Raw genomic sequence first — 84,617 nt, forward strand, 5'->3', positions numbered from 1 at the left:
CCTACCACCCCTCCGAACACTCCCTGCTCACCGGCCCTCATGCCGGGACCGCCGGGACCGCCGGGACCGCCGGGACCGCCGGGACCGCCGGGACCGCCGGGACCGCCGAGGCCACCGGAACGGTGTCGTCGCTCAGCCGAACCGCCGCACCCCCGACGGGGTCACCACCGCGTGCACCGGCCGGTCGTGGGGCTCCTCGGGAACCCGCTCGACCACCTCGGTGTCGTACAGCAGCACCACCAGGGCCGGGTGCGCGCCCGCGCGCTCCAGCCGGGCCAGCACCCGGTCGTACGAGCCGCCGCCGCGCCCCAGCCGCATCCCGCGGGCGTCCACGGCCAGGCCCGGCAGCAGCACGGCGTCCGCTCCGGTCACGGCGTCCGGCCCGAGGCGCTCCCCGGCCGGCTCGAGCAGGGCCATCCGCCCGCCGTGGCGCACACGCGCGAGCGAGCCCTCGCCGGTGTACGCGCCCCAGTCCAGATCGTTGTCGGGGAGCAGGGCCGGCAGCAGCACGCCCACGCCCCGCGCGCGCAGCGCGTCGAGCAGCACGATCGTGCCGGGCTCGCTCCCGACGGAGACGTACGCCGCCACCGTGCGCGCGTGCGCCAGTTCGGGCAGTCCGAGCGCGCGGTCGGCCAACGCGGTCGCGGACTCCCGCACGTCATCCACCGTCAACCTGTTCCTCGCCCGGAGGATTTCCCGTCGCAATACCCGCTTGTCAGGATCGTCGGCGCGGTCGTCGTGTCTCAATTCTGTCCTTGCATCGTCTCATTATGCTCATATGAGTATCAGATATCCGGAGTCGCAGATTCCTCGCAAAGGCACCGGATATGGTTGCGGACATGATTCAGTCGCACCCTCGGATCAGCAAGGCTGTCATCCCCGCAGCAGGCCTCGGCACCCGGTTCCTGCCGGCCACCAAGGCCACTCCCAAGGAGATGCTGCCGGTCGTGGACAAGCCGGCGATCCAGTACGTGGTCGAAGAGGCCGCAACCGCCGGTCTCGACGACGTCCTCATGGTGACGGGCCGCAACAAACGCCCCCTGGAGGACCATTTCGACCGCAATTACGAACTGGAGTCGGCCCTCGACCGAAAGGGGGACGCCGCGCGCCTCGCCAAGGTCCAGGAATCCAGCGACCTCGCGACCATGCACTACGTCCGCCAGGGCGACCCCAAAGGGCTCGGCCACGCCGTCCTGTGCGCCGCCCCGCACGTCGGCGACGAAGCCTTCGCCGTCCTTCTCGGCGACGACCTGATCGACCCGCGCGACTGCCTGCTCCAGCGCATGATCGAGGTCCAGGAGCAGCACGGCGGCAGCGTCATCGCGCTCATGGAGGTCGCCCCGGAGCAGATCCACCTCTACGGCTCCGCCGCCGTCGAGGCCACCGCCGACTCCGACGTGGTCCGGGTCAGCGGCCTGGTCGAGAAGCCCGAACCGGCCGAAGCGCCCTCCCACTACGCCATCATCGGCCGCTACGTCCTCGACCCGGCCGTCTTCGACGTCCTGCGCAAGACCGAGCCGGGCCGCGGCGGCGAGATCCAGCTCACCGACGCCCTCCAGCAGCTGGCCGCCGACGAGAAGCTCGGCGGCCCGGTGCACGGCGTGGTCTTCAAGGGCCGCCGCTATGACACCGGCGACCGAGGCGACTACCTGCGTGCCATTGTCCGACTCGCGTGCGAACGTGAAGACCTGGGCCCGGACTTCCGGGCCTGGCTCCGCCGTTACGTCACCGAGGAGATGCAGGAACGTTGAGTACCGCCGCGCCCCGCACCGCAGGCCCGGACCACCTCTGGTCGGTGGACGAGCACCTGGACGACATCCTCGCCACCGTCCGCCCCCTGGAACCCATCGAGCTGAACCTCCTCGACGCCCAGGGCTGCGTCCTGGTCGAGGACGTCACGGTGCCGGTGTCGCTGCCGCCGTTCGACAACAGCTCCATGGACGGGTACGCGGTACGGGTCACGGACGTCGCGGGCGCGAGCGAGCAGTACCCGGCCGCCCTCGAGGTCGTCGGTGACGTCGCGGCCGGCCAGTCCGACCCGCTCCGGGTCGGACCCGGCCAGGCGGTGCGCATCATGACCGGAGCCCCGCTCCCGCCCGGCGCCGAGGCCGTCGTCCCCGTCGAGTGGACCGACGGCGGGCTCGGCGAGGGCCCGGTCACCGAGATGCGGGCCCGCAGCCAGGCCCCCGAGGGCGCCACCGGGCAGGTGCTCGTCCACCGCCCGGTCCGGGCGCGCGCGCACGTGCGCGCCGAGGGCAGCGACGTACGGGCCGGCGACCGCGCCCTCACGGCCGGGACCGTCCTCGGCCCGCCGCAGATCTCCCTGCTGGCCGCGATCGGCCGCGGCACGGTCCGCGTGCACCCGCGCCCGCGCGTGGTGGTGATGTCCACCGGCAGCGAACTCGTCCAGCCCGACGAGGAGCTGAGCGCCGGTCAGATCTACGACTCCAACAGCTTCTCCCTCACCGCCTGCGCCCGGGACGCCGGCGCCATCGCCTACCGCGTGGGCGCCGTCGCGGACGACGCCGACACCCTCCGCGACACCATCGAGGACCAGCTGGTGCGCGCCGACCTGATGGTCACCACCGGCGGGGTGAGCGTCGGGGCGTACGACGTGGTCAGGGAGGCGCTGTCGTCCGTGGGCGACGAGGACGAGCCGGGCAGCGGCATCGACTTCCGCAAGCTCGCGATGCAGCCCGGCAAGCCCCAGGGCTTCGGCTCCATCGGCCCCGACCACACCCCGCTGCTGGCCCTCCCCGGCAACCCGGTCTCCTCGTATGTCTCCTTCGAACTGTTCGTGCGCCCCGCCATTCGCACCCTGATGGGCCTCGCGGACGTCCACCGACCGAGAACCCGCGCGACCCTGACCGCGGACGGGCCGCTGACCTCGCCGAAGGGCCGCCGCCAGTTCCTGCGCGGCCGGTACGCCGACGGCGAGGTGACCCCGGTCGGCGGCGCCGGATCCCACCTGGTGGCCGCCCTCGCACAGGCGAACGCGCTGATCGTCGTCCCCGAGGACGTCGAGTCCGTCGCGCCCGGTACCGAGCTCGAGGTGGTCCTGCTCGGCTGAGCCCAACCGGTTGGCGGTACCGTGTCGCGCACAGCAGGCCCGTGCGCCGCACCGCGGCGGGCCCGGACCGGGAGCGCCACACGATCATGACCGTGCCTTCCCGGGGGGAGACCCCCGGACACCCTGACCAGCGCCGTCTGACGCACATCGACGAGGCGGGCGCCGCCCGGATGGTCGACGTGTCCGGCAAGGACGTGACCGCGCGCACCGCCCGCGCCACCGGCCGCGTCCTGGTCTCGCCCCGCGTGATCGAACTGCTGCGTGGCGAGGGCGTCCCCAAGGGCGACGCCCTGGCCACCGCGCGGATCGCGGGCATCATGGGCGCCAAACGCACCCCCGAGCTGATTCCGCTGTGTCACCCCTTGGCGGTGTCCGGTGTGAAACTGGACCTGTCGGTCGCGGACGAGGCCGTGGAGATCACGGCCACGGTGAAGACGACGGACCGCACGGGCGTGGAGATGGAGGCGCTCACCGCGGTCTCCGTCGCCGCGCTCACCGTGATCGACATGGTCAAGGCGGTCGACAAGAAGGCGGTCATCACGGACGTGCGGGTGGAGGAGAAGACGGGCGGCAAGTCGGGCGACTGGAGCAGGGCATGAGCTACCGCGCACTGGTGGTCACCGCCTCCAACCGGGCCGCCGCCGGCGTCTACCAGGACACGGGCGGACCCCTGATCGCCGAGGGCCTGCGGCGCTTCGGCTTCGCCGTCGACGGCCCGCAGGTGGTCCCGGACGGCGACCCCGTGGAGGCCGCGCTGCGCGCGGGCGCCGAGGCCGGGTACGACGTCATCGTGACCACCGGCGGCACCGGCGTCTCGCCCACCGACCGCACCCCCGAGGCGACCCGCGCGGTGATCGGCCACGAGGTGCCCGGCATCGCGGAGGCCATCCGGGCGTACGGCCGGGACAAGGTGCCCACGGCGGCCCTCTCCCGGGGCCTCGCGGGCGTCGCGGGCCGGACGCTGATCGTCAACCTCCCCGGGTCCAGCGGCGGGGTGAAGGACGGTCTGGCCGTCCTGGAGCCGCTGCTGAAGCACGCGGTCGACCAACTGCGCGGCGGTGACCACTCCAGAACCGGTACCAGTGGCGGGGGTGCGAGCTGAACGGTTCATCCTGGCCCGTGGAGCTGGTGGCCGGCGACGTCGTCCTCCGGCCGATAAAGCTGCGCGACCAGCGGGCCTGGCGCGAGGTCAACCGGCGCAACCGCGACTGGCTGCGCCCCTGGGAGGCGACGATCCCGCCGCCCACCCCGGCCGGTCCGATCGTGCACCGGCCGACCTACCGTCAGATGGTCCGTCACCTGAGGGCGGAGGCGCACGCGGGGCGGATGCTGCCCTTCGTCATCGAGTACCAGGGGCGTCTGGTCGGCCAGTTGACGGTCGCCGGGATCACCTGGGGCTCGATGTGCTCGGGGCACGTCGGCTACTGGGTCGACGAGGCGGTGGCCGGCCGCGGGGTCATGCCGACGGCCGTGGCGATGGCCGTGGACCACTGTTTCCGTACCGTCGGACTGCACCGCGTCGAGGTGTGCATTCGCCCCGAGAACGGGCCCAGCCGCCGGGTGGTGGAGAAACTCGGATTCCGCGAGGAGGGGCTGCGCCCGCGGTATCTGCACATCGACGGCGCCTGGCGCGACCATCTCGTCTTCGCGCTCACGGCGGAGGAACTGCCCGAGGGTTTGCTCAGGCGCTGGCAGCGGGCGCGCTCCCGGAACGAGCAGCCGGGCGGGGACGGACAGTCCGGTGAGGAACGGGCAGGTGGCGGGCGTGCCGGTGACGGACAGCGTCATTCCGGAATCCCGCACCACCCGGGTAATTGAATAAATGTTCGAATTTGATCGCGTGGTGACCATCTGAAAGCGGGAAAATTCCCGGCTTACATGGTCATCTGATCGCATCGTTCGCAAAAAAAGTTCGAAATATCAGCCGGATCGTGCGACACACCGGCTCAATTGGCGGATGGCCTCACCTAAACCCCTCTACCGTGTGAGGCGTGAGCAGCAGCGGCCTCATCTACGCAGTCATCGTCGGGGCCTGGGCCGCCTACTTGGTGCCGATGTGGCTCCGTAGGCAGGACGAGCTGAACGAGGCCCGTCCGACGGAACGCTTCAGCACCGCCATCCGATTGTTGTCCGGACGGGCGGGAATGGAGCGCCGGTACGCCAAGGACCTGCGGGCGCGCTCCGCCGAGGATGTGGAGCAGAGCGTCCACGACCCGGACGCGGTCACCGATTCGGTGGACGTCCGGGCCTTCGCCGTGTCCCAGACCCGTCCGCAGCAGGTGCAGGTGCCCGTACGGCCGCACCCCGCGCAGCAGCCGGAACGGGCGGCGCCCGAACCGGCCCCCGGCGAGCCGACCGGACGCCCCCCGCGCGAGCGCGTCCCGTCCGCCCGGCGCGGAGCACCCCCGCGAAGGGCGCAGCCGGTGCTCCCGGCCCAGCAGGCCCCGCCGCCGCAGTCCGTCGAGTCCTCCCAGCCGTCCCAGCCGCCTCAGCCGTCTCCGTCGGAGCAGGCCGCCGCGGCGCGGGCCCGGCGCTCGAAGGTGCTCGCCCGGCGCCGGCGCACCACCACGATGCTCTTCCTCGCCTTCACGCTCGGCGCGGTCGTCGCCGCGGTCGGCGGGCTCGCCTTCCTGTGGGCGCCCGGAGTGCCCGCGGTGCTGCTGAGCGTCTACATCGCCTACCTGCGCTCCCAGGAACGCCGCCGTTTCGCGTACCAGATGGACCGCCGTCAGGCCGAGGCCGCGGCACAGCGGTTGCGGGAACGCCAGCCGCGCCGCCGCCCGTCCGTGGACGAGGTGGACCTCGACGAACCGGAGGGACACGAGCCGGGCGTCGACCCCGACCTCGAGCCGGGCCCGGAGACCGACCCCGGCCTCCTGGCGCTCGCCGCCGACCGGCGCGCGCTCGTCGAGCAGACCGACCACGCCGAGTGGATCGACCAGCAGCGGGAGCGCCGGCAACGGCCCGGCCAGGGCGGCGACAGCTGGGACCCGGTCCCGGTACCGCTGCCCACGTACGTGACCGCCCCGGTCGCCCCGCGCGCCACCAGCGACGTGGACCTCGGCGCCGCGGACACCTGGAGCTCGGCGCGTTCGAGCGCCGTGACCCCGGCTCCGGAGGAGACGGCCGACTCCGCCGACGACACGGCTCCGGAAGGGGACCGGGCCGGCGCGGAGGAGCAGGCCGACGCCGACGGGCGCAACGACGCCCTCCGCGCGGCCTCGGCCCGCCGCGCCCGCGAGCGCGGCCGCACCCCGCTGTTCGACCAGTACGAGGACGGCGACCGACCCCGGGCCGTCAACGAATGACCTTGGAAAACCCGCGGCCGGCCCCCATCGGCAACGGATTTCCGAGCACCCCGATCGGGGTGCTAAGGTTTCACTCGTTGCAAGGGCCTGTGGCGCAGTCTGGTAGCGCACCTCGTTCGCATCGAGGGGGTCTGGGGTTCAAATCCCCACAGGTCCACCGCAGCTGAAAGCCCCCGCCGGGAAACCGGCGGGGGCTTCTTCGTGTCGACGCAGGCAACCCTCCTGATTCTGTGGCGGGCGCCATGCCGTCCTCGTCGGCGGTCCGTGGCCCGCGGACGCCCGGTGCTCCGGCAACGTGCCCTAGCGTCGCCAGACCTCTGCGACGGCGAGGTAGGCCGTCGAGACGGGCCGCCCGGCGCTGCCACCGACTCGCGGCTGTCCGGCGATGGTGCGGCCGCCGGTGCGCATCGTGCCGTGCCCGCACGGGTCGAGCACGAGGCTGAGGCTGTGCTCGACCCCACCGCCGAGAGGGAACTCGTCGGTGGCGAACACACGCCGGTCGAGGACGTCGCTCATGGCTATGGACACGTCGGCGGGTCGTGCTCTACCAACGCTGCCCCCTCGGCACCCGGCTTCTGGGTCGGTGACCGAGCGGACAGGCGGAGACCGGCCTTTCCCTGTGGTCGTCCGGCGCCGGAGGTGCGAGTCGGTCGCCGCGGCCCGCTGTCACGCGGTACCCCTCGGGTCGGGTACGGGTCCGCGGTCCTCGCGGTCTCTGCGGTGCAAGAGCGGTTTCGGCGATTCCTGGAGCCGGGCAAGTGTCTGCTTGTTCTTGTTCACCGGCTCGGAGAAGTTCACGGCGGCGCTCTCGGCACCCATGACTTTGGGACTACTTTGACATTCCTGCCCCCGCCATCACCCGAAAGAGGGGCGCACAGCCTGTTTGAGTGGACGGTCCCGCCCTGTCAGAAGCTTGCGGGGCTACTCGGCGGGCAGGGCTTCCCGCATCGCCTTGGTGGCGCCGGTCGGTTCGTAGCCCTCGGGCACGCCTTCGACCAGGATGATGTCGCCCTCGATGTGCCGTGAGCGCAGCGGTGCGATCTCCCGGTATGCGGGTGAGTCCCACCAGGCCCGCGCCTCGGTGATCCCGGGGAAGCCGATCATCACGACGTGTCCGGGCCAGCTGCCCTCCTTCACCTCGTGCTGCGTCGCGTGCACGAGGAAGCGCCCGCCGTACGGCTCGAAGGTGACGGGGATGCGCTCGATGTACTCGACGATCTCCGGGTGCGGAGCGGCCTCTTGCAGGTGGGCTATGACGTAGGCGGGCATGGTGTCCTTCCGGTCGGTCGAACTCCGTACACCGGGATCTTGGCATGCCGAGGCACCGGGGGCGATGACCTGACAGGCAAGCGAACTCTGCGCGCAGCGTGGACTGGTGGCGCACATGCCCCGGCTGCCCGGATCCGGCTACGCGACTCAAGACGGGTGCTGTGCAGCATTCACGAGATCCCGGACGATCCGATGGGTGCGTGGGGTGTTCTGGGCGGTACGGCGGCGAAAACGGGGGCGTATCAAGCAAGTTCAGCAGTCACGCACCTGCTGCCCGTCGGCTTCCTGCTGCCGCAGGTCGCCAGGCTGCACCATGTGCGTCGCCCGCGCTGGTCGAGGAAGAGCCAGCCGCAGTCTTCGCTGGGGCAGGTACGGATCGTGAAGCGCCGCGGGTCCGCGAGCAGTTCGGAGGCGCTGCGGGCAGCCGCACAGACAGGCAGCCGCAGACCTGCGGCGCGGGACGTCAGCCAGCGCCCCAGGCCGTCCTCGCCGCGGGTGAACACCGACACCTTGGCGGCGTCCTCCACGACACCGGCCACCGCCTTGAAGGCGCGAGCGTCGTGGGGATCGGTCAGGCAGGCGTACAGGTTTCCGCGGAATTCCCGGGCCTCGTCCAGGGCGGCGACGGCCTTCTCAGGTTGCTGCCGCGCCTGTTCGAGCAGCCAGGTGACGATCCGGTCCTCCGCCAGGTCCATGTGTCCGGCCCACACGGCGAGCGTGGCGTAGCTGCGCAGCCACTCCGAGCCCGGTGGACGAGCGCCGCCCCAGCCTGCGTAGGTGTTGCAGAACTCCAGTGCCGGATGTCCGCTGGTGTTCCACGGCAGCCATTCTCCGCCGACCTGCACCGCGTAGACGGGCACGGGCGGCCGGTCCAGCCGGGGATCGTTCTGCAGGATGCGGTCGTGCAGCGTCCGTAACGCGGGGCCCGGCTCAATGCCGAATTCGGTCACCAGTACTTGGCGCGTGCTGCGGTACAGCTGGAGGGCATCGGCCTGGCGGCCGCTCCGGTACAGCGCGGTCATCTGGCCGGCGACCAGCCTTTCCCGCTCCGGATGTTCCTGGGCCGGCACCATCAGATTCGCCGCGACCCGCTCATGCCGTCCCATGGTGAGCTGGGACTCGGCCCACTGCTCCAGGGCGGACAGGCGCAGCTCCCCGATGTGGGCGCCGAGCCGGTCACGAAGCCGGTCGTCGGCCACATCGGCGAGCAGCGGGCCCCTCCACAGTCCGAGGGCCTGGTCGTAGAGGCGCACCCGCTCCGCGGGATCGTCCGTGGCTGCCGCCTGCCGGACGAGGAGGACGAACTCCTGCGCATCGATCACATGCCGACCGGGCTCGACTGCATAGCCGTCGTGTGTGGTGCCGATGTGCAGTCCGTACGGCTTGAGGCCGGCGCGCAGCCTGCCGACGTAGGTGTGGACGGTGCTGCGGGCCGAGGACGGCGCGTCGCCGTTCCACAACAGGTCGATGAGGCGTGCGGTCGTCACCGTACGGCCCGCGTGCAGCAGAAGGATCGACAGCAGGCACCGCTCCTGGCGGCGATTGCCCACCAGCACCCGCTGTCCCTCGTGGCAGGCCTGGAACGGACCGAGCAGCTGGAACTCCATGACTCGGGGCAGCCTAGCCGGAACCGGAAGGGCTTCCTACCCGTGGGGAACGCGGGAAACGAGGTGAGGATTTGGTCAGCGGCAGGGGCGAGGCTGGTGCCCGGATCACCTGAACGCCCCACTCGGACCAGCCTCACCGAGGAGAAGCCATGCGCCGAACCGTCTTTGTCCTGCTCGCTCTTGCCGCTGCCGTGCTCCCGGGTGCGGTGCCCGCCGCGGCGGCGCCCGCCGGCACCGGCAGGGGCTGGGAACCGGCGCCCTCCGCGCCGTGGGACGTCGCCGCAGGCGTTCGGTGCGACTTCCCCGTCCATAGCGAGCCCGTCGTCGACGAAGTGGTGCAGCGCGTGCTGGACACCCATCCCGACGGCTCCGCGAAGCGGGTCGTGTACAAGGGTGACCTGGTCGTGCGGGTCACCAACACCGGGACCGGTGCCTTCCACGACGCGGACGCGAGCGGCACAGCCGTCGTCGACTACCGCACCGACGGCTCCCAGCACTGGTCCGTGCTCGGCCCGGTACTGGTCGGCGTCGGGGAGGACCGGGGCAACCTGCCGCGCGGCCTGTACATCGTCGACGGGGTGTACACCTTGGACATCAGCTCCACCGGACACAAGACCGTGAACATGGCGTACGGGACGCAGGACGACCTCTGCGCGCGCATCGACTGACCACTCGGCAGCCTTACGGCGCGGTGTACGCCGGGGACGAGCCTTCACGTACACCCGGTCCGCCGCGCAATGGGTATCCTGCCGCTGCCGCAGCCCTCAGGGCACGGCCGGACACGTGCTCAGGAGATACATTCCCGGTCGGCTCGGCCTTCGTCGGGCCGCCGCCGACGCTCGCACCGTGGAATCCGCGGAAAGGACCGACATGCGGCTTCGCTGTGCCGTGCTCGACGACTTCCAGAACATCGCCACCACCGTGGCCGACTGGAGCCCCGTCCAGGGACGTGTGGAGGTCGTCAGCTTCACCGAGCACATCGCCACCGAGGGTGAACTGGCCCTCGCGCTCGAGGACTTCGACATCGTGGTGACCCTTCGGGAGCGGGTTCCCTTCCCCGCCCCCCTGCTCGACAGGCTTCCCCGGCTCAAGCTGCTCATCGCCTCCGGCATGCGCAACTCGGTGATCGACTACGCGGCCGCCGAACGCAACGGGGTGACCGTGTGCGGTACGGAAAGCACGTCGACCCCGCCGGTCGAGCTGACGTGGGCGCTGTTGCTCGGCCTCGCCCGCGGCATCGTCACGGAGAACAACGCGCTGCGCGCGAACGGCCCCTGGCAGTCCACGGTCGGTGCCGACCTGCACGGCCGCCGGCTCGGCCTGCTCGGCCTGGGGAAGATCGGCAGCCGGGTGGCCCGGGTGGGCCTCGCCTTCGGTATGGAGGTGGTCGCGTGGAGCCAGAACCTCACCGAGGAACGCACGGACGAGGTCGGCGTCCAACTGGCCGGCTCCCAGGAGGAACTCCTCGCCACCAGCGACTTCGTCTCGCTCCACCTCGTCCTGAGCGACCGGACCCGCGGGCTGCTCGGCGCGCCCGAACTGGCCCTGCTCAAGCCGACCGCCTACCTGGTGAACACCTCACGGGCGGCCCTCGTCGACCAGGACGCCCTGCTCGCCGTGCTGCGGGAGGGACGGATCGCCGGAGCCGGAGTCGACGTGTTCGACGTCGAGCCCCTGCCCGCCGACCATCCCCTGCGCACCGCGCCCCGGCTCCTGGCCACCCCCCACCTCGGCTACGTCTCGCAGAACAACTACCGCACCTATTACGGCCAGGCCGTCGAGGACATCGAGGCATTCCTGGCGGGCGAGCCCGTACGACGCCTCGGCTGAGCCATGCGGTCGTAAATCCGTGAGCACATCGGCCATCACTGTCCATATGCCGCTCGTTTGAGCGCGAAAGGGACACTTGCTCGCCGAGTGCTCACGGTTTTCAGCAAGGTACCCGCCCCCGGTCTCTCGGTTCCGGGTCATCGAGTTCCCGGTCGCTGCCCGCATGGCCGGCGTCGTCGCACGGTGCCCGGCAACGAAACACGGAGTCGACTGAGCAGGAGTGGGGGCGGAGCCGTCAGTCGGGGGCCTCCTCCTCGGAGGTCCCCTCCTCGTTCCCGGGTGTGCCGGGTTGGCCGATGACGTATGTCCCCTTCGCGGGCAGCGTCGCGACGAGGCCCCGTTTCCGCAGTTCGACGATCGCGCGCCGCACGGTGCCGATGCTCACGCCGTACAGGTCTGTCATGGCTCGCTCGCCAGGCAGCGCTGCTCCCTGCGGCAGCTTGCCCGAGGCGATTTCGGCAGCGATGGCGTCCGCGAGTTTCACGTACTCGTAGCGCGGGAGGTCAGTCATCTCTCCACGGTGATGCACCCTTGTGCACTATGCAGAGTTGGGACGCTTCCCACCGCGTCAGGGCGCGGTGGAACGAAGTGGGGTGCAGGGGGACGCGGTTGCGGGTATGGTCGGAAATGACGAAACCCCGGCGAGGTGGCCAGACCTCCCGGGGCGCGGCCAACGCTTAACAGGAGCGTCGACATGCAAGACCTTATCCACCGCATCGCCCATTGGCTGCGCCTTCTCTTCGGCCCCGGCACCGGAACCCACCGCGCAGGCGCCTCCCGTGGCCGCGCCCCGCACCTCCCCGTCCCCGAAAATCGCCTCCCCCTCCCCCACTCCCCGTACTGCCGTCACCTCCCGCTCGACGGCGCCGCCTCCCGCCTCGTCCGGCCCTACCTCACCGCTCACGAGCAGGACGAGGCGCGTCGGCGGCACCGTCGCCGGGTTCTCCTGCTCGCCGCCGGCTTCGGTGCCGACCTCGACCAGTACACCAGCGGCGTTCGGAAGGCGGCCGCGTGACGAACTCGCTCACCGCGCTCCGGCTGCTGCCCTGGCTGTCGCCGGAAGGCAAGCCCTGCTTCCTCGTCCCCGGCGAGGAGGGCGGGATCGTGTCCCGGTTCGCCGAAGCGACGGAGGCCCGGCAACTCGCGGACGGGCTGGATGTCCTCCGCGCCGCCCGCCGGGTGTTGGACGACCCCCTGACCCCGAACGTCGAGGTCCGCTACACCGCGCTCCGCCTCACCGAGTGCCTCGCCGACGCGCTGCGCGTCGCGGAGTCCCGAGGCCGACGCCTGCCTTCGCCGGAAAGCCCGGAAGGCAGAGAGCCTTACGGCACGGCGGACGTCTGTGGCAGCGGCGACCGGCCGCGTCCGTGAGATCCACGAGAAGTGGACGGGGTGGTCAAGGGGCGTCGGGCGGCCGCCTCGGTACTCACCGCAGCCCGTGCCGGTTGTGACGGCGGGGCCCGGTCATTGAACGGGGGCGCCGAGTGCTGCTACAGCGGCTTGGCGTAGCAGAGGCTGCTCTCGTGGAAGCGGTAGTAGCCGAACTTCTCGCAGGGCTCGTAGCCGCTGGAGGTGTAGAGGGCGACGGCCTCCGGCTGCTGGGTGCCCGTCTCCAGGACCATGCGGAGGCGGCCGGCCGCGCGGGCGTCGTCCTCCAGGGCGGCCAGTATGCGGCGGGCCAGGCCCCGGCCGCGCATCCCCTCGGTCACGTACATCCGCTTCAGTTCGGCGTCCCCGTCGCGGTTGCCCTCGCCGTTGGTGTTCTGGACGCGCCAGCCGCCGGAGGCGACGGGGGTGTCGTTCTCGTCATAGGCGAGCAGGTAGATGCCGTTCGGCGGGCGGAAGTCCGCGGGATCCATGGGGGTGGCGTCGCCGCCGTCGCCGTAGCGGACGTGGTACTCGGCCTGGACCTCGTCGTTCAGCTTGACGGCGTCGGGGTGGTCGTAGGAGACGCGGCGGATATTCATGCGCAGTAAGGTATATCAATCCGGGTGGAGTGGGGATCCGTTTTCGGGCCGGGAACGGGCCCCGTCCAGTGTGCCGGTATCGTGCCCTGATGTTCACTGTGACCTCCGTCAACGTCAACGGACTGCGTGCTGCCGCGAAGAAGGGCTTCGTGGAGTGGCTGGAGCAGACCTCCGCCGATGTGGTGTGTCTGCAGGAGGTGCGCGCGGAGCCGCAGCAGCTGCCCGAGCACGTCCGGGAGCCCGAGGGGTGGCATGTGGTGCACGCACCTGCCGCGGCGAAGGGGCGCGCGGGGGTCTCGCTGTACACGCGGCGTGCGCCCGATCGGGTTCAGGTCGGGTTCGGGTCGGCCGAGTTCGACGGCAGCGGGCGGTACGTGGAGGTGGATCTGCCCGGGGTCACCGTCGCCTCGCTCTACCTGCCTTCCGGCGAGGTCGGTACCGAGCGGCAGGACGAGAAGATCCGCTTCATGGGGGAGTTCCTCGCCTATCTGAAGGGTCTGCGGGAGCGGGCCGCCGCCGACGGCCGGGAGGTCGTGGTGTGCGGGGACTGGAACATCGCGCACCAGCAGGCCGACCTGAAGAACTGGCGCGGCAACACCAAGAACTCCGGGTTCCTGCCGGAGGAACGGGAATGGCTCTCCCGCGTTCTCGACCCGGCCGAGGGCGGGTACGTGGATGTCGTACGGGCGCTGCATCCGGATGTCGACGGGCCGTACTCGTGGTGGTCGTACCGGGGGCGGGCTTTCGACAATGACGCAGGGTGGAGGATCGACTACCACATCGCGACCCCCGGGCTCGCCGAGCGGGCGGTCAAGGCGTACGTCGAGCGGGCCGCCGCTCACACCGAGCGGTGGTCGGACCATGCTCCGGTGACCGTGGTCTACAACCGCTAGGAGCCGTGCGTCAGTCCTGCTTGCGCAGGCGGCGGTCCATCGCCAGGGAGAGTTCGGCGTCGACCACGCTGCGGGCCAGGGGGCGCAGGCGGTGGACGGCGTCCTCGGGGGCGTGGCGGAGGATCAGCTCGGCGAAGAGGTCGGCCACGGCCTCGGCGTGGGCGCGGACCTCCCTGCCCGTGCGCAGCACCTCGGCGAGCGGGATGCCCTCGCGGACCAGGGCGGAGGAGACGTCCAGCAGGCGGCGGCTGATGTGGACGATCTCCTCGCCGTCGGTGCCGAGGTAGCCGAGGTCCATCGCGGCGGCCAGGTTCTCTGGGGTGACCTCGCCGGCGAAACGGTCGGCGAGCTCCTCGGGGGTGAGGCGGACCGGGGTCTCCTCGGTGGGGGTCTCCATGCCGAGGAGTTCGCCGACGTCGCGGCCGTGGTCGAAGGCCTCGGCGAGTTCCGCTATGCCGTTCAGGGTGTGGCCGCGCTCCAGGAGTGCCGTGATCGTGCGCAGCCGGGCCAGGTGGTGGTCGTCGTACCAGGCGATGCGGCCCTCGCGGCGGGGCGGCGGGATCAGCTTGCGTTCGCGGTAGAACCGCAGCGTGCGCACGGTGATGCCGGCCCGCCGGGCCAGCTCCTCCATGCGGTACTCGCGCCGCTCACCGGATCCCGCGTTCTCCTCTGCCACGGCAGCAGCCTAGGGCGTACCGGCGGTAACTTTCCCTGCGTACCCCCTACCCATCAGTACGGCCCTGCCCTACTCTCCCCATTACGCCAGTGTTCACTGGCGGGGTTTTCGGTGGTGCGCGAGGGCTGGAGGCTTCGGGATGGCCGAGCACGAGCATGTACGGGTCGCGGTGGTGGGGTCCGGGTTCGGCGGGCTGGGGGCCGCCGTGCGGCTGCGGCGCGAGGGGGTCACCGACTTCGTCGTCCTGGAGCGGGCCGGCAGCGTCGGTGGTACCTGGCGGGACAACAGTTATCCCGGGTGTGCGTGCGATGTGCCGTCCCACCTGTACTCGTTCTCCTTCGCGCCCCACCCCGACTGGCCGCGCTCCTTCTCCGGGCAGGAGCACATACGCGCCTACCTGGAGCACGTCGCCGACACCTTCGGCCTGCGCCCGCACCTCCGCTTCGACTCGGAGGTGAAGCGGATGGTGTGGGACACGGAACGGCTGTGGTGGGAGGTCGAGACCGGCAGCGGCACCCTCACCGCCGACGTCGTGGTCTCCGCCACCGGGCCGCTGTCCGACCCCAAGGTCCCCGACATCCCCGGGCTCGACACCTTCCCCGGCAAGGTCTTCCACTCCGCCCGCTGGGACCACGACTACGACCTGCGCGGCAAGCGGGTCGCCATGGTCGGCACGGGGGCCTCGGCGATCCAGATCGTGCCGTCGATCCAGCCGCTCGTCTCCCGGCTCACCCTCTTCCAGCGCACCCCGCCCTGGGTCCTGCCCCGCCTGGACCGGGCCATCAGCGGCGCCGAACGGGCCCTGCACCGGGCGCTGCCCTTCACCGCCCGGCTGCGCCGCGGACTGCTGTGGGGGGTCAGGGAGTTGCAGGTGCAGGCGTTCACCAAGCACCCGGGCGAGCTCGGTCTCGTCGAGCAGTTGGCCAGGCGCAACATGGCCCGTGCCGTCAAGGACCCGGCCCTGCGCGCCAAACTGGTCCCCGACTACCGCATCGGATGCAAGCGGATCCTGCTCTCCAGTACGTACTATCCGGCGATCGCGCGGCCCAACGTCGATGTCGTCGCCAGTGGGTTGAGCGAGGTCCGCGGGTCGACCGTCGTCGCCGCCGACGGGACCGGGGCCGAGGTCGACGCGATCGTGTTCGGGACCGGGTTCCACGTGACCGACATGCCCATCGCCGAGCGGGTCGTCGGCGCGGAGGGCAGGACCCTCGCCGAGACGTGGACGGGCGGGATGGAGGCCCTGCGCGGCGCCTCGGCCGCCGGCTTCCCCAACTGGATGACGCTCATCGGCCCGAACACCGGCCTCGGGAACTCGTCGATGATCCTCATGATCGAGTCCCAGCTGAACTACCTCGCCGACTACCTCCACCAACTCGACGTCCTGGGCGGCCGGGTGGCCCTCGACGCCCGCCGGAGCGCCGTCCGCGTCTGGAACCACCGGGTGCAGCAGCGGATGAAGCGCACGGTGTGGAACACCGGCGGCTGCACCAGCTGGTACCTGGACGCCGGCGGCCGCAACACCACCGTCTGGCCGGGCACGACCGGTGAGTTCCGGCGCGAGACCCGGCGCGTGGACCTGTCCGAGTACGCCGTCCTGCGCGCACCCGCGAAGAAGACCGCCGCGCCCCACGAGAACGCCGAGGTGGCCGCATGAGCAGGGGCGGTCTCGAAGGAAAGGTCGCCGTCGTCACCGGAGCGGCCCGCGGGGTGGGGGAGTTGCTCGCGCGCAAGCTCTCCGCGCGCGGGGCGAAGGTGGCGCTGGTCGGGCTGGAGCCGGACGTGCTCGAGCAGGTCTCGGCGCGGCTGCACGGCGAGAGCGGCCACTGGCACGCGGACGTCACCGACCACGAGGCGATGCTCCGGGTCGCGGGGGAGGTCGGGGAGCGGTTCGGGCGGGTCGACATCGTGGTCGCCAACGCCGGTGTGGCTCACGGCGGTCCGTTCGCCGACTCCGATCCGCAGGTCTGGCGGCGGGTCGTCGAGGTCAACCTGATCGGATCGGCGGTCACCGCCCGCGCGTTCCTGCCGCTGCTGACCGCGAGCCGCGGCTACCTGCTCCAGATCGCCTCGCTCGCCGCGATCACCCCGGCACCGATGATGACCGCGTACTGCGCCTCCAAGTCCGGTGTGGAGGCGTACGCGCACTGTCTGCGGGCCGAGGTCGGCCACCGGGGGGTGCGGGTCGGCGTCGGCTATCTCTCCTGGACCGACACGGACATGGTGCGCGGGGCCGACCAGGACGAGGTGATGCGGGAACTCAGGCAGCGGCTGCCGTGGCCGGCGAACAGGACGTATCCGCCGGGGCCCGCGGTGGACCGGATCGTGGCCGGGATCGAGCGGCGCTCGAGCCACGTGTACGGGCAGTGGTGGCTGCGCGGGATGCAGGGCGTGCGCGGATACCTGCCCGGCGTGATCGGGACCGTCGGACAGCGGGAGATGCGGCGGTTCGCGGACCGCCTCACCGGCATGCGCACGGGCCTGGTCGGGGCCGGCGGCAACGCCGACGAACAGCACCGGACTACGGTGCGTGACTGATCGACATGCGCGGAGTGACCGCCTGTGTGAATCTGATCGGGCAAGATCCCCCACACCCCAACGGGAGTGAACCCACATGGGCATGAAGGATCAGTTCCAGGAGAAGTCCGAGCAGATGCAGCAGCAGGCCAAGCAGAAGGCCGGGCAGGCCAAGGAGCAGATGCAGAATCGCGGTCGCCGTCGCGAAGAGGACCCGAACAACCCGCAGCGCGGGCGGAAGGAGTCCGAGGAGCGTCACGACCGGGACTACGACGCCTGACGTCGTGTGCTGAACGCCGCTGCTCGGCACGGCCGTTGAAGGCCGTTTGCTGAAGCGGGAAGGGGCGCCTCCGCGGGAGGCGCCCCTTCTCCCGTTTCCAAGCCCCTCAGGTCCCTTGCATCCCGCACATCCCTTGCGTCCCCGGCCCCTTCACGTCCTGCGCGTCCTCGGTGGCAGCTTCGGGCGGGAGCGGTCGGGGATGTCGCTGTAGGTCGGGGGAGTGGCGGGGGGCTCCGTCTCCAGGAGTTCCAGGGCCAGTCGGACCGCGTTGTCGAGCACCGGGTACCGGCCCTCCGCCCAGTCCAACGGAGTGCGCAGCGCCTCGAAGTCGGGGGCGACGCCCCTGTTCTCCACCGACCAGCCGTACGCGTCGAACCAGGCCGCGTTCATCGGCACCGTGATCACCGTGCCGTCCCCCAGCCGGTGCCGGCCGGTCATGCCGACCACCCCGCCCCAGGTGCGCTGCCCGACCACCGGCCCCAGCTTCAGCAGCTTGAACGCGGCCGTGATCATGTCGCCGTCGGAGCTCGTCGCCTCGTCCGCGAGGGCGACCACCGGCCCGCGCGGGGCGTTGGCCGCGTACGACACCGGCTGGGCGTCGCGGGTGAGGTCCCAGCCCAGGATGGTGCGGGTCAGCGTCTCGACGACGAGTTCGCTGATGTGGCCACCCGCGTTGCCGCGCACGTCGACGATCAGCGCCGGACGGGACACCTCCATGCGCAGATCGCGGTTGAACTGGGCCCAGCCCGAGCCGCCCATGTCGGGGATGTGCAGATAGCCGCATCGGCCGCCGCTCAACTCCCGTACCACCTCCCGGCGTTTGGCCACCCAATCCTGGTAGCGCAGGGGGCGTTCGTCGATCAGCGGGACGACGGCGACCCTGCGGGGCGGGCCGGTGCCCTCGGCCGGGGCGAACGTCAGCTCCACCGTCGTACCGCCCGCTCCCGCGAGCAGCGGATAGGGACCGGCGACCGGGTCCACCGGGCGGCCGTGGACATGGGTGAGGACCGCGCCCTCGCGGATGCCGGTGCCGGCCAGCGGCGAACGCGCGCGGGAGTCGGAGGAGTCGCCGGGCAGAATGCGTTTGACCGTCCAACCGTCCTCCCTGGGCACCAGGTTGGCGCCGAGGAAGCCCTGGTGGCGCTGGTAGTGCGGGGGGCCCTCGTTGCGGCGGGCGGCGGTGACGTAGGCGTGCGAGGTGCCGAGTTCGCCGAGCAGTTCACGCAACAGGTCCGCGAACTCGTCGGGGGAGGCGACCCGTTCGATCAGCGGGCGGTACTGGTCGAGCGCCGCGTCCCAGTCGATGCCGCACATGCCGGGTTCCCAGAAGTAGGCCCGGATCAGCCGCCCGGCCTCCTCGTACGACTGCCGCCACTCGGCCACCGGGTCGGCCTCGTGCAGGATGCGGCGGACGTCGATCCAGACGGTGGAGTCGCTGTCGCCCGGCTCGGTCGCGGGCACCGCGCGCGGCTCGCCCCCGTCGGCCACGACCAGCCGCGTCCCGTCGCCGCTGACCGCGAAGAGGTCCAGGTGGTCGACGAGTTCGGACCTCTTCGCCTTGCTGATGTCGAAGTGCTCGAGGGTCGGCCGACCGCTGGTGTCGTCCGGGTTCGCGAACGTCTCGCCGAGCGCGCCCGAGATCGGCCAGCGCAGCCAGACCAGCCCGCCGCCCGCGACCGGGTGCAGCGCCGAGTACTTGGAGGCGGTGACCGGGAAGGGGGTGACCCTGCTCTCCAGGCCCTCGATCTCGACGGTCACCGCGCCGCCGCTGTCGCCGAGGTCCTCCTCCTCGGCCTCCACCGGGTCCAGGCCCCCGGCGGCCGGCCGGCCCTCGGGGGTGAGGGCGAACGGGGAGAGGGTCGCCGAGGACAGCGGCACCAGGTACGGGCGGCAGCCCAGCGGGAAGGACAGGTCACCGGTGTGCACGTCGTAGACCGGGTCGAAGCCGCGCCAGGACAGGAAGGCGAGATAGCGGCCGTCCCGGGTGAAGACCGGGTTCTCGTCCTCGAAGCGGCCGTTGGTGACGTCGATGACGAACCGGTCCTTGATCCGGGCCAGTTTGATCTGCCGCAGCGTCCGCCCGATACCGGGATGCGACCAGGTGAGCCACCCGCCGTCGGGCGAGAACGCGAGGTCGCGCACGGGCCCGTTGAGGGAACGGATCAGCTCGGTGACCGGGTTTTCGGGGTCGGAGTCGGGGGCGGGGGCGGTGACGGAGCCCTGGCCGTCGTCGGCCTCGCCGGTGTCGGCCTCGCTGGTGTCGATGAGCAGCAGGCGGCCGTCGTGGGAGGCGACGGCCAGGCGTTCGCCGTCCGGGTCGGCCACCATCTCCAGCACCCGGCCCAGCCTCCCCGGGGCCAGCCGCCGGGTGGGGCGGCGGCCGCTCGCCCGGGGCAGGGAGACGATCTCGATCGCGTCCTCGCCCTCGGCGTCCGTCACGTACGCCACCCGCCCGCTCGCGCCGAGCATCTCCGGCAGCCGCACCCGCACGCCGGGGGTGTCGGCGAGGGTGCGCGCGGGGCCGTCGCGGTGGGTGAGCCAGTACAGGCTGCCGCGTACGACGACGGCGCTGGCCCGGCCGGTCTCGTCCACCGAGACGCCGTCCAGGTGGTGCGCGGCGGGCACCTGGTAACGGCGCCGCCCGGCGCGCGGACCGCTCAGCGTGATGTCCAGCCGGTGCGGCACGGAGTCCGGGGACAGGTCGTCGACGATCCACAGGTCACCGGCGCACTGGTAGACGACCCGGGTGCCGTCGCTGGACGCGTGTCGGGCGTAGAACGCGTCGTGGTCGGTGTGGCGGCGCAGGTCGGAGCCGTCGTACGCGCAGGAGTACAGGTTGCCGACGCCCTCGTGGTCGGAGAGGAAGGCGATCCGGCCGCCGGTGAACATCGGGGACTGCAGATGCCCGTCGACCTTGGCGAGCCCGTCGTGCCCGTCGAGCAGGTGTCGTCCGTGCAGCCACAGCCTGCCCGTCGCCCCGCCGCGGTACCGCTTCCAGCTGGCCGGCTCGTGCGGTGGGGTGCCGGTGAGTAGCAGGGTCTTGCGTTCCCCGTCGATCTCGGCGACCTGGATGTCGCTCACCGGCCCCCAGGGCAGTTGGCGGCCCGGACCGCCGTCAGGGGAGAGCTTGTAGGACCAGCTGAAGTACGAGAACGGCTGGCCGTGCGAGGCGACGGCGAGGATCTCGGGGCTCTCGTCGCCGTTCGGGGGCGTCCAGCCGCAGACCCGGGTGTCGGGGCTGCCCCAGTAGGTCAGCCGGCGGCCCGGCCCGCCGTCCACCGGCACCAGGTGGACCTCGGGGTCGAGGCTGCGCCAGCTCGTGTACGCGATGTGGCGGCCGTCGGGGGAGAAGCGGGGGTGGCCGAGCTTGGTGCGGTCGACGGTGAGTCGCCAGGCCCGGCGCGGGGCGTCGAGCGGGGCGAGCCAGAGGTCGTCCTCGGTCACGAAGCACAGCAGGTCGCCGTTGAGGTGGGGCAGGCGCAGGTAACTCACTCTTCCCATGCTTTTCCCGGTGACGGACCGCAGCAACTCGTGCGGAACGGCGGCGGCCCTCCCGACGTGACCCAGCACACGTACGAAACGGTTTCGTTCCTCTAAGGGCTGCGGTACATTCGTCGTGTACGAAACCGTGTCGTTCGGCGCGGTGGGATCCGGAGCGAGAAGAGGTGAGCGGGATGACCGAGGCCGCGACGGCGCGGCGCAGCCGGATCACCCCGGAGCGCGTGGCCGAGATCTACGCGGCCGTGCTCGACCTGCTCCGCGAGGTCGGGTACGACGCCCTCACCATGGACGCCGTGGCCGCCCGCACCCGGTCCAGCAAGGCCACCCTCTACCGCCAGTGGGGCGGCAAGGCCGAGCTGGTGGTGAGAGCCATGCGGTACCAGCAGCCGGGCAGCATCGGTGACATCGACACCGGTTCCCTGCGGGGCGACCTGCACGGTCTCATCGGCCGCGAGAACGACTGCGTCATGGAGCAGAACGCCGCCCTGATGCGGGCGCTCGCCATGGCGGTCCACACGAACGACGACCTGAGGCGCGCCTTCAGGGACCTGTTCGTGGAACCCGAGGTCGACGAGTTCCGGGGGATCGTCCGGCGCGCGGTCGAGCGCGGCGAGGTCCGCCCGGACAACCCGGCGCTGGACTACATGGTGCACATGCTCGTCGGCGCGTTCGCCACACGGACGCTGATCGACGACCGGCCGCCCACGCGGGACTTCCTCACCTCGTACATCGACGCCGTGGTCCTCCCCGCCCTCGGCGTGTCCACCCGCTGACCGCCCCGGTCGGCTCTCTCCCTCATCACCACCCTCATCACCACCCTCATCATCACCACCTGACGGACGCCACCGCTCACGTCGTCGGGCTGGACTCCCCTGCCCTGAAGAACCCACGACCTGACCGGGAGTACTCCCTCGTGGCCACATTCCTCTATCGACTCGGACGCTTCGCCTTCAGGCGACGACACTTCACCGCCCTGTTCTGGGTGGCGCTGCTGGCACTCGCCGGCGTCGGCGCGGCGGGCGCTCCCGCGGCCGGCAACACCTCGTTCTCCATCCCCGGCACCGAGGCCCAGAAGGCCTTCGACGTGCTGGAAGAACGCTTCCCCGGTGCCAGCGCCGACGGGGCGACCGCACGCGTCGTCTTCAAGGCGCCCGCCGGCGAGAAGATGACCGACGCCGACAACAAGGCGACCGTCCAGAAGACCGTCCAGGAGCTCTCCGGCGACTCCCGGGTCGCCCTCGTCACCGACCCGTACCAGGGCGGAGGCGTCAGCCAGGACGGCACGGTCGCCTACGCGTCGGTGAGCTACAAGGTCTCCGGCATGGAACTGGAGGACTCCTCGCGCGACGCCCTGAAGGCCGCCGCCGAGGACGCCCGTGACACCGGACTGACCGTGGAGATCGGCGGTGACGCGCTGCAGGCCGTCCCGGAGACCGGCGCCGCCGAGATCATCGGTATCGGTGTCGCCGCGGTCGTCCTGGTCATCACCTTCGGCTCGCTGATCGCGGCCGGCCTGCCGCTGCTCACCGCGATCGTCGGCGTCGGCATCGGCGTCGCGAGCATCTCCGCGCTGGCCGCCACCCTGGACCTCGGCTCCACCACCTCCATCCTGGCCACGATGATCGGCCTCGCCGTCGGCATCGACTACGCGCTGTTCATCGTCTCCCGCTACCGCGCCGAACTGGCCGAGGGCAGGGAGCGCGAGGAGGCGGCGGGCCGCGCCGTCGGCACCGCGGGCTCCGCGGTCGTCTTCGCCGGGCTCACGGTCGTCATCGCCCTCGTCGGCCTGTCGGTCGTCAACATCCCGATGCTGACCAAGATGGGCATCGCCGCCGCGGGCACCGTCGCCATCGCCGTCCTCATCGCGCTCACCATGGTCCCGGCGCTGCTCGGCTACGCGGGCCGCAGGGTCCGCCCGGCCGGCGAGAAGAGCAAGCTGCTCGGCGGCGGCCGCGACAAGAAGACCGGTAAGGAGACGGACAAGGCGCAGCGCCCGAACATGGGCACCCGCTGGGCGAGCTTCGTCGTACGCCGTCCCGTGGCCGTCCTCCTGCTCGGCGTCGTCGGCCTCGGTGCGGCCGCCGTCCCGGCGAGCTCCCTGGAACTGGGCCTGCCCGACGACGGTTCGCAGCCGACGTCCACCACCCAGCGCCGCGCCTACGACCTGCTGTCCGAGGGCTTCGGCCCCGGCTTCAACGGTCCGCTGGTCGTCGTGGTCGACGCCAAGGACAGCGACGACCCGCAGGCCGTCTTCCAGCGGACCGGCGACGACATCAAGGGCCTCGACGGCGTCATCACGGTGGCCCCGGCGGCACCCAACGAGGCCGGCGACACGGCCACGATCACCGTCATCCCGGACTCCAAGCCGTCGTCCGTGGCGACCGAGGACCTGGTGCACGACATCCGGGACGCCGGAGCGGACATCAAGGCCGACGCCGGCGCCGACATCCTGGTCACCGGTGCCACGGCGATGAACATCGACGTGTCGCAGAAGCTCAACGACGCGCTGGTGCCGTATCTGACCCTGGTGGTCGGGCTGGCGTTCCTGCTGCTGATCGTGGTCTTCCGGTCGATCCTGGTCCCGCTGAAGGCGGCCCTCGGCTTCCTGCTCTCCGTGCTGGCCGCCCTGGGCGCCGTGGTCGCGGTCTTCCAGTGGGGCTGGCTGTCCGGACTGGTGGGCGTGGAGGAGACCGGCCCGGTCATGTCGATGATGCCGATCTTCATGGTCGGCGTGGTCTTCGGACTGGCCATGGACTACGAGGTGTTCCTCGTGACCCGGATGCGGGAGGCCTTCGTCCACGGGGAGAACCCCAGCCAGGCCGTGGTGACCGGCTTCCGGTACAGCGCCCGGGTCGTGACCGCCGCAGCGGTGATCATGATGGCCGTCTTCTCCGGCTTCATCGGCTCCAGCGAGGCGATGGTCAAGATGATCGGCTTCGGCCTCGCCGTCGCCGTCCTCTTCGACGCGTTCGTCGTCCGCATGGCGATCGTCCCGGCGGTGCTGGCCCTGCTGGGCAAGAAGGCCTGGTGGCTCCCGAAGTGGCTGGACCGCGTCCTGCCCAACGTGGACGTCGAGGGCGAGGGCCTGCGCACGCAGGACGACAGGAACGACAAGGAGGGCGAGGACCGGGAACTGGTCCGTGTCTGACAGCGGCGGATGACCGCACCGGACCGCAGGACGTCAGCTCCTGCGGTCCCCAGTACCAGCCGGTGAGGGCCCCGTGGGGACGGGGAGCCCTCACCGGCTTCCTCGTTCCGAGCCTGCCGCGCCCACCACCGGAACAACCCGGTCGCCCGCCGCCCGCACCGCCCGCTAGGGCCTGTCCGGCGGAGCAGACCGCAGGAAATCGACGGCGCCTTGTCGGCGCGGGTGAACGGGATCTGGTGTGTGCAGCTGCAAGACGGAGGAGGGAGTCGACGCGATGGGGGTCCCTCTGCTCGAGCTCGTCGAGAGCTCGAGGGAGTCGGCGAGTGACGACAACGCGGCAGATGTGCGCACCAGACCCCGCGTCTGTGGCATGTTCCGTCGGACAGGCCCTAGCGTGCCCCGCATGACGACAGCCGCCACTGACCACGAGGGCTCCGCCGCCCACCCCCGATTCGCCGAGGCCCTGCGGGAGATGGGGCTCCCGCAGGTGATCGGGCAGGTCCGGCGCTTCCCCGACGCCGCCCGTACCGCCCCCGAGGCCGCCGCCGCGATCGGCTGCGAGCTCAGCCAGATCTGCAAGTCGCTGATCTTCGCCGCATGGGGGTCCCCCCTGCTCGAGGGGGGTCGAGAGCTTGGGGGAGGCGTGCCGGTACTGGTCCTCATGGACGGCGCCTCCCGGGTGGACCTGGAACGGGTCCGGCGGGAACTCGGCGCACAGCAGGTCACCCGCGCGAAGGCGGACGTCGTACGGGAGACCACCGGGTACGCGATCGGCGGCGTGCCGCCCTTCGGGCACCGCACCACGACCCGCGTCCTCGCCGACCGCTCCCTGCTCGCCCACGATCTCGTGTGGGCGGCGGCCGGCACCCCGTACACCGTCTTCCCGATGGAACCCGAGACGCTGATCGCCCACGCCGGCGGCATCCTGGCGGACGTGCGCGAGCGCTCCGCATGACCCCACTGGTCACCGCGGCGGTCCTGCTGGCCGCGGTCACCCACGCCGCCTGGAACGCCATCGCGCACCGGATCACCGACAAACTGGCCGGCTTCGCCCTGATCTCGGGCGGCGGCCTGCTGATCGGGCTCGCACTGCTGCCGTTCGTGCCGTTACCGGCGGCGGGGGCCTGGCCGTACCTGCTCGGTTCGGCCGTGATCCACATCGCCTACTACGCACTGCTGATGAAGTCCTTCGAACTGGGCGACTTCGGGCAGGCGTACCCGATCGCCAGAGGCAGCGCGCCGCTGCTGGTCACGGTCCTCGCCGCCGTGTTCGCGCACGAGGTGCCCGACGGATGGGCCGCCGCCGGGATCGCCCTGTCCTGCGCGGGACTGACCGGCGTCGCCCTGTGGGGGCTGCGCGGGCACCGGCCCGACTGGGCGGCGATCGGGGCGGCACTGGCCACCGGGCTGACCATCGCCGCGTACACCGTCGTCGACGGCCTCGGCGTACGCGCCGCCGGCTCCTCCCTCGGCTACATCGCCTGCCTCATGGCCCTCCAGGGCACGGTGATCCCGGCGTACGTGCTCTGGCGCCGGCGGGGCGGCACCACCGCCCTGCTGCGCCCGTACGCGGCCCTCGGCCTGCTCGGCGCGGCCCTCTCCGTCACCGCGTACGCCCTCGTCCTGTGGGCCCAGACCCGCGCCCCCCTCGCCCCGGTCGCGGCCCTGCGGGAATCGTCGATCATCGTGGGAGCCGGTATCGGGGCGCTGTTCTTCCGGGAGCGCTTCGGCGCCCCGCGCGTCGCCGCGGCCGGGCTGCTGGTCGTCGGGATCGGGCTGATGCTGCGCGCCGGGTAGTGGCGGCGGCCGGGCGTGATGGGGTGCGGTCGGGCGGGAGGAGGGGCACCCTGGAAGCAGGACTTCCGGAGGTGACCGTCATGACGAGCACGATGCGCACCACGGTCGGGTGGCACGTCGAGATGGAGTTCATGGAGGACGACCAGCACACGCGCGCGGCGGCGCTGCTCCGGCTGCCCGACGGGACCGAGGTACGGTCCCACGGGCACGCGAGCCGGCACCACGTCGACGCGAACCAGCCCAGGGTCGGGGAGGAGGTCGCCGGCGCACGCGCGTTGAACGAACTCGCGATGCAACTGCTGACCAAGGCGCACGACGAGATCGACGAAGTGTCCGGCCGGACCTCGCACCCGATCCACGTATGAGCTAGCTGCCCAGGGCCGAGCGCACCGCCCGTACCAGGGCCTGGGCTCGGGGGTCGGAGGTCACCGTCGTGCGGAAACCGTTGGTGACGTAGCCGAAGGCGATGCCCGACTCCGGGTCGGCGAAGCCCAGGGAGCCGCCGCGGCCGGGGTGGCCGAAGGAGCCCGGGGCCAGGAACGGCGACGCGCTGCCGTGCAGCATGTAACCGAGGCCGAAGCGGGTGCCCACGATCAGGACGCGGTCCGGGCCCGCCGACTCCTCGGCGCGGGCGCGTTCGACGGTGGCCGGCTCGAAGAGGCGTACGCCGTCGACCCGCCCGATCAGTGAGGCGTAGAAGCGGGCGAGTCCGTCCGCCGTCGCGATGCCGTTGGCGGCGGGCTGGGCCAGTGCGCGGAACGCCGGGTCGTTCGGGTCCGGGGACGGGCTGATCGCGGCGAAGGCCCGGCGGGTGACGGAGGCGGGGTCGGCGTAGGCCGCGGTGACCGAGCGCTTGGGGCGGGCGCGCAGCGCGCCGGACGGCTCGGGCCCCTCGACCGGGCCGACCCGCCCCACCCGGCCGGCCTCCGCCTCGGGCAGCCCCAGCCAGAAGTCGAGCCCCAGCGGAGCGGCGATCCGCTCCGCGATCCACTGGCCGGCTCCCCGGTCCGTCACGCGCCGGACCAGTCCGTCGAGCAGCCAGCCGTAGGTGAGGGCGTGGTAGCCGTGGTCGGTGCCCGGCTCCCACACGGGTGCCTGGGTGGCGACCGCCTCGGCGCCCCGCAGCGGGTCGAGCGCCTCCGCCGGGGTGAGCGGGCGGTCGAGGAACGGGAGTCCGGCCCGGTGGTTCAGCAGGTGCCGGACCAGCACCCGCTCCTTGCCGTGGGCCTTGAACTCCGGCCAGTAGTGGCCGACCGGTGCGTCCAGGTCCAGTTCGCCGTACTGGTGCAGCAGCAGGGGGACGGCGGCGGCGACGCCCTTGGTCGCCGAGCGCACGATCTGGGCGGTGCCCCGCCGCCAGGGCTCCGCGCCGTCGGTGTCGTCGGTGCCGTTGACGTCCTTGACACCGGCCCACAGGTCGACGACCCGGCGCCCGTCCCGGTAGACGGCGACGGCGGCGCCCCGGTCCCCGAGGCGCTCGAAGTTCCGTGCGAACGCCTCCCGCACCGGCTCGAAGCCCTCGGTCACTGTGCCGTGCACATCCACGCCCACGTCCGTCGGCCCCTTCCCTTTCACATACCTGCGACAGTGGGTGCAACCGCTGCCGTCCGCCTGTGATTCCTTGGGGGAGCCTGGGTCAGCCCAGCACGATCGTCACATCGATGTTGCCGCGGGTGGCGTTGGAGTACGGGCAGACCGCGTGGGCCGCGTCCACCAGCCCGGCTGCGAGGTCGGCGTCCAGGACCGGGAGGGAGACGCTCAGGGCGACCGCGAGCCCGTAGCCGCGCTGCTTGTTGGGGCCGATGCCGACCTTCGCGGCGACGGTGGAGCCGGTGAGGTCGTAGCCGGCCCGGTTGCCCACCAGGATCAGGGCGTTGTGGAAGCAGGAGCTGAAGCCGGCCGCGAACAGTTGCTCGGGGTTGGTGCCGTCGCCGTCGCCCCCCAGCGCGGGAGGCATCGCGACCTTCAGGTCCAGACGGCCGTCCTGGGTGGTGACGTAGCCGTCCCGGCCGCCGTGCGCGGTGGCCTCGGCGACGTACATGATCTTCGTCGGACGGGTGTCGGCGGCGGCGACAGCAGTGTCCTCGGTCATGGCTGGACCTTCCCGGAATCAGGCGTGCGCAAATACATCGTGCACAAGGTACTGGCGGGTAGTAAGTTGCCGCCACCAGGGGGGAGTAACTACGGGTAATGCGTGGTCGGTGCGCGTGGTCAGTCCGACCGCTCCGCCGCCGCGTCCGCCCTCCGGGCCAACTGCCACAGCTCCTCGCGCAGCCTTGCCACCTCGGCACCCGTGAGCCCGGTCGTCGTGAGCAGCGCGCCGGGCACCCGCGCCGCCCGCTCCCGCAGCTCCTCTCCGCGCCCGGTGCACGCGACCAGCACCGAACGCTCGTCGTGCGCCGCCCGCTCCCGGCGGACCAGGCCCGCGACCTCCAGCCGTTTCAGCAGGGGCGACATCGTGCCGTAGTCGAGACGCAGGGCCGACGCCAGCTCCTTGACCGTCGTCTCCCCCCGCTCCCACAGCACCAGCAGCACCAGATACTGCGGGTAGGTCAGTCCGAGCTCGTCGAGAAGCGGGCGGTACGCGGCCGTCACCGCGCGCTGGGCGGCGTACAGCGCGAAGCACAGCTGCTCGTCCAGCAGCAGTGAGCCCTCGGTCTCCTCGTTCGTCACACGCCCATTGTCACGGACGGCCGGGCGCGCCCGGCGCGGCCGGTACCGACCGGGGGTCGAAGCCGGACGGCGGTTCCAGGCGGTGCGCGCATCAGGGCGTCGGCGGCGGGCGCGACTTCGGCGCATCCGTGACCGGACCCGTACGGAGAGTGGGATTCCGGAATGTGTGCGACATTGTGAGTACGAGTGGGTATGCGGCTTTCGTACAGGTAGAGCACCGTGAGGGGCCACCCATGAACGCAGTCGAGCAGTACGCACGCGCGCAGATCGTCACGGACGCGGACGCCCCGCAGGCCGCGGACCGCGCAGCGGTGCCCGTGACGCTGTGCTACGACGCCGAGGACGACCCCCGCACCGTGACGGTGCGGATGCCCGGCCCCGGGAACCGCGAGTGGCCCGTCCCCCGTGCGCTGCTCGAACAAGGGCTGCGCACCCCCGTGGGAAGCGGCGGCGTGCAGGTGTGGCCGTGCGGCCGGGTACAGACCGTCGTGGAGTTCCACTCCGCGCAGGGGGTGTCGGTGGTGCAGTTCGAGACGAAGGCTCTGACCCGGTTCCTGCGGCGCACGTACGCGGCCGCGGCGGCCGCCGAACCGGTCCCGCGCTGACCGCGCTGACGGGCGGCGGTGGGTGAACCGCCGCCCACGCCCGGGTCAGCCGTCGCCGAGCTTCAGCAGGCTCGCCACGATCGGCCCCGCCGTCTTGCCGCCGTGGCCGGCCGACTGCACGACGCCCGCCGCCGCCAGGTCCCCGCGGTACGCGGTGAACCAGCCGTTGGGCTTCTTCTGACCGTCGACCTCGGCCGACCCGGTCTTCGCGCCCTTGTCACCGCTCACCCCGGCCATCGCGGTCGCCGCAGTGCCGCTGGTCGCCGTGTACGACATCAACTCCCGCAACTGCGACAGCGTTTCCGGCGACATGGCACGCGAGGCGGTGGCCAGTTCGCGGTTGTCCACCTCCGGCGACACCAGGTACGGCTGGTGGAACACGCCCGCCTTGACGGTCGCCGACACCGACGCCATGTTCAGCGGGTTCATCCGCACCCCGCCCTGACCGATCAGGGAAGCCGCCATGGGGGCGTCCTTCTGCACCGGCACCGCGCCGTCGAAGGACGACACCCCGATCTGCCAGTCGTTCTTCGCGAGCCCGAAGACCTGCTGCGCGTGCTTGGTCAGGTCGTCGTCCGCCAACTCGGGCGCCTGGCTGATGAAGGCGGTGTTGCAGGAGGCGCCGAAGCTGTCCCGGAACGTTCCGCCCTTGATGTCGAACTTGTCGAGGTTCTGGAACTTCCAGCCGCCGTAGCTGAAGTACTTCGGGCACGGGTGCTTCTCGTCGATGGACGCGAGGCCCTTCTCGATCAGCATCGAGGCGGTGAGCACCTTCATCGTCGAGCCGGGGGCCAGCGACCCCTGGAACGCGGTGTTGAAGCCGCGCGAGGCGTTCGCGGCGGCGAGGATCTCGCCGGTCGACGCCCGCAGCACCACCACCGACGACTTGGCCTTCTTGGCCACCTGCTCCTCGGCCGCGGCCTGGAGAGTCGGATCCAGCGTGGTCCGCACCGTGCCGGGGGTGCCCTTGCTCAGCTCCAGCACGGTCTTGTCGGAGGCCTCCGCCTTCTTGGACTCCTTGCCGCGGACCACGCGCAGTTCGATGCCGGCCTCGCCGCCCGCCGTCTTGCCGTACTTCTCGCGCAGTCCGTCCAGTATCAGCCCGATGGACGGGTAGGTGGCGGTGGTCAGTTCGCCGCCGTCCCGGTCCAGCGCCTTGACCGGCGGGGTGCCCGCCTCCCCGGTGACCAGCTTGTCGCCGTCCTTGAGGTCGGGGTGCACGACGGAGGGCGACCACGCGACCTGCGGTTCGCCGTCCCCGTCCCGGCGCACGACGGTCAGCGCGCTGTCGTAGGCGAGCGGCTCGGTGAAGTCCCCGTACGCCACCGTGCCCTTGACGGAGAACGGGACCTTGTCACCGGTGCGGGCACCGGCGGTGAGGGTGACGTCCTCGACGCGGGCGTCCTTGGTGTAGCCGGTGAGCAGGGCGGTGGCCGCCTCCGGGTCGTCGGTGGCCTCGGCGGCCTCGCTCACCTTGCCCTGCTGCCAGGCGGTGAGGAAACGGTCGGCCGCGGCGGTGACCTCGGCGGCGGACAGCGGGCCGGTCCTGGCCTCCTTGGCCTGCTGTGTGGAGGAGGTCCGGGTGTCGTCCTCGCCCCCGCCCCCGAACAGCGCGTAGGCGCCGAGCCCGGCACCGCCGACGACGACGGCGATCACCCCGCCGAGCACGGCGGGCGGGGTCTTCCGTCGCTCGGCGACGCGCTTTCTGTTGCCCACTGCTTGTCCGATCCTCCGCAGAAAAAGTCCGCCGGGCTCCCCCGATGCCCGCACGCTGCCCTCGTGGCGCTCATCCGCCATGGCTCTCACCCGCCGTGGCGCTCACATGCCGACGACGGCCACCAGCCTAGAGTCCCCCCTCCCGCGCGTCGCCCTCAGCCACCCGCTCGTAGCACGGCTGCGACAATCGGACCGGCCGCGTCCCCGCCGTGGCCGCCCTGCTGGCTCATGGCCGCCGCCGCGACGTCGCCCCGGAAACCGGTGAACCAGCTGTCGGAGGTGGCGTTGCCGTCGACCTCGGCGGAACCGGTCTTCGCGCCGATGTCGCCGCCGAGCCCGGCCATGGCCTCCTGGGCGGTGCCCTGGGTGGCGGTGAGCCGCATCATCTGCTTCAACTGGGCGGCGGTGCCCGCCGGAAGGCCCTTGGCCTGCGCCAACTGCCGGCCGTCGAGCTCCGGGGAGACCAGGTACGGCTGGCGGAAGGCACCGGTGATCGCGGTCGCCGTCACCGACGCCATGTTCAGCGGGTTCATCTGCACCTGGCCCTGGCCGATGGCGCCGGCGGCACGGTCCGGACCCGCGACGGCGGGAACACTGCCGTCGAAGGAGACGATGCCGGTCTTCCAGTCGTCCCGGCCCAGCCCGAACCGCTCCTGGGCCTCCTGGGTGAGTGAGGCGTCCGTGAGCGGCTTCTCGTCGATGAGCTTGATGAAGGCCGTGTTGCAGGAACGCAGGAAGCTGTTGGCGAGGGTGGCGTTGTCGTTCGGCTCCATGTCGGTGAGGTTCTTGAACGTCTGGCTCTGCCAGGTGGCGGTGGGCGGGCAGGGCGCCGGGCCGTTCATCGAGGCCACGCCGTTGTCGATGAGCATGGCCGCGGTGACGATCTTCATGGTGGAACCGGGGGCGACCCGGCCCTGGAACGCCGCGTTGAACCCGTCCTCGCGGTGGTTGGCGACCGCCAGCACCTCGCCGGTGCTCGGCCGCACCGCCACCACCGACGACTCGGCGAACTCCTTCACCGCTTTCTCGGCCGCGGCCTGCACCCCCGCGCTGAGCGTCGTACGCAGTCGGCCGGGTTTGCCCTTGGCGAGGGTCAGCAGCGTCGTGTCGCCGGCGCCCTCGCCCGCGGCCCCGTCGGCGTGCCGGATCACCAGCTCGACGCCGGGGGTGCCGCCCGCCTCGTCGCCGTACTTCTCGCGCAGGGTGTCCAGGATCGGGCCGAGGGAGGGGTACTTCTCCTCGGTGAGTACCGCGCCGTCCCGGCCCAGGGCCTCGATCGGCGGCTGCGCCGCCTCCCCGGTGACCAGGGTGTCGCCGTCCTCCAGATCCGGGTGGACGACGGACGGCTGCCAGTCGACCAGCGCGCGCCCGGTGGTCTCCCCGCGCACGACGGTCAACTCGCTCTTGTAGCTGAGCGGTTCGGACTTCCCGCCGTAGGAGGCGGTCGCCTTCACCCGGAACGGCACGGTGGTGCCGGTGGCCGTGCCCGGCGTGATCTCGACGTCGGCCAGGTGGGCGTCCTCGCCGTAGGCCGCCAGCAGCGGGGCCGCCTCCCCGGCGTTGTTCGTGTACGACGCCGCCTGCTCCGCCTGCCCCTTCTCCCAGGCCGCGAAGAACGCCCCGCTCGCCTTCGCGACCTCCTCCTCGTCCGGCGGCCCGGACTTCTTGGTCACGGCCGCGTCCGAACCGCCGCCTCCCCCGTCGCCGTTCACCGCCGACACGATGGTGTAGACCCCGTACCCGGCGCCCCCCACCATGACCGCGAACACACCACCGATGACGGTGGCCTTGACCCCCTTGCCCATCGGGCTTTTCCCCTCCCCGCCGGACCCCCCACGCCTTCTGAACGTGTTCAGGACGTTCGGCGAGTGAGCACTCTACGCACAAGGAGTGACGACCGGGACGGCTGTTTCCGATTGTTGTCCGAACGGAGACGGGTGGTCAGGGGGCCCGAAGGCCGTCGCCCACCTTCTCCGGCTCGCCCGGCTCGACACCCTCCGGCGGCCGGGACAGCCTTTTGTGCGGGTTGTTCGGGGTTCTTGCGGTACGTTCCCGATCATGGCGCGGAGACGATGGCTGTGGGTGGGGATCGCCGCGGTGCTGACCGCTTGCTCGGGTCCGGCCCGCGCCCCTGGCGACCGGAACACGGCGATCGAAGGGGCATGGCAGAGCGCCGGATACGGCTACGTCTTCGACATCGCCCGGGACGGTGCGGGGAGGACGCGGCTCACCTCCTACGACCGGACGGCGGCGAGCTGCCTCGGCGGGGACTCGTCGACACCGGTGGGCCGCGACGGCGATGCGACGTCCTTCGGTGAGGACGGTGAGGCCGAGCTGGTCGTCCGCAGACAGGGAGGCCAACTGGTCGTGCGGGAACCGGGGTCGGCCGGACACATCCGCATGAACCGGCTCGAGGAGCCGCCCGGCTGCCCGTCCGCGATCTCGAGGAACGCGGCCGACCGCCGGCTGCAGACCTTCGACGTCTTCTGGCAGAACATCACCGAGCACTACCCGCCCTATGCGCACCGGAAGCTCGACACGACGGGCAGGGAGCGCGACCGGGCGGCCCTGGCCGAGCACAACACCGGCCGGATGCTCGGCAAGCTGCTGGGTGACACGGTCCGCGAACTCGGCGACACGCACACCGGTATCGAGGGGGAGGACCTCAGCCTTTACGGCAAACGGCCGGGCACGCGCGCATCGGACGACATGGACACCGATGCCTGCGCCTGACGGTCGAGGCTTGCGGACGGGCATCCGCAGGCCAGAACGCGAGAAGACCAGTGAGCGACGAGGCGCGGCCGGTCAGCCGCGTGCGAATTCGAGGAGGTCGGCGTTGAACCGTCCCGCGAACTCGGGAACCATCGACAAGCCGTGCGGAGCACCCGGGTAGACCTTGAAGGTCACGTCCTTGACGAGCTGCGACGATTTATTCGCGGATGCCACGATGGGAACGATCTGATCGTCGTCACCGTGAATGATCAGCGTGGGGATGTCGAACTTCTTGAGGTCCTCGGTGAGGTCGGTCTCGGAGAACGCCTTGATGCAGTCGTGGGCGCCCACGATGCCCACCGTCATGCTCCAGAGCCAGAACTCGTCGCGGATCCCCTGCGAGACGTTCGATCCTTCGCGGTTGGCGCCGTAGAAGGGAGCACTGAGGTCCTTGTAGAACTGAGAACGGTCCGTCAGTACGCCTTTTCGGAGTTCGTCGAAGACGTCGGTCGGCAGCCCCTCCGGGTTCGCTTCCGTCTTGAGCATCAACGGGGGGATCGCGCCGAGCAGAACCACCTTGGTGACACGACTCGAACCATGTCGGCCGATGTAGCGTGTGACCTCTCCCCCACCGGTCGAGTGACCGACCAGGATGACGTTGCGAAGGTCGAGGGCCTCGATGACCGAGGCCAGATCTTCAGCGTACGTGTCGAGGTCGTTCCCCTTCCAGGACTGGCCCGAGCGTCCACCCCCGCGCCGGTCGTGGGCCACAGCCCGGAAGCCGTTGTCCGCCATCAGCTTCAGCTGCGGATCCCACGCGTCCGCGATCAGCGGCCAGCCGTGGGAAAAGACCACCGGTGGGCCCGACCCCCAGTCCTTGAAATAGATCTGTGTGTCGTCCTTGGCAGTGGCAAAGGCCATGATTGCCTCTCTAGCACTTGTCCGGAACTCCGCGCTTCATGGGAATTCAGTGCCCGAGCCGCACTTGGAATGTCACGCCACGACCAACAGCGGACGCGCATGGGAGGCGACGGAGAGGCCGGCAGCGGAAGGCGGCCGATGAGCGCGTCGTGCATCCCACCCTACTGGGGAAGCTCCACTTCAGCGCATCGAGAGGTGCACTGCGACACCCTCGCTCGGGCCGTCTCCGGGCCGTGCGGAGGTGCTCGACGATGACAGATGACGACAGTCGACGACGGCTCTTCCCCTGCTCGGAGATGGTGCTTCGGGTACCGGCGCAGGTGCTCATCAGTGAAGCAGAGTCGAGGAACAACTGACCTTCCTGGCCGTCGTCCGGATGTCCTACCGTTCCGATCATGACTGCTATCAGCCCTGAGAACCCGTTGGCCTCGAAAGCTGCCCGCGCACTGCTCTCCATGCTCCACCGACCGGGAGCGACCGTGAGGACGCGGCAGGCTGCCGCGTCCTCACGGATCGGTCGAACTCCGGAAGCCATGCGGCGAGCACCCGACCATCGAGGCCACGGTCAAGAACATGCCTCCGGCGGGGGATCGGCCGGCACCGGGAGGGAGGGGGCGCCGTCGCCGACCGCGGGTCCATCGTGGCGTGTGTGAGGGGTTCCATCCCGTCCGCCATCGGCCCCAGGCAGAGCCGAGCAGACGCGGCCCATGGCGTCCAGGCCGTTCGTACGGTGGCGCGCTCCACCTGGACGCCCTGGACCACGCCCGCTCCACGATGTGCGGGTCGACGGCGGACGGGACGGGAGCTGGGGCGAGGGGTGGGTCGGCGGGGGAGGCGACCGCCTGCGACCAGGCGTTTTCGACAGCATGCACCAGCGGTCAGAGTACGATGAAGAGGTGGTAGACCTCGCGTAGCCACTCCTCCTGTCGGATGCAGTGCCTGCGGGAGGCGCGGGCCGCAAGGAGCAAGGCATGATCCATTCAGCCGATATCCGCGAGTGGCGCAACCGGGACGTGATCGATCCCAAGGGACGCAAGATCGGAGCCCTGGAAGCGGTCTACGTGGACACCACCACCGACGCGCCGGCCATGGCCACCGTCCGTACCGGACTGCCGACCCGGCACCGACTGGTCTTCGTGCCCCTCGACGAGGCGACGCTGGGCCCCGGGTACGTGAAGGTGGCGCACGGGAGGGGGCTGGTGAGGAAGGCGCCGTCCATGGGCATGGATGACGTCCTGCCGGTCGAGCGGGAAGAAGAGGTCTTCAAACACTACGAGAGGCCTTACGAGCGCGGTACTGGGAGCGGGCGCCGCCTCGCACGCCGCTGACCAGCCTCCGTCGCAAGAGCGCCGAAGCCCGACCAAACCGCTGGTCACAGCGGGGCTCATCGCCCGCAGCAGAAGCTCGAGGATGTGCTCACCATGGCGCTTTTCCTGTTCCTGATCCTCGTGGCCATCGTCCTGGGAATCATCGGCGCGGTGGCGGAGGGGCTGTTCTACCTCCTGATCATCGGCATCGTGGTCTTCGTGGCAGACCTGGTCCTGTTCGGCATGCGCTGGTCCCGGCGCTCTCATCGACACTCCCATCGACACCCCGTCCGGTGATGCCACCACTGGTCGGCGACCCAGTACGGACGAGAAACGGCGAAGCGAGCAGCTCAAAGGCGTCGGGGCGGTTGTCGTAGGCAGGGATGGATCCGATGCGGCGCATGGTGCTCCGTGCAGTGACAGGATCGGTGCTATGGGCACCGAGACGGACTGGGTGTACCGGGTGTTCGAGCCGCACGGCTCGGAGGGCTGGCGCCCCTACGGCAGCGACCCGGAACGGTGGCGGGGCACGATCACCGTCGACGATTCGAGCGAGGGTCCCCAGTACGCCCTCTCCCTCGTCGTCGTCGACCTGATGACCGAGTGGAAGGTGCGCGGCCTGCACCGGGCGAAGCACGTGCGGGTCTACCTCTGGCGCGAGGAGGAGGGCGACCAGGAGGACGCCGACGCCATCGTGGAGGTCCGGCCGAGCGCTCACGCTGAGTTACCGGCGGGCGACCGGACCCGCGCACCGGCGGGGCACCGGCCCGGGGCGAGCGATGGATGTCCGGTCAGGCAAGCGAGAGGCCGCCGCGCGAGCACTGGCTGCCGTTTTCCCCCGGGTGTCCCCGTAGCGCCAGGATCAAGGAAACGCGCAGGCCGCAGCAGGTGCGCGGAGCCCGCTGTAAATCTGCCGGCTCAGCCTTTTCAGGTTCGGATCCTGACGCCGCCACTTGTGCGAAGAGGCCCCCTCTGGTCTGCGGAAACGCGGATCAGAGGGAGCGAGGGAGGTCTCTTGGCGGCAGTCATGCCGTCCTGGCGTCGTCCGCCTGCTCGCCCTCCGCCTGGGACGGCTCGGTCCTGGGGACGTCCGGGTGCATGGCCGCGCGTTCGACGGGATCGTCACGCTCGCCTTCGGCCTGCGAGGGCGTGTGAGAGTACAGCCACGGTTCGTAGGCCGATTCTCCGGTGTCTCCGGTTTTCATGGCAGGCCTCCTCGGTCGCTTGCCTTCCATACTGCTCCGCTCCTGCGCGGACCGCAGCAGAGCCGAGGCGGTGGTCGGCTCCGGACGAGGCGTGGACGAGACGTCGGCATCTTGAACGTCGGAGGCACATCCCTGCTGGTCGGACAGGGCACGAGCGAGTGATCTCGAGGGAGCTGTAAATCTGCCGTTGCCATGAGCCGGGCCGTCTCCGGGCCGCCCGAGGGGGGCCTGCGATGACCGTCAACGACCAACGACGACCACGACGACTGAACGTTCGCCGTGGTCGTCGTGGTGCGTCCGCCCGGTCAGACCCAGGTGTCCAGCCACATCCGGGAGCGCCAGTCGTCGATGGGGATGGAGGTGCCGGTGTAGATGGGCCAGAAGTAGATGAAGTTCCAGGCGATCAGGAGGACCAGGACGCCTGCCGCCGTTGCGCCCGCGACCCTGCGGGTGTCGCTGGAGCGGGGCGGGCCGACGAGCGCGCCCAGGAGCATCGCCACCGCCAGGCACAGGAACGGGAGGAAGACGATGGAGTAGAAGAAGAAGATCGTGCGCTCCTGGTACAGGAACCACGGCAGGTAGCCGGCCGCGACGCCGCAGGCGATGGCGCCCGCCCGCCAGTCACGGCGGAAGAACCAGCGCCACAGGACGTAGAGGAGCGCGAAGCAGGCCACCCACCACAGCATGGGCGTGCCCAGGGCCAGCACCTCACGGGCGCACTTCTCGCCCGCGTCGGCCGGGCAGCCGTCCGTGCCGGGCGCCGGGGACTCGTAGAAGTAGGAGACCGGGCGGCCGGTGACGATCCAGCTCCACGGGTTCGACTCGTAGGTGTGCGGCGAGGACAGGCCGACGTGGAAGTCGTACACCTGGTTCTCGTAGTGCCAGAAGCTGCGCCACCAGTCGGGGAACAGCCAGGACCAGCTGCTGCCCTTGCCGTCGGTCACCGCCCAGTCGCGGTAGTAGCCGCCGCTGCCGTCGTCCGCGGAGAGGAACCAGCCGAGCCACGAGGCGACGTACGTCGCGAGCGCGACCGGGACGGTGGAGAGGAACGCCCAGCCCAGGTCGCGCCGCAGCACCGCCCGGTAGGGGCGGTGGGCACCGGCGGTCCGGCGCGCGCCGACGTCCCACAGCACCGCCATCACGCAGAGCGCGGCCATGACGTACAGCCCGTTCCACTTCGTGGCGAACGCCAGGCCCAGCACCAGCCCCGCCGCCAGCCGCCAGGGCCGCAGGCCCAGCCGGGTGTTCTCGGCGATGTCCGGGTCCGGCGGGGTCCGGCCGTCGGGGCCCACGGGCAGCGCGGCGGCGAGCCGCGCCCTGGCCCGGTCCCGGTCGACGAGCAGGCACCCGAAGGCCGCGAGCACGAAGAACATCAGCACCCCGTCGAGCAGCGCGGTGCGGCTCATCACGAAGTGCAGCCCGTCCACCGCCATCAGCGCGCCCGCGAGGCAGCCCAAGAACGTGGAACGGAACAGGCGCCGGCCGATGCGGCACAGCATCAGGACGGAGAGCGTCCCGAGCAGGGCCGTCATGAACCGCCAGCCGAACGGGTCGAACCCGAACATCAGCTCGCCCAGCCCGATGACGTACTTGCCGACCGGCGGATGCACGACGTACGCCGCTTCGATCGGGACGGGGACGTCACCGCCCCTGGAGAGGATCAGGTCGTTGGCGTTCTTGTCCCAGTTGACCTCGAAGCCGCGGTGGACGAGCGCCCACGCGTCCTTGGCGTAGTACGTCTCGTCGAATATCACCGCCCTGGGGCTGCCCAGGTTCCAGAACCGCAGCACTCCCGCGAACAGGGTGACCAGCAGCGGGCCGCCCCACGCCGACCAGCGGGTGATCCGGTCGGCGAGCACCGGCGGCACCCCGAGCGTGTTCCACAGTCTGCCGGACGGCTCGGTGTACGGCGGGACCAGGCGGTCACGGATGTCGGGAACCTCGCAGGCACCGCCTCCGGTCCCCGCCGCCGGGTGGCCGAAGCGGCGCAGCCGCTGCTGCCACGACGGTTGCCGCTCCTGCGGCGACTGGTCCTGCCGGGTGTCCGTGGAGGACGCGGTACTGGTCACCGCGCCATCGTAGGGAACGGCGCTGCGGGAGTCCCGCGCATGGGTGGTATGCCCGGTTCCGGACGAGGCCGGTCCGCCCGGGACCTCCGGCCCGTCCGGCCCTGGGAGGATGGGGGAGTGACCGGAACCCTCGTACTCGCAGGCACCCCCATCGGCGACGTCTCCGACGCCCCGCCCCGGCTCGCCGAGGAGCTGGCCGGCGCCGACGTCGTCGCCGCCGAGGACACCCGGCGGCTGCGGCGGCTGGCCCAGGCGCTCGGCGTCACCCCCAGGGGCCGGGTGGTGTCGTACTTCGAGGGCAACGAGTCCGCCCGTACGCCCGAACTGGTCGAGGAACTGGCCGGTGGCGCGCGCGTGCTGCTGGTGACGGACGCCGGGATGCCCTCCGTGTCCGACCCCGGGTACCGGCTGGTCGCGGCCGCCGTCGAGCGGGACATCAAGGTCACCGCGGTGCCCGGACCGTCCGCCGTGCTCACCGCGCTCGCCCTGTCCGGGCTGCCCGTCGACCGGTTCTGCTTCGAGGGCTTCCCGCCCCGCAAGGCCGGGGAGCGGCTCGGGCGGCTGCGGGAGGTGGCCGGGGAACGGCGCACCCTCGTCTACTTCGAGTCCCCGCACCGGCTCGACGACACGCTCGCCGCGATGGCCGAGGTGTTCGGCGCGGAGCGCCGGGCCGCCGTCTGCCGCGAGCTGACCAAGACGTACGAGGAGGTCAGGCGGGGCTCGCTCGCCGAGCTGGCCGAGTGGGCGGCCGAGGGGGTGCGCGGGGAGATCACCGTCGTGGTCGAGGGCGCGCCGGACCGGGGCGCCGAGCAGGTGGACGCCGCCGAGCTGGCGCGCAGGGTGCGCGTGCGGGAGGAGGCGGGGGAGCGGCGCAAGGAGGCGATCGCGGCGGTCGCGGTGGAGGCGGGGGTGCCCAAGCGGGAGGTCTTCGACGCGGTGGTGGCGGCGAAACACCCCGCGGGGTGAGCGGGGCGGAGACGGCTCGGGACGTCGGTCGAGCGCTTGGGAGCCTTCGGCAACGAAACCCTTAAAACGGCGCCAATACTCCGCCGCCCCTACTGCTTTCGCGTCTCCTGAGGAGTCCACTGGAGGGAGGCACGGGCCGCACCGGCCCGTGCCCGCCGTGGACCGACAGGAGTCAGGATGACCGAGATCGCAGGACGGGCCGGACACCGCGCCGACGGCGTCGTCAGGGAGTCGTACTCGTTCGCCTGCATGCGCTGCGGGTACGGCTGGGAGCAGTCGTACGAGATAGAGCACCACGAGGACACCGACGGCCATGACGTCGTGCGCTACGTGGCGGACGGCCGGGTCGTGCCCTCCCCGCTGAGCCGTCCGACGTGCCTCAACTGTGACGGCCACGTCGTACGGATCATGCGGCCCGGCCGGGTCGCCTCCGCACGGAGCGCGGCCCACAGGGAGCACCGTGAGCACCATGGACACCGTGAGCACCACGGTCACCACTGGCGCCTGTCCGACCTGCTGCCCTCCTTCCACAGGGCGGGCTGACGAGCAGGTGCCCCCGTGGTGGGGAAGGCCCCTTCCGCGCGATCCGTAGGATCGGGGCATGCCTTCGAACACCCCCGACAAGAACGCCGCCCCGCCGCTCCCGGAGCCCCTGCGGGTACCGGTCGCGGATGCGCACACCCACCTCGACATGCAGTCCGGCACGGTGGAGGAAGGGCTCGCCAAGGCCGCGTCGGTGGGCGTGACGACGGTGGTGCAGGTCGGCTGCGACATCGAGGGGTCCCGGTGGGCGGCGGAGACGGCGGCGGCGTACGACGCCGTCCACGCGACGGTCGCACTGCACCCGAACGAGGCCCCGCGCATCGTGCTCGGCGATCCCGACGGCTGGTCGCGGCAGGGGGCGCGGGAGCCGGGCGGGGACGCCGCGCTGGACGAGGCGCTCGCCGAGATCGACCGGCTGGCCGCGCTGCCCCAGGTCAAGGGCGTCGGCGAGACCGGACTGGACTACTTCCGCACCGGGCCGGAGGGCAAGGAGGCGCAGGAGCGGTCCTTCCGCGCCCACATCGAGATCGCCAAACGGCACGGAAAGGCCCTGGTGATCCACGACCGCGACGCCCACGCCGACGTGCTGCGCGTCCTCAAGGAGGAGGGCGCACCGGAGCGCACCGTCTTCCACTGCTACTCGGGCGACGCCGAGATGGCGGAGATCTGCGCCCGCGCCGGGTACTTCATGTCGTTCGCCGGCAACGTCACCTTCAAGAACGCCCAGAACCTGCGCGACGCGCTCGCCGTGGCCCCGCCGGAGCTGATCCTGGTGGAGACCGACGCCCCCTTCCTGACGCCGGCGCCCTACCGCGGCCGGCCCAACGCCCCGTACCTGGTGCCGGTCACGGTGCGTGCCATGGCGGCCGTACGCGGTGTCGACGAGGACGCCCTCGCCACCGCGCTCGCGGCGAACACGGCCCGTGCTTTCGGTTATCCACAGGCGTGACCTGCGGGGTGCCCGCGCCCCGTACCCTTGTCCCGTGACCAGCCCCACCCCCGACGCCCTCCTGGGCCCCGCCGACGTCCGCGAGCTCGCGACCGCCCTCGGCGTGCGGCCCACCAAGCAGCGCGGCCAGAACTTCGTGATCGACGCGAACACGGTCCGCCGGATCGTCCGCACCGCCGAGGTCCGCCCCGACGACGTGGTCGTCGAGGTCGGCCCGGGGCTCGGCTCGCTCACCCTGGGGCTGCTGGAGGCCGCCGACCGGGTCACCGCCGTCGAGATCGACGACGTGCTGGCCGCCGCGCTGCCCGCGACCGTCGCGGCCCGCACGCCGGAGCGCGCCGAGCGGTTCGCGCTGGTCCACTCCGACGCGATGCACGTCACCGAGCTGCCCGGCCCCGCCCCGACCGCGCTGGTCGCCAACCTGCCCTACAACGTGGCCGTCCCGGTGCTGCTGCACATGCTGGAGACCTTCCCGAGCATCGAGCGCACCCTCGTCATGGTCCAGTCGGAGGTCGCCGACCGGCTCGCCGCCGCGCCCGGTTCGAAGGTGTACGGCGTGCCCTCGGTCAAGGCCAACTGGTACGCGGAGGTCAAGCGGGCCGGTGCCATCGGGCGGAACGTGTTCTGGCCTGCTCCCAACGTCGACAGCGGGCTGGTCTCCCTCGTCCGCCGGAGCGAGCCGCTGAGGACCACCGCCTCCCGGCGCGAGGTCTTCGCCGTCGTCGACGCGGCCTTCGCCCAGCGCCGCAAGACCCTGCGGGCGGCCCTCGCCGGCTGGGCCGGCTCGGCGGCGGCGGCCGAGACCGCCCTCGTCGCCGCCGGGGTGTCCCCGCAGGCGCGCGGCGAGTCCCTGACCGTCGAGGAGTTCGCGCGCATCGCCGAACACAAGCAGCCCGAGCAGCCCAAGCAGTCCGAGGAGTCCGCCGCGTGAGCGTCACCGTCCGCGTGCCCGCCAAGGTCAACGTCCAGCTCGCGGTCGGCGCGGCCCGCCCCGACGGCTTCCACGAGCTGGCCAACGTCTTCCTCGCGGTCGGCCTCCACGACGAGATCACCGTGACCCCGTCGTCGGACGGGCTGCGCGTCACCTGCGCCGGCCCGGACGCCGCCGAGGTGCCCCTGGACCGTACGAACCTCGCCGCCCGCGCGGCCCTCGCGCTCGCCGGGCGGTACGGCCGGGACGCCGACGTGCACCTCCACATCGCCAAGGACATCCCCGTCGCCGGCGGCATGGCGGGCGGCAGCGCGGACGGCGCGGGCGCGCTGCTGGCCTGTGACGCGCTGTGGGGGACCGGCGCCTCGAGGGCGGAACTGCTCGACATCTGCGCCGAGCTGGGCAGCGACGTGCCGTTCGCGCTGGTCGGCGGGGCGGCGCTGGGCACCGGGCGGGGCGAGAGGCTGACCGAGCTGGAGGTGGGCGGCACCTTCCACTGGGTGTTCGCGATGGCCGGGCGCGGGCTGTCGACCCCGGCGGTCTTCCGGGAGTTCGACCGGCTGGCGGAGGGCCGGGACATCCCCGAGCCGGTGGCCTCGCAGGACCTGCTGGACGCGCTCGCCAAGGGCGATCCGGACGCGCTCGCCGCCACGGTCTCCAACGACCTCCAGCCGGCGGCGCTGTCGCTGTTCCCGGAGCTGGCGGACACGCTGGCGGCGGGACGTGCGGCCGGGGCACTGGCTTCGCTGGTCTCGGGCTCGGGGCCGACCACGGCGTTCCTCGCCCGGGACGCGGAAGCGGCGGAGGCGATCGCGGACGCGCTGGGGGCCTCCGGCACCTGTCGGACGGTGCGTACGGCGGCTGGGCCGGTGCCGGGGGCGACGGTCGTCTGAGGGACTCAGGGCCGCTTTTCGACCGTGCCCAGGTCGATGGCGATGGCGGAAGGTTTGTCGACCTTGATCCGGTCGCGCTGCATACCCATGTGCACGTAGGACCGCGTCATGGGGTCGAGCTCGTAGACATGGATGAGGGGTCGGCCGGTGGTCCCGTCCTGTTCGACACGCCAGTAGTTCGGGATTCCCGCAGTGGCGTACTTGTGCGGTTTGGTCGTACGGTCGCGGGATTCCGAGTCGGGGGAGACGACCTCCACGGCGAGCAGGACGTCCTTGGCCCGAAACTTGGTCTGGTCCAGTCCTGTGACCGCGTCGGCTCGAACCACGCTGACATCGGGTTCGGGGCCGTTGCGCTCGTCAAGGATGACGGTCATCTCCCGCTCGACACTGAACTCCGGGCCGAGAGAGCTGCGCAGCCCGTTGACCAACAGGTCGATCACAAGGAAATGGAAGCGTCGCTGCGGACTCACGAAAACCAGGCTCCCGTCGATCAGCTCAGTGTGCGGCGGGAGATCCGGCAGGGTGAACAGGTCGTCCACGGTGTAACCGTCCACGGGCGGCACCGGCCAGTGACGGCGGTGCTCTACGGACTCGGCGGTCATGGTTCCTCCCATGGACGAGATCCTGCTGCCTGCCCTCCAAGGTAGCCGCCTGTTTCCGATCACGTCATCACAAAGGGTGACCGCCCCCTCGCGCCCCGACCGCCCCCGGGGACGCCCTACGCTGGAAAGCTGATCGAACCCCCAGGCAGGAGAGAAATGGCCGTCAATCTGGTCAATGTCGAGAACGTCAGCAAGGTGTACGGCACCCGTGCCCTCCTCGACGGCATCTCCCTCGGCGTCTCGGAGGGGGACCGCATCGGTGTCGTCGGGCGCAACGGCGACGGCAAGACCACCCTCATCCGGATGCTCGCCAGGCTGGAGGAGGCGGACACCGGGCGGGTCACGCACTCCGGCGGTCTCCGTCTCGGCGTGCTCACCCAGCACGACTCCCTCGACCCCGCCGCCACCGTCCGGCACGAGGTCATCGGCGACATGGCCGACCACGAGTGGGCGGGCAACGCCAAGGTCCGCGACGTGCTGACCGGGCTGTTCGGCGGGCTGGACCTGCCCGGGTTCCCCAAGGGCCTGGACACCGTCATCGGACCGCTGTCCGGTGGCGAGCGGCGCCGGATCGCGCTCGCCAAGCTGCTCATCGAGGAACAGGACCTGATCGTCCTCGACGAGCCCACCAACCACCTCGACGTCGAGGGCATCGCCTGGCTCGCCCGGCACCTGCGGGAGCGGCGCTCCGCGCTCGTCTGCGTCACCCACGACCGCTGGTTCCTCGACCAGGTCTGCACCCGCATGTGGGACGTGCAGCGCGGTGCCGTGTACGAGTACGAGGGCGGCTACTCCGACTACGTCTTCGCCCGCGCCGAACGCGAGCGCATCGCCGCCACCGAGGAGACCAAGCGGCAGAACCTGGTCCGCAAGGAGCTGGCCTGGCTGCGCCGCGGGGCGCCCGCGCGGACGTCCAAGCCGCGCTTCCGCGTGGAGGCCGCCAACGAGCTCATCAAGGACGTGCCGCCGCCGCGCGACAGCAGTGAGCTGATGAAGTTCGCCTCCTCGCGGCTCGGCAAGACGGTGTTCGACCTGGAGGACGTCACCGTCCAGGCCGGGCCCAAGGTGCTGCTCAAGCACGTCACCTGGCAGCTCGGTCCCGGGGACCGTGTCGGTCTCGTCGGGGTCAACGGCGCGGGGAAGACGTCCCTGCTGCGGGCGCTGGCGGAAGCGGCCCGGAGCGAGGGCGAGGTGCAGCCCGCGGCGGGCCGGGTCCGCGTCGGCAAGACGGTCAGGCTCGCCTACCTCTCCCAGGAGGTCGCCGAGCTCGACCCCACCTGGCGGGTGCTCCAGGCCGTACAGGCGGTGCGGGAGCGCGTCGACCTCGGCAAGGGGCGGGAGATGACCGCCGGGCAGCTGTGCGAGACGTTCGGCTTCAACAAGGACAAGCAGTGGACACCGGTCGGCGACCTGTCCGGCGGTGAGCGGCGGCGGCTCCAGCTGCTGCGGCTGCTCATGGACGAACCCAACGTCCTCTTCCTCGACGAGCCCACCAACGACCTCGACATCGAGACCCTCACCCAGCTCGAGGACGTCCTCGACGGCTGGCCCGGCTCGATGATCGTCATCTCCCACGACCGGTTCTTCGTCGAGCGCACCACCGACCGGGTGTTCGCCCTGCTCGGCGACGGCACCCTGCGGATGCTGCCGCGCGGCATCGACGAGTACCTGGAGCGGCGCAAGCGGATGGAAGAAGTCGCTGCGGCCGCCGCCACCGGTCCCGCGGCGAAGCCGGCTCCAAACGTCCCCGAGAAGAGCGCCGCCGACGTGCGCGCCGCCAAGAAGGAACTGCAGAAGATCGAGCGGCAGCTGGACAAGCTTTCCGAGAAGGAGTCCACGCTGCACGCCGCCATCGCCGAGCACGCCACCGACTTCGCGAAGGTGGCCGGACTCGACGCGGAGCTGCGCGAGACGGCCGGCCAGCGCGAGGCGCTGGAGACGCGGTGGCTGGAACTCGCCGAGGACGCCTGACGCCCGCACCGGAGTCCGTACCGCCCCGCAGCGCCCCGCGCACAGGTCCGTGCGCGGGGCGCGCGTTGCGTGAAGGGCGTGTGGAGGCGCGCGGGGGCGCGTAACGAGGTCATCACAGGCCGGTCCTCCCTTGGGAACAGGGGTGGATGCGGCCCGGTGCCCGTCGGTGCCGGGTGATAGAAAGACCCCGTCTGAGAACTGTAAGGACCACCTCAAGACGACTCTGGGAGCACCACGTACCTCAGGGTGTGGCTAAAAAATCAGTGAGCAAGGGGGAACGCGCTGATGGCTCAGCCGCCCGACCAGCCGCCGCAGGGCGGCTTCGGAGCACCACAGGATCCGTCCGTCTCGGGTGGCGGCTTCGGGGCTCCGACCCCGCCGCCCCCGCAGGGCCCGCCCCAGACCCCGCCGCCCCCGCAGGGTCCGCCGTCCGGTGTGCCGCCGCAGCCGGGGTACGGCTACCCGCAGCAGACTCCGCCCCAGCAGCCGGGGCCGTACAACCAGCAGCCGGGGCCGTACGCCTCCGGCCCGTACGCTTCCGGGCCCTACGGCCGGCCGCAGCAGCCCGGCCCGTACGGGCAGCCGGGCTACGGCTACCCGCAGCCGCAGTATCCGGGCGCGCCCGGCGCCCCGCAGCCGGGGCCCGGTTCCCGCAACCCCTTCAAGGGCAAGCCCGCCATGATCATCGGTGCCGCGGTGGTGGCGGCGCTGCTGGTGGTCGGCGGCACCGTGTGGGCGGTCTCCGGCGACGACGGGAAGCAGGACGAGAAGCCGGTCGCCCAGAAGAGCGACGACCCGAAGCCCGACGCCTCCGGCGCCCCGGTCGACCCGGGCGACGGCAGCGGCGACGGCGGCTCGGACCCGGAGGACCTCAACGAGGGCCGCAAGTCCGGCGAGTCCAAGGTGCTCTGGTACAAGGAGGCGCCCGACGCGCCCCGTTCCGGAGCCGACGCCCCCGGCATGTGGATCACCGACAGGACGGTGGTGAAGGCGGCCTACAGGGAGCTCTCCGCCTACAACGTCGCCGACGGCAAGCCGACCTGGGAGCCCCTCACCTTCCCCCAGGAGATCTGCGCGGTCACCCCGGAGAAGACGTCCGACGACAAGGTCGTCGTCGCTTACATGAGCGGCAGCAGCGACCGGGCCAAGTGCAACCAGCTCCAGCTCGTCGACCTCGACACCGGCGAGAAGGGCTGGACGCAGAAGGTCGAGGACGGCGGGCTGTTCGACTCCGCGATCTCCATCGAGATGACCCTCAGCGGCAACACGCTGATGGTGGGCCGCTCGCAGTCCGGCACGGCCTTCGACGTCACCTCCGGCGACAAGATGTACGACAAGAAGAAGTACGGCGACGCCTGCTTCCCCGCCGCTTTCGCGGGTGGCGAGCGGCTGATCCAGGTCGCCTCCTGCGGCGCCGGCGGCGACAACGAGCGCGACGAGGTCCAGGAGCTCGACCCGAAGACCGGCAAGGTGAAGTGGACCCGGAAGTTCGGCAAGGGCTGGCGCGTCGAGCGCGCCTACTCCGTCGACCCGCTGGTCGTTTACAGCACCAACAAGGACGAGAAGGCGTGGAACATCTCCACGCTCGGCGCCGACGGCTCGATCCGCTCCCAGGTCGCCGTCGACGAGGACTTCGCCGCCGAGTGCGGCTGGGCCATCCTCGCCCGTGACCTCCAGGGCTGCGCGGGCGTCGCCGCCGACGCGGACACCCTCTACCTGCCCACCAAGGCGACCACCGGGGCCAACGAGATCGTCGCGATCAGCCTCGCCACCGGCAAGGAGAAGTGGCGGGTGAAGTCCCCCGCGGCGGACTCGATGGTGCCCATGAAGGTCGAGGGCGGCAAGCTCATCGCCTACGTGGAGCCGTCGTACGACGCGGGCGGCCGGGTCGTGTCCGTCCCGACCACCGGCAGCAGCCACGAGCCGGTCACGCTGATGCAGAACCCGCAGGGCGTCGCGAGGATCGAGAACGGTTTCTTCAGCAAGGCGATCGACTGGGTCGACGGCCGTTTCTACATCTCGACGACCCGGCTGTCCGGCAACGACGATTCGAAGGAGAAGCTGATGCTCGCCTACGGCAAGTGAGGCGCGCAGCAGGGGTGAGGCGCGTCGGCCGGGTACGGTCGGCGCCCTCGCTCCGTCCGGCCACTTCCCCGCCGTCCTTCCCCTCCTTCGAGTTCTTCGAGTTCTTCGTTTCCTTCGAGGTCTACACGTCATGACGCAGCCGCCCCAGCCGCCCAACCAGCCCCCGCGGCAGCCCGAGCAGCCGGCCACGCCGGCTCCGCCGCCGGGCTTCGGTCCGCCGACCGAGCCGTCGCAGCCGCCGGCCCAGCAGCCGCCGTCCGCCCCGGGCGGGCCGGATCTCACCAAGGCCCCGGAGCCGGGGTACGGCTACCCGCAGGCCCCGCAGGCCCCGCAGGCCCCGCAGGCCCCGCAGGCCCCGCAGCAGTCGCCGCAGGCCGTCCCGCAGGCCCCGCCCACGCCGACGGGCCCGACGCCGCCGCCCGGGTACGGCTACCCGCAGCAGCCCCCGGCCGGTTACGGCTACCCGGGCCAGCCGGGCCCGTACGGCCAACCGCAGCAGCCGTACGGCCAGCCAGGTGCGTACGGACACCCGCAGCAGCCGTACGGCCAGCCCGGTTACGGCCATCCGCACCCGACCGTGCCGATGCAGCCACACCCTGGCGACGGCGTCGGGTCCGGCGGCGGGCGGAAGATCAACGCACAGCTGGCCATCATCGTCTCGGCGGTCGTGGCCATCGCCCTGATCGTCGGCGCCGGCGTCTGGTACTCGTCCTCGTCCTCCTCCGGCGGCGACAAGGAGACCACCGCCGACTCGGGCGGCACCGGGGGCGGCGAGAAGGACGACGAGAACGGCGGCGGCACCGCCGCCGGCGGCAAGGAGAAGGTTCCGGCCGACCCCGCCGCCAAGGTCCTCTTCCAGGTCCCGTCGCCGAAGTCCCCGAAGGACAGCTCGAGCGTCGGCGTCTCCGGTTCCTGGCTGACCGACACGGTGTACGCCAAGAGCGGCGTCGCCGAGGTCGTCGGCTACGACGCCGTCAAGGGCAGCAAGGTGTGGACGCTCGACCTGCCCGGACCGGTGTGCGAGGCCAGCGACCACGTGACCGAGGACGGCAGGACGGCGATCGTCTACAAGCCGAAGATGCCGACCAAGAACGATCCGCAGCGGTGCACGCAGGTCGCGGCCTTCGACCTCGCCACGGGTGAGAAGCTGTGGTCCGAGACGGCCAAGTCCGGCACCCAGGAGATCGGTTTCAACAACGTCACCGTCAGCGGGGACACCGTCGCGGCGGCCAGCACCAGTGGCGGCGCCGCCTGGGACATCACCTCCGGCAAGCTCCTGTGGTCGCCCAAGACGTCCGACTCCTGCTACGACTCCGGGTACGGCGGCGGGCCGAAGCTGGTCGCGGTGCGCAAGTGCGGTTCGTACGACCAGCGCCAGCTGCACATCCAGACCATCGACCCGAAGTCCGGCAAGGTGATCTCCGAGTACAGGATGACCGAGGGCATCGAGTACGCCGCGGTCGTGTCCACCGACCCGCTGGTCGTGGCCGCCGACGTCGGTGACTCCGCCGGTGACGGCAGCGGCATCTCGGACTTCTTCTCCATCGACAACAAGACCGGCGAGCTGCGGAGCCGCATCTCGGCGCCCGGTGAGGAGTTCGCGGCCCGCTGCGACGGCATCACCAGGATCGAGGAGTGCAGGGGGCTGGCGGTCGGCAACGACCGGCTGTACATCCCGACCGAGGAACACGAGGGCACGGGCGAGTACACCAGGACCAACGAGGTCGTCGCCTTCGACCTGGCCACCGGCAAGCAGACCGGCCAGCGCGCCGACGCCGGCGACGGCTACACGATCACCCCGCTGCGCATGGACGGCGGGAACCTCCTGGCGTACAAGCAGCCGCCCTACGACAAGGGCGGGCAGATCGTGAGCATCGACGGCGGCACCTTCAAGCAGACCAAACTGCTGGAGAACCCGGCGACGGAAGCGGTGCGGGACGTGGAGACGGGGATGTCGCCCAGGAGCTCCGAGGTGCTGTTCTCGCAGGGACGCCTGTACATGTCGAAGGTGTACGCCAGCGATTTCGCTTCGGGGCGGGAGGAGTACCTGGCGATCGCCTTCGGTACCGGCGGCTGACCGCTCCGCCGACCCGTTCGTACGGCCCCGCCCCCTGCTCGGTGGATTCCAGGGGGCGGGGCCGTACGCGTACCGCTCATCGGGTGCCCATCGCCACCGAATGCGAGAATTTCGGTGATCCGGGGCGATTCTCGCCGGTAGGGGGAGCGCGACGTCGAACAAGCGTGTAGCTTCCGGGACCGGACGGGGAGGCGGCGCACGGGGGTGCGCTCGCGGTATGGGGGGGTTGATACATGGGTGTGCGGTTGATGGTGGTCGACGACCACCGGCTGCTCGCCGAGGCGCTGGCCTCGGCGTTGAAGCTGCGGGGACACCGGGTGCTGGCCGCGGCGGCACCGGTGGCGGGGGCGGCGGATCTGGTGATCAGCAGGGCGCCGGAGGTGTGCCTGCTGGGGACGGCGGCACCGGCGGAGCCCGGCATCTTCGATCCGGTGGTGAAGATCAAGCGGGAGCGGCCGCAGGTGGCGGTGCTGGTGCTGGGCCCGGTGCCCAGCCCCCGCGGGATCGCGGCGGCGTTCGCGGCGGGGGCGTCCGGCTATGTGCGGCACGACGAACGCATCGAGGGCGTGGAACGGGCGATCATGAAGGCGCGGGCGGGGGAGGCCGCGGTGGCGCCGCAGTTGCTGCAGGGGGCGTTCGGCGATCTGTTGAATCCGGCGGCGCAACCGGACGACGAGGGGCAGCGGCTGCTGCGGATGCTGACCCCGCGCGAGGTGGAGGTCCTGGTCCGGGTGGCCGACGGTGAGGACACCCGGCTGATCGCGGCGGGCATGGGCATAGCGCCGTCCACGGCGCGGACGCATGTGCAGCGCGTGCTGATGAAGCTGGGTGTGGGCTCCAGGCTGGAGGCGGCGGCACTGGCGGCCCGGACGGGACTGCTGGACCGGGTGGGGCCGGTGCGGGGGTCGGCGCACTCCGGGCAGTAGGAGCAGGGAGCAGAGGTGGGGGTGTCCGCGGTGCCGGGCACCCCCACCTCTGCTTTTCCTGTTCCTCCGGCGGGGGATGCCCGCGAGGGTGACATTGACGGCTGTGGTGTGTTGTGTTTTGGTGTGTTGAGTTCTGTTGGAAGAGTGTGGAAGCAGTGCTGTGCAGGAAACGGCGCTGTGCGGAGAGCAGTGCGGTGAACGGCTCGAATGGAGCGTCCGGAGTGAAGAAGACCTCGACCCGGCTGGCCGACGGTCGCGAACTCATCTACTACGACCTGCGCGACGACACCGTGCGCGACGCGGCCGACCGCCGCCCACTGGCCGCCACCGTCACGACGTCCGAGATCCGCCGCGACCCGCTGCTCGGCGACCGTGTCGCCGTCGCCTCCCACCGCCAGGGCCGCACCTACCACCCCCCGGCCGACGAATGCCCCCTGTGCCCCTCCGAGGGCGACCGGCTCAGCGAGGTCCCGGACTCCTCGTACGACGTCGTGGTCTTCGAGAACCGCTTCCCCTCACTGGCCGGCGCCCTGGGTCGCTGCGAGGTCGTCTGCTTCACCTCCGACCACGACGCCTCCTTCGCCGACCTGAGCGAGCGGCAGGCCCGGCTGGTCCTGGACGCCTGGACGGACAGGACGTCGGAGCTGTCCCACCTGCCCTCCGTCGAGCAGGTGTTCTGCTTCGAGAACCGGGGAGCCGAGATCGGCGTCACCCTCCAGCACCCGCACGGGCAGATCTACGCCTACCCGTTCACCACCCCCCGCACCGCCCTGATGCTGCGTCAGGTGGCCGCACACAAGGAGGCGACCGGAGGGGGAAATCTGTTCGACGCCGTCCTGGCGGAGGAGCTCGCGGGCGAGCGGGTCGTCCTGGAGGGTGAACACTGGGCCGCCTTCGTGCCGTACGCGGCGCACTGGCCCTACGAGGTCCACCTGTACCCGAAGCGCAGGGTGCCCGACCTGCTCGGGCTCGACGAGGCGGCACGCACGGAGTTTCCCCGGCTCTACCTGGAACTGCTGCGGCGGTTCGACCGGATCTTCGACGGGGAGGGCGAGACCCCGACACCGTACATCGCGGCCTGGCACCAGGCCCCGTTCGGCACGCCGGCGGAGTTCGGCGGGGTCACGCGCGACGACTTCGCGCTCCACCTCGAGCTTTTCACCATTCGCCGTACACCCGGCAAGCTGAAGTTCCTCGCGGGTTCCGAGTCCGGTATGAACGTGTTCATCAACGACGTGCCGCCGGAACGCGCGGCCGAGCGACTGCGGGAGGTAGCGAGTCCATGAGCGGGAAATACCTGGTCACCGGTGGTGCGGGCTATGTCGGAAGTGTCGTGGCCCAGCATCTGCTGGAAGCCGGCCACGAGGTCGTCGTCCTCGACGACCTCTCCACCGGACTGCGCGAGGCCGTCCCGGCCGGTGCGTCCCTCATCGAGGGTGACATCCGCTCCGCCGCCACCTGGCTGGACCCCTCCTTCGACGGTGTCCTGCACTTCGCCGCGTTCTCCCAGGTCGGCGAGTCGGTGGTGCGGCCCGAGAAGTACTGGGAGAACAACGTCGGCGGCACCATGGCGCTGCTGGACGCGATGCGTTCGGCGGGCGTGCGCCGACTGGTCTTCTCCTCCACCGCGGCGACCTACGGCGAGCCTGAACAGGTCCCGATCCTCGAATCCGCCCCGACCCGGCCCACCAACCCCTACGGCGCCTCCAAGCTCGCCGTCGACCACATGATCACCGGTGAGGCGGCGGCGCACGGCCTGGGCGCGGTCTCGCTGCGCTACTTCAACGTGGCCGGCGCGTACGGCCGCTTCGGCGAGCGGCACGACCCCGAGTCCCACCTGATCCCGCTCGTCCTCCAGGTCGCCCAGGGCCGGCGCGAGGCGATCAGCGTCTACGGCGACGACTACCCGACGCCGGACGGCACCTGCGTACGCGACTACATCCACGTCGCCGACCTGGCCGAGGCGCACCTGCTGGCGCTGAAGGCGGCGGCCCCGGGCGCACACCTGATCTGCAACCTCGGCAACGGCAACGGCTTCTCCGTCCGCGAGGTCGTCGAGACGGCCCGTCAGGTCACGGGACACCCGATCCCCGAGGTCGTGGCCCCCCGCCGGGGCGGCGACCCGGCGGTCCTGGTGGCGTCGGCCGCCACGGCCCGCGAGAGACTGGGCTGGAAGCCGTCCCGCGCCGACCTCAAGGGCATCGTCGCGGACGCGTGGGAGTTCGCGCAGCGGCACACGGGCAAGGCGTTCAGCAGTACGTGACGAAGGGTCAGGGGCAGGGTATGAGCGAGTCCGACGCCGACGAGACGACCGCGAGAGCGGCCGGCGAGCGGTTCCGGGAACTGTACGGAGCCGCACCGCACGGCGTCTGGGCGGCGCCGGGCCGGGTCAACCTCATCGGCGAGCACACCGACTACAACGACGGCTTCGTCATGCCGTTCGCCCTGCCGCACACCGCGGTCGCGGCGGTCTCCCGGCGCGACGACGGCGTCCTGCGCCTGCACTCCGCGGACGTGGACGCGCCCGTCGTGGAACTGACGGTGGACTCCCTCGCCCCCGGTACGGACAGGGACTGGACCGCCTACCCGGCGGGCGTCGTATGGGCCCTGCGCGAGGCCGGCCACGCGGTGACCGGCGCGGACATCCACCTCGCCTCCACGGTCCCGGCCGGCGCCGGCCTGTCCTCCTCGGCGGCCCTGGAGATCGTCGTCGCCCTGGCCCTGAACGACCTGTACGAACTGGGCCTGCGCGGCTGGCAGTCGGCCCGCCTGTGCCAGCGCGCGGAGAACGTCTACGTCGGTGCCCCCGTCGGTGTCATGGACCAGACGGCGTCCGCCTGCTGCGAGAGCGGCCACGCCCTGTTCCTCGACACCCGCGACCTCTCCCAGCGGCAGATACCCTTCGACCTGGCCGCCGAGGGCATGCGCCTGCTGGTCGTCGACACCCAGGTCAAGCACAGCCACAGCGAGGGCGAGTACGGCAGACGCCGGGCAGGCTGCGAGAAGGGTGCCGCCCTGCTGGGCGTCGACGCCCTGCGCGACGTGGCCCCCGCGGACCTGGACGCGGCACTGGACCGGCTGGGCGACGAGGAGGAGGTCCGCCGCCTGGTCCGCCATGTCGTGACCGAGAACGAACGGGTGGAACGGGTGATCGCCCTGCTGGAGTCCGGCGACACCCGCGCCATCGGCCCGGTCCTCACCGCCGGCCACTCCTCCCTCCGGGACGACTTCCGCGTCTCCTGCCCCGAACTCGACCTGGTCGTCGACACGGCCCTCGCCTCCGGCGCCCTCGGCGCCCGCATGACCGGCGGCGGCTTCGGCGGCTCCGCCATCGTCCTGGCCGAGGCGGCGGACACGGCCCCCATCACCGAGGCGATACGGAAAACCTTCACGACGGTCGGCTTCACGACCCCCCGGATCTTCGAGGCGGTGCCTTCGGCGGGGGCACGACGGCTCCGTTGAGCACCGGACGCACCGTGCCGTGCGACGGGAGAAGTGCCCGGGCACCGAAGGGCGTGATGTGGTGGCGGGGCGATGTCACCTTCGGCGGGTCCGGCGGGTTCCGGTGGCCGGTTCCAGGGGCTTGGTCAGGGTGTACTCCGTGATGCCCGGAGGGTAGTCGGGGAGGGCGCAGACCACCTCGTAGCCGTTGCGCCGGTAGAACTCCGGGGCCTGGAAGTCCCAGGTCTCCACGCGGGAGGAGCGGCAGCCGCGCCGGTCGGCGGCGATGCGTTCCGCCGTGGACAGGAGGAGGGTGCCGAGGCCCGCTCCCCGGTGGCGTTCGTCGACCCACAGGTACGTCACGTGCAGCCAGGTCGTCCAGGTGTGGCCGACCAGGCCGCCCGCCAGGGCACCGGCCGGGTCCGAGGCCCACACGTGCACAGGGGACTCGCGTTCGTCGGGGGTTCCGCGCAGGGCGCGCAGTACCGGTGAGGCAGCCGTGTTCGTGTCCCGCAGCCGTCTGCGGAGCAGATCACGTCGGGCTCTGTCGACTTCTGTCTCAAGACGAAACATGCGGCTCACCATAAACGCGCAAGGCCGCCAGTTCTGCAAATAACCTTCCGCCGGCCGCCTCCGTCCGTACTCTGATGGACAGCGCCGGTGGGGGCCGGCGCCGTTCAGGGGGCGAGACATCCGGGTACGGAGCCCGGGGCGGGGCGGCGGGAGCGCACGGCGGCGGCCGGGCGGTGCCGAGCGGTCCGTCCCGGGTCCGGTCGAGGCCGGTCCGGCGGGTCCGGGGCCCGGCTTCGGGTTCGCACCCGCGTCGGGACGGGTGTCGTCCTTTGCCCATGGGGTAGTCCCCAGCTCTGCAGAGAGCTCGGGGAAGGGGGTTTCGTGCAACGTGTCCGAGTCCTGGTCGTCGACGACCATCGCATCTTCGCCGAGTCGCTCGCCGCGGCCCTGGCCGCGGAGCCCGACGTCGAGGTGTCCGCGGCGGGCAGCGGCCCGGCCGCGCTGCGCTGCCTGGAGCGCGCCGTCGGCGAGGGGCGGCGGTTCGACGTGATCCTCGTCGACGCCGACCTGGGCGGCAAGGTGGCGGGCGTCCGTCCGGCCCTACCGGTGCAGGCGGCCGACGAGGACGGCCTCGTCGACGGGATGTCCCTGGTCACCGGGGTGCGTTCGGTCCACCCGCAGGTACGGATCGTGGTGCTCGCGGAGAAGGACGACCCGCGCCGCGCCGCGCTCGCCCTGCAGGCCGGCGCCGGCGGCTGGGTGGCCAAGGACTGCTCGCTGAGCCGGCTGCTCACCGTCATCCGGGGCGTGCTGCGCGACGAGACGCATCTGCCGCCCGCCCTGCTCACCGGCGTCCTGCGCGAACTGACTGCCGCGCGCAAGCACCGCACGGAGAGCGAACGGCTCGTGGAGACCCTGACCCCGCGGGAACGGGAGGTGCTGCGGTGCATGGTCGCGGGCCTGGGGCGCAAGGCCGTCGCCGAACGCCTGTATCTCTCCCCGCACACCGTCCGTACGCACATGCAGAACGTGCTCGGCAAGCTGGGCGTGCACTCCACGCTCGCCGCCGTCGCCCTCGCCCGGCGGGCGGGTGTGGGGCCCGTCGACCCGGGGCCGGCCTCAGCCCGGGATGTTGTCGAACGGGGCGGTCAACCGGCGTAGCAGACCCGCCAGTTCGCCGCGCTGGGTGTGGGAGAGCTCGGCGAGGATCGCCCGCTCCTGCGCCAGCAGTCCGGCCAGTGCCTGGTCGGCGCGGTCGCGGCCCTCGTCCGTGAGGCGGACCAGGACGCCGCGCCGGTCGTTGGGATCGGGCAGCCGCGCGACCAGGCCCTTCTTGGTCAGGCGGTCGATGCGGTTGGTCATCGTGCCCGAGGTGACCAGCGTCTGGGTGAGCAGCTGTCCCGGCGAGAGCTGGTAGGGGGTGCCCGCGCGGCGCAGCGCGGTCAGCACGTCGAACTCCCAGGGCTCCAGTTCGTGCTCGGAGAACGCGAGCCTGCGGGCCCGGTCCAGGTGCCGGGCGAGCCTGCTCACCCGGCTGAGGACCTCGAGCGGTTCCACGTCGAGGTCCGGGCGCTCCCGGCGCCATGCTGCGACCAGCCGATCGACCTCGTCCTCCATGGCGATCAGTGTAGTGGTTGTGTCGACGTGAAGTCTCTTGAGGCCGAGTTTCTTGACGGCGAGACAACGTGTGCGGGACGCTGGGTACCCGTCGGCCGACTCCAGGAGGCTCCATGCCCGCGGTCACCGATCCCACCTGGGACCCCGCCCAGTACCTGCGTCACGCCGGTCCGCGCACCCGCCCCTTCCTCGACCTCCTCGCCCGAGTCCCCGAGCTCCCCGGCGACCCGCCCCGCATCGCCGACCTCGGCTGCGGCGCCGGAAACGTCACCGCCCTGCTCGCCGCCCGCTGGCCGGCCGCCCGCATCACCGGCTACGACAACTCGCCCGAGATGCTCGACAGAGCACACGTCGACCACCGGGGCCCGACCCCGGGCGGCGGCCGACTGGACTTCGCCCGCGCCGACGTCCGCACCTGGACGCCCGACCGGCCGTACGACCTGATCGTCAGCAACGCCACCCTGCAGTGGGTCCCCGGGCACGCGGACCGGTTCACCGACTGGATCGCCTCACTCACCCCCGGCGGCACCCTCGCCTTCCAGGTGCCCGGCAACTTCGACGCCCCCAGCCACACCCTCCTGCGCGAACTCGCCCACTCCCCGCGCTGGCGGGCCCGCCTCTCCGGCACCCTGCGCCACACCGACGCCGTCCTCACCCCCGCCGCCTACCTGGACCGCCTCACCGGCGCCGACTGCGCGGCCGACGTGTGGGAGACGACGTACATCCACCTGCTGCACGGACCGGACCCCGTCCTCGACTGGGTCAGGGGCACCGGCCTGCGGCCCGTCCTCACCGCCCTCGCCGACGACCCCGAGGCACGGGACGCCTTCGTCGAGGAGTACCGCACCGCCCTGCGCACCGCCTACCCGGCGGGCCCGCACGGCACCCCGTTCCCCTTCCGCCGCGTCTTCGCCGTCGCCGTCAAGGAGGCGTGACGGATGCTCGCCGCCGTCGACCACGTGCAGCTCGCCGCACCACCCGGCTCCGAGGGCCGCCTCCGCGCGTACTACGCCGATGTCCTCGGCATGACCGAGGTGCCGAAGCCGCCTGCTCTGGCCGTGCGCGGCGGCTGCTGGTTCCGGGCGGGAGGCGTGCAGCTCCATCTGGGCATCGAGGACGACTTCCGGCCCGCCGGGAAGGCCCATCCCGGCCTGAGGGTGACCGGCATCGAGGCGTACGCCGCTCGCCTGGCGTGCCACGGTGCCCCGGTCATCTGGGACGACGACCTCCCCGGCCACAGGCGCTTCTACTCCGAGGACCCGGTGGGCAACCGGCTGGAGTTCCTGGAGCCGGCCGGCTGACGTTCCCGTCGGCTCACGGACGCAGGCCCAGCAGGCGTCCGACCTCCGCGTGCGGGATGCCCTCTTCGAGGGTCCCCTCGGCTTTCCGGCGTCGGTACTCGGCGATGGCCAGGGCGTCTTCCAGATCCTCGATCACCTGGGGCGCGACGAGGAGCGCGGTCACGCCGCTCTCGTCGGTGAGAACGACGGGCTCGCGGCCGCCTCCCAGCCGGTGGACCAGATCCTCCAACCGGGAGGCGGCCTCGCTGATCGTCATCTCGGTCATGGGCACACGATGCCACGTGCCCGGGCCGGGGATTCAGCTCTTCCGGTGTCCGATCAGGCGGGGCTTGGGCTCCAGGCCGTCCAGGCCGTGCCAGGCCAGGTTCACCAGGTGGGCGGCCACCTCCGCCTTCTTCGGCTTGCGGACGTCCAGCCACCACTGGCCGGTCAGCGCGACCATCCCCACCAGCGCCTGCGCGTACAGCGGGGCCAGCTTGGGGTCGAAGCCGCGGCTCTTGAACTCGCGGCCCAGGATGTCCTCCACCTGGGTGGCGATGTCCGAGATGAGGGAGGCGAAGGACCCCGTCGACTGCGGGATCGGGGAGTCGCGGACCAGGATGCGGAAACCGTCCGTGTACTCCTCGATGTAGTCCAGCAGCGCGAACGCCGCCTGCTCGCACAGCTCCCGCGGATGCCCCGCGGTCAGCGAACCCGTCACCATGTCCAGCAGGCGCCGCATCTCGCGGTCCACCACCACCGCGTACAGGCCCTCCTTGCCGCCGAAGTGCTCGTACACCACCGGCTTGGAGACCCCGGCCTTCGCCGCGATCTCCTCCACCGACGTGGCCTCGAAACCCTTCGCCGCGAACAACGTGCGGCCGATCTCCAGCAGCTGCTGACGGCGCTCCGCACCGGTCATCCGGGTGCGGCGCGTCCGCCGCGGCTTGTCGTTGCTCGAGGTGTTGCTGGAGTCGGTCGCCACAGCGACCATCATGCCGCCTCAGCCGTCTCCCGCCCGCGCCGGGAGCCGCCCGCCCCGGTATTACGGTGGTTACGGCGCGAATCGATACGCGAGCGTGACGGCCACCGCACGTCGTACGCCCAGCCCAACTGCTCGAACCAGCGGATCAGCCGGGCCGAGGAGTCCAGCTGCCCCCGCTCCACCCCGTGCCGCGCGGACGTCGGGTCGGCGTGGTGCAGGTTGTGCCAGGACTCACCGCAGGACAGGACCGCCAGCCACCACACGTTGCCGGAACGGTCCCGCGACTTGAAGGGCCGCTTGCCCACCGCGTGGCAGATCGAGTTGATCGACCACGTCACATGGTGCAACAAAGCCACCCGAACGAGTGACCCCCAGAAGAAGCCGGTGAACGCGCCCCACCACGACATCGTCACCAGACCGCCGATCAGCGCCGGCAGCGCCAGCGACAACGCCGTCCACAGGATGAACTGGCGGGAGATCGCACGCAGCGTCGGGTCCTTGATCAGATCCGGTGCGTACTTGTCCTGCGGGGTCTGCTCCTCGTCGAACATCCAGCCGAGATGAGCCCACCACAGCCCCTTCAGCAGCGCCGGCACCGACTCCCCGTACCGCCACGGCGAATGCGGGTCGCCCTCCGCGTCCGAGAACTTGTGGTGCTTGCGGTGATCCGCCACCCAGCGCACCAGCGGCCCCTCCACCGCCATCGAACCCGCCACCGCCAGCGCGATCTTCAACGGCCGCTTCGCCTTGAACGAACCATGCGTGAAGTGACGGTGGAAACCGATGGTGATGCCGTGGCAGCCGAGGAAGTAGAAGAACACCAGCAGCCCGAGATCCAGCCAGCTCACCCCCCGGCCCCACCCCAGCGGCACCGCCGCCAGCAGCGCCAGGAACGGCACGATGATGAAGAGCAGCAGAGTGATCTGCTCGATGGAGCGCTTGCGCTCGCCGCCCAGCGTGGCGGACGGGACGGCGGCGGCGTCGGAGCGGGAGTCGGGCGCGGGCCTCTTGGAGGCTTCGTCGATGACATCGGGGCCTGAGGTCATGCGTGTCCCCTGTGAGGTGTGAGGGTTGAGGGTGATGCCGGGCAGCGGAACCGCGCGATGCTCCCTACGGCCCCGTAACCTACGGCAACGTAAGTATGGCAGTGCGCGGTCCGGCGGCACGAGCCCACGAGCCTGCGCACCCCGGCCGAGACCTATCCTGGAAGTCGGTCGGACAGCGCGGTCCGCTCTGATTCCTTCCCGGATGCCCGGCCCGTATGCGGTACCAGCCGCCCGAGACGCCGTCCGGGGTTCCTCCAGACCAGCTTCAACACTGCAAGGAGCCGCACCTGTGAGCAGTGCCGACGACCAGAACGTGTCCACGGCGACCACGAGCAGCGAACTGCGGGCCGACATCCGCCGATTGGGTGATCTCCTCGGAGAAACCCTCGTCCGCCAGGACGGCCCCGAACTCCTCGACCTCGTCGAAAAGGTCCGCCGCCTCACCCGCGAGGACGGCGAGGCCGCAGCCGAACTGCTGCGCGGCACCGAACTCGAAACCGCCGCCAAGCTGGTCCGCGCCTTCTCCACCTACTTCCACCTGGCCAACGTCACCGAACAGGTCCACCGAGGCCGCGAGCTGCGCGCCCGGCGCGCCACCGAGGGCGGACTGCTCTCCCGCACCGCCGACCGCCTCAAGGACGCCGACCCCGAACACCTGCGGGAAACCGTGCGGCACCTCAACGTCCGCCCCGTCTTCACCGCCCACCCCACCGAGGCCGCACGCCGCTCCGTCCTCAACAAGCTGCGCCGCATCGCCGCCCTCCTCGAGACCCCCGTCATCGCCTCCGACCGGCGCCGCCTCGACATCCGCCTCGCCGAGAACATCGACCTCGTCTGGCAGACCGACGAACTGCGCGTGGTCCGTCCCGAACCCGCCGACGAGGCCCGCAACGCCATCTACTACCTCGACGAACTCCACGCCGGCGCCGTCGGCGACGTCCTCGAGGACCTCACCGCGGAACTCGAACGCGTCGGCGTCAAGCTCCCCGACGACACCCGCCCCCTCACCTTCGGCACCTGGATCGGCGGCGACCGCGACGGCAACCCCAACGTCACCCCCCAGGTGACCTGGGACGTCCTCATCCTCCAGCACGAACACGGCATCAACGACGCCCTGGAGATGATCGACGAACTCCGCGGATTCCTCTCCAACTCCATCCGCTACGCCGGAGCCACCGAGGAACTGCTGGCCTCCCTGAAGGCCGACCTCGACGCCCTCCCCGAGATCAGCCCCCGCTACAAGCGCCTCAACGCCGAGGAGCCCTACCGGCTCAAGGCCACCTGCATCCGGCAGAAGCTCGAGAACACCAAGCAGCGCCTCGCCAAGGACACCCCGCACCAGCCCGGCCACGACTACCTCGGCACCGGCGAACTCCTCACCGACCTGCGGATCATCCAGGCCTCACTGCGCGAACACCGCGGCGGCCTCTTCGCCGACGGCCGGCTCGCCCGCACCATCCGCACCCTCGCCGCCTTCGGCCTCCAGCTCGCCACCATGGACGTACGCGAGCACGCCGACGCCCACCACCACGCCCTCGGTCAGCTGTTCGACCGGCTCGGCGAGGAATCCTGGCGCTACACCGACATGCCCCGCGACTACCGCACCAAGCTCCTCGCCAAGGAACTGCGGTCGCGCCGCCCCCTCGCCCCCACCCCCGCACCCGTCGACGCGGCCGGCGAGAAGACCCTCGGCGTCTTCCAGACCGTCAAGCGGGCCCTGGAGATCTTCGGCCCCGAGGTCATCGAGTCCTACATCATCTCCATGTGCCAGGGCGCCGACGACGTCTTCGCCGCCACCGTCCTCGCCCGCGAGGCCGGACTCATCGACCTGCACGCCGGCTGGGCGAAGATCGGCATCGTCCCGCTCCTCGAGACCACCGACGAGTTGAAGGCCGCCGACACCATCCTCGAGGACATGCTCGCCGACCCGTCCTACCGGCGCCTGGTCGCGCTCAGGGGCGACGTCCAGGAGGTCATGCTCGGCTACTCCGACTCCTCCAAGTTCGGCGGCATCACCACCAGCCAGTGGGAGATCCACCGCGCCCAGCGCCGACTGCGCGACGTCGCCCACCGCTACGGCGTCCGCCTGCGCCTCTTCCACGGCCGCGGCGGCACCGTCGGCCGCGGCGGCGGCCCCACCCACGACGCCATCCTCGCCCAGCCCTGGGGCACCCTCGAGGGCGAGATCAAGGTCACCGAACAGGGCGAGGTCATCTCCGACAAGTACCTCATCCCCTCGCTCGCCCGGGAGAACCTGGAACTGACCGTCGCCGCCACTCTCCAGGCGTCCGCCCTGCACACCGCACCCCGCCAGTCCGACGAGGCGCTCGCCCGCTGGGACGCCGCCATGGACGTCGTCAGCGACGCCGCCCACGCCGCCTACCGCCGGCTCGTCGAGGACCCCGACCTGCCCGCCTACTTCTTCGCCTCCACCCCCGTCGACCAGCTCGCCGACCTCCACCTCGGCTCCCGGCCCTCCCGCCGCCCCGACTCCGGCGCCGGACTGGACGGCCTGCGCGCCATCCCCTGGGTGTTCGGCTGGACCCAGTCCCGGCAGATCGTCCCCGGCTGGTACGGCGTCGGCTCCGGACTGAAGGCCCTGCGCGAGAGCGGCCTCGACACCGTGCTCGACGAGATGCACGAGCAGTGGCACTTCTTCCGCAACTTCATCTCCAACGTCGAGATGACCCTCGCCAAGACCGACCTGCGCATCGCCCGGCACTACGTCGACACCCTCGTCCCCGACCACCTCAAGCACGTGTTCGACACCATCCGCGTCGAACACGAACTCACCGTCGCCGAGGTGCTCCGCGTCACCGGCGAGAGCGAACTCCTGGACGCCGAACCGGTGCTCAAGCAGACCTTCGCCATCCGCGACGCCTACCTCGACCCCATCTCCTACCTCCAGGTGGCCCTGCTCAAGCGCCAGCGCGACGCCGCCACCGCCGGCACGGAGCCCGACCCCCTGCTCGCCCGAGCCCTCCTGCTCACCGTCAACGGAGTCGCCGCCGGCCTGCGCAACACCGGCTGACCCCCACGGCACACGACGGCGCCCCCGAGCCGCACACACCGGCCCGGGGGCACCGTCGTCCGTCGTCCACCGGACCGCGCACGGGCCCGCCCTCACCTCACCAGGAACGCCGCCGTCACCAGCGCCACGCCCGACAACCCCGTCACCCACGCCGGCCGCGTCCGCAGCAACCCGCCCGCCACCACCACCGACGCCAGCATCAGCGCCCCGCCCAGCGGGACCCACGCGTAGAGCACCCCCGCCGGACCCGAACGCACCACCTCGGTCCCGTCCGGCTTCACCACCACCGTGTACGTCCGCCCCTCCGCCACCGCCGCCGTCTCCGCCAGCACGACCTCGGCCCGCGGCTGCGACCCCGGCGACAACGGCGCGTACGGCCCCTTGCAGGTCTCCGCACCGCACGACGTCACGGTGACCGTGCCCCGCTCCCGACCCTTCGTCAGCATCACGTACTGCGCCGTACCCCACGACGCCCACACACCCGCGATCAGGATCAGCACGGTGACCGTGCCCATCACCGCGAGCCGGCCGAACCGCAGCGCGGCGGAGGAACGCCGGGAGGAGCCCCGGCGGGAGGGGACGGCAGAAGGCATGGCCGAGATCCTTGGCCATGCCTGTACGGTCGGTCAACCTCGGCCGGGTGCGAGGCACCGGATCCGGCTCACGAGTTGTACGTTCCCTGCGCCCGTTCCAGCCCTTCGATCACCAGACACTCCACCGCGTCCGCCGCCCGGTCCACGAAGTAGTCCAGCTCCTTGCGCTCCGCCGACGAGAAGTCCCGCAGCACGTAGTCCGCCACCTGCATCCGCCCCGGCGGACGCCCGATCCCGAACCGCGCCCGGTGGTACTCCCGCCCGAACGCCTTCGTCATCGACTTCAACCCGTTGTGGCCGTTGTCCCCGCCACCCAGCTTCAGCCGCAGCGTCCCGTACTCGATGTCCAGCTCGTCGTGGACCGCCACCACATGGGCCACCGGCACCTTGTAGAACTCCCGCAGCGCGTTCACCGGGCCGCCCGACAGGTTCATGAACGACATCGGCTTCGCCACGATCACCCGCCGGCTCGCCGGACCCGGCGGCCCGATCCGCCCCTCCACCACCTGCGCCTGGGCCTTCCCGGCCCGCTTGAACCGGCCCCCGACCCGCTCCGCCAGCAGGTCCGCCACCATGAACCCCACGTTGTGCCGGTTCATCGCGTACTCCGGCCCCGGGTTGCCCAGCCCCGCGATCAGCCAGGGCGCCGCCGCGTCCTCGGTCGTCACGTCCGTGTCTCCCTCCTTCACGTATGCACGCCTCCGTGCATCCACGCCTCCGCGTCCTGAATGCGCGTCGGCCGCTGCCCCGCACGGGAACAGCGGCCGACGCGCATCGAAGAATACGGAGCCTCCGCGGGCGACGAAGCCCGCGAGGACGATCAGGCCTCGGCCTCCTCCTCGGCCTCCGAGACCTCCTCGGCCTGCGCGGCCAGGACCTGCAGCACGACGGTGTCCTCCTCGACCGTCAGCTTCACGCCCTCCGGCAGCACCAGGTCCTTGGCGAGGACCGCGGCACCGGCCGCCAGACCCTGCACCGAGACGGTCACGTTGTCCGGGATGTTCGTCGCCTCCGCCTCGACCGGCAGCGCGGAGAGGACGTGCTCCAGCAGGTTGCCGCCCGGGGCCAGTTCGCCCTCGGCGAGCACGGGGATCTCGACGGTGACCCGCTCGCCCCGCTTCACCTTCAGCAGGTCCACGTGCACCAGGTCACCGCGCAGCGGGTCACGCTGCACGGCCTTCGGGATCGCCAGCTGGCTGCCCTCACCGTCGATGACCAGCTCGATCAGCACGTTCGACGTACGCAGCGCCAGCAGCAGCTCGTGGCCCGGGAACGTCAGGTGCAGCGGCTCGAGACCGTGCTCGTACACCACACCCGGGACCTTGTCCTCACGACGGACACGACGCGCGGCACCCTTGCCGAACTCGGTACGGGTCTCGGCGTGCAGCTTCACATCGGCCATGCTCATCACTCCTCGAAGTCAGTTACGGACGTGGTCACCCGGCCACGAACGGCCTGCTACGAAGAGCACGTCGATTACGGACCGCCGTACCCCGCTCCTCAGAAGCGGTACGGCCTCCCTCGCCGAGCAACTGCAGCAGTCTACTCGGACGGGGAGGCCGCACCCAAAACGATCACCCGGACCACCAGGGGGCCGGGCTGCAGAACCCTTACTGCTCGTCGAACAGGCTCGTCACCGAACCGTCCTCGAAGACCTCACGCACCGCACTCGCGATCGTCGGCGCGATCGACAGCACCTTGATCTTGTCCAGGTCGGCACTCAGCTCGTGCGGGGTCGGCAGCGTGTCCGTGAACACGAACTCGCTCACCCGCGAGTTCTTCAGCCGGTCCGCCGCCGGACCCGACAGCACACCGTGCGTCGCCGTCACGATGACGTCCTCCGCGCCGTGCGCGAACAACGCGTCCGCCGCCGCACAGATCGTGCCGCCCGTGTCGATCATGTCGTCCACCAGGACGCACACGCGGCCCTTCACCTCACCGACCACCTCGTGGACCGTGACCTGGTTCGCCACATCCTTGTCCCGCCGCTTGTGCACGATCGCCAGCGGCGCGCCCAGCCGGTCGCACCAGCGGTCCGCCACCCGCACCCGGCCCGCGTCCGGCGAGACCACGGTCAGCTTCTCCCGGTCCACCTTCGCCCCCACGTAGTCCGCGAGCAGCGGCAACGCGAAGAGGTGGTCGACGGGACCGTCGAAGAAGCCCTGGATCTGATCCGTGTGCAGATCCACCGTCAGCACCCGGGTCGCACCCGCCGTCTTCATCAGGTCCGCGATCAGACGCGCCGAGATCGGTTCACGGCCCCGGTGCTTCTTGTCCTGCCGCGCGTAACCGTAGAACGGCACGATGACCGTGATGGACCTGGCCGACGCACGCTTCAACGCGTCGATCATGATCAACTGCTCCATGATCCACTTGTTGATCGGTGCCGTGTGGCTCTGGATCAGGAAGCAGTCGGCGCCACGGGCCGACTCCTCGTACCGCACGTAGATCTCGCCATTGGCGAAGTCGAAGGCCTTCGTCGGGACGACCTCGACCCCCAGCTGGCGGGCGACGTCCTCGGCAAGCTCGGGGTGGGCGCGGCCGGAGAAGAACATCATCTTCTTCTGGCCGGTCGTCTTGATCCCGGTCACAGCACTTTCTCCTCAGAGGTTTCGCAGGTATCGCGGGGACTCGCGGGTGGCGAGGGGGTACGCGGCTCGGTCGCGAGCGGCTTCTCGGTCCGTACGCGAGGAGCCGTCTCGGCAGGTGGGGTGCGGATGTGCATTTATCACGGTACGCCGAATCGGACGCGCCGCTTTTCGGTCACCCCTCCTCGGCCGACCCCTGCGAAGCCGCCTCCGCCGCCTTCGCGGAAGCACTCCCCGGGCGCTTACGAGCCACCCACCCCTCGATGTTCCGCTGCTGGCCACGGGCCACGGCCAGTGAGCCAGGCGGCACGTCCTTCGTGATCACGGAGCCGGCAGCCGTGTAAGCACCGTCCCCGACAGTGACAGGTGCCACAAACATGTTGTCCGACCCCGTCTTGCAGTGCGACCCGACCGTCGTGTGATGTTTGTCCTGTCCGTCGTAGTTCACGAACACGCTCGCCGCGCCGATGTTCGAGAACTCGCCGATCGTGGCATCCCCCACGTACGACAGATGCGGAACCTTCGTCCCCTCACCGATCGACGCGTTCTTCGTCTCCACGTACGTACCGATCTTGCCCTTGCGCCCGAGCCGCGTCCCCGGACGCAGATACGCGTACGGCCCGACGGTCGCCTCCGGCCCGATCTCGGCACCCGCCGACACCGTGTTGTCCACCCGCGCGCCGGCCCCCACCCGCGTGTCCGTCAACCGCGTGTTCGGGCCCACCTCGCAGCCCTCGGCGAGATGCGTCGCACCGTGCAGCTGCGTCCCCGGATGCACGATCACGTCCTGTCCGAACGTCACCGTCACATCCACCCACGTCGTCGCCGGATCGACCACCGTCACCCCGGCCAGCATGGCCTCCGTCAGCAACCGGTCGTTGAGGATCCGCCGCGCCTCGGCGAGCTGCACCCGGTTGTTGATCCCCGCGATCTCCCGGTGATCACCCGCCACCGACGCACCCACCCGGTGCCCGGCCTCACGCAGGATGCCCAGCACGTCGGTCAGGTACTCCTCACCCTGGCTGTTGTCCGTCCGCACCTTGCCCAGGGCGTCCGCCAGGAGCTGCCCGTCGAACGCGAACACCCCGGAGTTGATCTCCCGGATCGCCCGCTGCGCATCGGTGGCGTCCTTGTGCTCCACGATCGCCGTCACGGCACCCGTGTCGTCCCGCACGATCCGGCCGTACCCGGTCGCGTCCGGCACCTCGGCCGTCAGCACGGTCACCGCGTTGCCGTCGGCGGAGTGCGTGGCGGCGAGGTCCCGAAGCGTCCCGGCGGTCAGGAGGGGCGTGTCCCCGCAGACCACGACCACGGTCCCCTCGACGACACCGCCCAGCGCCTCCAGGCCCATCCGCACGGCGTGGCCGGTGCCGTTCTGCTCCTCCTGCACGGCGGTGCGGACGGCGGGGGCGACCTCGGCGAGGTGCGCGGTCACCTGCTCGCGGGCGTGGCCCACGACGACGACCAGGTTCTCCGGCTCCAGCTCACCGGCGGCGGCGAGCACATGGCCCACCAGGGAACGGCCGCAGATGTCGTGCAGGACCTTCGGAGTGGCCGACTTCATACGGGTGCCCTCACCCGCTGCGAGTACGACGACGGCTGCCGGGCGGTTGGCGCTCACGGGATGCCCTTCGGCTGTGTGGGGTGGGGTGGACAACCGCAGGATACCGGGGCGTTTGTGGGGGGACATGAGTGCGGGTCCTGACCGGGGGTTCGACTGGTCAGGACCCGAACGGGGGCTGTGTTGTGGCTCCCCCGCAAGGATTCGAACCTTGTCCTACTAGATCCAAAATCTAGTGTGCTGCCAGTTACACCACGGGGGACAGCGCCTCAGACCTTACCGGAGACATGCTTGCGCGTGGGTCACGATGGCACCCACCGGTCCTCGACGTGACGGTACGGCTCACTGCTCTGTCACACGACGGGGACGAGACACCCGCGGGTCGCACGTCGGCGGACGCGGAACGCGCCGCGCCCGCTTTCGCGGATCGTCCTCACCGCCGTCCTGTGTCCCGTGCGGGGCCGGCGGGTTCACCGGGAGCCGGTCTCCGGAGCGGACCGGGCGGGTGTCGCGCCGGCCGACCCGCAGCCCGCAGCTCGCCGTGCCGGTGGCGAGCCCACCCGTAACGTGGCTTGTATGGCGGATGACGCGGGCGGGCCGGAGATTGCCGGGGATCCGCTGTCCCGTCCGCCGGCCGCACGGACCCTGCGCCCCGGGTGGTGGCTGGTGTCGGCCGTCATCGTGGCGGCAGCCGCGCTCGTCGCGCTGAACCGGCGCCACGACCTGGTCCTGGCCCTGCGTCTGATGGGGGCGGTCCCGCCGGGACGGCTGGCGCTCGCCGCCCTCCTCGAGGCGCTGTCCCTGCTCTGTCTGGCGGCGATGCAGTGGTGGCTGCTGAGGGCGGGTGACGCCCGTCTGAGGTTCGGCCGTGTGGCTGTGATGATCCTGGCGGCCAACGCGGTGGCCGGCGCGCTCCCCGCCGGGGCGGCGTTCGCCGCCGCCTGGCTGTTCCGACAGTTGCGGCGCTGCCGTGTGTCGCCGGTGCTCGCGGGCGCCGTCCTCGCGGTGTCCGGTGTGTTCTCCGGTCTCGCCCTGTTCTCACTGCTGGTGGCCGGCGTTCTGGCCGGCGGAGGAGCAGGAGCTGCCGTCGGCCTGCGCGCTGCGGTGCTCTGGCTGGCGGCGGCCCTCGTTCTCGTCACCGCCGGGACGGTCGCCCTGGCGCGTTTCCCGCCCGTGCGGCGCCGGGTCCGGCGCGCGTGGCGGCGGATCGGGGTCCGTTCCCCCCGCATGTGGAGCATCGAGAACGGGCTGTCCCACCTCGTCCGGCACGTGAGGGCGAAGCAGCCCGGTGTACGGCCGTGGCTGACGCCGTTCGCCCTGGCCGTTTCCAACTGGGTTCTCGACGTGGCCTGCCTCGGCGCCTGCGCATGGGGACTGGGCATCGCGCTGCCCTGGCCGGGGACGCTGGTCGCCTACGTCCTCACCCAGATGGCGGGGGCCCTGCGGCTCACGCCCGGCGGCCTCGGAATCGTGGAAACCGGCCTTGCCGCGCTCCTGGTGCTCTACGGGCTGCGCGTCGACCAGGCCATCGCACTGACACTCCTGTACCGGATCGCGAGTTACTGGGCCCCACAGGCGATCGGCTGGACGAGCTGGCTCGGCCTCACGATCGCCTCACACCGGCGGGCCCACGCCGAACGCGGAGAGTCGCAGACGTGAGGCGTGCCGCCGTCGTGGTCCTTTTCTGTGGGCGTTCCGTGGGCGTTCCATGGGCGTTCTGTGGGCGCTTCCCGGCCGCGGGGTGAGAATGGACGGGACAGGTTCTCCGCTGCACCGAGAGGTGGGCAGGTGGGCCAGGCGGCGATCAGTGTGACCGGTCTCAGCAAGCGGTTCGGGACGGTGACGGCACTGGACTCGGTGGACTTCGAAGTCCGGCCCGGTACCGTCCTCGGCTTGCTGGGGCCCAACGGTGCGGGCAAAAGCACGGCGATCCGGATCCTGACGACGATCGTGCGCCCGAGCGCGGGCCACGCCGAGGTCCTCGGGCACGACGTGGTCCGCGAAGCGGCGACCGTCCGGGGCCTGATCGGTCTGGCCGGGCAGTACGCGGCGGTGGACGGCAACCTCACCGGCCGGGAGAACCTGCGCATGATCGGACGACTCACCCACGTGCGGCGCTCCCGGATCCGGGTCCGCGCGGCTGAACTGCTGGAACGGTTCGACCTCACCACCGCGGGCGAGCGTCTCGTGCGGACCTACTCCGGCGGCATGCGCAGACGCCTGGACGTCGCCGCCGCGCTCGTTCCCGACGCACCGGTCCTCTTCCTCGACGAGCCCACCACGGGCCTCGACCCGCACAGCCGCAACGCGCTGTGGGACCTGATCCGACACCTCGTCGACGACGGTACGACCGTGCTGCTGACCACTCAGTACCTGGACGAGGCCGACCGACTCGCACATCGGGTGGTCGTCATCGACCGGGGACGGGTGATCGCCGACGACACCCCGGCTCGTCTCAAAACGCACCTGGGCGACACCGTCATCGAGTTCGACATGGGAGAAGCCCGGCGGGCCCTGTGGGCGGCCGAACTGCTGCGGGCGCACTTCGCGGAGTCGCCCCGCGTCGACGCGTCCCGGGTCCGCCTGGCCTCGCGCGACGGATCACGCCAGTTGCTGGACGGCCTCCGGCTCCTGGACGCGCACGGCCTGGTGCCCAGCACCGTCGCCGTACGGGAAGCCAGCCTGGACGACGTGTTCCTGCAGCTGACCGGGGACCGGTCATGACCCGTGCCGTCACCGGACCCGCCCAGCGCCCGGGACTGCTCGCCCGGCCCGGAACGCGGCTCGCGCGGACCGCCGGGGACGGTCTGACCATCGCATGGCGGAACCTGACCGCCCTGCGCCGAATACCGCGGCTGCTGGTGTTCTCGACCATCCAGCCACTGGTCTTCGTGCTGATGTTCCGGTACGTCTTCGGAGGCGTCGTCGCGCCGGCCCTCCACGGAGTCAGTTACGTCGACTTCCTGATTCCGGGCATTTTCGTGCAAACGGCGGTCTTCGGGGCCATGAACACGGCGATCGGCCTGGCCACGGACATGCAGACCGGCCTGATGGAGCGGTTCAGGTCGCTGCCGATGGCCAGATCCGCGGTGCTGGTGGGGCGGACCACGGCGGATCTCGGGCGCCACGTCTTCGTGGTGGCGCTGATGACGGGGGTGGGGTTCGCCATCGGTTTCCGCATTCACGCCGGTGTGTGGGCGCTGCTCGGCGGAATCCTGCTGGTGCTGGCCTTCGGGTTCGCGATGTCATGGATCTTCGCGGTGGTCGGCATGGCGGTCGGTGATCCGGAGACGGCCCAGGCCGCGGCGTTTCCCGTTCTGGCCCCCCTGGTCTTCGCGTCCGCGGCGTTCGTCCCCGTCGACACCATGCCCGGCTGGCTGCAGGTGTTCGCCCGGCACCAGCCGGTGTCACGGACCGCCGAAGCGGTCCGTGCCCTGGTCCTCGGGGGGCCGACCGCACAGGACGTGTGGCAGGCGCTCGCCTGGGACGCGGGCATTGTGCTGGCGTTCGCACCACTGGGTGTGTGGCTCTACCGCAAGGCGGTGTGAGGGGGCGTTCCGCGGTCGCGTGCCTGCCTGGTGTGTGTCGTACGCATCCCGTCCGGGCGGAATGTGGGCCCCCGGGGTCGAACGGTGTGCGATTCAGCAGTTCGAGTGATTTCGACCCCTGTCGCATCCGAACGGTCACGGATCGTGATGGAGTTCGGTCGGGGAAACTGCCCGGAGAACCGGCATCGTGCGCCCGTAGGCTGGAGGGCATGACCACGACGGGGGAAGACCATGTGGCGGCCGGCGGAGGGCCGTGGTGGTGGGGCAGACGGCGGAGTGCCGCGCTGGATGTGAGCCTTGCGGCGGTGTCCGCGCTGGAGTGCGGGCTGGAGGGGATCCCGTTCGCGCGGGACGCGGGGATCCCGGTGACCGCGGGGGTGGTCTTCGGGCTGCTGGCGGGTTCCGTACTGGTGGTGCGGCGGCACTGGCCGATCGCCGTGGTGCTGGTGGTGATCGCCATCACGCCGGCCCAGATGGGCTTTCTGATGGGCCTGGTCGGCCTGTACACGCTGGCCGCGTCGGAGTTGCCGCGCCGGATCATCGGGTCGCTGGCGGGGATGTCGCTGGTGGGGACGCTCATCGTGACGTTCGTGCGGGTGCGGCAGGACATGGCGCGCGGGGAACTGACCCTGGGGGACTGGTTCGTTCCGTTCGCGTCGATCACGACGTCGCTGGGGCTGACCGCGCCGCCGGTGCTGCTGGGGCTGTACGTGGGGGCGCGGCGGCGGTTGATGGAGAGTCTGCGGGAGCGGGCGGACAGTCTGGAGCGGGAGCTCCAGTTGTTGGCGGAGCGGGCCGAGGAGCGGGCCGAGTGGGCGCGTGACGAGGAGCGGAGGCGGATCGCGCGGGAGATGCATGACGTGGTCGCGCACCGGGTGAGTCTGATGGTGGTGCACGCGGCGGCGTTGCAGGCGGTGGCGCGGAAGGATCCGGAGAAGGCGGTGAAGAACGCCGCGCTGGTGGGGGACATGGGCCGGCAGGCGTTGACGGAGTTGCGGGAGATGCTCGGGGTGCTGCGGTCCGGCGGGGGCGGTGGGAGCCGGGGCGCCGGGGACGCGGTGCCGTTGGTGGCGGTGGGCGTGGCGGCGGCCGCGGCCGCGTCGCGGGCGGTGGACGAGGCGCGGGGCGCGGGGGGCGAGGGGCCGACGCTGGCCGAGATCGGCGAGTTGGTGGAGCAGTCGGCGGCCGCGGGGGTGGTGGTGGATCTGTCGGTGGAGGGTGAGAGCCGGTCGTATGCGGGGGAGGTGGAGTCGACGGCGTATCGGGTGGTGCAGGAGGCGTTGACGAACGTCCACAAGCACGCGCCGGGGGCGAAGACGTATGTACGGCTCGCGCACCGGGTGTCGGAGATCGCGATGCAGGTGGAGAACGAGCCGCCGCCGGAGGCGGGGGCGTCGGCGCGGTTGCCGTCGGGTGGGAACGGTCTGGTGGGGATGAAGGAGCGGGTGTCGGCGCTGGGTGGGGTGTTCGTGTCGGGGCCGACGGATGCGGGGGGTTTCCGGGTGTCGGCGGTGATTCCGGCGTCGTAGCCGCGGGCCGGGGCCGGGTTCGTGGGCCCGGAGGCGTGGTCAGCCGGTGGTGAGGCGGGCGGGCTGGGTGCCGGTGACCAGGGCGGTGAGGGCCTGGTCGATGTGGTGGCCGAGGTACCAGTCGCCGGTGTGGTCGAGGGCGTAGACGCGGCCCTGGGCGTCGATGGCGATGAGGGTGTGGGTGTCGGTTTCGGCGCCGACGGGGCAGACGTCGGTGTCGAGGGCGCGGCCGAGGTCGCCGAGGGTGCGGGCCATGTGGAGGCCGTGCAGGGGGTCGAGGTGGAGGGTGGCGGGGGCGAGTTGGCGGCCGGTGCCGACGGGGGGGATGTGGAGGCCGCCGAATTCGGCCCAGGCTTCGACGGCGGAGGGGAAGACGGCGTGGCGGTGTCCGGCGGGTGAGGTGTGCTCGCGCAGGGTGTCGGCCCAGATCTCGGCCTGCTTGATGTCCCAGCGGCCCGGTCGCCAGCCGGCGGTGCGCAGGGCGGCGTCGACGGGGTCGGGGAAGCGCGGTGGGGTTCCCCCTGACTCGGGTGGGGCCGGGTGGTGGGGGGCGGGGGTGCGGTCGGTGTGCATCTGCCGTTCGTCCGTCGTCGTGGTGGTGGCCGGTCGGTGCCGGGGGGAGGTGGGGGGCGGGGGTTATCCGGGGTCGACGACGCGGACTCCGAAGTGGGCGGTGAGGGCGGTGCAGGCGCGACAGGGGGCGGCGAAGCCTCCGTGGAGGGGGTCGCCGTCCTCACGGATGTGGCGGGCGGTGAGTTTGGCTTGTTTGAGCGCTTTGCGTGCTTCGCCGTTGGTCATGGGTTTGCGTGCGGCGCGTTTACTGCGGGCCTTGTCGGCGGCGGTGATGTGCCGGGAGATGAGGATGGTTTCGGCGCAGCGGCCGGTGAAGCGGTCGCGTTGGCCGCTGGTGAGGGTGTCGAGGAAGTCCTGGACGAGGGGGTGCAGATCGGGGGGTGTGTCGCCGCGGGCGGCGGTGCCGGTGAGGGTGGTGCCGCGGATGGAGAGGGCGGCGGCGATGGTGGGCAGGATGCCGTCGCGGCGGTGGTGGAGGAGGGGGGTGTGGACGGCGTCGGCGGCGCTCCAGCCGACGCGGGGGTCGCCGGTGCGGGGGGCGCCGGGCCGACCTGTGTGGGTTCCCTGGTGGGTTCCTGTTTGCGTCATATTCATGATCGTCTTTTCCTCCCGCGCATCCCCCGGAAGGTCACAGAGTGCCAAATGGCGTGGCTGATGGGGAAGCTGGGGCGGAGTGACACGCCCAGGTTTGGGCTGACTGTCACGGGAGGGTGACGGTTGGTCACGGAACCGGAGGGGTGAGCGGCCGGTGCCCGGTGACCGGTGCCGTCGTACCGCATAGGCTGTCGGCACCGCGATTCCTGCGGTGATCCGCGCGGACGGCGTGCGGGGCACCGGCGGGAAGCGGCGGTAAGCAGTCGAAACAGACGTGACAGTCGAATACGTTCCGTAACGGCCCGAGGGTGGTCGGTGCGGGGCGTACAGAGTGCCGCAGGGGGCAACCGCCATGACGACAGGTCGGCTCGGGCAGAAAACCGTGCCGCCGAATGCGGCCTATGCCGGGCAGGTCGTGCACTTCCCGGATCCGGTGCGGGCGGCCCGTCACCCGAGAGGGGTACGGGTGGACGAGCGTGGTTACCCCGATTTCTCGCCGTACGCGCGCGCGGCCGCGGAGATCGCGGAGCCGCCGGAGGGTTTCGGTGTCGACGAGCTGCGGCTGACGGACTACGTGTCGGCGAACGCGGCGCTGGCGGCGACCGGTCATGAGCTGTGGGACACGGTGCCGGCGGTGGCGACGCCGCACGGCTGGACGTGGCATCACGTGGTGGCGTCGCGGCGGCTGGAACTGGTGCCGGTCGAGGTGAAGGCGCTGCTGCGGCACCACGGTGGTGTGGTGACGTCGGGCGTGGACCAGGACAAGCGGGGGACGCGGCCGTTGCAGGAGACGCGTCCGGCGCATTTCGGGCTGCCGAAGTCGGGGCTCGCGGTGACCGAGGCGCAGGTGCTGGGGGTCGAGGAGGACCTCGGGTACCGGCTGCCGGGCGCGTACCGGTCGTTCCTGAAGGTGGCGGGTGGTTGCGCCCCGGTGGGGACGGCGCTGGACGCGGAGCTGGGGCTGCTGGTCGACCAGCCGTTCTTCACGGTGCGGGACGAGGCCGCGGTCAATGACCTGGTGTACGTCAACAAGTGCCTGCGTGATCACCTCACCAAGGACTACCTGGGGGTCGCTTTCGTCCAGGGCGGTCTGCTGGCGGTGAAGGTGAAGGGCGACCGGGTGGGTTCGGTGTGGTTCTGCGCGTACGACGACGCGCGGGACGTGGACCCGTCGTGGACGCCGGCGGAGCGGGTGGAGCGGCTGCTGCTGCCGTGCGGGGACGACTTCGACGCGTTTCTGGCACGGTTGGCGGGGTCGCCGCCCGAGTTGGAGACGGTGGCGAATCTGATGGTGGACGGCGGCTTCGCGCAGGTCGTTCCGGTTTCCTCCGCGGGGGAGTGAGGTCTGGCGATGGTGACGTTCGCGCAGGCGCAGGAGCGTGCGGAAGAGTGGATCAACGGGGATGTGCCGTCGTACCAGCACCGTGAGGTGCGGGTGCGGGAGTTCGGTCTCGGGTTCGTGGTGTGGGCGGAGGACCGTGCGGACGGGCCGCGCTCGGACGGCGGCGCGCAGCGGCTGGTGATCGCCCGGGACAGTGGTGAGGCCTCGTTGTGGCCCGCCCTGGCGGTGGGTGAGGTGATCCGCCGGTACGAGGAGGAGTACGGCCGTGCGGAGGCGGCGCCGGAGCCGGCGCCCGCGGCGCGGGTGGATCTGAATCAGACGTCGTTCCTGTTGAGTCCGCCGGAGTGGTTGCAGGAGGCCGCGGACCGGCTGGGGATTCCGGATCGTCGGGGGGAGACGTCGGGCGGTGCGGCGGGGGCGGCCGGTACCGGCGGTGGTGCCGCGGCGGCGGGCGCGGGGGCCGGTTCCTCCGGTGCCGCCTGGCCTGCTGCCGGCGGTGGTGACTCCTCGGCGGGGACCGCCGGTGCCGGTGCCGGCACCGGTTCCGGTGCGTCGGGTGAGCCGGTCGGGGCGACGCCGTGGGCCGGTACGGACACGAACGCCGATACCGGTGAGGACCGTTCCGTGCCGCTGCCGGAGACCGTGTTCGCCCCGCCGCTGAGCCAGTCCGACGACGACACGCCGCCGGCGGCGCCGGACGCGCAGACGGCGCTGATCTCGGGCGGCAGCGGGCTGCCGCCGACGGCGGTGAGCCCGGCGCTCCAGGCCCCGGACGCGCGGGTCCCGCCGGGTGCCCCGGCGTATCCGTCGGCGCCGGACGCCGGGGACATCGCCGACGCCGCGACCAGCAAGGCGCCGCCGCCGCGCCGTGGCTCGGGTTCTACGCCGCCGCCTCCGCCGGGCGCCCCGGGCACGCCGGGCGCGCGGGCGGGGGCCGCGCCTCCGCCGCCGTCCGCGCCCCCGTCGGGTCCCGGCACGCCGGGGGGTCCGGCGGGCGGGTACGTACCGACGCAGATGGTGTCGTCGCTGGGGTCCGACGGGCTCAGCGGTTTCGAGGGCCCGGGAGGCGCCCGGGGCGGCCGGCCGCCGGCCGGCCCCCCGACGCCGCCGCCCGGTACTCCGCCTCCGCCCGGGGCGCCGCCCGCGTCCGGTGGTACGCCGCCCGGCGGGGTGCACCACGCCGCGACGGTGTTCGCCGACCCCGGCCGTCCGGGGGCCGGCGGGGGCGCGCCGCAGCCTCCCGGCCCGCTCGGCGTCCCCGGCGCGCCGCAGCCTCCGAATGCCCCGGGTGCCCCGGGTGCCCCGGGAGGGCACGGTCCCGTGCACCACGCCGAGACCATGCTGGCCGGTCCTCCGGTCGGCGGTCCCGGCGCACCTCCGCCGCCGCCCGGTGTCCCCGGGACGCCGCCGCCTCCCGTGCCCCCCGGTGTTCCCGGCGGTGTGCCCGGTGCGGTGCCTCCGGCGTACGGCTATCCGCCGCAGCCCGTCGGACAGCCGACGGTCGGCCCCGGCTATCAGGCGGTTCTGCGCTACCGCGCGCAGGACGGTTCCGAGCAGCAGCTGATCCGGCGTTCGGCGCCGGGCACGCCGCACCCGGAGTGGCAGATCTTCCACGAGCTGCGTGCGATGAATGTGCCGCCGAACCAAGTGCTGGAGCTGCACACGGAGTTGGAGTCGTGTGAGCTTCCGGGTGCGTACTGTGCCCGGATGATCCGGGAGCAGTGGCCGCAGGCGCGGATCACGAACATCGCCCCGTACGGCACGGATCACGCGAGCCGGCAGCAGGGCATGCGGCAACTGCTGGAGCATCAGGGCGAGTTGCATCAGGTGGCGGACGGTCCTGCCCGGCCGGCTCCGGTGCGCGCGCCGTTGACGCCGGTTCCGCCGGCGCCGCCGGTTCCGCCGGAGGTCATCGGGCAGGAACTGGCGGGGGCGTTCGGGCCGGGTGTGTTCCGGTTCGAGCAGGCCGCGGTGTCCCGGCAAGGGGTGCCGCCGCTGGTGGCGCACACGCTGGTGGTGGCCGGACTGCCGCTGGACATGGGCCCGTTCTTCTGGGCACAGGCCCAGCCGGGGCGTCCGGTGCCCACGCTGGCGGAGCTGGCCGTGGAGCGGGGCGTGCAGCCGGCCTCGGACGCGGGTTCGTACCTGGTGATGGGCAGCGACTTCGGCAAGGCGATCTGTGTGCAGTACGGCACGGCGAACATCGTCGCGGTGCCGGTGGAGGCGGGGCCGGGCGGTGCGCCCGTACCGCCGCAGTTCGTGAACACGGGACTGCCGGAGTTCGCGCGCTGCCTGGCGTTGCTGGGGCGGATGTGGCGGCTGCGGTTCGGGCTGAACCCGGAGCAGGCGGGCCGCTGGACCGTCGACTTCCAGATGCAACTGGCGGCGCTGGACCCGGCGGCACTCGGTTCGCCGGACAGCTGGTGGTCGGTCCTGCTGGAGCAGATGTGGGACGGCCTGCTGTGACCCCTCGCCGCTGAGGGCGGCGAACAGGTGGGAGCCGGGCCCGGTCGGATGTGACGACCGGGCCCGGCTCGACTGTGTGCGGTGGCGGGGGCGGATGGGTTCTTCCCGCTGCCTTCCCCTGCCTTCGACAGCCACGGCCGGTGGTGCGGTTCAGCGCTTCCGGCGTACCGCTCCGGCGAGGATCAGCCCCTCCACCGCCTCGTACTGGTGCCGCTGTTGCTCCGACTCGGCCCGGCCGGAGGCCATCGTGCCGAGCCAGCCGCAGGCGAAGCCGATGGGGACGGACAGCAGGCTGGTCGTGGTGAAGGGGAACCAGTTGAAGTCGGCGTCGGGGAACGCGGACAGGGGGGAGCCGGAGACGAGGTTGGTGCCCGGCATCAGCAGCAGCACGGCGAGCGCGCCGCCGATGAGGGTGCTGAGCAGGCCGGTCCGGGTGTAGCGGCGCCAGAAGAGGCTGTAGACGAGGGCGGGTGCGATGGCGGACGCGCCGAGGCAGAGCGACAGGGTGACCAGGGGTTGCAGGCTGTGGTGCTGCACCAGGGTGGCGAGCAGGATCGCGGGGACGCCCACCGCGAGCGCGGAGAGGCGGGCGAGGGTCATCTCGCGGCGCGGTGACATCTCCTGGACACGGGCCGCGAAGACGTCGTGGGCGAGGGAGTTGGCGCAGGCGAGGATCATGCCGGCGACGGAGGCGAGGACGGTGAGGAAGATCGCCGTGGTGACGGTGGTGAACAGGAAGGTCTCCGCCGTGGTCAGCTCGGCGCCGAACGCGGCCTGGGAGCCGAGCAGATAGGCGGTGTTGCCCCGCGGGTCGGCCTGTGCGACCGCCTCCCGTCCGATCAGCGCGGTCGCGCCGAAGCCGACGACGGTGATGACGAGGACGAAGAGGGCGACGCTCGACACCGCCCAGGACATGGAACGGCGTATCTGGCGGGCACTGGAGGCGGTGTACATGCGCATGGTGACGTGGGGGAGGCAGGCGCCGCCGAGGACGACCGTCAGATGTGAGGTGATCATGTCCAGGCCGGGGCCGGCGCCGCCGCTGAACTGGAGGCCGGGGGCGAGGAAGGCGGAGCCCACACCGCTGTTGTCGGCGGCCGCGTCGAACAGGGCGCCCGGGTTCCAGTCGAACCGGTGCAGGATGAGGGCGGCGACGACGACGCCGGAGCCGAGCAGCATCACGATCTTCAGGATCTGGATGAGGGCGGTGCCCTTCATGCCGCCGATCGCCGCGTAGCCGATCATCAGGGCACCCACTCCGATGATGCAGCCCGTCTGCAGCGACTCGCCGGAGAAGCCCAGGAGGAACGCCATCAGCTGCCCGGTGCCGGCGAGCTGCACCAGCATCATGGGCAGCAGTGCGGCGAGGGTGACGGCGCAGGCGGTGACGCGTATCGCGCGTCCCTGCGGCATCCGCCGGGTCAGGGCGTCGCCCATGGTGAACCGGCCCGCGTTGCGCAGCGGTTCGGCCAGCAGGAACATCAGCAGCATCAGGGACAGGGCGGTGCTCAGCGCGAGGACGATGCCGTCGTACCCGAACAGGGCGATGACCCCGCCGGTGCCGAGGACGGTCGCCGCGGAGATGTAGTCACCGGCGATCGCCAGGCCGTTGCGCAGGGAGGACAGGGAGCCGTAGCCGGTGTAGAACTCGTCGAGGTCGTCACGGTCGGGACCGGTCATCACGCACAGCAGCAGCGTGACCGTGACGACGGCACAGAAGCCGACGAGCGCCATGGCCTGCGCGTTCCCGGTGAACTCCGGGCTCATGGCGGTCATCGCGCCTCCTTCCGCCCGGCGTCCAGCGCGGCCTGCCTGCGGATGAGGTCCGCGAGGGGGTCGACACGGCGGCGTGCGGTGCCTTCGTACATCGCGATCGCCAGCCAGGTCACGGGCACCTGGAGCACGGCGAGCAGCAGGCCGGTGGGCACCCCGTCGGTGACGGTCCCGGTCATGAACGACGGCGTGTACGCGGACAGGACCAGGAAGACGGTGAAGTAGCCGAGCGCGGTGAGTGTCGCCACGCGTCGCTGCCAGCGGTAGGCGCTGCGCAGGATGCGCAGGTCACTGTGGTGCCCGAGCGGTGCCCGGGTCGCCGCCCGCCGCGGTGGGGACGGGGGCGGGGGAGCGGGCTGCCACGGGTAGGTGAGGTGGGAGGGGGCGTACGCGTCGCGGTTCGGGGCGGGGGGACACGGGTTCCGGTGCGGGGGCGTCGGCGGGTCCCATGGGGTGGGGTCCCACGGGGAGGGGTCCCGTGGTGACGGATACGGGTCGTAGGACATCCCGTGCTCCTTGCAGGCTCGGTCCGTGTGGGGGCGGCAGGGAGTTGGGGGGTGGGGAGAGCGAGCCACGCACGTTACTCGCGCGTACGGTCCTGCGCCGCGTTTTGGCCGAACTGATCGGTCGGTATGTGATGTCCGGACCGTCCGTGGGTCGAACGGGAGGTGTTACCCGCGTTAACCCGGGCGTTTGCCGTGTGTCTGCGTCCGTGTCAGTGTCCGCGCCCGTCGCCGGGCGGGAGGTGCCGGCGGACGTAGCTCGTCCCGGGGCGGCCGCCGACCGTGATGTCCCGCACGCGCGTGAAGCCGTTGCGGGTGAGGACGGCCATCGACGCGGGATTGTCCGACGTGGTGACCGCGGTCAACGTCGTGAGACCGTACGGCCGCGCCGCCAGACGGCAGACCCGGGCCACCGCTGCCGTCGCCACACCGCGGCCCGCCGCGCGTTCCCCCACGCGGTAGCCGAGTTCGGCCGAGCCGTCCGCGACGTCGATCAGGTTCACCCGGCCGACGACACTCCCGTCCTCGTCCAGGACGACATGGAAGTGGCAGGTGCCCGCCTCCTGTTCGGCCAGGAGCGAGGCGTGGCGGGCGGCGAAGCCGGACGGCGTGAAGTACGCGTCCCCCCGGTCCGGTACCGAGCGGGCGAAGTAGGCGCGGTTGTCGTGCTCGAAGGCCAGCAGTGCGGGCGCGTGCTCCGCGCGGAGGCGTTCCAGGATCGGCATACCGGAACGGTAGGCGGGGACCGCTCCCGGAGCATCGGGATTTCGCGGCTTGACCCTGACGCGGCGGGAGGGTGGAGGCTGAGTGGGCCGTCGGGAGGAGGCAACCCTGAGAAGCGCTCCGCCTGTCGGGGGAGAGCCCTTAGGGGTACCTCCGTACTACGGCTCGGGGAGGGTTCGTACCGACGGATGACGAGACGGGGCGGGGGCGGTCCTTAATCTGGCTTTACGCCGCTGGGGGGGCGGCAAGGCACACCACCGGGGGTGGGGTTTTCCTCAGGAGAAGACTGCGCCGGGCACCAGGGCGCACGATCCTCCCCGCCGCCAGACTGAACCACGTCGAACGAACACGCACGAAGCGGCCGTCGGGCACGACGGCGGTCGCGCCGGGCACTGCTGTCCCCATTGCTTACCGACATAGGAGAATTACCGTGACATCGGCTGTGACCATTCCCAGGCACGGGGGTACTGGAGGGCGTACGGCCGTTGCCGCGCGGGCGCGGCAGGTCGTGAAGGCGTACGGGGCCGGTGAGACCCGCGTCGTCGCACTCGACCACGTCGACGTGGACATCGCCCGCGGCCAGTTCACCGCGATCATGGGTCCCTCGGGGTCCGGCAAGTCCACGCTGATGCACTGCCTGGCCGGGCTCGACACCGTGACCAGCGGGCAGATCCATCTGGACGAGACCGAGATCACCGGCCTGAAGGACAAGAAGCTCACGCAGCTGCGCCGGGACCGGATCGGGTTCATCTTCCAGGCGTTCAACCTGCTGCCGACGCTGAACGCGCTCGAGAACATCACGCTGCCCATGGACATCGCCGGCCGCAAGCCCGACCAGGGGTGGCTGGACCGGGTCGTGGAGACCGTGGGGCTCGCCGGGCGGCTGAAGCACCGGCCCACCCAGCTGTCCGGCGGTCAGCAGCAGCGCGTCGCCGTGGCGCGGGCGCTGGCGGCCCGGCCCGAGATCATCTTCGGTGACGAGCCGACCGGAAACCTCGACTCGCGCGCCGGCGCCGAGGTCCTCGGCTTCCTGCGCCGCTCGGTCGACGACCTGGGTCAGACCATCGTGATGGTCACCCACGACCCGGTCGCCGCCTCCTACGCGGACCGTGTGCTGTACCTCGCCGACGGCCGCATCGTCGACGAGATGCACCAGCCGACGGCCGAACAGGTCCTGGACCGGATGAAGGACTTCGACGCCCGGGGGCGCACGTCATGACCGTGCTGAAGACCTCGATGCGCAACTTCCTCGCGCACAAGGGGCGGATGGCGCTGTCGGCGGTGGCGGTGCTGCTGTCGGTGGCCTTCGTCTGCGGGACCCTCGTGTTCACCGACACGATGTCCACGACGTTCGACAAACTGTTCGCGGCCACGGCGTCGGACGTCACGGTCAGCGCCAAGGACGCCTCCGACGGCGGCGAGACGACCTCCGACAACGGCAAGCCGCCGGTCATCCCGGCCTCGGTGCTCGCCGAGGTGCGGAAGGTGGACGGGGTGGAGTCGGTCGAGGGGGCGCTGCACTCCACCTCGCTGACCGTCGTCGACGGCGACAAGGAGAGCCTCTCGCCCACCAGCGGCGGCCCGACCATCGTCGGCAACTGGACCGCCAACGACGCCCGCACCATGAAGATCACCTCCGGTGCGGCGCCCGAAGGTCCCGACCAGATCCTGGTCGACGCCGACACCGCCGACAAGCACGGCCTGGAGCTCGGTGACGAGATCGGCGTGATCAGCGTGATCGGCACGCACACCGCGAAGATCTCCGGCATCGCCGACTTCACCGTCACCAACCCCGGCGCCGCGATCTTCTTCCTGGACACGAAGACCGCCCAGCAGGCCCTGCTCGGCGAGAGCGACGTCTTCACCAACGTCAACGCCACGGCCGCCGACGGCGTCAGCCACGCGCAGCTGAAGAAGAACGTCGTCGCCGCGCTGGGCGGCGACTACAAGGTGCTGACCGCGAAGGAGAGCGCGGAGGCGGGCCAGAAGGACGTCGAGGGCTTCATGAGCGTCCTGAAGTACGCGATGCTCGGCTTCGCCGGGATCGCCTTCCTCGTCGGCATCTTCCTGATCATCAACACCTTCTCCATGCTGGTGGCCCAGCGCACCCGGGAGATCGGCCTGATGCGGGCCATCGGCTCCTCCCGCAGGCAGGTCAACCGCTCGGTGCTGATCGAGGCGCTGTTCCTCGGCGTCGTCGGTTCGGTGCTCGGTGTGGGCGCGGGCGTCGGCCTCGCCGTCGGGCTGATGAAGCTCATGGGCATGGCGGGCATGGAACTGTCCACGGACGACCTCACCGTCGCCTGGACGACCCCGGCGATCGGACTGCTCCTCGGTGTCCTCGTCACCGTCCTGGCCGCCTATCTGCCGGCCCGGCGGGCCGGCAAGATCTCCCCGATGGCCGCACTGCGCGACGCGGGTGCCCCCGCGGACGCCAGGGCCGGCTGGATCCGGGGCGGCGTCGGCACGCTGCTGACCGCGGTCGGCGCGTTCGCCCTGTATCTCGCGGGGGCCGCGGAGAAGGCCGCGGAGGGCTCGATGTGGCTGGGCCTCGGTGTGGTGCTGTCGCTGATCGGCTTCGTCCTCATCGGTCCGCTGCTCGCCGGCGGTGTGGTCCGTGTCCTCGGCGTCGTCGTGCTGCGGGTCTTCGGCCCCGTGGGGCGGATGGCCGAGCGCAACGCCCTGCGCAACCCGCGCCGCACCGGTGCCACGGGCGCCGCGCTGATGATCGGGCTCGCCCTGGTGGCGTGCCTGTCGGTGGTCGGCTCCTCCATGGTGGCCTCGGCCACCGACGAGCTGGACAAGAGCGTCGGCACGGACTTCATCATCCAGTCCGACAGCGGCCAGCTGATCACTCCGCAGGCCGTGGAGGCCGTGAAGAACGCCCCGCAGGTGGAGCGGGTCACCGAGTACAAGTGGACCGAGGCCGACTTCACCACGCCCGACGGCAAGACGCTCAAGAACACGGCGATCACGGCGGCCGACCCGACGTACGCCACCGACCTGCGGGTCGAGACGGTCGAGGGACAGCTCGCGGACGCCTACCGGCCCGACTCGATGTCCGTCCACGAGAAGTTCGCCGAGGACCACGGCATCGGCCTCGGGTCGAAGATCGACGTCGCGTTCAAGGACGGGTCGACCGCCGGCCTGACCGTCCGGGCGATCACCAGCAGTGACGCCGTGGTCGACGCGGGTGCGATGTACACGTCGATCGACACCATGGCCAGGTACGTCCCGGCCGACAAGATGCCGTTGGACATGCTGCTCTTCGTCTCGGCGAAGGACGGCCAGCAGGACGCCGCGTACACGGCGCTGAAGGAATCGCTGCACGACTACCCGCAGTACACCGTGCGCGACCAGACCGACTACAAGGAAGCACTCAAGGACCAGATCGGCCAGCTGCTGAACATGATCTACGGTCTGCTGGCCCTGGCGATCGTCGTCGCGATCCTGGGTGTGGTCAACACCCTGGCCCTGTCGGTGGTCGAGCGGACGAGGGAGATCGGCCTGATGCGGGCCATCGGCCTCTCGCGCCGCCAGCTGCGCCGGATGATCCGCCTGGAGTCGGTCGTCATCGCCCTCTTCGGTGCCCTGCTGGGCCTGGGGCTGGGCATGGGCTGGGGCGCCACCGCCCAGCAGCTCCTCGCGCTGGAGGGCCTGAAGGTCCTCGAGATCCCGTGGCCGACGATCATCGGTGTGTTCATCGGCTCGGCGTTCGTGGGACTGTTCGCGGCCCTGATCCCGGCGTTCCGGGCGGGCCGGATGAACGTCCTGAACGCGATCGCCACCGAATAGCGACCGTCCGGCCACCGCACACGGGGGCACCGCCGGGCCCGGCGCCGGGAAGACGACCACCTGTCCTGGCGGACCTTCCGGGACGGCCCCTGGTTCGGCGCG

The 84,617-nt window shown here is 71.4% G+C and carries 79 protein-coding genes and 2 tRNA genes; 48 read left to right on the forward strand and 33 right to left on the reverse strand.

The annotated features are described in order from the left end of the window. Nucleotides 1-132 precede the first annotated feature (132 nt). Nucleotides 133-747 carry a 5-formyltetrahydrofolate cyclo-ligase gene (locus tag AB0I73_RS20580; RefSeq protein WP_363039310.1) on the reverse strand — a complete coding sequence of 205 codons (615 nt, stop codon included), beginning with the start codon at nt 745-747 and terminating at the stop codon, nt 133-135. 92 nt (nt 748-839) lie between these two features. Between AB0I73_RS20580 and galU the strand changes: the two genes are divergently transcribed. The 7 genes from galU to AB0I73_RS20615 all read left to right on the forward strand — a co-directional run bounded on the left by galU (nt 840) and on the right by AB0I73_RS20615 (nt 6,535). After that, entirely contained in the window at nt 840-1,751 is a 912-nt protein-coding gene (galU, locus tag AB0I73_RS20585; protein WP_363039311.1) for a UTP--glucose-1-phosphate uridylyltransferase GalU, read from the forward strand. Then, complete coding sequence (glp, locus tag AB0I73_RS20590) at nt 1,748-3,070, forward strand: gephyrin-like molybdotransferase Glp (protein WP_363039313.1); 1,323 nt, start codon at nt 1,748-1,750, stop codon at nt 3,068-3,070. The genes galU and glp overlap by 4 nt, the downstream gene beginning before the upstream one ends. 86 nt (nt 3,071-3,156) lie before the next feature. Further along, nucleotides 3,157-3,669, forward strand: coding sequence for a cyclic pyranopterin monophosphate synthase MoaC (gene moaC, locus AB0I73_RS20595; protein ID WP_363039315.1), 513 nt, complete (start codon nt 3,157-3,159; stop codon nt 3,667-3,669). After that, nucleotides 3,666-4,172 carry a MogA/MoaB family molybdenum cofactor biosynthesis protein gene (locus tag AB0I73_RS20600; protein WP_109380308.1) on the forward strand — a complete coding sequence of 169 codons (507 nt, stop codon included), beginning with the start codon at nt 3,666-3,668 and terminating at the stop codon, nt 4,170-4,172. Before moaC ends, AB0I73_RS20600 begins: the two co-directional genes overlap by 4 nt. 17 nt (nt 4,173-4,189) lie before the next feature. Then, the gene (locus AB0I73_RS20605) at nt 4,190-4,888 is read left to right on the forward strand and encodes a GNAT family protein (protein ID WP_363039318.1); all 699 of its coding nucleotides are present in this window, start codon (nt 4,190-4,192) and stop codon (nt 4,886-4,888) included. 173 nt (nt 4,889-5,061) lie between these two features. Next, on the forward strand, nt 5,062-6,378 hold the full coding sequence (glpR, locus tag AB0I73_RS20610; RefSeq protein ID WP_363039320.1) for a gephyrin-like molybdotransferase receptor GlpR: 1,317 nt from the start codon (nt 5,062-5,064) through the stop codon (nt 6,376-6,378). 83 nt (nt 6,379-6,461) lie between these two features. Beyond that, a tRNA-Ala gene (locus AB0I73_RS20615) sits at nt 6,462-6,535 on the forward strand. Between the two features lie 143 nt (nt 6,536-6,678). Here the strand turns inward: AB0I73_RS20615 and AB0I73_RS20620 are convergent. The 3 genes from AB0I73_RS20620 to AB0I73_RS20630 all read right to left on the reverse strand — a co-directional run bounded on the left by AB0I73_RS20620 (nt 6,679) and on the right by AB0I73_RS20630 (nt 9,254). Then, the gene (locus tag AB0I73_RS20620; RefSeq protein ID WP_363039322.1) at nt 6,679-6,906 is read right to left on the reverse strand and encodes a hypothetical protein; all 228 of its coding nucleotides are present in this window, start codon (nt 6,904-6,906) and stop codon (nt 6,679-6,681) included. Nucleotides 6,907-7,299: 393 nt separating this feature from the next. Continuing rightward, nucleotides 7,300-7,647 (reverse strand): DUF1330 domain-containing protein, encoded by a 348-nt coding sequence (locus tag AB0I73_RS20625; protein ID WP_363039324.1) that lies wholly within the window; start codon nt 7,645-7,647, stop codon nt 7,300-7,302. A 242-nt stretch (nt 7,648-7,889) separates the two neighbouring features. Beyond that, complete coding sequence (locus AB0I73_RS20630; protein WP_363039326.1) at nt 7,890-9,254, reverse strand: BTAD domain-containing putative transcriptional regulator; 1,365 nt, start codon at nt 9,252-9,254, stop codon at nt 7,890-7,892. Nucleotides 9,255-9,403: 149 nt separating this feature from the next. On the opposite strand from AB0I73_RS20630, the gene AB0I73_RS20635 reads away from it, so the two are divergent. Both AB0I73_RS20635 and AB0I73_RS20640 read left to right on the forward strand, forming a co-directional pair. Beyond that, nucleotides 9,404-9,922, forward strand: coding sequence for a hypothetical protein (locus AB0I73_RS20635; RefSeq protein WP_363039328.1), 519 nt, complete (start codon nt 9,404-9,406; stop codon nt 9,920-9,922). A gap of 202 nt (nt 9,923-10,124) precedes the next feature. Then, nucleotides 10,125-11,084, forward strand: coding sequence for a D-2-hydroxyacid dehydrogenase family protein (locus AB0I73_RS20640; RefSeq protein ID WP_363039330.1), 960 nt, complete (start codon nt 10,125-10,127; stop codon nt 11,082-11,084). Nucleotides 11,085-11,319: 235 nt separating this feature from the next. On the opposite strand, the gene AB0I73_RS20645 is transcribed toward AB0I73_RS20640, so the two are convergent. Then, nucleotides 11,320-11,595, reverse strand: a complete 276-nt coding sequence (locus AB0I73_RS20645) for a winged helix-turn-helix domain-containing protein (protein ID WP_363039332.1) — start codon at nt 11,593-11,595, stop codon at nt 11,320-11,322. Nucleotides 11,596-11,778: 183 nt separating this feature from the next. Here AB0I73_RS20645 and AB0I73_RS20650 point away from each other — a divergent pair, with 183 nt between their 5' ends. Both AB0I73_RS20650 and AB0I73_RS20655 read left to right on the forward strand, forming a co-directional pair. Next, nucleotides 11,779-12,099 carry a hypothetical protein gene (locus tag AB0I73_RS20650; RefSeq protein WP_363039334.1) on the forward strand — a complete coding sequence of 107 codons (321 nt, stop codon included), beginning with the start codon at nt 11,779-11,781 and terminating at the stop codon, nt 12,097-12,099. Further along, nucleotides 12,096-12,455, forward strand: coding sequence for a hypothetical protein (locus AB0I73_RS20655; RefSeq protein ID WP_363039336.1), 360 nt, complete (start codon nt 12,096-12,098; stop codon nt 12,453-12,455). The genes AB0I73_RS20650 and AB0I73_RS20655 overlap by 4 nt, the downstream gene beginning before the upstream one ends. Nucleotides 12,456-12,574: 119 nt before the next feature. On the opposite strand, the gene AB0I73_RS20660 is transcribed toward AB0I73_RS20655, so the two are convergent. After that, nucleotides 12,575-13,051, reverse strand: a complete 477-nt coding sequence (locus AB0I73_RS20660; RefSeq protein WP_363039338.1) for a GNAT family N-acetyltransferase — start codon at nt 13,049-13,051, stop codon at nt 12,575-12,577. Nucleotides 13,052-13,140: 89 nt separating this feature from the next. Here AB0I73_RS20660 and AB0I73_RS20665 point away from each other — a divergent pair, with 89 nt between their 5' ends. Further along, nucleotides 13,141-13,944: an exodeoxyribonuclease III gene (locus AB0I73_RS20665; RefSeq protein ID WP_363039340.1), complete on the forward strand. Its 804-nt coding sequence runs from the start codon at nt 13,141-13,143 to the stop codon at nt 13,942-13,944. 10 nt (nt 13,945-13,954) lie between these two features. Here AB0I73_RS20665 and AB0I73_RS20670 read toward each other — a convergent pair whose 3' ends face one another. Then, nucleotides 13,955-14,575, reverse strand: coding sequence for a MerR family transcriptional regulator (locus AB0I73_RS20670; RefSeq protein WP_363039453.1), 621 nt, complete (start codon nt 14,573-14,575; stop codon nt 13,955-13,957). 184 nt (nt 14,576-14,759) lie between these two features. Between AB0I73_RS20670 and AB0I73_RS20675 the strand changes: the two genes are divergently transcribed. From AB0I73_RS20675 to AB0I73_RS20685, 3 genes are all read left to right on the forward strand, one after another. Beyond that, on the forward strand, nt 14,760-16,277 hold the full coding sequence (locus AB0I73_RS20675; RefSeq protein WP_363039342.1) for an NAD(P)/FAD-dependent oxidoreductase: 1,518 nt from the start codon (nt 14,760-14,762) through the stop codon (nt 16,275-16,277). Then, the gene (locus AB0I73_RS20680) at nt 16,274-17,158 is read left to right on the forward strand and encodes an SDR family oxidoreductase (protein WP_363039344.1); all 885 of its coding nucleotides are present in this window, start codon (nt 16,274-16,276) and stop codon (nt 17,156-17,158) included. Before AB0I73_RS20675 ends, AB0I73_RS20680 begins: the two co-directional genes overlap by 4 nt. Before the next feature lie 76 nt (nt 17,159-17,234). Continuing rightward, complete coding sequence (locus AB0I73_RS20685; protein ID WP_363039346.1) at nt 17,235-17,417, forward strand: hypothetical protein; 183 nt, start codon at nt 17,235-17,237, stop codon at nt 17,415-17,417. A 150-nt stretch (nt 17,418-17,567) separates the two neighbouring features. Here the strand turns inward: AB0I73_RS20685 and AB0I73_RS20690 are convergent, their stop codons facing one another. After that, entirely contained in the window at nt 17,568-20,909 is a 3,342-nt protein-coding gene (locus AB0I73_RS20690) for a S41 family peptidase (protein WP_363039348.1), read from the reverse strand. A gap of 182 nt (nt 20,910-21,091) precedes the next feature. On the opposite strand from AB0I73_RS20690, the gene AB0I73_RS20695 reads away from it, so the two are divergent. The 5 genes from AB0I73_RS20695 to AB0I73_RS20715 all read left to right on the forward strand — a co-directional run bounded on the left by AB0I73_RS20695 (nt 21,092) and on the right by AB0I73_RS20715 (nt 26,228). Then, complete coding sequence (locus AB0I73_RS20695; RefSeq protein WP_363039350.1) at nt 21,092-21,691, forward strand: TetR/AcrR family transcriptional regulator; 600 nt, start codon at nt 21,092-21,094, stop codon at nt 21,689-21,691. A 140-nt stretch (nt 21,692-21,831) separates the two neighbouring features. Then, entirely contained in the window at nt 21,832-24,066 is a 2,235-nt protein-coding gene (locus AB0I73_RS20700; protein ID WP_363039352.1) for an MMPL family transporter, read from the forward strand. 403 nt (nt 24,067-24,469) lie between these two features. Continuing rightward, the gene (locus AB0I73_RS20705) at nt 24,470-25,021 is read left to right on the forward strand and encodes a YbaK/EbsC family protein (RefSeq protein ID WP_363039354.1); all 552 of its coding nucleotides are present in this window, start codon (nt 24,470-24,472) and stop codon (nt 25,019-25,021) included. Continuing rightward, nucleotides 25,018-25,863 (forward strand): DMT family transporter, encoded by an 846-nt coding sequence (locus tag AB0I73_RS20710; protein ID WP_363039356.1) that lies wholly within the window; start codon nt 25,018-25,020, stop codon nt 25,861-25,863. The genes AB0I73_RS20705 and AB0I73_RS20710 overlap by 4 nt, the downstream gene beginning before the upstream one ends. Before the next feature lie 80 nt (nt 25,864-25,943). Further along, on the forward strand, nt 25,944-26,228 hold the full coding sequence (locus AB0I73_RS20715) for a DUF1876 domain-containing protein (protein ID WP_181383646.1): 285 nt from the start codon (nt 25,944-25,946) through the stop codon (nt 26,226-26,228). A 1-nt stretch (nt 26,229) separates the two neighbouring features. Here the strand turns inward: AB0I73_RS20715 and AB0I73_RS20720 are convergent, their stop codons facing one another. The 3 genes from AB0I73_RS20720 to AB0I73_RS20730 all read right to left on the reverse strand — a co-directional run bounded on the left by AB0I73_RS20720 (nt 26,230) and on the right by AB0I73_RS20730 (nt 28,536). Continuing rightward, the gene (locus tag AB0I73_RS20720) at nt 26,230-27,408 is read right to left on the reverse strand and encodes a serine hydrolase domain-containing protein (RefSeq protein WP_363039455.1); all 1,179 of its coding nucleotides are present in this window, start codon (nt 27,406-27,408) and stop codon (nt 26,230-26,232) included. 91 nt (nt 27,409-27,499) lie between these two features. Further along, nucleotides 27,500-27,955, reverse strand: coding sequence for an organic hydroperoxide resistance protein (locus AB0I73_RS20725; protein ID WP_363039358.1), 456 nt, complete (start codon nt 27,953-27,955; stop codon nt 27,500-27,502). A 119-nt stretch (nt 27,956-28,074) separates the two neighbouring features. Beyond that, entirely contained in the window at nt 28,075-28,536 is a 462-nt protein-coding gene (locus tag AB0I73_RS20730) for a MarR family transcriptional regulator (protein ID WP_363039360.1), read from the reverse strand. Nucleotides 28,537-28,769: 233 nt separating this feature from the next. Here AB0I73_RS20730 and AB0I73_RS20735 point away from each other — a divergent pair, with 233 nt between their 5' ends. Further along, a complete protein-coding gene (locus tag AB0I73_RS20735; protein ID WP_363039362.1) occupies nt 28,770-29,141 on the forward strand; it encodes an SsgA family sporulation/cell division regulator in 372 nt (123 codons plus the stop codon). A 45-nt stretch (nt 29,142-29,186) separates the two neighbouring features. Here the strand turns inward: AB0I73_RS20735 and AB0I73_RS20740 are convergent, their stop codons facing one another. Both AB0I73_RS20740 and AB0I73_RS20745 read right to left on the reverse strand, forming a co-directional pair. Beyond that, nucleotides 29,187-30,857, reverse strand: coding sequence for a penicillin-binding transpeptidase domain-containing protein (locus AB0I73_RS20740; protein ID WP_363039364.1), 1,671 nt, complete (start codon nt 30,855-30,857; stop codon nt 29,187-29,189). Nucleotides 30,858-31,012: 155 nt separating this feature from the next. Continuing rightward, nucleotides 31,013-32,662, reverse strand: a complete 1,650-nt coding sequence (locus AB0I73_RS20745; protein ID WP_363039366.1) for a penicillin-binding transpeptidase domain-containing protein — start codon at nt 32,660-32,662, stop codon at nt 31,013-31,015. A 253-nt stretch (nt 32,663-32,915) separates the two neighbouring features. Between AB0I73_RS20745 and AB0I73_RS20750 the strand changes: the two genes are divergently transcribed. Next, on the forward strand, nt 32,916-33,590 hold the full coding sequence (locus AB0I73_RS20750) for a hypothetical protein (protein WP_363039368.1): 675 nt from the start codon (nt 32,916-32,918) through the stop codon (nt 33,588-33,590). Nucleotides 33,591-33,662: 72 nt separating this feature from the next. On the opposite strand, the gene AB0I73_RS20755 is transcribed toward AB0I73_RS20750, so the two are convergent. Further along, the gene (locus AB0I73_RS20755; protein WP_363039370.1) at nt 33,663-34,490 is read right to left on the reverse strand and encodes an alpha/beta hydrolase; all 828 of its coding nucleotides are present in this window, start codon (nt 34,488-34,490) and stop codon (nt 33,663-33,665) included. A gap of 971 nt (nt 34,491-35,461) precedes the next feature. Between AB0I73_RS20755 and AB0I73_RS20760 the strand changes: the two genes are divergently transcribed. Then, entirely contained in the window at nt 35,462-35,818 is a 357-nt protein-coding gene (locus AB0I73_RS20760; RefSeq protein WP_363039372.1) for a PRC-barrel domain-containing protein, read from the forward strand. A gap of 93 nt (nt 35,819-35,911) precedes the next feature. After that, entirely contained in the window at nt 35,912-36,094 is a 183-nt protein-coding gene (locus tag AB0I73_RS20765; RefSeq protein ID WP_363039374.1) for a hypothetical protein, read from the forward strand. A 728-nt stretch (nt 36,095-36,822) separates the two neighbouring features. On the opposite strand, the gene AB0I73_RS20770 is transcribed toward AB0I73_RS20765, so the two are convergent. Continuing rightward, entirely contained in the window at nt 36,823-37,002 is a 180-nt protein-coding gene (locus AB0I73_RS20770; RefSeq protein ID WP_363039376.1) for a hypothetical protein, read from the reverse strand. 305 nt (nt 37,003-37,307) lie between these two features. Beyond that, nucleotides 37,308-39,071, reverse strand: coding sequence for a phospholipid carrier-dependent glycosyltransferase (locus AB0I73_RS20775; RefSeq protein WP_363039378.1), 1,764 nt, complete (start codon nt 39,069-39,071; stop codon nt 37,308-37,310). A gap of 117 nt (nt 39,072-39,188) precedes the next feature. On the opposite strand from AB0I73_RS20775, the gene rsmI reads away from it, so the two are divergent. From rsmI to AB0I73_RS20800, 5 genes are all read left to right on the forward strand, one after another. Beyond that, nucleotides 39,189-40,037 (forward strand): 16S rRNA (cytidine(1402)-2'-O)-methyltransferase, encoded by an 849-nt coding sequence (gene rsmI, locus AB0I73_RS20780; RefSeq protein WP_363039380.1) that lies wholly within the window; start codon nt 39,189-39,191, stop codon nt 40,035-40,037. Nucleotides 40,038-40,214: 177 nt separating this feature from the next. Further along, nucleotides 40,215-40,580 (forward strand): hypothetical protein, encoded by a 366-nt coding sequence (locus AB0I73_RS20785; protein WP_363039382.1) that lies wholly within the window; start codon nt 40,215-40,217, stop codon nt 40,578-40,580. 58 nt (nt 40,581-40,638) lie between these two features. Next, nucleotides 40,639-41,529: a TatD family hydrolase gene (locus AB0I73_RS20790; RefSeq protein ID WP_363039384.1), complete on the forward strand. Its 891-nt coding sequence runs from the start codon at nt 40,639-40,641 to the stop codon at nt 41,527-41,529. A 34-nt stretch (nt 41,530-41,563) separates the two neighbouring features. Next, nucleotides 41,564-42,460, forward strand: coding sequence for a 16S rRNA (adenine(1518)-N(6)/adenine(1519)-N(6))-dimethyltransferase RsmA (rsmA, locus tag AB0I73_RS20795; RefSeq protein WP_363039386.1), 897 nt, complete (start codon nt 41,564-41,566; stop codon nt 42,458-42,460). After that, nucleotides 42,457-43,353, forward strand: a complete 897-nt coding sequence (locus AB0I73_RS20800; protein WP_363039388.1) for a 4-(cytidine 5'-diphospho)-2-C-methyl-D-erythritol kinase — start codon at nt 42,457-42,459, stop codon at nt 43,351-43,353. Before rsmA ends, AB0I73_RS20800 begins: the two co-directional genes overlap by 4 nt. 5 nt (nt 43,354-43,358) lie before the next feature. Here the strand turns inward: AB0I73_RS20800 and AB0I73_RS20805 are convergent, their stop codons facing one another. Further along, nucleotides 43,359-43,967, reverse strand: coding sequence for a Uma2 family endonuclease (locus AB0I73_RS20805; RefSeq protein WP_363039390.1), 609 nt, complete (start codon nt 43,965-43,967; stop codon nt 43,359-43,361). Between the two features lie 144 nt (nt 43,968-44,111). Between AB0I73_RS20805 and AB0I73_RS20810 the strand changes: the two genes are divergently transcribed. From AB0I73_RS20810 to galK, 7 genes are all read left to right on the forward strand, one after another. Next, a complete protein-coding gene (locus AB0I73_RS20810; protein WP_363039392.1) occupies nt 44,112-45,926 on the forward strand; it encodes an ABC-F family ATP-binding cassette domain-containing protein in 1,815 nt (604 codons plus the stop codon). A 285-nt stretch (nt 45,927-46,211) separates the two neighbouring features. Beyond that, complete coding sequence (locus tag AB0I73_RS20815; protein ID WP_363039394.1) at nt 46,212-48,011, forward strand: PQQ-binding-like beta-propeller repeat protein; 1,800 nt, start codon at nt 46,212-46,214, stop codon at nt 48,009-48,011. A gap of 130 nt (nt 48,012-48,141) precedes the next feature. Beyond that, a complete protein-coding gene (locus tag AB0I73_RS20820; RefSeq protein WP_363039396.1) occupies nt 48,142-50,088 on the forward strand; it encodes a PQQ-binding-like beta-propeller repeat protein in 1,947 nt (648 codons plus the stop codon). A 233-nt stretch (nt 50,089-50,321) separates the two neighbouring features. Continuing rightward, on the forward strand, nt 50,322-51,014 hold the full coding sequence (locus AB0I73_RS20825; RefSeq protein WP_363039398.1) for a response regulator transcription factor: 693 nt from the start codon (nt 50,322-50,324) through the stop codon (nt 51,012-51,014). A gap of 221 nt (nt 51,015-51,235) precedes the next feature. Beyond that, on the forward strand, nt 51,236-52,300 hold the full coding sequence (gene galT / locus AB0I73_RS20830) for a galactose-1-phosphate uridylyltransferase (RefSeq protein WP_363039400.1): 1,065 nt from the start codon (nt 51,236-51,238) through the stop codon (nt 52,298-52,300). Next, nucleotides 52,297-53,277 (forward strand): UDP-glucose 4-epimerase GalE, encoded by a 981-nt coding sequence (gene galE, locus AB0I73_RS20835; protein WP_363039402.1) that lies wholly within the window; start codon nt 52,297-52,299, stop codon nt 53,275-53,277. The genes galT and galE overlap by 4 nt, the downstream gene beginning before the upstream one ends. A 20-nt stretch (nt 53,278-53,297) precedes the next feature. After that, complete coding sequence (galK, locus tag AB0I73_RS20840; RefSeq protein WP_363039403.1) at nt 53,298-54,476, forward strand: galactokinase; 1,179 nt, start codon at nt 53,298-53,300, stop codon at nt 54,474-54,476. A gap of 75 nt (nt 54,477-54,551) precedes the next feature. Here the strand turns inward: galK and AB0I73_RS20845 are convergent, their stop codons facing one another. Then, nucleotides 54,552-55,040, reverse strand: a complete 489-nt coding sequence (locus tag AB0I73_RS20845; protein ID WP_363039405.1) for a GNAT family N-acetyltransferase — start codon at nt 55,038-55,040, stop codon at nt 54,552-54,554. A gap of 309 nt (nt 55,041-55,349) precedes the next feature. On the opposite strand from AB0I73_RS20845, the gene AB0I73_RS20850 reads away from it, so the two are divergent. Then, nucleotides 55,350-56,129, forward strand: coding sequence for a response regulator transcription factor (locus tag AB0I73_RS20850; protein WP_363039406.1), 780 nt, complete (start codon nt 55,350-55,352; stop codon nt 56,127-56,129). On the opposite strand, the gene AB0I73_RS20855 is transcribed toward AB0I73_RS20850, so the two are convergent. Continuing rightward, nucleotides 56,088-56,585, reverse strand: coding sequence for a MarR family transcriptional regulator (locus AB0I73_RS20855; RefSeq protein WP_363039408.1), 498 nt, complete (start codon nt 56,583-56,585; stop codon nt 56,088-56,090). The two genes, AB0I73_RS20850 and AB0I73_RS20855, sit on opposite strands and share 42 nt — an antisense overlap. A gap of 113 nt (nt 56,586-56,698) precedes the next feature. Between AB0I73_RS20855 and AB0I73_RS20860 the strand changes: the two genes are divergently transcribed. Then, nucleotides 56,699-57,520, forward strand: coding sequence for a trans-aconitate 2-methyltransferase (locus AB0I73_RS20860; protein WP_363039410.1), 822 nt, complete (start codon nt 56,699-56,701; stop codon nt 57,518-57,520). A 3-nt stretch (nt 57,521-57,523) separates the two neighbouring features. Continuing rightward, the gene (locus AB0I73_RS20865) at nt 57,524-57,886 is read left to right on the forward strand and encodes a VOC family protein (RefSeq protein ID WP_363039412.1); all 363 of its coding nucleotides are present in this window, start codon (nt 57,524-57,526) and stop codon (nt 57,884-57,886) included. A gap of 13 nt (nt 57,887-57,899) precedes the next feature. Here AB0I73_RS20865 and AB0I73_RS20870 read toward each other — a convergent pair whose 3' ends face one another. The 3 genes from AB0I73_RS20870 to AB0I73_RS20880 are packed head-to-tail and all read right to left on the reverse strand — an operon-like array spanning nt 57,900 to nt 59,896. Beyond that, entirely contained in the window at nt 57,900-58,151 is a 252-nt protein-coding gene (locus AB0I73_RS20870) for a type II toxin-antitoxin system prevent-host-death family antitoxin (protein WP_363039414.1), read from the reverse strand. A 33-nt stretch (nt 58,152-58,184) separates the two neighbouring features. Beyond that, the gene (locus AB0I73_RS20875) at nt 58,185-58,862 is read right to left on the reverse strand and encodes a TetR/AcrR family transcriptional regulator (RefSeq protein WP_363039416.1); all 678 of its coding nucleotides are present in this window, start codon (nt 58,860-58,862) and stop codon (nt 58,185-58,187) included. After that, the gene (locus AB0I73_RS20880) at nt 58,859-59,896 is read right to left on the reverse strand and encodes a fatty acid desaturase (RefSeq protein WP_363039418.1); all 1,038 of its coding nucleotides are present in this window, start codon (nt 59,894-59,896) and stop codon (nt 58,859-58,861) included. The genes AB0I73_RS20875 and AB0I73_RS20880 overlap by 4 nt, the downstream gene beginning before the upstream one ends. A 289-nt stretch (nt 59,897-60,185) precedes the next feature. Here AB0I73_RS20880 and ppc point away from each other — a divergent pair, with 289 nt between their 5' ends. Then, nucleotides 60,186-62,927: a phosphoenolpyruvate carboxylase gene (gene ppc, locus AB0I73_RS20885; protein WP_363039419.1), complete on the forward strand. Its 2,742-nt coding sequence runs from the start codon at nt 60,186-60,188 to the stop codon at nt 62,925-62,927. A 92-nt stretch (nt 62,928-63,019) separates the two neighbouring features. Here the strand turns inward: ppc and AB0I73_RS20890 are convergent, their stop codons facing one another. The 6 genes from AB0I73_RS20890 to AB0I73_RS20915 form a co-directional block, all read right to left on the reverse strand. After that, nucleotides 63,020-63,520, reverse strand: coding sequence for a hypothetical protein (locus tag AB0I73_RS20890; protein WP_363039421.1), 501 nt, complete (start codon nt 63,518-63,520; stop codon nt 63,020-63,022). Nucleotides 63,521-63,588: 68 nt separating this feature from the next. Next, nucleotides 63,589-64,188 (reverse strand): aminoacyl-tRNA hydrolase, encoded by a 600-nt coding sequence (pth, locus tag AB0I73_RS20895; protein WP_363039423.1) that lies wholly within the window; start codon nt 64,186-64,188, stop codon nt 63,589-63,591. A 152-nt stretch (nt 64,189-64,340) separates the two neighbouring features. After that, on the reverse strand, nt 64,341-64,922 hold the full coding sequence (locus AB0I73_RS20900; RefSeq protein ID WP_363039425.1) for a 50S ribosomal protein L25/general stress protein Ctc: 582 nt from the start codon (nt 64,920-64,922) through the stop codon (nt 64,341-64,343). Between the two features lie 208 nt (nt 64,923-65,130). Continuing rightward, complete coding sequence (locus AB0I73_RS20905) at nt 65,131-66,111, reverse strand: ribose-phosphate diphosphokinase (RefSeq protein WP_363039427.1); 981 nt, start codon at nt 66,109-66,111, stop codon at nt 65,131-65,133. Between the two features lie 172 nt (nt 66,112-66,283). Beyond that, on the reverse strand, nt 66,284-67,729 hold the full coding sequence (glmU, locus tag AB0I73_RS20910; protein WP_363039429.1) for a bifunctional UDP-N-acetylglucosamine diphosphorylase/glucosamine-1-phosphate N-acetyltransferase GlmU: 1,446 nt from the start codon (nt 67,727-67,729) through the stop codon (nt 66,284-66,286). 126 nt (nt 67,730-67,855) lie between these two features. Then, nucleotides 67,856-67,931 (reverse strand) — tRNA-Gln (locus tag AB0I73_RS20915). 314 nt (nt 67,932-68,245) lie between these two features. Between AB0I73_RS20915 and AB0I73_RS20920 the strand changes: the two genes are divergently transcribed. The 4 genes from AB0I73_RS20920 to AB0I73_RS20935 all read left to right on the forward strand — a co-directional run bounded on the left by AB0I73_RS20920 (nt 68,246) and on the right by AB0I73_RS20935 (nt 72,746). Next, nucleotides 68,246-69,328: a YbhN family protein gene (locus AB0I73_RS20920; RefSeq protein WP_363039431.1), complete on the forward strand. Its 1,083-nt coding sequence runs from the start codon at nt 68,246-68,248 to the stop codon at nt 69,326-69,328. Nucleotides 69,329-69,457: 129 nt separating this feature from the next. Continuing rightward, nucleotides 69,458-70,393 (forward strand): ATP-binding cassette domain-containing protein, encoded by a 936-nt coding sequence (locus tag AB0I73_RS20925; protein ID WP_363039433.1) that lies wholly within the window; start codon nt 69,458-69,460, stop codon nt 70,391-70,393. Next, nucleotides 70,390-71,217, forward strand: coding sequence for an ABC transporter permease (locus tag AB0I73_RS20930; RefSeq protein ID WP_363039435.1), 828 nt, complete (start codon nt 70,390-70,392; stop codon nt 71,215-71,217). Before AB0I73_RS20925 ends, AB0I73_RS20930 begins: the two co-directional genes overlap by 4 nt. 209 nt (nt 71,218-71,426) lie before the next feature. Further along, nucleotides 71,427-72,746, forward strand: a complete 1,320-nt coding sequence (locus AB0I73_RS20935; protein ID WP_363039437.1) for a histidine kinase — start codon at nt 71,427-71,429, stop codon at nt 72,744-72,746. A 39-nt stretch (nt 72,747-72,785) separates the two neighbouring features. Here AB0I73_RS20935 and AB0I73_RS20940 read toward each other — a convergent pair whose 3' ends face one another. Together AB0I73_RS20940 and AB0I73_RS20945 are read right to left on the reverse strand one after the other, a co-directional pair. Beyond that, on the reverse strand, nt 72,786-73,319 hold the full coding sequence (locus AB0I73_RS20940) for an SUKH-3 domain-containing protein (protein WP_363039439.1): 534 nt from the start codon (nt 73,317-73,319) through the stop codon (nt 72,786-72,788). Between the two features lie 63 nt (nt 73,320-73,382). After that, the gene (locus AB0I73_RS20945; RefSeq protein ID WP_363039441.1) at nt 73,383-73,913 is read right to left on the reverse strand and encodes a YwqJ-related putative deaminase; all 531 of its coding nucleotides are present in this window, start codon (nt 73,911-73,913) and stop codon (nt 73,383-73,385) included. A gap of 352 nt (nt 73,914-74,265) precedes the next feature. Here AB0I73_RS20945 and AB0I73_RS20950 point away from each other — a divergent pair, with 352 nt between their 5' ends. Further along, nucleotides 74,266-75,255 (forward strand): SMI1/KNR4 family protein, encoded by a 990-nt coding sequence (locus AB0I73_RS20950; protein ID WP_109383577.1) that lies wholly within the window; start codon nt 74,266-74,268, stop codon nt 75,253-75,255. Between the two features lie 9 nt (nt 75,256-75,264). Then, entirely contained in the window at nt 75,265-77,721 is a 2,457-nt protein-coding gene (locus tag AB0I73_RS20955) for an SUKH-4 family immunity protein (protein ID WP_363039443.1), read from the forward strand. A gap of 150 nt (nt 77,722-77,871) precedes the next feature. Here the strand turns inward: AB0I73_RS20955 and AB0I73_RS20960 are convergent, their stop codons facing one another. The 3 genes from AB0I73_RS20960 to AB0I73_RS20970 all read right to left on the reverse strand — a co-directional run bounded on the left by AB0I73_RS20960 (nt 77,872) and on the right by AB0I73_RS20970 (nt 80,722). After that, the gene (locus tag AB0I73_RS20960; protein WP_363039457.1) at nt 77,872-79,488 is read right to left on the reverse strand and encodes a cation acetate symporter; all 1,617 of its coding nucleotides are present in this window, start codon (nt 79,486-79,488) and stop codon (nt 77,872-77,874) included. 5 nt (nt 79,489-79,493) lie between these two features. Further along, the gene (locus AB0I73_RS20965) at nt 79,494-80,000 is read right to left on the reverse strand and encodes a DUF485 domain-containing protein (RefSeq protein WP_363039445.1); all 507 of its coding nucleotides are present in this window, start codon (nt 79,998-80,000) and stop codon (nt 79,494-79,496) included. Nucleotides 80,001-80,209: 209 nt separating this feature from the next. Then, nucleotides 80,210-80,722: a GNAT family N-acetyltransferase gene (locus AB0I73_RS20970; RefSeq protein WP_363039447.1), complete on the reverse strand. Its 513-nt coding sequence runs from the start codon at nt 80,720-80,722 to the stop codon at nt 80,210-80,212. Nucleotides 80,723-81,150: 428 nt separating this feature from the next. On the opposite strand from AB0I73_RS20970, the gene AB0I73_RS20975 reads away from it, so the two are divergent. Continuing rightward, on the forward strand, nt 81,151-81,939 hold the full coding sequence (locus AB0I73_RS20975) for an ABC transporter ATP-binding protein (RefSeq protein WP_363039449.1): 789 nt from the start codon (nt 81,151-81,153) through the stop codon (nt 81,937-81,939). Then, complete coding sequence (locus tag AB0I73_RS20980; RefSeq protein ID WP_363039451.1) at nt 81,936-84,515, forward strand: ABC transporter permease; 2,580 nt, start codon at nt 81,936-81,938, stop codon at nt 84,513-84,515. Before AB0I73_RS20975 ends, AB0I73_RS20980 begins: the two co-directional genes overlap by 4 nt. The last annotated feature ends 102 nt before the right edge of the window (nt 84,516-84,617 follow it).

It is taken from the genome of Streptomyces sp. NPDC050388 (assembly GCF_040655635.1).
In the GTDB taxonomy this organism is placed as follows: Bacteria; Actinomycetota; Actinomycetes; order Streptomycetales; family Streptomycetaceae; genus Streptomyces.

Bases quoted from the DNA above. Each gene is read 5' to 3' on its own strand.
- galU (WP_363039311.1), top strand. From the start codon at position 840: ATGATTCAGTCGCACCCTCGGATCAGCAAGGCTGTCATCCCCGCAGCA.
- moaC (WP_363039315.1), top strand. From the start codon at position 3,157: ATGACCGTGCCTTCCCGGGGGGAGACCCCCGGACACCCTGACCAGCGC.
- AB0I73_RS20600 (WP_109380308.1), top strand. From the start codon at position 3,666: ATGAGCTACCGCGCACTGGTGGTCACCGCCTCCAACCGGGCCGCCGCC.
- AB0I73_RS20625 (WP_363039324.1), bottom strand. From the start codon at position 7,647: ATGCCCGCCTACGTCATAGCCCACCTGCAAGAGGCCGCTCCGCACCCG.
- AB0I73_RS20630 (WP_363039326.1), bottom strand. From the start codon at position 9,254: ATGGAGTTCCAGCTGCTCGGTCCGTTCCAGGCCTGCCACGAGGGACAG.
- AB0I73_RS20635 (WP_363039328.1), top strand. From the start codon at position 9,404: ATGCGCCGAACCGTCTTTGTCCTGCTCGCTCTTGCCGCTGCCGTGCTC.
- AB0I73_RS20640 (WP_363039330.1), top strand. From the start codon at position 10,125: ATGCGGCTTCGCTGTGCCGTGCTCGACGACTTCCAGAACATCGCCACC.
- AB0I73_RS20645 (WP_363039332.1), bottom strand. From the start codon at position 11,595: ATGACTGACCTCCCGCGCTACGAGTACGTGAAACTCGCGGACGCCATC.
- AB0I73_RS20650 (WP_363039334.1), top strand. From the start codon at position 11,779: ATGCAAGACCTTATCCACCGCATCGCCCATTGGCTGCGCCTTCTCTTC.
- AB0I73_RS20660 (WP_363039338.1), bottom strand. From the start codon at position 13,051: ATGAATATCCGCCGCGTCTCCTACGACCACCCCGACGCCGTCAAGCTG.
- AB0I73_RS20665 (WP_363039340.1), top strand. From the start codon at position 13,141: ATGTTCACTGTGACCTCCGTCAACGTCAACGGACTGCGTGCTGCCGCG.
- AB0I73_RS20670 (WP_363039453.1), bottom strand. From the start codon at position 14,575: ATGGAGGAGCTGGCCCGGCGGGCCGGCATCACCGTGCGCACGCTGCGG.
- AB0I73_RS20675 (WP_363039342.1), top strand. From the start codon at position 14,760: ATGGCCGAGCACGAGCATGTACGGGTCGCGGTGGTGGGGTCCGGGTTC.
- AB0I73_RS20680 (WP_363039344.1), top strand. From the start codon at position 16,274: ATGAGCAGGGGCGGTCTCGAAGGAAAGGTCGCCGTCGTCACCGGAGCG.
- AB0I73_RS20685 (WP_363039346.1), top strand. From the start codon at position 17,235: ATGGGCATGAAGGATCAGTTCCAGGAGAAGTCCGAGCAGATGCAGCAG.
- AB0I73_RS20695 (WP_363039350.1), top strand. From the start codon at position 21,092: ATGACCGAGGCCGCGACGGCGCGGCGCAGCCGGATCACCCCGGAGCGC.
- AB0I73_RS20705 (WP_363039354.1), top strand. From the start codon at position 24,470: ATGACGACAGCCGCCACTGACCACGAGGGCTCCGCCGCCCACCCCCGA.
- AB0I73_RS20710 (WP_363039356.1), top strand. From the start codon at position 25,018: ATGACCCCACTGGTCACCGCGGCGGTCCTGCTGGCCGCGGTCACCCAC.
- AB0I73_RS20715 (WP_181383646.1), top strand. From the start codon at position 25,944: ATGACGAGCACGATGCGCACCACGGTCGGGTGGCACGTCGAGATGGAG.
- AB0I73_RS20725 (WP_363039358.1), bottom strand. From the start codon at position 27,955: ATGACCGAGGACACTGCTGTCGCCGCCGCCGACACCCGTCCGACGAAG.
- AB0I73_RS20735 (WP_363039362.1), top strand. From the start codon at position 28,770: ATGAACGCAGTCGAGCAGTACGCACGCGCGCAGATCGTCACGGACGCG.
- AB0I73_RS20745 (WP_363039366.1), bottom strand. From the start codon at position 32,662: ATGGGCAAGGGGGTCAAGGCCACCGTCATCGGTGGTGTGTTCGCGGTC.
- AB0I73_RS20750 (WP_363039368.1), top strand. From the start codon at position 32,916: ATGGCGCGGAGACGATGGCTGTGGGTGGGGATCGCCGCGGTGCTGACC.
- AB0I73_RS20755 (WP_363039370.1), bottom strand. From the start codon at position 34,490: ATGGCCTTTGCCACTGCCAAGGACGACACACAGATCTATTTCAAGGAC.
- AB0I73_RS20760 (WP_363039372.1), top strand. From the start codon at position 35,462: ATGATCCATTCAGCCGATATCCGCGAGTGGCGCAACCGGGACGTGATC.
- AB0I73_RS20765 (WP_363039374.1), top strand. From the start codon at position 35,912: ATGGCGCTTTTCCTGTTCCTGATCCTCGTGGCCATCGTCCTGGGAATC.
- AB0I73_RS20770 (WP_363039376.1), bottom strand. From the start codon at position 37,002: ATGAAAACCGGAGACACCGGAGAATCGGCCTACGAACCGTGGCTGTAC.
- AB0I73_RS20785 (WP_363039382.1), top strand. From the start codon at position 40,215: ATGACCGAGATCGCAGGACGGGCCGGACACCGCGCCGACGGCGTCGTC.
- AB0I73_RS20790 (WP_363039384.1), top strand. From the start codon at position 40,639: ATGCCTTCGAACACCCCCGACAAGAACGCCGCCCCGCCGCTCCCGGAG.
- AB0I73_RS20805 (WP_363039390.1), bottom strand. From the start codon at position 43,967: ATGGGAGGAACCATGACCGCCGAGTCCGTAGAGCACCGCCGTCACTGG.
- AB0I73_RS20810 (WP_363039392.1), top strand. From the start codon at position 44,112: ATGGCCGTCAATCTGGTCAATGTCGAGAACGTCAGCAAGGTGTACGGC.
- AB0I73_RS20815 (WP_363039394.1), top strand. From the start codon at position 46,212: ATGGCTCAGCCGCCCGACCAGCCGCCGCAGGGCGGCTTCGGAGCACCA.
- AB0I73_RS20820 (WP_363039396.1), top strand. From the start codon at position 48,142: ATGACGCAGCCGCCCCAGCCGCCCAACCAGCCCCCGCGGCAGCCCGAG.
- AB0I73_RS20825 (WP_363039398.1), top strand. From the start codon at position 50,322: ATGGGTGTGCGGTTGATGGTGGTCGACGACCACCGGCTGCTCGCCGAG.
- galE (WP_363039402.1), top strand. From the start codon at position 52,297: ATGAGCGGGAAATACCTGGTCACCGGTGGTGCGGGCTATGTCGGAAGT.
- galK (WP_363039403.1), top strand. From the start codon at position 53,298: ATGAGCGAGTCCGACGCCGACGAGACGACCGCGAGAGCGGCCGGCGAG.
- AB0I73_RS20845 (WP_363039405.1), bottom strand. From the start codon at position 55,040: ATGGTGAGCCGCATGTTTCGTCTTGAGACAGAAGTCGACAGAGCCCGA.
- AB0I73_RS20855 (WP_363039408.1), bottom strand. From the start codon at position 56,585: ATGGAGGACGAGGTCGATCGGCTGGTCGCAGCATGGCGCCGGGAGCGC.
- AB0I73_RS20860 (WP_363039410.1), top strand. From the start codon at position 56,699: ATGCCCGCGGTCACCGATCCCACCTGGGACCCCGCCCAGTACCTGCGT.
- AB0I73_RS20865 (WP_363039412.1), top strand. From the start codon at position 57,524: ATGCTCGCCGCCGTCGACCACGTGCAGCTCGCCGCACCACCCGGCTCC.
- AB0I73_RS20870 (WP_363039414.1), bottom strand. From the start codon at position 58,151: ATGACCGAGATGACGATCAGCGAGGCCGCCTCCCGGTTGGAGGATCTG.
- AB0I73_RS20875 (WP_363039416.1), bottom strand. From the start codon at position 58,862: ATGATGGTCGCTGTGGCGACCGACTCCAGCAACACCTCGAGCAACGAC.
- AB0I73_RS20880 (WP_363039418.1), bottom strand. From the start codon at position 59,896: ATGACCTCAGGCCCCGATGTCATCGACGAAGCCTCCAAGAGGCCCGCG.
- AB0I73_RS20890 (WP_363039421.1), bottom strand. From the start codon at position 63,520: ATGCCTTCTGCCGTCCCCTCCCGCCGGGGCTCCTCCCGGCGTTCCTCC.
- AB0I73_RS20900 (WP_363039425.1), bottom strand. From the start codon at position 64,922: ATGGCCGATGTGAAGCTGCACGCCGAGACCCGTACCGAGTTCGGCAAG.
- AB0I73_RS20920 (WP_363039431.1), top strand. From the start codon at position 68,246: ATGGCGGATGACGCGGGCGGGCCGGAGATTGCCGGGGATCCGCTGTCC.
- AB0I73_RS20930 (WP_363039435.1), top strand. From the start codon at position 70,390: ATGACCCGTGCCGTCACCGGACCCGCCCAGCGCCCGGGACTGCTCGCC.
- AB0I73_RS20935 (WP_363039437.1), top strand. From the start codon at position 71,427: ATGACCACGACGGGGGAAGACCATGTGGCGGCCGGCGGAGGGCCGTGG.
- AB0I73_RS20940 (WP_363039439.1), bottom strand. From the start codon at position 73,319: ATGCACACCGACCGCACCCCCGCCCCCCACCACCCGGCCCCACCCGAG.
- AB0I73_RS20945 (WP_363039441.1), bottom strand. From the start codon at position 73,913: ATGAATATGACGCAAACAGGAACCCACCAGGGAACCCACACAGGTCGG.
- AB0I73_RS20950 (WP_109383577.1), top strand. From the start codon at position 74,266: ATGACGACAGGTCGGCTCGGGCAGAAAACCGTGCCGCCGAATGCGGCC.
- AB0I73_RS20955 (WP_363039443.1), top strand. From the start codon at position 75,265: ATGGTGACGTTCGCGCAGGCGCAGGAGCGTGCGGAAGAGTGGATCAAC.
- AB0I73_RS20960 (WP_363039457.1), bottom strand. From the start codon at position 79,488: ATGAGCCCGGAGTTCACCGGGAACGCGCAGGCCATGGCGCTCGTCGGC.
- AB0I73_RS20965 (WP_363039445.1), bottom strand. From the start codon at position 80,000: ATGTCCTACGACCCGTATCCGTCACCACGGGACCCCTCCCCGTGGGAC.
- AB0I73_RS20970 (WP_363039447.1), bottom strand. From the start codon at position 80,722: ATGCCGATCCTGGAACGCCTCCGCGCGGAGCACGCGCCCGCACTGCTG.
- AB0I73_RS20980 (WP_363039451.1), top strand. From the start codon at position 81,936: ATGACCGTGCTGAAGACCTCGATGCGCAACTTCCTCGCGCACAAGGGG.